Source organism: Solidesulfovibrio alcoholivorans DSM 5433 (genome assembly GCF_000702665.1).
GTDB lineage: Bacteria > Desulfobacterota > Desulfovibrionia > Desulfovibrionales > Desulfovibrionaceae > Solidesulfovibrio > Solidesulfovibrio alcoholivorans.
This window is the reverse complement of sequence record NZ_JNJA01000011.1, coordinates 1-115,343: the sequence shown is the minus strand read 5'-3', so window position 1 is coordinate 115,343 and position 115,343 is coordinate 1. Positions and strand designations below refer to the sequence as shown.

At 66.6% G+C, this 115,343-nt stretch carries 93 protein-coding genes and 3 pseudogenes; 66 read left to right on the top strand and 30 right to left on the bottom strand.

Annotated features, from left to right (window positions below):
• The first annotated feature begins 178 nt into the window (after positions 1 to 178).
• The 8 genes and pseudogenes from Q368_RS27460 (at position 179) to Q368_RS0117120 (ending at position 9,876) form a co-directional block, all read left to right on the top strand.
• Positions 179 to 742: an integrase core domain-containing protein gene (locus Q368_RS27460; protein WP_425423685.1), complete on the top strand. Its 564-nt coding sequence runs from the start codon at positions 179 to 181 to the stop codon at positions 740 to 742.
• 150 nt (positions 743 to 892) lie between these two features.
• Positions 893 to 3,103 carry a tetratricopeptide repeat protein gene (locus Q368_RS25895; protein WP_156955778.1) on the top strand — a complete coding sequence of 737 codons (2,211 nt, stop codon included), beginning with the start codon at positions 893 to 895 and terminating at the stop codon, positions 3,101 to 3,103.
• A gap of 133 nt (positions 3,104 to 3,236) precedes the next feature.
• Positions 3,237 to 4,282, top strand: a pseudogene (locus Q368_RS24080) (integrase core domain-containing protein); the annotation flags it as partial.
• A 255-nt stretch (positions 4,283 to 4,537) separates the two neighbouring features.
• The gene (gene rfbF, locus Q368_RS24075; protein ID WP_052360252.1) at positions 4,538 to 5,320 is read left to right on the top strand and encodes a glucose-1-phosphate cytidylyltransferase; all 783 of its coding nucleotides are present in this window, start codon (positions 4,538 to 4,540) and stop codon (positions 5,318 to 5,320) included.
• Positions 5,314 to 6,387 (top strand): CDP-glucose 4,6-dehydratase, encoded by a 1,074-nt coding sequence (gene rfbG / locus Q368_RS23385; protein WP_043786294.1) that lies wholly within the window; start codon positions 5,314 to 5,316, stop codon positions 6,385 to 6,387. The genes rfbF and rfbG overlap by 7 nt, the downstream gene beginning before the upstream one ends.
• Positions 6,371 to 7,960: a lipopolysaccharide biosynthesis protein RfbH gene (gene rfbH / locus Q368_RS23380; RefSeq protein ID WP_211249789.1), complete on the top strand. Its 1,590-nt coding sequence runs from the start codon at positions 6,371 to 6,373 to the stop codon at positions 7,958 to 7,960. Before rfbG ends, rfbH begins: the two co-directional genes overlap by 17 nt.
• Positions 7,961 to 7,966: 6 nt before the next feature.
• Positions 7,967 to 8,845: an NAD-dependent epimerase/dehydratase family protein gene (locus Q368_RS24845; protein ID WP_084158863.1), complete on the top strand. Its 879-nt coding sequence runs from the start codon at positions 7,967 to 7,969 to the stop codon at positions 8,843 to 8,845.
• Positions 8,842 to 9,876: a GDP-mannose 4,6-dehydratase gene (locus Q368_RS0117120; protein WP_029460268.1), complete on the top strand. Its 1,035-nt coding sequence runs from the start codon at positions 8,842 to 8,844 to the stop codon at positions 9,874 to 9,876. The genes Q368_RS24845 and Q368_RS0117120 overlap by 4 nt, the downstream gene beginning before the upstream one ends.
• Positions 9,877 to 10,283: 407 nt before the next feature.
• On the opposite strand, the gene Q368_RS25890 is transcribed toward Q368_RS0117120, so the two are convergent.
• From Q368_RS25890 to Q368_RS25885, 4 genes and pseudogenes are all read right to left on the bottom strand, one after another.
• Positions 10,284 to 10,454, bottom strand: a complete 171-nt coding sequence (locus Q368_RS25890; protein WP_156955776.1) for a hypothetical protein — start codon at positions 10,452 to 10,454, stop codon at positions 10,284 to 10,286.
• A 78-nt stretch (positions 10,455 to 10,532) separates the two neighbouring features.
• Positions 10,533 to 12,230, bottom strand: a complete 1,698-nt coding sequence (locus Q368_RS0117105) for a bifunctional sulfate adenylyltransferase/adenylylsulfate kinase (protein WP_029460267.1) — start codon at positions 12,228 to 12,230, stop codon at positions 10,533 to 10,535.
• A 92-nt stretch (positions 12,231 to 12,322) separates the two neighbouring features.
• Positions 12,323 to 12,439 (bottom strand): annotated as a pseudogene (locus Q368_RS27455) (integrase core domain-containing protein); the annotation flags it as partial.
• Positions 12,440 to 12,455: 16 nt separating this feature from the next.
• A pseudogene (locus tag Q368_RS25885) lies at positions 12,456 to 12,597 on the bottom strand (Tn3 family transposase); the annotation flags it as partial.
• Between the two features lie 190 nt (positions 12,598 to 12,787).
• Between Q368_RS25885 and Q368_RS0117100 the strand changes: the two are divergent.
• The gene (locus Q368_RS0117100; RefSeq protein ID WP_029460266.1) at positions 12,788 to 13,348 is read left to right on the top strand and encodes a recombinase family protein; all 561 of its coding nucleotides are present in this window, start codon (positions 12,788 to 12,790) and stop codon (positions 13,346 to 13,348) included.
• On the opposite strand, the gene Q368_RS0117095 is transcribed toward Q368_RS0117100, so the two are convergent.
• Together Q368_RS0117095 and Q368_RS26500 are read right to left on the bottom strand one after the other, a co-directional pair.
• Entirely contained in the window at positions 13,321 to 13,818 is a 498-nt protein-coding gene (locus tag Q368_RS0117095) for a metal-dependent hydrolase (RefSeq protein ID WP_029460265.1), read from the bottom strand. The genes Q368_RS0117100 and Q368_RS0117095 overlap by 28 nt on opposite strands.
• Positions 13,819 to 13,820: 2 nt before the next feature.
• Positions 13,821 to 14,249 (bottom strand): hypothetical protein, encoded by a 429-nt coding sequence (locus Q368_RS26500; protein WP_029460264.1) that lies wholly within the window; start codon positions 14,247 to 14,249, stop codon positions 13,821 to 13,823.
• Positions 14,250 to 14,444: 195 nt separating this feature from the next.
• Between Q368_RS26500 and Q368_RS0117085 the strand changes: the two genes are divergently transcribed.
• From Q368_RS0117085 to Q368_RS0117050, 8 genes are all read left to right on the top strand, one after another.
• Positions 14,445 to 15,524, top strand: coding sequence for an SGNH/GDSL hydrolase family protein (locus tag Q368_RS0117085; RefSeq protein WP_029460263.1), 1,080 nt, complete (start codon positions 14,445 to 14,447; stop codon positions 15,522 to 15,524).
• A 200-nt stretch (positions 15,525 to 15,724) separates the two neighbouring features.
• A complete protein-coding gene (locus tag Q368_RS0117080) occupies positions 15,725 to 16,861 on the top strand; it encodes an N-acetyl sugar amidotransferase (RefSeq protein ID WP_029460262.1) in 1,137 nt (378 codons plus the stop codon).
• A gap of 23 nt (positions 16,862 to 16,884) precedes the next feature.
• On the top strand, positions 16,885 to 17,505 hold the full coding sequence (gene hisH / locus Q368_RS0117075; RefSeq protein ID WP_029460261.1) for an imidazole glycerol phosphate synthase subunit HisH: 621 nt from the start codon (positions 16,885 to 16,887) through the stop codon (positions 17,503 to 17,505).
• A complete protein-coding gene (locus tag Q368_RS0117070) occupies positions 17,505 to 18,269 on the top strand; it encodes an AglZ/HisF2 family acetamidino modification protein (RefSeq protein ID WP_029460260.1) in 765 nt (254 codons plus the stop codon). The genes hisH (Q368_RS0117075) and Q368_RS0117070 overlap by 1 nt, the downstream gene beginning before the upstream one ends.
• A 3-nt stretch (positions 18,270 to 18,272) precedes the next feature.
• Positions 18,273 to 18,455 (top strand): hypothetical protein, encoded by a 183-nt coding sequence (locus tag Q368_RS0117065; protein WP_029460259.1) that lies wholly within the window; start codon positions 18,273 to 18,275, stop codon positions 18,453 to 18,455.
• On the top strand, positions 18,430 to 20,259 hold the full coding sequence (gene asnB / locus Q368_RS0117060) for an asparagine synthase (glutamine-hydrolyzing) (protein ID WP_052360251.1): 1,830 nt from the start codon (positions 18,430 to 18,432) through the stop codon (positions 20,257 to 20,259). Before Q368_RS0117065 ends, asnB begins: the two co-directional genes overlap by 26 nt.
• Entirely contained in the window at positions 20,256 to 21,290 is a 1,035-nt protein-coding gene (locus tag Q368_RS23375; RefSeq protein WP_052360250.1) for a DUF354 domain-containing protein, read from the top strand. The genes asnB and Q368_RS23375 overlap by 4 nt, the downstream gene beginning before the upstream one ends.
• A gap of 124 nt (positions 21,291 to 21,414) precedes the next feature.
• Complete coding sequence (locus Q368_RS0117050; protein ID WP_029460256.1) at positions 21,415 to 22,392, top strand: acyltransferase family protein; 978 nt, start codon at positions 21,415 to 21,417, stop codon at positions 22,390 to 22,392.
• Positions 22,393 to 22,501: 109 nt separating this feature from the next.
• Here the strand turns inward: Q368_RS0117050 and Q368_RS0117045 are convergent, their stop codons facing one another.
• Positions 22,502 to 23,236 (bottom strand): acylneuraminate cytidylyltransferase family protein, encoded by a 735-nt coding sequence (locus Q368_RS0117045; protein ID WP_029460255.1) that lies wholly within the window; start codon positions 23,234 to 23,236, stop codon positions 22,502 to 22,504.
• Between the two features lie 105 nt (positions 23,237 to 23,341).
• Between Q368_RS0117045 and Q368_RS23370 the strand changes: the two genes are divergently transcribed.
• Positions 23,342 to 25,471 carry an ArnT family glycosyltransferase gene (locus Q368_RS23370; RefSeq protein WP_156955773.1) on the top strand — a complete coding sequence of 710 codons (2,130 nt, stop codon included), beginning with the start codon at positions 23,342 to 23,344 and terminating at the stop codon, positions 25,469 to 25,471.
• A 195-nt stretch (positions 25,472 to 25,666) separates the two neighbouring features.
• Here the strand turns inward: Q368_RS23370 and Q368_RS27080 are convergent, their stop codons facing one another.
• Together Q368_RS27080 and Q368_RS0117030 are read right to left on the bottom strand one after the other, a co-directional pair.
• Positions 25,667 to 26,551: a hypothetical protein gene (locus Q368_RS27080; protein ID WP_245611379.1), complete on the bottom strand. Its 885-nt coding sequence runs from the start codon at positions 26,549 to 26,551 to the stop codon at positions 25,667 to 25,669.
• Between the two features lie 572 nt (positions 26,552 to 27,123).
• A complete protein-coding gene (locus Q368_RS0117030; RefSeq protein ID WP_029460253.1) occupies positions 27,124 to 27,909 on the bottom strand; it encodes a ParA family protein in 786 nt (261 codons plus the stop codon).
• Between the two features lie 512 nt (positions 27,910 to 28,421).
• Here Q368_RS0117030 and Q368_RS0117025 point away from each other — a divergent pair.
• The 14 genes from Q368_RS0117025 (at position 28,422) to Q368_RS0116960 (ending at position 43,938) form a co-directional block, all read left to right on the top strand.
• Positions 28,422 to 29,222 (top strand): ParA family protein, encoded by an 801-nt coding sequence (locus Q368_RS0117025; RefSeq protein ID WP_029460252.1) that lies wholly within the window; start codon positions 28,422 to 28,424, stop codon positions 29,220 to 29,222.
• Positions 29,203 to 30,729, top strand: coding sequence for a LexA family transcriptional regulator (locus tag Q368_RS0117020; protein WP_029460251.1), 1,527 nt, complete (start codon positions 29,203 to 29,205; stop codon positions 30,727 to 30,729). Before Q368_RS0117025 ends, Q368_RS0117020 begins: the two co-directional genes overlap by 20 nt.
• A gap of 74 nt (positions 30,730 to 30,803) precedes the next feature.
• Complete coding sequence (locus Q368_RS0117015; protein WP_052360249.1) at positions 30,804 to 31,847, top strand: N-acetylneuraminate synthase family protein; 1,044 nt, start codon at positions 30,804 to 30,806, stop codon at positions 31,845 to 31,847.
• Complete coding sequence (locus tag Q368_RS25875; RefSeq protein WP_029460249.1) at positions 31,837 to 32,589, top strand: PHP domain-containing protein; 753 nt, start codon at positions 31,837 to 31,839, stop codon at positions 32,587 to 32,589. The genes Q368_RS0117015 and Q368_RS25875 overlap by 11 nt, the downstream gene beginning before the upstream one ends.
• Positions 32,586 to 33,569 (top strand): ATP-grasp domain-containing protein, encoded by a 984-nt coding sequence (locus Q368_RS0117005; RefSeq protein ID WP_052360248.1) that lies wholly within the window; start codon positions 32,586 to 32,588, stop codon positions 33,567 to 33,569. The genes Q368_RS25875 and Q368_RS0117005 overlap by 4 nt, the downstream gene beginning before the upstream one ends.
• Positions 33,566 to 34,450, top strand: a complete 885-nt coding sequence (locus Q368_RS0117000; protein WP_029460247.1) for an NAD-dependent epimerase/dehydratase family protein — start codon at positions 33,566 to 33,568, stop codon at positions 34,448 to 34,450. Before Q368_RS0117005 ends, Q368_RS0117000 begins: the two co-directional genes overlap by 4 nt.
• Before the next feature lie 9 nt (positions 34,451 to 34,459).
• Entirely contained in the window at positions 34,460 to 35,578 is a 1,119-nt protein-coding gene (locus Q368_RS0116995; RefSeq protein WP_029460246.1) for a class I SAM-dependent methyltransferase, read from the top strand.
• 32 nt (positions 35,579 to 35,610) lie between these two features.
• Positions 35,611 to 36,654, top strand: coding sequence for a radical SAM protein (locus Q368_RS0116990; protein WP_029460245.1), 1,044 nt, complete (start codon positions 35,611 to 35,613; stop codon positions 36,652 to 36,654).
• A gap of 55 nt (positions 36,655 to 36,709) precedes the next feature.
• On the top strand, positions 36,710 to 37,582 hold the full coding sequence (locus Q368_RS0116985) for a sugar phosphate isomerase/epimerase family protein (RefSeq protein WP_029460244.1): 873 nt from the start codon (positions 36,710 to 36,712) through the stop codon (positions 37,580 to 37,582).
• A 47-nt stretch (positions 37,583 to 37,629) separates the two neighbouring features.
• Positions 37,630 to 39,282, top strand: a complete 1,653-nt coding sequence (locus Q368_RS0116980) for a nucleotide sugar dehydrogenase (RefSeq protein ID WP_052360247.1) — start codon at positions 37,630 to 37,632, stop codon at positions 39,280 to 39,282.
• 17 nt (positions 39,283 to 39,299) lie between these two features.
• Positions 39,300 to 40,277, top strand: a complete 978-nt coding sequence (locus Q368_RS0116975; protein WP_029460242.1) for an NAD-dependent epimerase/dehydratase family protein — start codon at positions 39,300 to 39,302, stop codon at positions 40,275 to 40,277.
• The gene (locus Q368_RS24070; protein WP_052360246.1) at positions 40,274 to 41,182 is read left to right on the top strand and encodes a class I SAM-dependent methyltransferase; all 909 of its coding nucleotides are present in this window, start codon (positions 40,274 to 40,276) and stop codon (positions 41,180 to 41,182) included. The genes Q368_RS0116975 and Q368_RS24070 overlap by 4 nt, the downstream gene beginning before the upstream one ends.
• Positions 41,183 to 41,194: 12 nt before the next feature.
• Entirely contained in the window at positions 41,195 to 42,301 is a 1,107-nt protein-coding gene (locus Q368_RS0116965) for a DegT/DnrJ/EryC1/StrS family aminotransferase (protein WP_029460240.1), read from the top strand.
• A 20-nt stretch (positions 42,302 to 42,321) separates the two neighbouring features.
• Positions 42,322 to 43,938: a hypothetical protein gene (locus Q368_RS0116960; protein ID WP_029460239.1), complete on the top strand. Its 1,617-nt coding sequence runs from the start codon at positions 42,322 to 42,324 to the stop codon at positions 43,936 to 43,938.
• A 16-nt stretch (positions 43,939 to 43,954) separates the two neighbouring features.
• Here the strand turns inward: Q368_RS0116960 and Q368_RS0116955 are convergent, their stop codons facing one another.
• The 5 genes from Q368_RS0116955 to Q368_RS24060 all read right to left on the bottom strand — a co-directional run bounded on the left by Q368_RS0116955 (position 43,955) and on the right by Q368_RS24060 (position 50,756).
• The gene (locus Q368_RS0116955; protein ID WP_156955772.1) at positions 43,955 to 45,613 is read right to left on the bottom strand and encodes an asparagine synthase-related protein; all 1,659 of its coding nucleotides are present in this window, start codon (positions 45,611 to 45,613) and stop codon (positions 43,955 to 43,957) included.
• A 10-nt stretch (positions 45,614 to 45,623) separates the two neighbouring features.
• Positions 45,624 to 47,414 (bottom strand): ABC transporter ATP-binding protein, encoded by a 1,791-nt coding sequence (locus tag Q368_RS0116950; protein ID WP_029460237.1) that lies wholly within the window; start codon positions 47,412 to 47,414, stop codon positions 45,624 to 45,626.
• 122 nt (positions 47,415 to 47,536) lie between these two features.
• A complete protein-coding gene (locus Q368_RS0116945; RefSeq protein WP_029460236.1) occupies positions 47,537 to 48,853 on the bottom strand; it encodes a glycosyltransferase in 1,317 nt (438 codons plus the stop codon).
• The gene (locus tag Q368_RS24065; protein ID WP_029460235.1) at positions 48,850 to 50,043 is read right to left on the bottom strand and encodes a glycosyltransferase family 4 protein; all 1,194 of its coding nucleotides are present in this window, start codon (positions 50,041 to 50,043) and stop codon (positions 48,850 to 48,852) included. The genes Q368_RS0116945 and Q368_RS24065 overlap by 4 nt, the downstream gene beginning before the upstream one ends.
• A complete protein-coding gene (locus Q368_RS24060; protein WP_029460234.1) occupies positions 50,040 to 50,756 on the bottom strand; it encodes a class I SAM-dependent methyltransferase in 717 nt (238 codons plus the stop codon). Before Q368_RS24060 ends, Q368_RS24065 begins: the two co-directional genes overlap by 4 nt.
• 162 nt (positions 50,757 to 50,918) lie before the next feature.
• Here Q368_RS24060 and Q368_RS0116930 point away from each other — a divergent pair, with 162 nt between their 5' ends.
• The gene (locus Q368_RS0116930) at positions 50,919 to 51,995 is read left to right on the top strand and encodes a glycosyltransferase family protein (RefSeq protein WP_029460233.1); all 1,077 of its coding nucleotides are present in this window, start codon (positions 50,919 to 50,921) and stop codon (positions 51,993 to 51,995) included.
• Here the strand turns inward: Q368_RS0116930 and Q368_RS0116925 are convergent.
• From Q368_RS0116925 to Q368_RS0116890, 7 genes are all read right to left on the bottom strand, one after another.
• Complete coding sequence (locus Q368_RS0116925; RefSeq protein ID WP_029460232.1) at positions 51,985 to 54,813, bottom strand: glycosyltransferase family protein; 2,829 nt, start codon at positions 54,811 to 54,813, stop codon at positions 51,985 to 51,987. The genes Q368_RS0116930 and Q368_RS0116925 overlap by 11 nt on opposite strands.
• A 28-nt stretch (positions 54,814 to 54,841) precedes the next feature.
• Positions 54,842 to 55,765, bottom strand: coding sequence for a class I SAM-dependent methyltransferase (locus Q368_RS0116920; RefSeq protein WP_156955771.1), 924 nt, complete (start codon positions 55,763 to 55,765; stop codon positions 54,842 to 54,844).
• Positions 55,762 to 57,744, bottom strand: coding sequence for an NAD-dependent epimerase/dehydratase family protein (locus Q368_RS0116915; RefSeq protein ID WP_043786289.1), 1,983 nt, complete (start codon positions 57,742 to 57,744; stop codon positions 55,762 to 55,764). Before Q368_RS0116915 ends, Q368_RS0116920 begins: the two co-directional genes overlap by 4 nt.
• Before the next feature lie 32 nt (positions 57,745 to 57,776).
• The gene (locus Q368_RS24055) at positions 57,777 to 58,511 is read right to left on the bottom strand and encodes a class I SAM-dependent methyltransferase (RefSeq protein ID WP_052360245.1); all 735 of its coding nucleotides are present in this window, start codon (positions 58,509 to 58,511) and stop codon (positions 57,777 to 57,779) included.
• Positions 58,508 to 59,446 (bottom strand): transketolase C-terminal domain-containing protein, encoded by a 939-nt coding sequence (locus Q368_RS0116900; RefSeq protein ID WP_052360244.1) that lies wholly within the window; start codon positions 59,444 to 59,446, stop codon positions 58,508 to 58,510. The genes Q368_RS24055 and Q368_RS0116900 overlap by 4 nt, the downstream gene beginning before the upstream one ends.
• Positions 59,439 to 60,149, bottom strand: a complete 711-nt coding sequence (locus Q368_RS23350; protein ID WP_281174644.1) for a thiamine pyrophosphate-dependent enzyme — start codon at positions 60,147 to 60,149, stop codon at positions 59,439 to 59,441. The genes Q368_RS0116900 and Q368_RS23350 overlap by 8 nt, the downstream gene beginning before the upstream one ends.
• 92 nt (positions 60,150 to 60,241) lie before the next feature.
• Complete coding sequence (locus Q368_RS0116890; RefSeq protein ID WP_029460227.1) at positions 60,242 to 61,339, bottom strand: glycosyltransferase family 2 protein; 1,098 nt, start codon at positions 61,337 to 61,339, stop codon at positions 60,242 to 60,244.
• 182 nt (positions 61,340 to 61,521) lie between these two features.
• Here Q368_RS0116890 and Q368_RS26495 point away from each other — a divergent pair, with 182 nt between their 5' ends.
• The 30 genes from Q368_RS26495 (at position 61,522) to Q368_RS0116735 (ending at position 95,735) form a co-directional block, all read left to right on the top strand.
• Entirely contained in the window at positions 61,522 to 62,982 is a 1,461-nt protein-coding gene (locus tag Q368_RS26495; RefSeq protein ID WP_029460226.1) for a hypothetical protein, read from the top strand.
• Entirely contained in the window at positions 62,979 to 63,935 is a 957-nt protein-coding gene (locus Q368_RS0116880; protein ID WP_029460225.1) for a polysaccharide deacetylase family protein, read from the top strand. The genes Q368_RS26495 and Q368_RS0116880 overlap by 4 nt, the downstream gene beginning before the upstream one ends.
• A 47-nt stretch (positions 63,936 to 63,982) precedes the next feature.
• On the top strand, positions 63,983 to 65,077 hold the full coding sequence (locus tag Q368_RS24050; protein WP_029460224.1) for a radical SAM protein: 1,095 nt from the start codon (positions 63,983 to 63,985) through the stop codon (positions 65,075 to 65,077).
• A gap of 34 nt (positions 65,078 to 65,111) precedes the next feature.
• Positions 65,112 to 65,972, top strand: a complete 861-nt coding sequence (locus Q368_RS0116870; RefSeq protein WP_029460223.1) for a lysylphosphatidylglycerol synthase transmembrane domain-containing protein — start codon at positions 65,112 to 65,114, stop codon at positions 65,970 to 65,972.
• 46 nt (positions 65,973 to 66,018) lie between these two features.
• Complete coding sequence (locus tag Q368_RS0116865; protein ID WP_029460222.1) at positions 66,019 to 66,975, top strand: hypothetical protein; 957 nt, start codon at positions 66,019 to 66,021, stop codon at positions 66,973 to 66,975.
• A gap of 4 nt (positions 66,976 to 66,979) precedes the next feature.
• A complete protein-coding gene (locus tag Q368_RS0116860) occupies positions 66,980 to 67,204 on the top strand; it encodes a hypothetical protein (protein ID WP_029460221.1) in 225 nt (74 codons plus the stop codon).
• The gene (locus tag Q368_RS0116855) at positions 67,197 to 68,666 is read left to right on the top strand and encodes a B12-binding domain-containing radical SAM protein (RefSeq protein ID WP_052360242.1); all 1,470 of its coding nucleotides are present in this window, start codon (positions 67,197 to 67,199) and stop codon (positions 68,664 to 68,666) included. Before Q368_RS0116860 ends, Q368_RS0116855 begins: the two co-directional genes overlap by 8 nt.
• Positions 68,667 to 68,678: 12 nt before the next feature.
• Positions 68,679 to 69,557 carry a glycosyltransferase family 2 protein gene (locus tag Q368_RS0116850; RefSeq protein WP_029460219.1) on the top strand — a complete coding sequence of 293 codons (879 nt, stop codon included), beginning with the start codon at positions 68,679 to 68,681 and terminating at the stop codon, positions 69,555 to 69,557.
• A 47-nt stretch (positions 69,558 to 69,604) separates the two neighbouring features.
• Entirely contained in the window at positions 69,605 to 70,579 is a 975-nt protein-coding gene (gene pseB, locus Q368_RS0116845) for a UDP-N-acetylglucosamine 4,6-dehydratase (inverting) (protein WP_029460218.1), read from the top strand.
• Positions 70,576 to 71,712, top strand: a complete 1,137-nt coding sequence (pseC, locus tag Q368_RS0116840; protein WP_029460217.1) for a UDP-4-amino-4,6-dideoxy-N-acetyl-beta-L-altrosamine transaminase — start codon at positions 70,576 to 70,578, stop codon at positions 71,710 to 71,712. Before pseB ends, pseC begins: the two co-directional genes overlap by 4 nt.
• Entirely contained in the window at positions 71,705 to 73,207 is a 1,503-nt protein-coding gene (pseG, locus tag Q368_RS24045) for a UDP-2,4-diacetamido-2,4,6-trideoxy-beta-L-altropyranose hydrolase (RefSeq protein ID WP_052360241.1), read from the top strand. The genes pseC and pseG overlap by 8 nt, the downstream gene beginning before the upstream one ends.
• Positions 73,204 to 74,256: a pseudaminic acid synthase gene (pseI, locus tag Q368_RS0116830; RefSeq protein WP_029460215.1), complete on the top strand. Its 1,053-nt coding sequence runs from the start codon at positions 73,204 to 73,206 to the stop codon at positions 74,254 to 74,256. The genes pseG and pseI overlap by 4 nt, the downstream gene beginning before the upstream one ends.
• Positions 74,257 to 75,225, top strand: a complete 969-nt coding sequence (locus tag Q368_RS0116825; RefSeq protein WP_029460214.1) for a Gfo/Idh/MocA family protein — start codon at positions 74,257 to 74,259, stop codon at positions 75,223 to 75,225.
• Positions 75,222 to 77,270 carry an aminotransferase class III-fold pyridoxal phosphate-dependent enzyme gene (locus tag Q368_RS24835; RefSeq protein WP_084158851.1) on the top strand — a complete coding sequence of 683 codons (2,049 nt, stop codon included), beginning with the start codon at positions 75,222 to 75,224 and terminating at the stop codon, positions 77,268 to 77,270. The genes Q368_RS0116825 and Q368_RS24835 overlap by 4 nt, the downstream gene beginning before the upstream one ends.
• A gap of 30 nt (positions 77,271 to 77,300) precedes the next feature.
• The gene (locus Q368_RS0116815) at positions 77,301 to 78,506 is read left to right on the top strand and encodes an N-acetyl sugar amidotransferase (protein ID WP_029460212.1); all 1,206 of its coding nucleotides are present in this window, start codon (positions 77,301 to 77,303) and stop codon (positions 78,504 to 78,506) included.
• Positions 78,507 to 78,550: 44 nt separating this feature from the next.
• Entirely contained in the window at positions 78,551 to 79,168 is a 618-nt protein-coding gene (hisH, locus tag Q368_RS0116810; protein ID WP_029460211.1) for an imidazole glycerol phosphate synthase subunit HisH, read from the top strand.
• 1 nt (position 79,169) lies between these two features.
• Positions 79,170 to 79,958: an imidazole glycerol phosphate synthase subunit HisF gene (gene hisF / locus Q368_RS0116805; protein ID WP_029460210.1), complete on the top strand. Its 789-nt coding sequence runs from the start codon at positions 79,170 to 79,172 to the stop codon at positions 79,956 to 79,958.
• Between the two features lie 6 nt (positions 79,959 to 79,964).
• Complete coding sequence (locus Q368_RS24040) at positions 79,965 to 80,588, top strand: GNAT family N-acetyltransferase (protein ID WP_052360240.1); 624 nt, start codon at positions 79,965 to 79,967, stop codon at positions 80,586 to 80,588.
• A gap of 3 nt (positions 80,589 to 80,591) precedes the next feature.
• The gene (locus Q368_RS0116795) at positions 80,592 to 81,338 is read left to right on the top strand and encodes a cytidylyltransferase domain-containing protein (protein WP_029460208.1); all 747 of its coding nucleotides are present in this window, start codon (positions 80,592 to 80,594) and stop codon (positions 81,336 to 81,338) included.
• A gap of 4 nt (positions 81,339 to 81,342) precedes the next feature.
• Positions 81,343 to 82,326, top strand: coding sequence for a Gfo/Idh/MocA family protein (locus Q368_RS0116790; RefSeq protein WP_029460207.1), 984 nt, complete (start codon positions 81,343 to 81,345; stop codon positions 82,324 to 82,326).
• Positions 82,308 to 83,288, top strand: a complete 981-nt coding sequence (locus tag Q368_RS0116785) for a glycosyltransferase family protein (RefSeq protein ID WP_029460206.1) — start codon at positions 82,308 to 82,310, stop codon at positions 83,286 to 83,288. Before Q368_RS0116790 ends, Q368_RS0116785 begins: the two co-directional genes overlap by 19 nt.
• Positions 83,285 to 84,586 carry a DegT/DnrJ/EryC1/StrS family aminotransferase gene (locus Q368_RS0116780; protein WP_029460205.1) on the top strand — a complete coding sequence of 434 codons (1,302 nt, stop codon included), beginning with the start codon at positions 83,285 to 83,287 and terminating at the stop codon, positions 84,584 to 84,586. The genes Q368_RS0116785 and Q368_RS0116780 overlap by 4 nt, the downstream gene beginning before the upstream one ends.
• A gap of 1 nt (position 84,587) precedes the next feature.
• The gene (locus Q368_RS0116775; protein WP_052360239.1) at positions 84,588 to 85,130 is read left to right on the top strand and encodes a GNAT family N-acetyltransferase; all 543 of its coding nucleotides are present in this window, start codon (positions 84,588 to 84,590) and stop codon (positions 85,128 to 85,130) included.
• Positions 85,127 to 87,754, top strand: a complete 2,628-nt coding sequence (locus tag Q368_RS26775; RefSeq protein ID WP_211249788.1) for an N-acetyl sugar amidotransferase — start codon at positions 85,127 to 85,129, stop codon at positions 87,752 to 87,754. Before Q368_RS0116775 ends, Q368_RS26775 begins: the two co-directional genes overlap by 4 nt.
• Positions 87,751 to 89,061, top strand: a complete 1,311-nt coding sequence (locus tag Q368_RS0116760) for a glycosyltransferase family protein (RefSeq protein WP_029460203.1) — start codon at positions 87,751 to 87,753, stop codon at positions 89,059 to 89,061. Before Q368_RS26775 ends, Q368_RS0116760 begins: the two co-directional genes overlap by 4 nt.
• A gap of 79 nt (positions 89,062 to 89,140) precedes the next feature.
• Positions 89,141 to 90,130, top strand: a complete 990-nt coding sequence (locus Q368_RS0116755) for a radical SAM/SPASM domain-containing protein (protein WP_029460202.1) — start codon at positions 89,141 to 89,143, stop codon at positions 90,128 to 90,130.
• A 5-nt stretch (positions 90,131 to 90,135) separates the two neighbouring features.
• A complete protein-coding gene (locus Q368_RS0116750; protein ID WP_029460201.1) occupies positions 90,136 to 91,191 on the top strand; it encodes a radical SAM/SPASM domain-containing protein in 1,056 nt (351 codons plus the stop codon).
• A gap of 47 nt (positions 91,192 to 91,238) precedes the next feature.
• Complete coding sequence (locus tag Q368_RS0116745) at positions 91,239 to 92,648, top strand: SGNH/GDSL hydrolase family protein (RefSeq protein ID WP_162179657.1); 1,410 nt, start codon at positions 91,239 to 91,241, stop codon at positions 92,646 to 92,648.
• Positions 92,645 to 93,730: a glycosyltransferase gene (locus Q368_RS26490; RefSeq protein ID WP_052360238.1), complete on the top strand. Its 1,086-nt coding sequence runs from the start codon at positions 92,645 to 92,647 to the stop codon at positions 93,728 to 93,730. Before Q368_RS0116745 ends, Q368_RS26490 begins: the two co-directional genes overlap by 4 nt.
• Positions 93,731 to 93,821: 91 nt before the next feature.
• Positions 93,822 to 95,735 carry a hypothetical protein gene (locus Q368_RS0116735; protein ID WP_029460198.1) on the top strand — a complete coding sequence of 638 codons (1,914 nt, stop codon included), beginning with the start codon at positions 93,822 to 93,824 and terminating at the stop codon, positions 95,733 to 95,735.
• A 57-nt stretch (positions 95,736 to 95,792) separates the two neighbouring features.
• Here the strand turns inward: Q368_RS0116735 and rfaE1 are convergent, their stop codons facing one another.
• From rfaE1 to Q368_RS27300, 5 genes are all read right to left on the bottom strand, one after another.
• The gene (gene rfaE1 / locus Q368_RS0116730; protein WP_052360237.1) at positions 95,793 to 97,310 is read right to left on the bottom strand and encodes a D-glycero-beta-D-manno-heptose-7-phosphate kinase; all 1,518 of its coding nucleotides are present in this window, start codon (positions 97,308 to 97,310) and stop codon (positions 95,793 to 95,795) included.
• Between the two features lie 19 nt (positions 97,311 to 97,329).
• Positions 97,330 to 98,316 carry an ADP-glyceromanno-heptose 6-epimerase gene (gene rfaD / locus Q368_RS0116725; protein WP_029460196.1) on the bottom strand — a complete coding sequence of 329 codons (987 nt, stop codon included), beginning with the start codon at positions 98,314 to 98,316 and terminating at the stop codon, positions 97,330 to 97,332.
• Positions 98,317 to 98,464: 148 nt separating this feature from the next.
• Positions 98,465 to 99,424 (bottom strand): NAD-dependent epimerase/dehydratase family protein, encoded by a 960-nt coding sequence (locus tag Q368_RS0116720; protein WP_156955769.1) that lies wholly within the window; start codon positions 99,422 to 99,424, stop codon positions 98,465 to 98,467.
• Complete coding sequence (locus tag Q368_RS24035; protein ID WP_052360235.1) at positions 99,411 to 100,610, bottom strand: glycosyltransferase; 1,200 nt, start codon at positions 100,608 to 100,610, stop codon at positions 99,411 to 99,413. The genes Q368_RS0116720 and Q368_RS24035 overlap by 14 nt, the downstream gene beginning before the upstream one ends.
• An 87-nt stretch (positions 100,611 to 100,697) precedes the next feature.
• Positions 100,698 to 102,278: a Gfo/Idh/MocA family oxidoreductase gene (locus Q368_RS27300; RefSeq protein WP_029460193.1), complete on the bottom strand. Its 1,581-nt coding sequence runs from the start codon at positions 102,276 to 102,278 to the stop codon at positions 100,698 to 100,700.
• Positions 102,279 to 102,574: 296 nt separating this feature from the next.
• On the opposite strand from Q368_RS27300, the gene Q368_RS0116705 reads away from it, so the two are divergent.
• The gene (locus tag Q368_RS0116705; RefSeq protein WP_156955768.1) at positions 102,575 to 103,183 is read left to right on the top strand and encodes a hypothetical protein; all 609 of its coding nucleotides are present in this window, start codon (positions 102,575 to 102,577) and stop codon (positions 103,181 to 103,183) included.
• Positions 103,171 to 105,555 (top strand): glycosyltransferase family 39 protein, encoded by a 2,385-nt coding sequence (locus tag Q368_RS0116700; protein ID WP_043786285.1) that lies wholly within the window; start codon positions 103,171 to 103,173, stop codon positions 105,553 to 105,555. Before Q368_RS0116705 ends, Q368_RS0116700 begins: the two co-directional genes overlap by 13 nt.
• 16 nt (positions 105,556 to 105,571) lie before the next feature.
• Here Q368_RS0116700 and Q368_RS0116695 read toward each other — a convergent pair whose 3' ends face one another.
• From Q368_RS0116695 to Q368_RS24030, 3 genes are all read right to left on the bottom strand, one after another.
• Positions 105,572 to 108,670 (bottom strand): glycosyltransferase family 39 protein, encoded by a 3,099-nt coding sequence (locus Q368_RS0116695; protein WP_052360234.1) that lies wholly within the window; start codon positions 108,668 to 108,670, stop codon positions 105,572 to 105,574.
• 274 nt (positions 108,671 to 108,944) lie between these two features.
• A complete protein-coding gene (locus Q368_RS23340; protein WP_043786283.1) occupies positions 108,945 to 111,068 on the bottom strand; it encodes a hypothetical protein in 2,124 nt (707 codons plus the stop codon).
• Positions 111,065 to 112,021: a hypothetical protein gene (locus Q368_RS24030; protein WP_029460189.1), complete on the bottom strand. Its 957-nt coding sequence runs from the start codon at positions 112,019 to 112,021 to the stop codon at positions 111,065 to 111,067. The genes Q368_RS23340 and Q368_RS24030 overlap by 4 nt, the downstream gene beginning before the upstream one ends.
• Positions 112,022 to 113,377: 1,356 nt before the next feature.
• Between Q368_RS24030 and lhgO the strand changes: the two genes are divergently transcribed.
• Positions 113,378 to 114,586: an L-2-hydroxyglutarate oxidase gene (gene lhgO / locus Q368_RS0116680; RefSeq protein ID WP_029460188.1), complete on the top strand. Its 1,209-nt coding sequence runs from the start codon at positions 113,378 to 113,380 to the stop codon at positions 114,584 to 114,586.
• A gap of 446 nt (positions 114,587 to 115,032) precedes the next feature.
• Here the strand turns inward: lhgO and Q368_RS0116670 are convergent.
• Positions 115,033 to 115,343, bottom strand: a 311-nt coding sequence (locus Q368_RS0116670; protein ID WP_029460187.1) for a recombinase family protein, incomplete at its 5' end; no start/stop codon positions are given.

Here is a 115,343-nt window from a genome sequence, read left to right as displayed (position 1 = left end):
AGCCTGCTGTGCATTTAGCCTGAACAGGTCTGCGGATGGCTATGAGCCCAAGACTCCCGAGGATGCCAAAGGAACGAAACGCTTTTCGACCTGGCCGAGTGATTTCCGCAGAGCGCCTTCGCCAAGCAGTTCTCGCTGATTCGCAGGCTGCAGCCACTTGAAACCACAAGCGGATGAGGTGGTCGCAAGAAATTGGACAAGCCTGTTAAGCTCCAGTCCCCAACGAGGGAGGACGGTTTCGATTTCCAAGCGACAAAAGTTTTCAGCGGAGTTCAAGACGAAATTGGCGCTTGAGGCCCTGCACGGGGAGTCGACCTTGGCCGAACTGGCAAGCAAGTACGACGTGCATCCGACGCAGATCACCGGTTGGAAGCGTCGGCCCAAGGAAAGTATGGTTGCGGCCTTTTCCGGGCAGGCGGCGACCGTGCAGAAGGATGCCGCCACGAAAATCCGCGAACCCCACGCCAAGAGCGGTGAATTGGCTGTGGATAAGGATGCCGGTGTCTCCATCTCCATGGATGCAAAGGGCCGTTGGATGAACAATGTCTATATTGAGCGGCTGTGGCGCTCGTTGAAATGGGAGTGCGTTTACCTGCGAGAGTTCGAAACCGGCAGCCAGGCCCGACAAGCCCTTGGAAACTGGTTCCGCTTCTACAATGAGCAGCGACCGCATGCGGCTTTTGACAATCGCCGCCCCATGGACGTATACTATGAGGGACAGTCGGCCCCAAAGGCGGCATGAGCACCAAACGGACTAGAGCTTAACTGCGCCGCCAACCTGTCCAACCAACCCGGATCACCTCAAGACTCAATCGGACCTTCCGCTATGAAGTGCTCGATTTCTCAGTTTTCAGTAGTTGAACCCTGAAGACAATGTGAGCTGGATATGAATATGCAGTCTTTCAAACACATTTCGTTCCTTCTTAACAAAGAAGAATATGATAATGCTTATAATTATTTAGACAAAGCTATCGAACTACCTTCTTCTGCTACACATTCATCAAATGGCAGCACGCAGAACGAGAAAAGTATTTATGCGCTCAGTTCTTTTTTTATAACAAATGCGGCTTCCAATAATAACGGAGAAGAAACACGAATTTATGCAGAGATACATAGACAACTTGGCGTAGCCCTCAACAGGCTTGGAGATATTGAAAAATCAGCGAATCATTTCCAGTTATCATTTATTTTCAACAATAAACAACCCGTTTACCTTTTTGACATTCTAGGAAATTATTATTTACACAACGGAAACAATGAAGAATGTTTACGTCTATTGGCATCGGGACTGGAATTTTATCCGGACCATCCACTTATTCTTCGCTTGGCAGGGACGGCGGAGATTAGAAGTTCAAATAATGAAATGGCATTTCATTATTTTTATAATTCGATAAAAGTAGACAGAAAACAACCAGCTTGGGTCTACCTCTCTCTCCTAAAATCGACAGAATTATCACCGCAGAATCTCGATATACTTGCTTCAGATACCATCATCTCCCATGAGCTTGAAAAAACTCTTAATACCTTAAGATTATTATTTATCACCAAAAGCTGTTCATCCCATAATCAACATAAATTCGATTCAATCAAGTCACTTCATACACCGATACTGTTTTTGCTAAAACTCTATATAGCGAAATACGTAAAATACATAGATATCAAACACGCCACAGATCACGATATTGACAACTTGAAATCCTTAGGGATATCAGGTTATTTTTTAAAATTATTTTCAAAGGGACCATCAAAAGTTCTACAATATATCTTGGATGCATACGATTTTGATGCATCTAAATTACTGACGGATCCGATTTGCGACAGAATGTCAGAAGCATTTTATATATTAAAAACACATGAAAAACCGGTCCTTTGTCCTTTTTCTGGCTGTGCTACTTCTACAAAAAAAAGCATTGGCTTTGAAACATTTTTATATTGTAACGAACTAAATTCATGTTTAATATTACAAAATTCACATGCATTATTTGCTGTTTGTGATTCAGCTTATTTCTTTATAGATCATAATATAATGCTTTTTGATGGCAAGATCACTTGCTACGAAAAACTACAAGAAGTTTTATTAAAATTGCTTTATAATACACTAAGCAATATTCAAAATGTTTATGACCACCTTGTTTTCAATTCTGACAACCAACCGATAGCTACAATTGAACCTTTATTTCCACACCTCGGCCATGCTCTATACAATGTTTATTCTGCTTATGGAACATTATTTGATGTATCTTGCTTTCACAATATAGAATACTATGTAACATACAACAAAACAAACTGGTTTGGCTTTATCGGCGACTTATACAAAAACGAATTTTTTTTCAGCAAAAACGTACGAGTTAATGATGAAAATGAAATTTTTGATTTTATAGTAAACAACCATGCGATGCCAATTTTCATCAAAGACAATTATATTAGAGCTAGTTTGTCGAGAAAAATTGTTGATCACAGCATTGCTACATGCTCTCTTGAGTTTTTAGAAAAAGCTAGACAAGTCAGACATACTGCTTGGCCGCTTATTCTGCTTACACTACGACTTGGGAATCGATCCTGGATAAGCCAATGTAGTGGCTTTATAGATTTAATTATAAACCTGCAAAAGCATTACCCGCGAATCCACTTCATCATTGATGGCATGACCGATTCTACAAATAATGCATATGGATGGACACATCACTGGATGTCAATGGATAATGAACTTGAAATGGCCGCCAAAATTTTAGAAAATACTCCACCTGGAATCGTTCACAATGGCGTTGGATGTAAAATGCATGAAAGTATTACTTGGTGTCATTTTTGTGACGCATTTATTGCACCAATGGGCTCTGGAATGACAAAGTATAAATGGGTTGCGAATAAGCCTGGCGTTGCATATGCGAACACAGCCACCTTAAGCATCCCTGGAAAACATGAATTAAATGTTTGGGATTATAATCGCGAAGGAATCATTCCGGCGATCTATGTCCCCAGAGAATCAATAATATATGACGAAGAACATACAAGTTTAATAAAAAATAGATCGAATTACGACATGGATTGGGAATTTATTTATGAAACTTTTAGAAATCTTTTGACAAAAATTGGATTTAAATAAAATGCTTTTTGGAATTTCCCGTGGAGAGGTGACCGGCCACGGTCTTCTCGGGTGGACGGCCATGGACAAATGGAACCATACTTTAAGGCCGAGATCAAACACGAGCCCTGTGCGGCGCACAAGATCGTCCACGATCGCTTCCACATCATGCAGCACGCGGGCTAGGCCGTGGACAAGGTCCGCCGGCAGGAACATCGCGACTACTCCGCTAGCCCCGGTGGCCAAACGCCACGACGTGGGCGGGCAGACGATCTATGACTGGCGGCACCGTTTCAGCGGCATGAACGCCGCAGACGTCGAACGTCTGCGCCACCTGGAACAGGAGAACACCCGACTCAAACGGCTCTGGCCGAACGGGACCTCGAGATCGAGGTCATGAAGGAAGTCCGCCGCAAAAAAGGGAGGCGCACCCGCCAGGCACCGGCAGGTGTTGTTTGCGCAGCGCGCGGATTGTCGTAGCGCAAGGCGTGTGCGTTTTTTTCCGTTCCCCCTCGAAGATTGGCTATGCGTCGCGTCTCGAGGTTCGGGATGGTCCGCTCCAGGCGGCCATGGAGCAGTTGGGGCACGCCATGGGGCCCGACAAGGCGTTGCGGCTCTGGCAAAAGGCGGGGTTACAGGTGCCTCGAAAGCGGCCACGCAAACGTGTGGCGCACTCGCGGCCTCGGCTGCAATTGCCGTCAGGAGCCAATGAAGTCTGGGCCAATGATTTCGTCGTATGACACCTGCGCCAATGGACAGCAACGCAAAAGTCTTCCGAGCATTGACGAGTATACGAGGGAGTGTCTGGCTATTGACGTTGCCGGGAGCATTAGGTCAAACCGGGTTATCGAAGTCCTGTCGCGCCTGGTGGGTGAACGCGGCTCCTGCGTTGGGACAACGCTCCGGAGTTTGTCTCCAAGGCGCTATGCGCTGGGGGGCGCATCAAGGGCCCGAAGTTGCCCTGATCGATCCCGGTGAACCCTGGCAAAACGGGATAGTCGAAAGCTTCGACGGCAAATTCCGGGACGAATATCTGTCCATGGAGTGGTTTCGCTCCCGGATGGAAGCCAAGGTGGTCATGGAGGACGGACGCCGGACTTACAACGAGGTGCGTCCGCAGTCGAGCCTCGGCAAAATGACGCCGGGGGCTTTGCATAGACGGACGGCAACAACTCAAACCCAGGAGCCACCCTCAAGAATTCACCGGTCCGTAGAATGCCGGCAAGTCAGAATTACCCCAGCGTTGGCTGGGGCAAGAAGTTCGTGAAACGCTGGCTGATCTGGGCGAGGAAGTCAGGCCTGTCCCCGATAAGGTATGATTTCATTCTCTCAAGGATTCTGCGACTCAGGCCGGAACAAGGCAACTATTGCATACCCTACCGCTCCAATCTGTTGGTATATTTTGGATAGTGTTTACAAATTCTATCTTAACATTTTTTAGTCTATGGAGTTACCATGAAGGCCGTAATTTTGGCAGGGGGATTTGGCACGAGACTTTCTGAAGAAACGCTGCTTCGTCCAAAACCCATGGTTGAGATTGGTGACAAACCCATTCTTTGGCATATTATGAAGTGTTACTCTCACTACGGCGTTAATGACTTTATAATTTGCCTAGGATACAAGGCATATATAATTAAAGAGTATTTTGCTAACTATTACCTTCATAATTCTGACATCACGTTTAATATGATTACAAATGAAATTGAAGTTCATAAAAACAATTGTGAACCATGGAAAGTTACATTAATTGATACAGGCATGAATTCAATGACGGGCGGTCGGCTTAAACGCGTCGCACACCTGCTTGATGGTGAAGAATCTTTCTGCTTTACTTATGGCGACGGCTTGGCAGACATTGATATTGCGAAATTAATTGATTTTCACAAACGACAAGGATTGTTAGCCACAGTAACCACGGTCAGACCTCCTGGTCGTTACGGAATTGTTTCTTTAGAAAATGAACGGATTGCTTCGTTCAAGGAAAAACCTGAAGGAGATATATCCTGGATCAACGGAGGTTTCTTCGTATTGTCGCCCAAGGTAATCGATTACATTGCCAATGATCGGATAGTCTGGGAAAATGAACCGATGGAACGCTTGGCTAAGGACGGCCAGATGGCGGCTTATAAACACCATGGCTTTTGGCACGCCATGGATACCTTGCGCGATAAGAATTTGCTCGAAGATCTGTGGTCACAAGGAAAAGCACCTTGGCGTTGTTGGGATGTGGCATGTTAAAATCATACGATGGCGCTACGGTCCTGATTACAGGGCACACTGGTTTCAAAGGCTCGTGGCTTTCTTTGTGGCTCCGAAAACTTGGCGCAAATGTCGTCGGTTATTCCGTTGGCACCCCAAGCACTCCTTGCCTTTTTGATGTTGCGGGAATCGCGTCTGATATCGTTCATGTCCAAGGCGATATCAGGGACCAGCGATCCATTGACGACACTTTTCAGCGATACCAACCCAACTTTGTTTTCCACTTGGCAGCGCAGCCTCTTGTCCGCCTTTCTTATGCGGAACCGATAGAAACTTTCGAGACAAACGTCCTTGGAACCCTGCGCGTACTAGAGGCAGCAAGACGATGCCCCTCCGTCCGGGCCATCGTCAATGTCACAAGCGACAAGTGTTATGAAAATCGCGAATGGGTCTGGGGGTATCGCGAGGACGATCCGATGGGAGGACATGATCCCTACTCGGCCTCGAAGGGATGTGCCGAGCTCGCGGCCAAGGCCTACTATCGCTCGTTTTTTGGTTCCGACGATAGGGGAGGCCGCCTCCTGGGACTGGCATCCGCCCGCGCAGGCAATGTCATCGGCGGCGGGGACTGGGGTTTAGACCGACTCGTCCCCGACTGCATTGTTGCGTTCCATCGGGGCGAAAAGGTTATCCTGCGCCACCCCGAAGCGGTACGCCCGTGGCAGCATGTCTTGGAACCCTTGTCTGGCTACTTGAAACTTGGCGCATGTTTGATCTCGGATCCAAAACGCTGGTCCGGTGGATGGAATTTCGGACCAACGGGCCAGGAAATAGTTACAGTGGGCCAACTGGTGGAATCATTAGCCTGCAGTTGGGGAGAGGGGAAATGGACTGTTGAGTCAGAACATCAGTTGCATGAAGCTCGTTGGCTCAAACTTGACATCTCCAAGGCTCACATCGAACTTGATTGGGCTCCAAGACTTTCTTTCCAACAAAGCGTAAATATGACTGTACATTGGTACAAGAGTTATTACAATGAGGCAGATTCACTCCACTTAAGACATATAATCGAGGAGCAAATAGAATTTTATGACAAGCTCATCTAGGCTTTCTGTTGGATGTGTCGTAGATTATTTAGGTAAACGCTACGTAATTGTCTATTTGGGAACTGTAGTGATTGGTTGTCCCTTGGCAGATGAAGGTATGCCACTGACGTTTGCCACCGACGATCCCGATGCAGGCCTTTCTCTTTGTTCGGTTGACATCGCGACTTCCACACGTATTGATCCTAAAATTTGTACAGTTTCCTGGAAATTTTCAAAGAAAATGATTGATTCTCTGTTGCGTGCAAGGACAGCAACAACAGTCGATGCATACACGGATTTTGCTCATGCCCCACAGGAATTTGTGCTTGGCGCAACGGCAGTTCCCGTTGCCGGGCGGTGCTTTGGCTCCGAAGAAATGCGCGCACTTGTAGATTCTTCATTAGACTTTTGGTTGACTAGCGGACGCTATAACGATGCCTTCGAAACAAAATTCGCTGCATATGTCGGAGTAAAACACGCGATTACAACCAACTCAGGCTCTTCATCCAACCTGCTATGTCTTGCTGCTTTGACTTCACCACAATTAGGTGAAAAAGCTTTACAACCTGGCGATGAAGTCATTACAGTTGCGGCAGGGTTTCCGACGACGATAAATCCGATTATACAGTTGGGTATGGTTCCGGTATTTGTCGATATCGAATTGGCAACCTACAATATAGCTGCCACGCAACTTGAAGCAGCCAAATCCGATCGTACTCGCGCTATTATGATTGCCCATACCCTTGGAAATCCTTTTGACATAAACGCTGTTTTAACATTCGCACAAAAATACGATCTCTGGGTAATAGAGGATTGCTGTGATGCTTTGGGAGCTGAATATGATCTCTCGGAAGGGATTTCAAAGCCTTCGTGCACTCCAGCCAAGAGCCACCGAGTAGGATCTTTTGGCCATCTCGCCTCATTTAGTTTTTATCCTGCCCACCATATTACAATGGGTGAAGGCGGTGCTGTTGTCACAAATGATCGAAAACTTGCAAAATTAGTTACGTCATTTCGTGACTGGGGGCGCGATTGCTGGTGTCCAACCGGGAAGGACAATACTTGCGGATGCCGTTTTGAAAAAACCTTCGGGGATCTTCCTCCAGGATACGATCATAAATATGTCTACTCCCATCTTGGATATAATTTAAAAATAACAGATATGCAGGCCGCCATTGGTCTTGCGCAACTTGAAAAGATTGAGGCCTTTGTCGAAACCAGACGAAGGAACATGGATTTACTGCTTGAGGCATTGAAACCGCTAACCGACATTCTGCTTCTGCCACGCGCGACACTCCACTCCCTTCCATCCTGGTTTGGCTGTTTGCTGTTGTTGCATTCTGATGCTGGGGTTGATCGAGAATCTTTATTACGTTTTCTCAATGATCACAAGATTGGCACACGCCTTCTTTTTGGCGGAAATTTGACCAAACAACCCTACATGCGGAATTGCAAGTTTCGTATTGTAAACGATCTGGTAAACACCGACGCCGTTATGCTTCGCGCCTTTTGGATTGGCGTTTACCCGGGGCTTGGTCCTGCACACATCGAATACATTGGACGTATTTTAACATCTTACTTTGGACGATCCTAAATCGTGATGCATATCCTCCTCACGGGAGCAACGGGCTATCTTGGCAGGCATGTTTTACATGATCTCATTGCGCGAGGGAATAAATGCACATGCATTAAACGCCCAAGCAGCAATATTTCAATTATTGATAAGTCAGACAAAGTACAATTTATTGATTACTCAGAAAATGATAATGGTTTTTTATTTTCCTGCGCTCCTTTCGATGCTGTAGTGCATTTGGCGGCAAGCTATGGGCGAAGAGGCGAGACCGTTACGCAGGTTGCGAAATCCAACCTGCTAATGACGATAAATCTTTTAGATATTTCCCAAAAGCTTGGCATCAAGACGTTCTATTATGCTTCTACAACAATTGACCGCTACACAAACCCCTACGCACTCTCCAAAGTTCAAGCAAGTGAATGGGGAAAACTTCTTTCTAAATTCAATGGACCGCGTTTTATAGAACTTAAATTCGAACACTTTTACGGTCCAAATGACGATCCGACTAAATTTACAACATTTATTTTTGAATCACTTGTTCAAAACCAGCCAGAAATCAAACTTACTCCCGGCGAACAACAACGAGATTTTATTTATATTGATGATGCAGTTAGCGCAATACATGCGATAATAGAAATTGAAAACACTAAAAACACTGCCTTTGAATCCTGGGAAATCGGCAGCGGCTCGACGGTTTCTCTAAAAGAGTTTGTCAACATCGTCCGAAATACGACAAAGTCTAAAACAAATGTTTTATTTGGTGCCTTGCCTTACAGGCATAACGAAACCATGCTTTCTGTCGCCAACATTGCCCCTCTCCAAGCCTTAGGCTGGAATCCTCAGGTTTCCCTGAGCGAAGGCATTTCCCGTAGTCTCAAAGCAATACGCCATGAGGAGTCATTGTGAAATTTTTTATCAACGGTGGGTGTGGATTTCTCGGAAGCAATCTTGCTGCAGAGGTGCTACAACGCGGAGAGGAACTTGTCGTGTTCGATAACCTCTCCCGTCTAGGCGCTACGCAAAATCTTGATTGGCTTAAAAATAAATGCAACTTCCGGTTTATTCACGGTGACATACGTTCACAATATGATATTGATCGTGCAATTAAAGAAGAAAAACCTGACTTTCTCTTCCACCTTTCTGGCCAAGTTGCGATGACAACCTCTATTGCAAATCCACGACTAGATTTTGAAACTAATACTTTTGGTGCTTTTAACACTCTCGAAGCTGTACGCAAGCATTCACCTTCTTGTAAAATTATTTTTTCATCTACAAATAAAGTTTATGGCGACTTAGAATGGATTATCTACAATGAAACACCTCTTCGTTATATCCCAAACGGTTATGAAAATGGATTTTCTGAATCCTTACCCTTGGATTTTCGTTCTCCATATGGCGTCTCCAAAGGGAGTGCTGATCAATATTTTTTAGATTATCATCGTATTTTTGGATTGCACACCTGCGTATTCCGGCATTCCTCCATGTATGGCGGACGTCAATTCGCGACTTACGATCAGGGTTGGGTTGGCTGGTTTTGCCAAAAGGCTCTGGAGATAAAACACTGTGATAATAATAAATCAATCGTTATTTCCGGAACAGGCAAACAAGTTCGCGATCTTTTGCATGCAAGAGACATGATCTCTCTTTATTTTAAAGCTACTGAACATTTTGATGAATGTGACGGACATGTTTTCAACATTGGTGGAGGCATGGAAAACAGCCTTTCCATCCTTGAACTTTTTAAAATGTTGTCTGAGATACTCGAAATAGAAATCACGATCGAGCATTTGCCACCACGTGCCAGCGATCAAAAATTTTTCGTGGCTGATATTTCCAAGGCATCACAGCGCCTCGATTGGAAGCCCGGGGTCGGAAACCACCAGGGAATCCTCGAGATGCTCCACTGGACGGAATCTCACTTGCTCTCCCGAAAGTAGCAAAGCCCCTGGCCTTGTGAACGGCCGTGGCAAACTGACCCGGACTCGCAATTGAGAGTTGACCGACCCTTCCTGCAACGTGATCTGCTCCGTCAGGTTCAGGCCCATGCTTACGAGGAAACGGTGAATGGAGATTCAAATTCTCCGACAACAGGGCATACGTGATTTCGAGACTGCTGCGTAATCCTCGCCCCTTGCTGCTGGCCTCGTTTCTCGGGACACGAGGCGCAAATTGTGGCCGCTTTTTCTTCAGTGCCAGAAGTTCTTCGCCCCGTTGGCGGCGTTTGCCAGCCAACGGATGCAATTCTCCTCAGCCCCCCCTTTGAGGACGGCCTTTTTCAGATCGAAGGCCATGGCATTGAGCAGGTCACCGCCAGCCGCCCTCACAAGATGGGCCCATGGACCGCTTACGCTTTCAAAGCACCTGCAATCCGGCTTTTTGCCAAAGGCGCAACGCCTTGTCCGGTTCCATGGTGTACCCCTGTTGCTCCATGAAAACCGATATCCCCTTCGACGCCGGCAACAAACCACGGGACAATCCACCCCAGAATCCGAGAATACGGGGCCGTATCCTTCATGCTCGCCCTCCGGGGCGGACCATATCCGGTCACCTCCCAACGGAAAAGTCGGAAGGATCAAACTCGGAAAGCCCTCTATTACAAATAATCCTGTTGTTCCAGGTAGAGTAGCACTTCCTGTGCGCCTTCGTCAGGGCTTATCCTATCCGTGTGGAGGGCGAGCTCAGGGTGCTCGGGGATTTCATAAGGATCGTCGACGCCGGTGACCCCCTGAATGATGCCGGCACGAGCCTTGGCGTAAAGGCCCTTGCGATCGCGCTGCTCGCAAACTTCCAGAGGCGCGGCCACGTAGATTTCCATGAATCCGCCGTAGAGGCTCACCATCTCGCGAACATAGCGGCGCGATGCGGCGTATGGCGCGATGGGCGCGCAAATGGCGATGCCACCGTTCTTGGCGATCTCGCTGGCCACGAAACCGATGCGACGAATGTTGAGGTCGCGGTGGGCCTTGGAAAAGGTCAGTTCGCTGGACAGATGCCGCCGCACGATGTCGCCGTCGAGCAGAGTTACCGGCCGCGTGCGCAGTTCCATGAACTTGACGTAGAGCAGTTTGGCCAAGGTGGACTTGCCCGCTCCGGAAAGTCCAGTCATGAAAATGACGAATCCCTGCTTGTTGCGCGGCGGGAACGATTTGCGCAACTCCTCCACCACCGTAGGGAAGGCGTACCACTCCGGGATATCCAGGTTGTATTCCAGCCGGCGTTTGAACTCATGCGCGTTGATGTCCTTAACGGTCATATCGGCGGTCACATCCCTAGCCGCGATGTACTGGGCCTTTTCCTCGACATAGGTCATGGGTGTGAGTGGCACCATGGCGATGCCGGTCTCATCGGCCAGGCTTTCCACCAAGCGTTGGGCTTCGCCTAAAGGGTAGAAGCGGGATTCTGCGGTCGGGGCCAGGGGATCGGCATGATCCGGAGTGACGAGGTAATGGGTGCAGCCGTAGTTCTTGTGGACGAGCGCTTCGAAGAGAGCCTGGCGTGGGCCGGCGTTGACGCCAAACCGGGGCAGCAGGTTCAACTGCAGCATGTTGGCGGGAAAAGTTTCGGCAAAGCGCTGGGCGCAGCGGACTGTGGCGAAATGCGCAATGCCGCCAGCCAGCGCATCGTCCACGACTGATTGCAGCAGTATATTGCCGCCCACCGATCTAGCGGCTTCCAGGAGCATGGCTTTGTGGGCACAGTGGAGCAGGCCCTGGCTCTGGTGCCCGAGGATCTTGCGCCAGCCCCGTTGCTGGAAGAAATGCTGGACCGCGGCCGGCGAACGGCGCGCTTCAGCGTAATCGCAGTGGCTGGGCAGGGCCAGCCCTTCGAGGGTACCGGCCAGCCGGTATTCGGTTCTGCTGCGCACATACTCCATGGCGTCGGGATGAGCTTCGGGGGATTCAACGCCGAAAATGGCTCGGGCCTCCTGGAGGTTGTCCGCCTGCCAGACATCGCCGACGGTCAGGACTGCCAGCATGAAGCCCTCAACATCGCGAAGAGCCAGCTTGTCGCCTGGGGCGATTTTCTGGGCCAAGGACTCCGGTACGTCGAGGCTGACGGGCATAGGCCAGAGCGTGCCGTCGGCCAGGCGCATGGAGGACAGGACACTCTCGTAGTCTTCGCGCCCCAGGTAACCGTTTAAGGGATAGAAAGCCCTGGAAAGCAGGAGTTCCAGCTCGCAAAGCTGTCTGTTATTGAGGACGAGGGACTGATAGGCGAGAGAACAGGCTTTGATTTCTTCCCCCCGCAGGAAATGGACGAGCAGATTTTGGGAATGAACATGATTTTTCATTGGAATGGCTCCTTGATGTTGCAGGAACAGAGATTCTACGCACGTTCCAAAAATACGCCTCGTTTCCATGCCGTAATATGGAGTTGCCCCCGCTAAACCGGACGGGCCGCGTTTTCAATTGAACGGACAAACTCGCGTGGCGAGCGCATCGGTAGGCCCTTGTGCGGGTGTTCTTCGTTATAATCCTCAAACCAAGCCGGCAAGTGCGCCCCATGGGGTAGCGGAAATCGTCTGGCCGTGACCGCGTAAGGCGTGAATGCCTCCTCGAGATAGATCATGTTCCACAACACGATGGCTACCGTCACTCGGTTGAGGCCACTGGCCCGGAGCGCTGCGGTTCGAAATTGCGGTCGCGGATTTCGCCTAGGCAGGAACATAAATCATCTGTGTTGGCTTCAGCAATCCCCAACATACTTTCGTCATGTTAGAGTATACTCCAACCTAACGTCAGTCCGACACCGGAAATACCGTCAGGATAACGTCCAGTATCGTTTTTCTTGACAGTCGTTGCCTATGGTCATAGGCTCTTTCCTGACACTTTGCGCCAGGGAGACCCCATGCAGGGACAACGCATCGGCTACGTCCGCGTCAGCAGCCTGGACCAGAACCCCGCCCGGCAGCTCGAGCACGTTCCCGTGGACCGGCTCTTCGTCGACGCCGCCTCGGGCCGGGACGCCAGACGGCCGCAACTCGAAGCCCTGCTCGCCTTCGCCCGCGAGGGCGACACCGTGGTCGTGCACAGCATGGACCGCCTGGCGCGCAACCTCGACGACCTGCGCCGGCTGGTGCAGGACCTCACGCGCCGCGGCGCGCGCATCGAATTCGTGAAGGAAGGGCTGACGTTCACCGACGAGGACTCGCCCATGGCCAACCTGATGCTCTCGGTGATGGGCGCGTTCGCCGAGTTCGAGCGGGCGCTGATCCGGGAGCGGCAGCGCGAGGGCATCGAGCTGGCCAAGCGACGCGGCGTCTACCGGGGCCGGGCCAAGGCGCTTTCGCCGCCGCGCGCGGCCGAGTTGCGCGCCCGCGCCGCGGCCGGCGAGAAAAAGGCGGCGCTGGCCCGCGAATTCGGCATCAGCCGCGAGACGCTCTACCAGTACCTCAGGCGGTGCGACTGACGCGCGCGCCGCCGCCACTCCACCAGCGCGATGCATGCCAAAAGCGGCGCGATGGCGACAACGGCCTGGTCCGGCCAGAAAAGCCCCAGTTGCAGCGTCTTCCAGGAAAACGGGAACAGCCAGAACTCGCCCGCGTCGCCCAGGTCGCGTTGCAGGAAATCCAGGGCGTAGTGCAGCGCCGCGCCCGCGACCAGCCAGGCGAAATACCCCCGCCGCCGCGCCTCGGGCAAGAGCATCGCCAGGAAATACGCGACGAGCAGCACCGGCACGGGCTGGTGCAGGGCCAGCAGCACGTGGTGCGCCCAGGGCGAGGACGCAAGCACCCCCGGCGCGCGCGAAACGAAGTCCGGCAGGCAGCCGCCCAGGTAGAAAAGCGCCGCATCCGCCTCGGGCAGATCCCTGCCACGCCGCGCCTCGATGCCGCGCCGCGCCAGATGCGTGGCGCACAAATGGGTGAAAAGATCCGGCACTCTCAAAACCCCCCGCGCCGCCAGACCCGGAAAACGAGCGCGGCAACGAGCAGCGCCGCCGCCAGCGAACCCCAGACTTTGACGCGCCGCTCCAGATACACGTGCACGGCCACGGCCTCGAAACGGTCCGGGGCGTGGAAGACGGCCTCGATGTCGGCGTACTTGCCCGGGGCAAGCTCCGGGAACGCGCCCGAAAAGCGCACGCCGCCGCCGGAGCCCGCCGTGAAGGCGTCCGGGGAAACGGCCGTGACACGCGCCGGGCCGGCGACCAGGGTCCGGCCGTCGCAACGCCCGGGATGGGCCAGGCAGTCGCCCGGGCTCGCGCAGCGCCAGTGGTCGGACGCGGCCGCATAGGCCCCGAGCCCGGCGAGCAGGAGCAGCGCGGCAACGAGCTTGGCAAAGCGGGCTCGGTCGGAAAAAAGGATGCGCATGGGCGTTGCGGTTGCCTCCCGGAATGGCCCTTCCTCGCGCGGACTGGCCTTCCGCCCGGATATCCCCTGGCCGCGCCGTGGGCAAGGCCGCCCCTTCCGCGGCAAATAGCGCTTGCCTGCGCCGCCGCCTCCCTCTACCACGGCAAAAAACCCGGCCGCGCCGGCTGCCGCGCGGGTCGCCCACGGAGGAATCCCATGTGGCTCGTCGCTTCCGCGCTTTGCGGCGCGCTCCTGGCCGAACTGGCCCTGGCCTGGCGCAGCTGGCGCAAAAACAAGGTCACGCGCTGGCGGTACCGCCAGCCCTACGCCTTCGACCGGGAAACGGGCTACAAGGCCACGGCGCATTTCCGCCAGCACGTCGCCCGGCCCCCGAAAAACGCCAAATCGACCGGCGTCACCCACTACGACACCGGCGCGCACGGCCTGCGCTGGCACAATCCCGGCGCGCCCGGCGGACGCGTCCTTTTTCTGGGCGACAGCTTCACCGAGGCCACGGACCAGGAAAACGCCCGCACCTTCGTCGGGCTGCTGGCGCGGCGCTTCCCGAACCTGGAATGCGTCAACGCCGGCCTCGGCGGCGCGCGCAGCGTCCACTTCCTGCGCCTGCTCGCCAAGCACCTCCCCGAACTGCGCCCCCGCGCCGTGGTCGTGCAGCTGTCCCACAACGACTTCTACGACGCCGCCCTCGGCCTGACCCGCCTGGACGACCCCTTTTCGCACCGCCTCACCCACGCGCTGCCCGGTTCGGACCTGGAAAGCGCCCTGTGGCGCAGCCACGTCGGCCATCTCGCCTGCCTGGCGCTCGCGCGGCGCAGGCGCATCGTCATGAGCCAGGACGCGAAGCTGCGCGTGCTCACGGAAAACCTGGACAATCCGGCCTGGGCGGACCAGATCGTGTCCTGCTGCCAGCGCATGGCCGCGCTCAAGGGCGCGCCGCCCATGCTCTTCTACGTCTCGCCGCACCCCTTCGCCCGCGGCATCGATCCGCAGACCCTGGCGCGGGCGCTGCCCGAGATCGGCATCGCCTCACCCGCGGGGTACGATATTTTCGTGCGCTATTACGAGCGGATGGGCGCCGTGAAGGCACGCCTCGACGCGGCCGGCGTCGTCATACGCGACCCCAACCGCCGCCTGGACGCCCTGCCCTTCCGGGAGCGCCTGGACCTGTTCGTGGACCGCTCGCACCTCTCGAGCGCGGGCCATGTCTGGTTCGCCGGCGTGCTCGGCGACAGTCTGGAGACGTTGCTGGCGGAGCACCCGGGCCGCGTCCGCTGAAAGCGGGCCCGGGCCGCCTCCCCGACGCCGGGAGGACGCTTTGCTTCCGGACCGTGGTCCTTCCCGGCGCTCCCGGCGCCGCCGCCGCAGGAAGTCGGGCGCGCCCGCGCCGGCCTTGTGCAATCCCAGGCACTACGCTATTTCCTCGAACGCCGCGCCGCAATTCGCGCAGGCCGGCCACGTCCTCCAAGGAACGGTCCATGCCTTCAGAGCTTCGCATCTGCTCCCGCTGCGTCTACGACACCACCATTCCCGAGATCGTCTTCGACGACGAAGGCGTCTGCCAGTTCTGCCGCATCCACGACGAGATGGAAAAGCAGTACCCCTCCGGCCCGGAAGCCGCGCGACGCCTCGCGGCGCTCGTTTCGAGCATCAAGGCCCGGGGCCGGGGCAAGGACTACGACTGCGTGGTCGGGGTCAGCGGCGGGGTGGATTCCACCTACACGCTCTACCAGGCCGTCAGGCTGGGGCTAAAACCCCTGGCCGTGCATTGCGACAACGGCTGGAACTCCGAAATCGCGGTGCACAACATCGAAAACGCCACCAACCGTCTGGGCGTGGACCTGTACACCCACGTGCTCGATTGGGAAGATTTCAAGAAGCTCCAGATCTCCTTCCTGAAGGCCTCGGTTTCCGACGCCGAGATCCCCACGGACATGGCCATCCACGCCGTGCTGCACCGCGCGGCCGCGGCCGAGGGCGTGCGCGACATCCTCATCGGCCATTCCTTCCGCACCGAAGGCATCGTGCCCAAGAGCTGGACCTATTTCGAGGGCACGTACATCAAAAGCGTGCACAAGCGCTTTTCCGGCTCGGCGAAGACCAGCGTGCCGGTGCTGTCGCTGCCCGCGCTTTTCTATTACATGGCGCTGCGCCGCATCCAGGTGTCGCCCTTCCTCAACTACTTCGACTACGACAAGAAGGCGGCCGGCGAGGAGCTGGCCCGGGAAGTCGGCTGGGAGGACTACGGCGGCCACCACCACGAGTCGCTCTACACGAAATTCTTCCAGTCCTTTCTGCTGCCGAAAAAATTCGGCATCGACAAGCGCAAGCTGTCCTTTTCGGCGCGCATCCGCTCGGGCCGCATGACGCGCGAGGAGGCGCTGCGCATCCTGCGCGACGAGCCCTACCCGCTCAACATGGACATCGTCGAATACACCATGGAAAAGCTCGACCTGACCATGGCCGACTTCGACGCGATCATGGCCACGCCCGTGCGCTCGTTTCAGGACTACCCCACGCTCTATCCCTACATGCGCGCCCTGCGCGGCCCCATCCACCTGGGCTTCAAGCTGGGGATCGTGCCGAAAATACTGTACTATAAGTATATCTATTAAAAAATACGTATGGACCTATTTCAATGGTAGTCATCGTCGATTACGGCCTGGGCAACCTGCGCTCGGTGCTCATGAAATTCGCGCGTCTCAAGATCGAGGCGCGCATCAGCGAAGGGCCGGCCGACATCGAAACGGCGGACAAGCTGGTGCTGCCGGGCGTGGGCTCGTTCGGCGCGGGCATGCGCAACCTGAGGGAGCGCGGCCTGATCGACGTGCTGCGCCGCAAGACGCTCGACGAAAAGACGCCGCTGCTCGGCATCTGCCTCGGCATGCAGTTGCTCACCGACTACAGCGAGGAAGGCGACTGCCCGGGGCTCGGGTTCGTGCCCGGGGCGACGCGACGCCTGGACATGTCCGGGGCCGCGGAAAAGCTGCGCATCCCGCACATCGGCTGGAACGAGATCACGCTTTGCCGCCCCGACGCCGTGCTCTTTTCCGGCATCGACCCGGCCCTGCGCTACTATTTCGTCCACTCCTACGCCGTGTTTCCGGCCGACCCGGCCGACGCCGCCGCGACCTGCACCTACGGCCAGACCTTCGCCGCCGCCCTGGAGCGCGGCAACATCCACGCCGCCCAGTTCCACCCCGAAAAAAGCCACCATCATGGCCTGGCCATGCTGGAAAACTTCGCGAGGCTCGCCTGATGCTCCTGCCGCGCGTCATCCCCATCCTGCTTCTTTCCGGCCGGGGGCTGGTCAAGGGCGAGGGTTTCAAGAAGCACCGCTACGTGGGCGACCCCATCAACGCGGTGAAGATTTTCGACGCCAAGGAAGTGGACGAACTCATCATCCTGGACATCGACGCCACGCGCGAAAACCGCATTCCGCCGCTGGAACTGGTGCAGAAGGTGGCGGACCAGTGCCTCATGCCCTTCGGCGTCGGCGGCGGCATCCGCAGCCTCGCGGACGCGCGGCGCATCCTTTCGGCCGGCGCGGAAAAGGTCTGCCTCAACACCGCCGCGTTGGAAAACCCGGCGCTCGTCACGGAACTGGCGGAAAATTTCGGCTCCCAGAGCGTGGTGGTGAGCCTCGACGTCAAAAAGCGCCTGCTCGGCGGGGTCGAGGTCTGCACGCGCTGCGCGACCAAGGGCGTCTCGCGCGACCCGGTGGAGACCGCCAGGCGCATGGAAGCGGCCGGGGCCGGGGAGATCATGGTGCACAGCGTGGACCGCGACGGGAAAATGGCCGGCTACGACCTGGCGCTCACGCGCGCCGTGGCCGAGGCCGTGGACATTCCGGTCATCGCCGCGGGCGGTGCGGGGAGCCCCGGGGACCTGCGTCTGGCGCTCACCGAAGGCAAGGCGTCCGCCGCCGCGGCCGGAGCCCTGTTCGTCTTCCACGGCCGCCGCCGCGCCGTGCTCATCAGCTATCCGTCCAGGGAAGAACTGGCGGAGATACGGGGCGCGTGAGGCATGGAAGAAGACGCATACGATATCTGGTTTCGGCAAGCGGTGCAGGTGGGCCTCGAGGATATCGAGGCGGGCCGCACGCTCAGTACTGAAGAAGTCATAGCCCGCCTGCGCCGACTCGGGGCACGGCTGGAACCCGAAGAGGACGAAGCTATTCATCATGTGCGGCATAAGCGGCGCGTTTAATCCGCGCGGCCTTTCCCCGGACGATGCGGCGCTGGTGGGCCAATTCGGCCAGATCATGCGCCATCGCGGCCCGGACGACGCAGGGCTCTTCGCCGACGCCCGCTGCGCGCTGGGGCACCGCCGCCTGGCCATCATCGACCTCTCGAGCGACGGCCGGCAGCCCTTTTCCGGCGAAAATGGCCGCTATCAGCTCGTTTTCAACGGCGAAATCTACAATTACATCGAATTGCGCCGCGAACTCGAAGCCCTGGGCCGCGCATTCCGCACCAAAACCGATACCGAGGTGCTGCTCGCCGCCCTGCTCCAGTGGGGGCCGGACTGCCTCGACCGCTTAAACGGCATGTTCGCCTTCGCGCTCTACGACAGCGTGCAAAATTCCCTGTTCCTGGCCCGCGACCGCTGCGGCGTGAAGCCGCTCTATTACGTAACCGTCGGCGGCACGCTCTATTTCGCCTCGGAGATCAAGGCGCTGCTCGCCGTACCGGGGCTCTCCCGCGCGGTCGACAGCCAGGCGCTCTTCGACTACTGGGTCTTCAACCGCACCGACATCCACGACGAGACGTTCCTCTCCGCCGTGCGCCGCCTGCCCAAGGGCTGCCGCGCCACGGCCGACGCCGACGGGCTGCGCGTCGCAACCTGGTGGGACCCGCGCCGCTTCCTGCGCGAGGACGCCTCGCAGGACCAGGACGACCCGGAGGCCGTGGCCGCCAACGTCGAGGAACTGCTCGTCTCGGCCGCGACGCTGCGCATGCGCAGCGACGTGCCCGTAGGCTCCTGCCTCTCCGGCGGGCTCGACTCCTCCATCCTCGTCGGCATCCTCTTCGACCGCCTGGGCGCGAATGGCGGCTATTCCTGCTTCACCGCCGCCTACCCCGGCCACGCCGTGGACGAGACGGCCTACGTGGACGGCCTCAACCGCCGCTACCCCTTCGTCAGCCGGCGCACCTTCCCCACGGGAGAGGCCGCCCTGGACGACCTGCCCGCCTTCGTGCGCGCCAACGACGAACCGACCACGGGCCCTTCGTTCTACGCCCAGTACGCGGTCATGCGCCTGGCCAGGGAACACGGCGTCACCGTGCTCCTCGACGGCCAGGGCGGGGACGAGAATTTCGCCGGCTACCAGTATTTCCACGGCTTCCACCTCTACGGCCTGCTGCGCCGGGGACAGCTGGCGCGTTTCGGCAGCGAGCTCTTCCAGGTGCTGTGGCGTCGCCAGCACCTTTCCGCCGTGCAGACGCTGGCCTTCCAGGCCCTGCCCGGCCCGGCGCGAAAAGCCCTGCTCCTTCGCGCGACCCCCCTGGCCGATCCCGGCTTTTTCGCCGCGCACATTGGCAAAAGCCGCATCTACAACGAGTTTTTCGCGGTCAAAAACCTCAACGAAAGCCTGTGCGCCCATTTCCGCTTCAAGCTCGAACACCTGCTGCGCATGGAGGACCGCAACTCCATGGCCTTTTCCCTGGAAGCCCGCGTGCCCTACCTGGACTACCGGCTGGTCGAATACCTGCTCGGCGTGCCCGAGGCGCTCAAGATCCGCCTGGGCGAGACGAAATACCTCCAGAAAAAGGCCCTGGGCCGCTACACCACACCGGAGATCCTCGCGCGAAAGGACAAACTCGGCTTCGCCACGCCCATGGAGGACTGGCTGGCCGCGCCGGCCTGGAAACGGCTGACGCGGGAGAATTTCCGCTACGTGCGCGAAGTCTTCCCGGAACTGACGCCCGCCGGCGCGGCCGTGCCGACCGGGGCGGAAGCGGCCTGGAAAATCAACCAGCTCGCCGAATGGCACAAGGCGTTCGTCGCATGAACATCCTCGTCGATCTCGGCCACCCCGGCCACGTGCACTTCTTCCGGCACCAGATCGCGCTGTGGCGCGAAAAGGGCCACCGCGTGACCCTCGTATCCCGCGACATCCCCATCGTCGCGCGGCTCCTGGCCGCGTACGGGCTTGCGGCCACGGTCGTGGGGACGCGGCGGCGCGGCGCGCTGGGGCTTGGGCTCGAACTCCTCGAGCGCACGGCGAAGCTCGCCCCGCTGCTCGTGCGGGAGCGCATCGACGTGGCCGCGGCCATCGGCGGCGCGCTCACCGCGCCGGCCTGCCGCCTGGCAGGCCGGCCCTGCGTGGTCTTCGACGACACGGACACGGCCGGCATCGAAAACAGGATCAGCCATCCCCTGGCCGCCGTCATCGCGACGCCGGCGGGCTATCCCCGCGACCTGGGGAGCAAGCAGGTGCGCTACGACGGCCTGCACGAACTGGCCTACATGCACCCGGCCCGGTTCACGCCGGACCCGGCCGTGGCCGCGCGCTACGGCTTTTCGCCGGACGCGCCCTACGCCGTGGTGCGCTTTTCCTCCTGGGAGGCCGGGCACGACCTGGCCGCGCGCACGGCGAGCCTTGCCGAAAAGCTCGCCCTGGTCGCGGCGCTGCAACAAAAAGGGAAGGTGCTGGTGGTGCCGGAAGGCGACCCGCCGCGCGAACTGGCGGCGCTCACCCCGGCCATCGCGCCCGAGGACTTCCACCACCTGCTCGCGCTTGCGCGCTGCTGCGTGACCGAAGGGGCGACCACGGCTTCGGAAGCCTGCATCCGGGGCGTGCCGAGCCTGTACCTCAACCCGTCGCGGCCATTTTACATCGGAGAGCTGGCGCTAACGGGGCTGCTGGCCGTGGGCGAGCCCGGCAAGGGACTCGTGGCGGCCCTCGAGGCGCTGTGCGACCGTTTCCCGGACCCCGCACCGGCCCGCGCCGCGGCCGCGAAATTCGTCGCCGACCGCATCGACGTGGCCGCCTTCGCCGCGCAACTGGTCACGGGCGCGACTGCGCGCCGCGCCGCCTGACCCCCGGCCTCGAAAAGAACGCCTGCTTTCCCGAGGTCTCTTTATTTACCAAACAATATCATAGAGTTATAAACATAGCGACCATCTAGCGCCTGCACAGTCACCGATGGGGAAGACTTCAAGCATGCATACCCGTAATAGCGCCCTGGACTATCTCAAGGCGTTGCTCATCGCGTTCGTGGTGGTCTGGCATGCCCGTCCGTGGCTGCTCACCCAGTCCCCGATTTTCCTGCCCAAGGCGTTGCTGGGTTTTTTCTACTTCAACGTCACCACCCTGGCGGTGCCCACATTTCTCCTCGTCTCGCTCCACCTCTACCGCCAGCACCGCGACTCCGCTCCCGGCTATTTCCGTAAACGCATCCTTCGCCTGGGACAAGTCTACCTGTTCTGGATGGGGGCGCAGTGGCTGTTCGCCTGGGCCGTCACAGGACGACTCGCTCCGATCGACATCCGCTTTCTGCTGGATGGCGGCCCCGGCGCGCCGTATGTCGGCGGCTCGGTTTTCTATTACCTTGCCGACCTGCTGCTCCTGACCCTGCTCGAGGAAGGATACGCCCGCCTGCCCGAAGCCCGGCGTCCCTTCTGGGGCTGGGTCATGGCCGGCTTTTCCCTGGCCTACATCCCGGTGGCGCAACTCTTGCATTTTAGCGGCACAAACTACCTGGAGGTTTTCATCCTCTACGTCCCGGCCGCCTACTACGCCACGGCATTGCGCCGGCATCGCCACGCCTTCGCCCTGGGCTGGCTGGCTTTCTCCTGCCTGGAATCCTTTCTCATCGCTGTATGTAACGTGTACATGACCCCCTATATCCGCTGGGGCAATGTCCTGGGCGCACTGGCCCTGATGGGATACGCCCTGTCGCTGGCGCCGCCGCCGTCCCGCATCGCGGAGACGCTTTCGCGGTACAGCCTGGGTATCTACGCCGTGCACAAGATGGCCCTGTGCCTGGGCTACATCCTGCTGGCCTCCCTTTCCCTGCTGCAACCGCACCAAGCTCCCTCCAACCCCCAACTCCTGGGGCTGTTCCTCTTCACGATCGGCGGCACGTGGGCCATGCTGCGTGTCCTCAAGAGTACGCCCCTGCGTCGCTACATCCGCTGATCCCACGCAATAAAGGACGCATCCGAGGAGCGCGGGCAGGGTTCGCCCTTTTCCGGCACAGGGAAACAAAAGAGGGAGAACCCCGGGGGATGCGAAAGACGCAGGCCCGCTAGGCCAGCTCGTCGAGCTTGTCCCAGAGCGCCCGGCAGACGACCAGATCCTTGGGCGTGTCGATATCGATGGAGAAGATGGGGTCGGTTTCGAGCAGCAGCATGCGTTCGCCATAGGGGCCTTGCGGCGAAAACACGACGGACGGACGCATGACGTCCACCAGGGCGTTGATGGACCAGGCCGGGGGCAGGAGCTGCCGCCGGTAGTAGTCGCGCTGCACGTCGATGCCGGCCACGAACGGCGCGGAAAAGCCCGCATCATCCTTGGCGAACATCCAATAGGGATGGTGCTTGCCCTGGATGCGGTCCACGCTGCGCAGGCTGTCGGCCCCGGGCGCTTCGGCCAGAGCGCGAACGGCCGCGCCGATGTGTTCGGGACGCCGCAGCGGTGTGGTGCAGCGCAGATTGACCAGGAAATCGCAGGCAAAACCCTCGTTTTCCGCAAGCCACGCCAGCACGTGGCGGAAGACCGGCAGGTCCGGGGTGTCGTCGGCAGCCAGCTCCGCCGGGCGCAGGAAAGGGACTTCGGCCCCGTACTCCCGGCCCACGGCCGCGATCTCGGCATCGTCGGTGGAGACGATGACCCGGCTGACCTCCGGACAGGCCAGCCCGCCCTCGATGGCCCGGGCCAGCAGCGGCCGGCCGCCGAGGTCGGCCAGATTCTTGCGCGGGATGGACTTGGAGCCGCCCCGGGCGGGGATGACGGCGACAGTGACCGGTTGTGCTTGCGACATCGCTACGCTCCCGAAAAGTCCGCGCGACGGTGCCACAGGCGGGACGCGTTGTCCAACGCCCGCCCCCGCTCCCGCGCCGCCGCGATTGCCGGCAGGCGGGGCGGCATGCTACCAGCCCGGGCCATGCCGCCCCATGCCGCCCCCTCCCCTGCCGGCCTTTTTCCCCGGGACTCCACCGTGTGGCCCCTGGCCCTCGTGGTCCTTGCCCCGCTGCTCGTTTTCGGCCTGACCCGACAGGCGTTCCTGCCTGCGGCCCTGCTCGCCGCTGTCGCGGCCGGCGCGGCGCGGAAGGCGTTTCCCCAGGGACGTGGCGCGCGCCTTGCCGACGCACTTTCCCTGGCCGCCATGGCCTTTCCGCTGCTCGCCCTGACCGGCGGCGTCATCGCCCAGGGCATGGATTTCGCCGCAGGACTCGTCGCGCCCCTGACCATAAACCCCATCGAGGGCCGCGAGGCCTACAAGGCCTGGCTGCTGGCCCTTGGCGGCAACCTCTACGCCGGGCCGGCGCATGGGCCGGATATTCGCATCACGCTCTACGGGCCGCTCTATTACGTACTTGCGGCCCTGGCCGAACGCCTGTTCGGACCGGGACTGCTTCCGGCGCGGTTCGTGAGCCTCGCGGCCGCGGCGGCGCTACTCGTCGCGATTTTCGCCCTGGTGCGCCGGGAAACGGACTCGAAAGCGGCGGCAACCGTGGCTGCCTGCGCCCTTTTCGCCGCGCCGCTCTACGAATACGGCCATTTCGCCCGGCCGGACATGACGGCCTGGGCCTTCTTCTTCCTGACGGCCTGGGCGTTTTGCCGCGCCCTGGACACGCCCCGGCCCGCCCGGTCCCTGATCCTCGCGGCGTTTCTCGCCGTTTGCGCGCTGCTGGCCAAACAGCAGACCTGGCCGCCGCTGTTCGGGCTTTTCCTCTACGGTATGCTGCGCCGGCGCATGAAGGCCACGGCGGCCTTTGCCGGGATCACGCTCGTCATCGGCGCGGCCGCGTTCATAACCATCGATGCGGCCACTGGCGGCGGCTTTCTCGCGCAATCGTTCGACTTTCCCCGGCGCATGGCGGGACTGACCGACCTCAACACCAACGCCTTCGCCCTGGAGCGGCTGCGCGTTTTCGCGTCGCAGCGCTGGCCGGATCTGCTGCTTGCGGCCGGGTTGCTCCTTTCCGCCGCGAGCACGCGGCGCGTGACCTGCTTCGAGCCCGTGCTGCTCGCCTGCCTCGCGCCGCTTTTCGTGGTGCTGCGCTGGACCGGGGCAGAATACAACCACTTTTTACCCGTGATCATCCTGGCCAAGGCCGGCGGCGGCGTGCTGCTCGTCCGGCTGTGGCGCCTGCCGCGTCCGGCCTGGTTGCGCGCGTCGGCGGCCGCCCTCGTGCTGGCCCTGCTCGCCACGCCCCCGGAAGCCTTCGCGCCCCATGCCGCCCGCCTCGTCACCGACCACGCCAAGCATAGCGAGCGCCTCGCGGCCCTGCGAAAGGACACGGACGCCCTGCCCGGGCCCGTGCTGGCCGACGCCGAAGCCGCCTACGTCTTTCTCGGCGCGCCGCCGCGCGACGTGACCGCCTACGATGCCTTCGAGACCAACATCTTCGAGCGCCTGGGCCTGCTGCGCCCGGAAACGTCCACTATTGCGCAGGGCATCCGCGACCGGCGCTTCGCCCTGGCGCTGACCACGCCCACCTTCCAGCCCAAGGCGCTGACCACGCTGCTCGAACTCTATTACTCCCCAGCTCCGACGACCGCCGGGCCGACACTGTGGCGGCCGCGACCGGAAACGGCCGTGCTCGGCGTCACCGCCCCCGAAGGCCAGGGCCATGCGGCAAGCCAGGCCGGCGTTGCGATCATCGCGCAGGCCGCGGGAGATCTCGAAGCAAAAGCCGGATACGTGACCGCCGACGGCAGGGAAGGTCCCGGGACGTTTGCCCTGGACATCCGCAGCGACCGGCCCCTGGCAAGCCTTGGCACGACGTTTTTCGCGCGGCTCAACCGCAAGGAAAAGGCTGCTTCCCTGCGCCTGGAAGCGGAAGACGGCGCGGGAGCACGCACGGTGTTGTGGGAGCGAAACGGCGGGGAAGGCGACGGCTGGGACCCGGAACCCGGCGTGCGCGCGGACGTCGCCGTGCCCGAGGCGCTTGCCGCGTCCACGCGCCGTCTGGTCTTCACGCTGCGCGGTCCGGCGCAGTTGTGGTTCGGTCCGGCACGACCGCTGCTGGTGAGCGCCGACTCCCGCTAAAAAGCATTCATGCAGCTGCGCCAACAAGCCGAGAGAGATAGATATTTTGAATTTGTAGAGAAGACCTTGAGAAGACCTGCCAAAACAACGCCCACTGTCGCCTAAAAACCCCTTCCCCCTTTCGGGAGGTCCAGGAGGAGGTGACCCCCTCCTGGCCGCCAGAGGCATCTTCAACTCTTCCTTCTCCCCCACTCCCTAGCGCGTCTTGCGCCAGTAGGCCTTGAGCCAGGCGTCGCGGGGGCCGCCGGGGAAGCCGCGCATGGCCGCGGCCAGCGTTTCCGGGGCCAGGCCGTCGCGCCAGGCCTCGAACGCGGCCTGCTCGGCCTTTTGCCGCGCCGTGGCCACGGCGCGGGCCTCCTCTTCGGCGTCGCGGGCGGCCTGTTCCTCGGCGGAAACGTAGCCCTTGGGCCGGCGGTAGTAGCCGGTGCGCGCCAGGGAACGGAACACCCAGGAACAGGGGTCGAGCACGGTGTTGCCGTCCTTGTCGCGCATGGAACCGTTCGCGAGTTCCCATTCGGCATGGTCAAGGCCGGACACGACCTTGTCCGCGGCCTTGCCGAGCTCGGCCAGGGAAGTGGCGATCTGGGCAAGCTGCTCCGGACCGAACCCGGCGCGATGCAGATGGGGCCAGGTCAGGGCAATGCGTTCGGAAGACAGAGAGAGAGAATCTTTCTTTCTTTCTTCCTTATAAGAAGAGGGGCCAACAGTCGGATCATTTTTAGGGTCAACAGTCGGGTCTGATCCGACAAAGTGACCCGAGGTCGGATCATGAGACGGCTCGCGTGACCCGACAGGAGTCAGGTCAAGCGTCGGATCAAGGCGTTTGAAGGCCTGGCAACGGGAGCGGACGAGGAAGAGGCGCAGGCCCTGGCAGACGCCGCGCCGGTAGGTCTCCTTGTGGTAAAAGCCCAGGTCGGCGAACTCCGCGAAGTAGCGTTTGACAGATATTTCGGTAAGATGAAGAGATTTGGCCACGCTGTTGCGGCTTACGATGTAATCGTCGCCGGCGGGTTCGTTGTCGATGAGGAAATGGAGGAAGCGGCGTTTGTTTTCCGGCAGGGAGCGGATGATGCGTCGCATGTCGGAATCGTCGCCCGAGACAGGGGTAGGCGCACCTGTCGGGGCAAAAGAGGGTGCCGGTGTCGGCTCAGGAGTCGGGGCATGCAAAAGGGAAGGATCAGGCTGCGGTACAATACTCGGATCAAGAGTCGGCTCATGACCCGACACACGTCCCGACGGCTGTCGGGTCGGCTGTGCCGACACACGTCCCGACCGGGGTTCCGACGGCTGTCCCGACACGTGCCCCGAGTCTCGACCCGACCCTTGTTTCGGAGACTGTGCCGGATATTGACCCGACTCTTGACCCGGGGAACTGTCCGACAGTTGAGCCGAAGGTTGACCCGAGACTTGCGCCGACGGGGGCGTCGGTGCGACTGTCGGGTCAAGTGCGGGGGCCTGTGTCGGATCAAGCGAGGGTTCGAGTGTCGGATCAGGCTGCGCTTCCTGGTGCCTGACCGGAAACACGCTGATCTTGTCCGCGAGGTTGGCGGCCTCGGCCAGGCCCAGGCGGCCGTCCGCGGACTTTTTCAGCGTATCGAAGATGGATCGCCTGGGTTTCGGTTTGGGCTCTGGCATGGCGTTCCCCGTTGCGATCAATCGGGATTGCCGAGAATGAGGCGCAACTCGGCGGCCAGTTCACGATAGGCCTTGGCGCCGTAGGTGGCGGCATGGCTGCCGAAAACGGTGGTCTTGGTGTATTCCGCCTGTTCGAACACGGTGCTGCGCGGGATGTGGGTCTCGAACATCTTGCCCTGGAAATTGTCCTCGAGCTCGGAGACGATGAGGCGGCCCATGGCCGTGCGGCGGTCGATGTTGTTGACGAGCAGCCGCAGGAAACGCAGGTCCCGGTTGCCGTCCTCCTGGATCTTCTCGATGACGGCGAGCACACGCAACAGCCCCTCGATGCTGTAGGCCGAGCCCGCGGAAATCGGCACGATGCAGAAATCCGCGGCGAAGAGGGAAGACAGCGAGAAGAAGCCGAGGTTGGGCGGCGTATCGATGAGTACGTACTGGTAGGTCTTTTTCGCGTAGTCGCGGATTTTCGAGCGCAGGATGGCGTAGTTGTCCGGCAGGTTCTGGGACAGGTCGTATTCGAGCACGGCCGTGTCGGAAATGTTGGGCAGCAGGTCGATGCGCTTGATGTTCGTCTCGACGATGGCCTTTTGGGCGACGAGATCGCGCGAGGTGAGGATGTCGTAGAGGGAATTCTGGAAGGCGATCCCGGAACCGGCGAGCAGGCTCGTGGAGTTGCACTGGGAATCGGTGTCCACGACCAGGGCGCGACCGCCCTTGAGGGTGAGGGCGTGGGCCAGGTTGCAGGTCAGGGTGGTCTTGCCCACGCCGCCCTTGTTGTTGGCGATGGTGATGATAATTCCCATGGAAACACCTGTTTTTATGAAAATTACGTCTGTTTTTTTAGAAAAATGTCCCGTAATGTCAAGGTGTTTTTCCTGCTTTCTCAATAACTGCCGTTATTTTTATTCTTTTTATTTTTGCTAATGATCCGGGTTTTCCCGAGCGGCGCGGTCTCTTTTCCCCTTTCTTTTGGTGTCCGGCCTGTCGTCGGGTCAGGGTTGGATCATCGCCGCCTAATGGTCGGATCAGGGTCGGGTCTTGTTGCGAAAGGCAGGATCCATCCGCGCCGCCGCGCCCCTGCCCGGCAGAGGGGGCACGCGTCGGGTCGGCTGTTGGCTCATGGTCGGTTCACTGTCGGGTCAATGGTGGTAGGCGCGGGAAACATGCCGGCCCGCGCAGATTGTGACACGTTTCGGCTGGCACATGGCCGCGCCTTCCCGCTATGATGGAACGAGGCGCGGGCACTGCATTTCGTTGACAAATTTGCATATGGGTGAAAATGTGACCCACAGGGAAATTTACTGGGGGGAGGAATGTGGCCGGACCATGCATCATTACCGTGGGCAACAACAAGGGCGGCGTGGGGAAATCCACAACTTGCGTGAATCTTTCCGCAGGGTTGGCGCGTGACGGCGCATCCGTGCTCGTCATCGACGGCGATCCCCAATCCAACACCACCTCGACGCTGCTCCCCGATTTGGGGTTGCGCGAAAATTCCAGCCTGGTCAAGGCGCTGGAAGACCCCGAAGGGGCCTTTTCGCCGTTTGCCTGCGCCACGCGTACCGAACGCCTCGAAATCGTTCCCAATTCCATACGCTGCATGGAATGGGAGGTGCGTTCCTATTCCGGCATAGACTCCGTGCTCGGGTTTTCCCGGCTGCTGCAAAACGACAAGGATATCGGAAAATACGATTTCGTCATCATCGACACCCCGCCCAACATCGGGCCGATGCTGCGCAACGCCCTGCTCATCTCCGACTTCGTCCTCGTCCCCTGCCCCGTGGGCGACCAGTACGCCCTGGACGGCTTTTCCACCTTCATCCAGGTCCTTTCCCAGGCCAAGCAGCAGAACAAGAAGCTCCTGCTCCTCGGCGTGGTCCTGACCAAGTTCGACGGCCGGGCCATGACCCACAAGAAGAACAAAAACCGCATTCGCGGCTTCTTCGACGCCAAGGGCATTCCGGTCTTCGAAACGGAAATCCGGGTCAACATCGACATCGACCGGGCCCATTCCCAGCGCAAGACCATCTTCGAGTTCGACGCCAACAAATCCGGGGCCCAGGACTACGCGGCCCTGGCCAGGGAGACCTTCGCGCGTGTCCAGAAAGAAGCCTGATCCCGAACCGGATCTCTTCTCCAGCGTGCCGCCGCGGGAAACCTTCGCCGCGTTCCCGACCCTCGACGCCTTTCCCGAGCAGGCCATCGCCTTTCTGACCGGCAAAGGCGCGGCCGAACCGGTCGCGCCGCGCCCCGCGCCGCAGGCCCCGGCCGTGGCCCGCGCCGCCGCGCCGGAGACAAGGCCGGTATCCAGGCCGCACGTCAAGCCGGAGAAAAAGCCTGTCACAAAGCCGGTCTCCAGGCCAGCCGCACAGCCGGCCGGTCAGTCCGTCAGTCCGCCTGTCAGCCCGCCCGGCAACCAGCCAGACGGCCAGCCCGACAGCCGGGGCGAAAACCGCACAGCCAGCCCCTCGGCCAGCCTGTCCCCCGCACAGCAGGCCTGTCAGCCAGCCCGACAGCCGGCCAGCCTGTCGGAAGACCCGACACGCAGCCTGTCAGAAAGCCACACTCCGGACGGCGGGGCAGGGCTATCGGCCAGCCCGTCAGCAAGCCAGTCTCCAAACCGGACTTTCAGCCCCTTTCCCGGCCTGTCCGGACCCGGCGACCGGCTCAACGCCAACCAGCGCGGCGTCCTCGAATTCCTCCTGCGCGCCCGGCCCTACATCGTCAAATTCCGCGACATCGCCGCCGCGCTCGGCATGCGCGAAGCCACGGTGCGCACCATCCTGCGCCGCCTGGCCGCGCTCGGCATCCTCGCCTTCAAAAAGGCCCGCGACGGCAACATCCAGGGCGTGCGCCTGGAGTTCCACCAGGCCGTGCTCGCCCAGTACGGCTGCGACCTGTCCGCAAGCCAGGCAGCAGGCCTGTCCTGGAGCCTGTCCGCAAGCCACTCCGAAGGCCGGACACCCCCGGAGCCGGACAGCCGGACTGTCGGCCACACAGAAGGCCCGACAACAAGCCCCTCCGAAAGCCGGACGGCCGCTCTCCAGGCCGGACAGCCGGCCGGTCAGCCGGCCGCTACCGCCGCCTCTTTAAGAAAAGAAAGAGAAGATCTTTCTCTCTTTCCTGAAAACGCCTTCGGTTGGGACGACGAGTTCCTGGCCATGATGTGGCCGGCCGTGCGCAAGGCCGGGTTTCGCGTGGAGCAGATCCGTCAGGCCGTGGCCGCGCGGGCGCGCCTGGACAAGGCGCTCGACATGGAGTCCGTGCGCGTAAGCCTCGACCGCGCCGACTGGGAGCTCGAGACCACGGGCCGGCTGACCGAGCTCGGGAGCGGCGAGGCGGTCAAGAACCCGCAGGCCTACGTCTTTACCGCCCTGGCGCGCTGGGGCATGTTGCGCGCCCACCCGGACTACGTGTCCCGGGAGGAAGTCGAGGCGGCGTCCGCGGCCGCGGAGCTGAAGCGCCGCCGCGAGGCCGCCGCGAAGCTGGAGGAGGCCCGGTTCGAAAGCTGGCGCGCGAGCCTTGGCGAGGAAGACCTGGCCCGGGCCCTGGCCGGCTGCCCCGGCGGGCCCAAGGAACAGTGGCTGCGCAACTACTGGCGCAGGCACGGGCAGGGCGGGTAGGGCGGCGACGCCGGTTCGCGCCGCCACGAAACCAACGCGCCGCCGCGACGCGGCGAAAAAAGAGGACACCGTCTATGCAATGGCTTTCCCGCGTGCGGCCGCAGCCCGGCGCGTGCGTCATCGCCGAAGCCGGCATCAACCACAACGGCGACTTCGATCTGGCGCTCGAACTGGTGCGTCGCGCCGCCGCCGCCGGGGCGGACTGCGTCAAGTTCCAGACCCACCGCACCAGCGCCAGCGAATCCAAGCATTCGAGCAAGCCCGGCTATTTTTCCGGCCGCATCGGCGGCATGTCCAAGCTCGAATGGTCGCGCTCCCTGGAATTTCCCGCCGAACGCTTCGCCGAACTCAAGTCCTATTGCGGGGAGTGCGGCATCGCCTTCCTGTCCACGGCCTGCGACGTCGCGGGCCTGCGCATCCTCGTGGACATCGGCTGCGAGGCGATCAAGGTCGCCTCGGCCGACTGCAACAACGACTACCTGCTTTCCGCCCTGGCCGAGACCGGGCTGCCCGTGCTGCTTTCCGTCGGCATGTCGCGCCTGGAGCAGGTCGATCACGCCGTGGAACTGCTGCGCGCGCGCGGGGCGGGCGAACTGGCCCTTTTCCAGTGCACCTCCCAGTATCCCGCGCCCTACGACCAGCTGCATCTGCGCGTCATGGCGACCCTGGCCGCGCGCTACGGCGTGCCCGTCGGGTTCTCCGACCATTCCCGGGGCATCCACGTGCCCGTGGCCGCCGCCGCCCTGGGCGCGGCCCTGATCGAGAAGCACTTCACCCTGTCGCGCAACCTGCCCGGCGTGGACCACGCCGCCTCGATCGAGCCCGACGAGCTCGCCGCCATGGTGCGCCAGATCCGCGACGTGGAAGCCGCCCTCGGCAGCCCCGAAAAGACCGTGCAGCCCGAGGAGCTGGCCAACGCCGCCAACATGCGCCGCAGCCTCATGGCCGCCCGCGACCTCGCCGCCGGCACGGTGCTCTCCGCGCAGGACATCACGGCCAAGCGCCCCGGCACCGGCCTGGCGCCAACGGAAATCGGCAAGCTGCTCGGCAAGCGCCTGCTCGTGGACATGGCGGCCGAGGACTTCTTCGAACTCGCCATGGTGGCCGATGCCTCCTGAGCGCGCGACGGCGCTGTTCCCGCGTTTTTCCGCTCTGACTCCGGCGGATCTCGCCGTGGAAGGGCATACGCACACGGATTTCACCGACGGCCTCGCGCCGCCCCGGGCCTACGCCGACCGCGCCGTGTCGCTCGGCCTGTCGCGCCTGGCGTTTACCGAGCACATCCGGCGCACGTCTACCTATTGGCCGCGGTTCGCGCACGAAGCCGCGAACCTGCGCCGGGTAGGGGGGCCGCGCATCTGGGTCGGCTTCGAGGCCAAGGTCTGCGACGGGGAAGGGACGCTCGACATCCCCGACGCGGCCTATGCGGCGGCGGACGTGGTGCTTGGCAGCGTGCACGCCGTGCCGGGAGCGCAGGGGTCGCGGCCGCCGCGCGCCCTGCCCCGGGAGGAGCTGGCCCTGGCCGAGCGCGACTTCGGGCTGGCGCTGGTGCGGGGCGGCCGCGCCCAGGTCCTGGCCCACGCCGGCGGCATGTCCCTGGCCCTTTACGGCGATTTTCCCCTGGACTATATGGACGCCCTGGCGCGGGAATGCGCCGGGGCCGACGTGGCCTTCGAGGTCAACGCCCGCTACCACGCCCCGGTCCTGACGCGGTTGTTGCCCCTGCTGGCGCGGTACGATCCGCGCGTCTCGCTGGGCTCCGACGCCCACGAGCCGTCCCAGGTGGGCGCGATCGGCGCCCTGCTGCGGCCGCTGCTGTTCCCGGACGCGCCAAATTCTCCCGCACGAGCCGCCACATGAGCAAGATTTCCGTCGGCGTCACCTGCGTCGGTTCCCTGGTGGGGCAGGGCGTCGTCAAGTCGCTTCTCGCCTGCGACCTGGCCGACCGCCTGGAACTCGTCGGTTTCGAGTACCTGCCCGGCACGGCCGGCTCCTATTGGATCGAAACCACCCACCTCATGCCCGACATCCTCAAGCCGGACGTGACCTTCGAGGACTACCTCGAACGCTTTCTGCCCCTGGTGCGCCGCCACGCCCTGCGCGTGCTGTTTATAGGTATAGGTTTCGAGCTGCCGCACTTCGCCGCGGCAAGGGCGCGCATCGAGGCCGAAACCGGCTGCACGGTGCTCGTGGGTTCGCCCGGGGCCGTGGCCGCGGCCGACGACAAGTACGCCACCTTCGCCGCCCTGCGCGACGCGGGCCTTGCGCCGCCGGCCTCGTTTCTGCCCGGCGACGACCTGGGCGCGCTGCCTTTTCCCGTGATCGTCAAGCCGCGCCGGGGCACGGGCAGCAAGGGTCTGCGCCTGGCCGCCGACGCCGACGCGCTCGCCGCCTGCCTGCCCCTGGTCGCCGATCCCGTCATCCAGGAGGCCGTGGGCGACGCGGATTCGGAATACACCTGCGGCGTGCTGCGCTTCGACGGTAAGGTGGAAAACGTCATCTGCCTGCGCCGTCGCCTGCGCGACGGCAACACCAACGTCGCCTGGAACACGCCGGACACGCCGCCGGCCGTGGCCGAGGCCGCCGCCCGGGCCGCCGACGCCCTGGACGTCTGGGGGCCGGCCAACGTGCAGTTGCGCCTGGACACAGCGGGCAGGGCGCGCGTGTTCGAGATCAACCTGCGCTTTTCCGGTTCCACGGGCATGCGCACGCAGTTCGGGGTCAACGAGCCGGAATACGCCCTCAAGCGCGTGCTCGGCCTGCCGTTGCCCGCGTTTGCGCCCCGTTTCGGCAAGGTGCTGCGCTATCCCGAAGAAATCTACGACCCGGAGGGGCGGTGAGCGCCGCGTTGCCCTTGGTCGTGGTCACGGGCGCGGCCGGGTTTTTGGGGCGGCATGTCTGCCCGGCGCTTGATAGCCGCTACCGCGTGGCGCGTCTGGTTTCGCCGCGCCGTGCCGGCGACGCGGCCCGGGACGTTTACGCCCTGGACCTCGCCGATCCGGCGGCGGTCGCGGCCTTTGCCGACGCGGCCGGGTTCGGGCCGGTCCACGCCCTGGTCCACATGGCCGCCGCGCTGCCCGGCGCGGGCCGCGAACGCGATCCCGCCGTTTACGACGCCAACGCCGCCCTGACCCGGGGCGCGCTGGCCCTGGCCCGGGCGCTGCGCCCGGCCTGGCTCGTCAATTTTTCGAGCCTGGCCGTGTACCCGGTGCGCGACGGGGTCTTCGACGAGGACGGCCCCATCGATCCGGCGGCCAACACCGAAGGTTTCTACGGCCTGGCCAAGTTCGAGGCGGAAATGCTCCTGCGCCTGCTCGCCCCGGCGGGAACCGGCGTGGTCAACCTGCGCCTGGCCCAGGCCTACGGCCCGGGCCAGGGCGACAACCTGCTCGTGGCCGTGCTCGCCCGGGAGCTGGCGGAAAAAAACACGATCACGCTGTTCGGGGAAGGCGAGCGGGTGAGCAACTTCATCCACGCGGACGACGTGGCCGAGGCGCTCCTCGCCGTGCTCGCCGCGCCCCGGGCCGGGACCTACAACCTCGGCTGCGCTGAAAACACCAGCTATGTCGCTCTTGCCCATGCCCTCGTGGCAGCGCGCGGCCGGCCGGATGCTCGGGTCATTCTCGAACCGCGCGGGATTCGGGCGAAGTGCGCCATCGACACGTCCAAATTTCAAAAAACCTACTCGTTGCTGCTGAAAAAATGTGATTTTTCCTGGTAGGAGGACGCGATGCCCTGTCTTCTGTGCGGTGGCGATCATCTTTGTGACATCCTGACCATGCCCGATATAGAAGTGTTCGTTGGGGGCTATGCACCAGGAGCGGCCAGGCCGGACAAACTTCCTTGCCGCATCCGGCAGTGCTTGGACTGCGGCCATGTCTTCCAACCGGCAGACCCGGTTATTTCAAAAACAATGGACGCTATTTACAACAGTGTGATTGCGCAGGCCTCGACTGCCACCGGCGTAGGCCAATGGGGGCGCAAGCGCGCCGAGCGCATGCTTTCGCTGCTGAGTCCTCCCACGCCACCCCGCAGCGTGCTCGAGATAGGCAGCCCCAATGCGTATCTCCTGCGCCGATTCCAGGAGCAGGGGGCCACGCGGCTGGTCGGTCTGGATCCTTCCTTGCCCGGGAACGAGGAACACGAGGGCGTCCAGCTGCTCAAAGCCGTCTTTGGACCGGATTTGCCTTTGTCTGGTCCTTCCTTCGACTTGATTCTGGCATGCAATGTTTTCGAACACATCGAAAATATGCATCAAATGCTGCGAGATTGCCGGAAATGGCTTGCCGACGAGGGCATGCTGTCCTTTTGCGTGCCAAATTGTGAGCAACAGCTCGTCAACGGCGACCCGGCGGTGTTTATGCATGAGCATTGGCACTACTTTACGGAACACTCCATTCGCGCTCTGCTTGCACGCAACGGCTTTTCACTGTGGCACCTCGAGAAGGAGGCCGACAACCTGTACGTGCAGGCCGTGAAGTCGGACGTGGTGACCGCACTTCCCCTTGACTTCATCCTGTACGACGATTACCGATCAAAACTTTCACGGTGCCTGGAACGTTTTACCGTCGCGGCCTCGGGGGGAAACGTCCTGATCCACGGCGCCAGCAACTCCCTCAATAACATCCTGGGCTGGGTCGAACCGGTGGCGGGGAAGTTGTTTGTCACCGACAACGATCCGCAAAAATACGGAAAGCGCATAGGCGGCTTTCCTATCCGCGACAAGGCCGGTATCCCCTTGACGGACATGGACGTGATTGTCGTCATCCCTTATGCCTATGCCGCAACCATTCGTAATGAATATGAGAGGTCCGGCTACAAGGGCCGAATAGCGGTGCTCGTCGCCTGAGGTGACCTGAAGATGAAGAAAGAGGTACGCTCATGAGTCTGCAAGCCTTGTTGGAAAAGCATTTGCGACTGGAAATCATGCGGCACGAAGCGCTCAAGCGCGGGGAAATTGTCTCGCCGGTACCCCCTAACCATATTTATATCGAGCCGACAAACGCCTGCATCCTCAAGTGCGCCATGTGTACCCCCCCGGAAGCGAAAGGCGAACTGGGGTTCATGGACCCTGCCACATGGCGGCGTATTATCGACTCCATGGAAAAGCACGGTATTGTCGCGCCGGTGACCATGATCGGCCGTGGCGAGCCGCTCATGCATAAAAAGATCGTCGAGTTCGTCCAGTACGCCACGGACAGGAATGTTCCCTGCTACATCATCACCAACGGGGTTCTCCTCACCCAGCAACTGGCCGAGGGACTCGTGCGTGCGGGCATCGCCAAGATCCAGGTCTCCATCCATGCCCATTCGCCGGAGACCTATAAGAAGATAACCGGGAAGGATTACTTCCGGCAGGTTCAGGACAATATCTTGCGGCTCGTTGAAATCAACAAGGAAGAAGGCGGCCGCTGCTTCGTCGCCACCATGGCTTGCGAGTCGAGCCTCAACACCCACGAGATGGTGCCCTTCCGGGAGTTTTGGGCGCAGCGAGTGGACCGCGTTTTCACGACGAAACTTTATTCCATTCAGGGCAACAGCAAAATGGCGGACGAGGCGAAGAGTCTCTACCAGTCCCCGCAAAGTGCCCATCCCGGCTGCGTGATGCCGTGGTATTTTTTCGGATTTCGCTGGAATGGCAACATTACTCCCTGTCCCTACGACTTCTCGGAGCGCTTCGTCATCGGTAATATCAACGAAAGTGATAATTTTGACTTCATGGACTGCTGGAACAATGAAAAGATGCTCCAGCTGAGAAAATCGCACTTGGACAAAGATTTTTCCTACTGTAATGCGCAGGGGTATAAATGCGCCAATTGCGAGGTGCCGTTTGTGGAAAACGAGTTCAAGGCCATCAATCGTTATCTGGACAATTTCCCGGTGGTTTTCAGTCGTCAGTTCGGTCCGTTGCTGAAGGGTGAATAGCCGGACCGCGCCGGCTGCATTCTGACATACCGTCTGCCTTGCGTCACGGATCCCGATGCTTTTTCTCTCCAGCACCGCGTTTGAGCGCAATATCCTGACGCCCGACGGCGTCCCCGACGTAGCCGGTTTTCCGGCTGTCGAGCTTTCCGGCGGCCTTCCCTTGACGCCGGCGGAAATTGCGATGGCCCTGGAAAGGCTTCGGGGGCACGGGGTCGCCGACATCCTCGTTCACAACTACTTTCCGCCGCCGCCGACTCCGTTTGTCCTGAACTTCGCCACGGCCGACCAGGCCTTGCTTTCCCGCTGTCTCGTCCTGGCCGACAACGCCTTGCGCCTTTGTTCGGCCGTGGGCGCTCCCTATTATTCCTTCCATCCCGGATACCGCCGGGACGGCCGCGAACGGCCCGACGGGCACTTCGAGTTCTTCGGTTCACCCCGCTCCATGACGGACACCCTGTCCTGTTTTCACGACAATTTCCCGGCCCTCCACCGCCTCGCGGGAACATACGGGATCAGGCTGGCGGTGGAGAATCTTTTTCCCACCCGCACCGAGGTCACCTCCCTCGCCAACACCATGGAGGAAATGGAGGCTCTCATCGCTCCGCTTCCCGGAAACGTTGGTCTGCTCCTGGACCTTGGGCACCTGGCCGTCTCTTCCGCCATCCTGGGATTCGACCGCCACGTCTACCTGGAAAGACTGTTGACCCGCCACGGGGATCGCCTCTTTGAGGTCCACTTGTCGGGGAATGACGGCGAGACCGACGCCCACCTGCCCCTCGTTCCCGGAGACTGGCAGCTTGGCGTCCTGCCGCTGTTTCGCGGCTTGCCCGGCGCCGATGGCGACGGCGTGCGCATCACCCTGGAATCGCGTCGGCTGCCCTTGGGACTGTTGCGGGAGACCACGCAACTCATTACAAGCCACCGCTGATCGACGTAGCGAGAGATAGTATGTCTATGGATACGAATTTGCGTAAGATGATTTTCGGGACCGAGGCGAGCCTTGGCGAAGCCACGGACCGCATCATGGCCGGAGCCCGCAAGGTGGGCTTTTGCGTGGACGCGGACGGCACGCTGTGCGGCATCCTGACGCAGGGCGACGTGCTGCGGGCCTTTCGCGCCGGCGCATCCCCCGACGATCCCGCCGGCAAGCATTTGAACCCCAATCCCGTCACCGTGGCGGACGACCTGTCCCTGGGCGAGGCCAAGAAGCTCATCGGCCGGCGCATTCAGCTCATCCCGCGCGTGGACGCCCGGGGACGGCTTACCGGCGTGGTGGATCTGGCCACCACGGACCTCGGGTTCGTCAACATCAAAAGCAAGTCCGTGCTGGTGCTGGGCCTGGGCTACGTCGGCCTGACCCTGGCCCTGGCCCTGGCCGAGGCCGGCTTCTCGGTCAACGGCCTGGACGTCAACGCGCCGCTTCTGGCCAGGCTCGGCCGCAAGGAGCCGCCCTTTTTCGAGGCCGGCCTCGAGGAGCTGCTCGCCCGCCACGTGGGCAGCCGCCTCCAGCTCGTGGCCGACGCCGCGGCCTGCGCCTCGGACATCTTCATCATCACCGTGGGCACGCCCGTGGACCCGGCCACGAAAAAGCCCAACCTGGACTACATCCGCACCGCCGCCGCCACCGTCGGGGGCAACCTGTCCCGGGAAAACCTCGTCATCCTGCGTTCCACCGTCATGGTCGGCACCACGCGCGACGTGGTCATTCCCGAACTCGAGCGCGTCTCCGGGCTGGTCGCGGGCCGGGACTTCTTCGTGGCCTACTGCCCCGAGCGCACGGCCGAGGGCAGGGCGCTCAAGGAGCTGCCCCGCCTGCCCCAGATCGTGGGCGGCCTGGACGAGAAGAGCGTGGAGATGGCCTCGCGCCTGTTCAACGAGTACACGCCCTCCATCATCCGCGTGGACGGCCTCGAGGCGGCCGAGCTGTGCAAGCTCATGGACAACGTCTACCGCGACGTGAAATTCGCCTTCGCCAACCAGCTGGCCGAGCTGGCCGAGCGCATGGGGCTCGACATCCACGCCCTGATCGAGGCCGTGAACCACAATTACGGCCGCAACGACATTCCCTTGCCCTCGCCCGGCGTGGGCGGCCCCTGCCTGACCAAGGATCCCTACATCCTGCGCACGGTGTTCGAGCGCCACGGCATGCAGGCTCCCCTGGTCTCCGCCGCGCGCGTGATCAACGAGCGCGCCCCCGAGGCCATCCTCGACCGGGCCGAGTGCATGCTCGCCGGCCAGGGCAAGCGCCTGGCCGACGCCCGGGTGCTCATCGTCGGCTTCGCCTTCAAGGGCGAGCCCGAAACCTCGGACCTGCGCGATTCCACCACATTGTGGTTCCTCGAGGCGCTGCGCGGCCGCTGCGCCGGGATCCGGGGCTACGATCCGGTCACGCCCGCGGCGGACATCGCCGCCCTTGGCGTTACGGCCGTGGACCTGGCCGAGGGCTTCGCCGGCGCGGACGCGGTGTTCGTCATGAACAACCACCGCTCCTACCTGTCCTGGGATCTGCCGGCCCTGCTCGGCTCCATGAACCGGCCGGCGCTGTTCTACGACGCCTGGCACCTGTTTCCCAAAACGAAGATCCTCGCCCGTCCCGGCATGCTCTACGCCGCCGTGGGCGTGGGCTGAGGCGCAAAGAAGGCTGCATGACCACCAAACGGGTATTGGTCACCGGGGGCACCGGCTTCATCGGCTCGGCCCTGGTCAAGGGACTGGTCGCGCGCGGCTACGCCGTGCGCGTGCTGGATGACGATTCGCGGGGCAGAACCGGCCGCCTGGCCGACGTGGCCGACGCCATCGAGATGGTGGCGGCGGACATCCGCGACGAGGCCGCCGTGCGCAAGGCCACGGCCGGCATGGACGCGGTCTACCACCTGGCCTTCGTCAACGGCACCCGGTTTTTCTACGAAAAGCCGGCGCTGGTGCTCGACGTCGGCGTGCGCGGCGCGCTGTCCACCCTGGCCGCGGTCCTGGCCGAGGGCACGCCGCGTTACATCCTGGCCTCCTCTTCCGAGGTCTACCAGACGCCGCAGCATGTGCCCACGGACGAGACCGAGGGCATGCGCATCCCGGACCCGAAGAACCCGCGCTATTCCTACGCCGGCGGCAAGCTCATCAGCGAGCTGCTCACGCTTAACTACCTGCGCGGCACGGCGACCGAAGGCGTGATCTTCCGCCCCCACAACGTCTACGGCCCGGACATGGGCTTCGAGCACGTCATCCCGGACCTCGTGCGCAAGATCTGCGCGGCAACGAGCGGCCTGTCCCGTTCCCAAGGCGAGATCGCCATCCAGGGCAGCGGCGCGGAGACCCGGGCCTTTTGCTACGTCGACACGGCCGTGGACCAGATCATCCTCGCGGGCGAGCGGGGCGCGCCCGGCGAAATCTACCACGTGGGCCGCAGCGAGGAGCTTTCCATCCTGGAACTGGCCAAGGCCCTTGGCCGCGCCCTCGGGGTGGAAATCATCGTGCGCCCCGGACCGGCCCCGGCCGGCGGCACGCCGCGCCGCTGCCCGGACGTGTCCAGGATCGCCGCCCTCGGGCCGGCGGCGGACGTGTCCCTCGAGGAAGGGCTCGCGCGCACCGCGGCCTGGTACGTCGACTACTATTCGCGAAACGCATGACGCCCGAAACCTGTCCCCTTTGCGGCGCGGCGGACGTGACGCCGTACTGGCCCCGGGTCTGGCAGTCCCCGGGGCGCGCGGTGTACGCCTGCGCGGCGTGCGGCGTGCTCTTCGTCTGGCCCCAGCTCGAGCCCGGGGCCACGGCCGCCCTCTATACGGGCTACGCCGGCCATCTGGCCGCGCGCGGCGTCATCGACCGGCCCGAAACCGCGGCGCAGACCTTCGCCCGGCGCGCCCCGGCCCAGGGCTACCGGCGGCGCATCCTCGCGCCGTATCTGCCGGACGGCGCATCGGTTGCGGAGATCGGCGGCGGCTGCGGCAACTTCATCGGCCCGCTGTGGGCCGAAGGCCGCCTGTCCGCGGCCGCCCTGGTCGAACCGTGCCCGCCGCACCGGGAATTCGCGGCAGCACGCTTTCCGGGGCTGGTCTGCGCCGGCGACGTGGCGGAGCTTGCGCCGCGCCGCTTCGACGCGCTGGTCGCGCTGCACGTGCTCGAGCACATCGCGCAGCCGGGACCGTTTCTCGAGTGTTGCGCCGGCCTGCTGGCCCCGGGCGGACGGCTCATCCTCGAAACCCCGTCCGCGGCGGACCCGCTGCTGTCGCTCTACGACTGCGCGGCCTACAAGGATTTCTACTTCCAGCCGATGCACCACTACGTCTACGGCGAGGACGCCCTGCGCCGGCTGCTCGGCGCGCACGGGTTCGCCGCCCTTGCCTTCGAACATGTCCAGCGCTATCCCCTGTCCAACCATCTCGCCTGGTTGTCCAAGGGACGGCCGGGCGGCGACGGCCCTCTCGACGCCCTGCTCGGCGGGGCGTGCCAGGACGCCTACCGCGAGCGGCTGCGCGCCGCGCGCCGCACGGACACCGTTTTCGGCATTTTTACGCCCACGGTCCGTCAATAAAGGAACGCACGCATGGAAACCATTCCTGTCGCCAATGTCGTGACCACCGAGGAAGACGCCCGCGCGGTCTACGACGTGGTCAAGTCGGGCTGGATCAGCAAGGGCAAGAAGGTGGACGCCTTCGAGGCCGATTTCGCCAAGGCCGTCGGCGCGAAAAGCGCCGCCGCCGTCTCCAGCGGCACCGCCGCCCTGCACGTCATCCTGGCCGCCCTTGGCGTGGGCCCGGGCGACGAGGTCGTGCTGCCCTCGCTCACGTTCATCTCCACGGCCAACGCCGTGCTCTACCTCGGGGCCACGCCGGTCCTCGCGGAATGCGACCCGGACACCTACAACGTCACCCCGGAGATCCTGGAAGCGGCCATCACCCCGCGCACCAAGGCGCTCGTGCCCGTGGACATGAACGGCCTGCCCGTGGACTACGACGCCGTGCTCGAACTGGGACGCCGCCACGGCGTGGCGGTGGTCTCCGACAGCGCCGAATCCCTGGGCGCGACCTACAAGGGCCGCGCCATCGGCGGCGTCTCCCCGCTGCACCTGTTCAGCTTTTTCCCCAACAAGACCGTGACCACGGGGGAGGGCGGCATGATCACCGCCGCCGACCCGGCGCTCATGGCCCGCATGCGCGTACTGCTCAACCAGGGCCAGGAAGGCCGCTACAACCACGTGGCGCTCGGGTTCAACTACCGCATGAGCGACATCGCCGCCGCGCTCGGCATCGTGCAGCTCACGCGCCTGGACTGGATGATCGCGGAGAAAAACCGCATCGTCGCGGCCTACCGCGAGCTGCTGGCCGGCATCCCCGGCCTGGCCCTGCCCGTGGTGCCGGACTACGTCACCCAGCCGTCCTGGTACATGTTCGCCGTGCAGGTGGACGAGGCCGTGCGCGACGGCGTGGTGGCCTATCTCAAGGAGCGCGGCATCGACACGCGCCTGTCCTTCCCGCCCATCCACATCCAGCCCTACTACCGGGAGCGCTTCGGCTACGCGCCCGAGGACCTGCCCGTGAGCTGGCACACCTGGCGGCGGCTGATCAACCTGCCCGTGTGGCCCGGCATCACCCGGGAACAGCTGCAGCGTGTGGCCGAGACCCTGGCCGGGGCCCTGAAATCACTCTCCTAGGCGGGGCGGAAAGGCGGCGCATGGCGCGGGATTTTCATTACGACTACTTCTCCCTGCGGGACGCGGACATCCCGGCCTGGCACGCGTCCTTTTCCTGGCCCGTGGGCCGGGAGGAGACGCACGGGCTGACCGTGGCGCTCATGGCGCGCTGGATCGGACTGGTGGAAGCCTGCGACGACACGTTCGTCGGCGACAGCGCGCTGTCCTGCGTCCTGATCCCCAAACTGTACGCCCAGGTGCTCAACCATTACGCGGCCGTGTCCCGGCTCACGCGCGCCGGGCGGGTCATCCGGCACAGCCCGGGGCTGCGGCTGGTGCCGCAGTTTCTGCGCCCGGACGGGCCGTTCTCCCTGCCGCCGGCCCGGCTTCCCGGTCCCTTGGGACGCGGCCTGGCCAAGGGGCGGCTCAAGAACTTCCTCTATTCCCTCTGGTACAACAGGGGGAAGCTCCACAAGGTCCTGGACGGCCTGGACCCGTCGCGCTGCGTGTTCGCGTTCCATTCCGAGAACGTGCTCGTGCGGGCGCACACGCACGGCCGGGCCGAATGGACGCGGGTGTTCGCGCCCTGGGAATGGCACGGCGCGCAGGCCGCGCCGCCGGCCGGCGCGCAGGCCCGTTTCGCCGCGCTTGCCGAAGACTACACGGCGTTCGCCGCGACCTACGCCCGCGACGTCCTGGACGCGCCCCTGCCGCCGGCCCTGGCCGATGCCCTGGCGACATTCGCCCGCGAATCCCTGGCCGACATGGCCCGGGGCTATGCCGGCCTGCTGGCGCTTTTGGGCCGGGTGCGGCCGGGCGCGCTGCTCACGCCCACGGCCGGCAACCCCTTCACCCGCGCCGCGAGCCTCGCCGCGCGCCGCCACGGCGTGCGCGTCACCGGTTTTCCCCACGGCTACTACGTCTGCCACTCCGACAGTCCGCGCCTGGCCTACCACGAGTTGAGCACGGTGGACGCGTTCATGGCCTACACCCCGGGCAGCGTGCCGCTTTTCCGGCGCAACCTGGCCAGTCATCCTCCGGCGCGGGGCAATGCCGTGTCCATCGAGCACGACGACACGACGTTTTTTCGCGACCGCTTCCGCGCCTGCGCCGACAAGCCCCTGCCGGAGCGCATCCGGCGCGTGATGGTTCTCGAGCTGGCGCTCATCCAGGAGTGGGCCGGGTACCATTGCGCCGAAACCATGGTGAACTACCACTTCTACTACGGGATCTGCCGGCAGCTCGCGGAGGCCGGCTATGACGTGGTCTTCAAGAAGCGTCCCAAGTCCGTCGGCTGGGAAGGATGCGACATCCTCAAGGATATCCCAAGGTTGCGCGTGGAGACGCGGCCGTTTGAGGCACCCGGCGTCCTCGACGCCGTGGACGCCGTCGTCCTTCAGTACGGCATGTCCTCCACGCTGCACTGGAGCATGTGCTCCGGCAAGACCGTGATTTTCGCCGACGCCGGCTGGGAGCCGTGGTATCCCGACGTGTACGAAAAGATGGCGCGGCGCTGCCGGGTGCTGCCCTGCGCCTACGACGCGGACAACCGGGCGACGTTTCGCCGGGAGGACCTGCTGCGGACCGTGGCCGAGCCGCCGCGCCGGCCGGACACCGCGTATCTCGAGGACTATCTCTTTCCCGAGGAAGGGCGCTGAGTCCGTCCGCGCGGCCTTACAGCAGGCCGGCCCGGCGCAGCCACCATTCGCAGAACATGGCCGTGACGCCGCGACTGGCCGGGGGCACGGTGGCCCGGCCCACCCGCGACAGGAAATGCCGCCAGCCGAGCATGGCGTAGAGGTTGCCGTAGTGGTGGTGGTAGGCGCCGAGCTTCTCCGCCCAGCGCAGTCCCCAGCGGCCGAGGAAAACCCGCATGGCCATGGTGGCGTAGGGCAGCCAGAAGCGTGAGGGGCCGAAATAGCCGAAAGACGGCCGCGCGATGGCGGAAAAGACCTGCCGGTAGTCGTAGGCGGCGAGGTATTCCTTGAAAAGCCCCTGGTCCAGCCGCCAGTCGAGGGGCACGGTCTCGTAGAAGCGGGCCAGATCGAAGTCCCACAGGGGCAGTTCCCAGCCGAGGCCGAAGAATTCGTAGAGCCGCTGGCCGTTGACGACCAGCTTGCACTGCCGTTCCCGCCATTCCCAGCCCTCGTACCACGCGGCCAGGTTTTCCGGGCAGGGTTCCCCGTCCGCCCGGGCTTGCAGATCCGCCGCGACGCGCCGCCGGACCACGGCGAGGTTTTCCGGGGTCAGCAGATCCTGCCAGAGCGCGTAGTGCTTGCCGAGAATGTGCGCGACCACGTCGTCGAGGCCTTTCCCCGGTTCGAGAAACGCACGCGGAATGTGGCCGCCGGTGAGGAAGTCCCCGGACTGGCCGTTGACCACCACCGCGCCCGGTTCCAGCAGGCCGCGTTCCCGCAATGTTTGGAAGCATTCGAATTCGGGCACCGAGGGCAGGGAACACAGGCCGTCGGCATAGTCGAAATAGCGCCGCAGCGCCTCCGAGCGTCCGATGCTGCGAGCGCGGCCTCTCCGCGAGCAGGCGTCCACCCAGGGCAGGTCCAGGGCTGCGGCCACCTTGCGGGCGGTCGCCGCCTCCTGGTTGCCGGGCATGCCGTAGGAAAACGTCAGGATGCGCCGCGCGCCGAGTTCCTTGAGCTTGCAGGCCACCAGCCGCGAATCCAGGCCGCCGCTTAAGGGCACGAGCAACTGCGCGTCCCCGGCGCGTTCCAGCACGCGGCCAAAGGCTTCGGTGATGCAACGGTCCAGGCCCTTGAGCCACGCGGCCTTGGTCGCGCCGGCCGGTTCCCGGGGCCGGTAGGCGAAATAGCATTCCCGGCGCGGCGCGCGTCCGTCTTTCGGCCAGAGCACGTATTCCCCGGAGGGAATCTGGCGCAGGCCCGCAAAAAGGGTGTCCGCGCCGGTCACGTAGCCGGCCATGCGTGCCTCGAGAAGGCATTCCGGGGCGACTCCGGGGCTGGGCTGCACGGCCAGCGCCAGCCGGGCGGCGTTGGACAGGCGCAGGCCGCCCCGGCCGTCCTCGGCGTAGAAAAGCGGCAGGCTGCGCACGGCGTCCACCCCGGCCAGGAGCAGCTCGGGCGTTTCCGCGATCACGGCGAACTGGCCGCGTTGGCGCAGGAAGGCGTCCCGTATCGCCTGCGGCGCGGGAGGCGTGGGGCCTTCCAGGACGCGAAGCACGGCCGCGGCGCTTTCCTTGTCCCCGGCGAAAAAGGCCCGGCCCGGGGCGAAGGCCGCCTCGCGCCACGGGGAGGCCGGATCGAGGGCTATTTCCATCGCGGGCCGGGCGTGTTCCGTCGCGTTCGCTGCGTTTGCCACGTGGCTTTCCTCACAACTTCTGGGCCTGGCACATCCGGTAAAAAAGCGAATCCTTCATGGCGTAAAGCTCCTCGAACCGGCCTTCGCCCACCAGCCGCCCCTTGTCCAGGACGTAGATGCGGTCGCAGTCGCGGATGGTGGACAGGCGGTGGGCGATGATCACCACCGTGCGCCGGCCGGCCATGTCCCGGATGCTCTGCTGGATGATGGCCTCTGATTCGGAATCCAGGGACGAGGTGGCCTCGTCGAAGATCATGATGGGCGGGTCCTTGAAGATCTCCCGGGCGATGGCCACGCGCTGGCGCTGGCCGCCCGAGAGGCGCACGCCCTTGTCGCCGATGGCGGCGTCGTAGCCGCGGCCGGATTCCTCGATGAAGGCCCGGGCGTGGGCCAGGCGCGCCGCCTCGCGGATGCGTTCGCGACAGGCGGGTGCGGCCCCGTCGCAGGACCAGAAGGAAATGTTGTTGGCGATGGTGTCGCTGAAGATCACGGGTTCCTGGGTCACGTAGCCGAACAGCCGGCGCAGGTCGCCGGGGCGCAGGTCGCGGTAGTCGGTCCCGTCCAGGCTGATGCTGCCGGCATCGGGCGGGAGCAGGCCGGTGAGCATGTCGAACAGGGTGGTCTTGCCCGCGCCCGAGTGCCCGACGATGCCCACGCAGGCGTTTTTCGGGATGGTAAGGCTCACGTCCGACAGGACCGGGGTTTCGCCGTAGGCGAACGTGACTGCCGCGAGCCGGATCTCCCGTTCGAAGGAGGCCACCGGCGCGCCGGCGTCGGGTTCGCGGTTGGCGTCGAGGGCGGCGGCGGCCTGGTCCACCGTCAGGATGCCGCCCACGTAGGCGCTGAAGCGCTGCCAGACGTTCTGGGAGTCGAAGATGCGCAGGAACGCCCGGTGGAAAAACAGTAGCACCACCAGGATCTCGGCCATGCTCTTGCCCTGCCCGAGGACGTAATACCAGACCAGCACGGCCAGGGCGACCACGGCCAGGGGCTCCACGGCCGAGGCGGTCAGGACCGGAAGCACCATGCTGCGCAGCGTATGGCGGCGGTTCTCGTCGATCTTGCCGTTGAGGTGGGAAAGCAGCGCGGAAAAGCCGTTCGTTGCCTTGAGGTATTTGAAATTATTTATGAATTGTATGAGCAGGCTCTGCACCGCGCTGTTGGTCTCGGACACGAGCAGCGAGGTGCGCTCCAGCAGCCGGGTCATGCGCTTGAGGCACAGCCCGGCCAGCAGGCAGAGGCCGAGCACGAGCAGGGTCAGCGGCGCGTTGATGGTCAGGGACAGGGAGACATAGACGATGATGTAGACGAGGTTGACGATGAGGTTGAGGTAGTTGTTGAGCCCGGACATGGCGCGGCCGATTTCGGTGGTGACCAGGTTGTTGAGGTGGCCGATGCTCGTGTCCGTGAAGTAGCGGTAGCGCATCGCCGCGTACTTGGCGCAAAACTGCTGGCGCAGGTCCCGTTCCATGCCCGTGGTGATCATGGCCTTGAGCAGTTCCTGCAGGAAGACCAGCGCGCCCTTGAGCAGGAAGGTGGACACCAGGACCAGGAGCAGGGGGCGCAGCGTGAGCTCCAGGCCGACGAAGGCGAACGCGGCGCGCACGGCGCGTACGAAGCCGTTGTCGGGCATGCCGCCGATACCGGCCCCGAGCAGGGGAATGGCCAGGGAAAAGCCGATGCCCTCGGTCAGGCCTCCGGCGAGGATGAGCAGGAACAGCGCGAGGAGGCGGCGTCCGGCGTACTTGGAGAAGATCCGGTAGTAGCGGACCAGCGTGGAAAGGATGGGAATGTTGTTCATACGGTCGTGGTGCGCTGCGGTCGGTTCCGCCGGCTCGGCGAGGTGTTACCCGAAGAGGCGGCGGCTGGCAAAGCGTAATCCCGCGCCTGCGGCTTCCCTTTGGGAAGGAGGGGCATGGCTGTCTAGGCCCCGCGGGGGGGCAGGAAGGCCGCGCCCCGGGCCGTGAGGCCGGCCACCGCCTGCGGGGTGACCGCGCCGCCGCCGGCCACGCGCCGCAGCAACGCGGCCTCGGCGTCGAGGCGCTCCTTCCAGCCGCACAGCAGCCTGCGCGAGAGCGCCGCCGCCTGCGCGGCGTAGCCCCGGCGCAGGTCCGGCCGGGTCAGGAGGGCGTGCAGCGTTTCCGGCAGCGCCGCGGCCAGGTTGTCCCGGTCTACGCGCGCCGCGGCCTCGGGCGGCACCAGGCGTTCGGTGGCGGCGTCCGTGCCGTCGCGGCGGTCGGGGCCCAGCAGCACCGTGCACACGCCGGCGCGCAGGGCCTCGAGCACGGTGTTGCTCAGGTTGCCGAAGCGGTTGAGGGACACGTACACGTCGGCCATGCGATAGTAGGCGGAAAGTTCCCTGTGGGGTACGGCGTCGCGCACGGCCACGGCGTCGCCAAGGCCCCGGGCGGCCGCTTCCCGGCGCAGGGCGTCGCCCGGCGCGCCGCACACGAACACCGCGCCGAAGGCCGTGCCCCGGCGGCGCAGCGCGGCCAGGGCGTCCAGGAGGTCCAGGGCGCCCTTGTCCGGGCTCGGGCGGCCGACGAAAAGCGCCACGGGGGTGTCCGGGGCGAAGCCGTGGGCCCGGCGCAGGGCGTCCGCCGCGCCGTCGGCCGTGTCCCCGGGGGCGGCGTCCACGCCGTTTAAGGCGAGCAGGGCCGGGGTGCGCCGGTGGCGGCAGCGCTCGAAGAACGCCCGGGACGGGCTGCCGTCCTCGGTGCAGACGATGAGGTCGTAGCGCACGAACAGGCTGAGCCAGGTCAGGGGCGACAGGAGCCTGGCCCTGGCGGAAGCGGCCAGGGTCGGGAAATTGGCGATGCCGAGAAAGCGGACCACGGTCCTGAAGCCGGCCAGGGAGGCCAGGGCGGCGGCCTTGAGGCTGGCCCGGTCGGCGTAGACGAGATCCGGGCGCAGGCGGAAGAGCTTTCGGGCGCAGACGAGCAGCTGCGCGGCCTCGTTGGCCCGCTCGGCCAGGCTGCCGTGGCGCAGGAAGCGGCCGTAAAACGGGACCACCACGAAACGCACGCCGGGCAGTTCCGGGAAGGTGCGTTCGGTCACGCCGGAAAACGGCGCGGACGCGGCCGGGGACTTGGCCAGGACCAGGGCGGTCACGGCGACGCCTTCGGCGCTCAGGCGTTCCAGGAGCTTGTGGTAGGCCGGCACGCCGCAGGGGGCGTAGCGCCCCGTGGCCAGGGACGGGAGCATGCCCGTGTACAGGCTCGTGACGACGAGGTAGTTCACGCGTCCGCGCCGTTCCGGGTGGTTCGAGCGGTTCGGGCCAGTTCCTCGTAGAGCGCGAGGTAGTCCGCGGCCACGCGGTCCCAGGAATGGGCGCGGGCGTAGGCCAGACGCGCCTCGCGCGCGGCGTCGTCGCCGCGTTTGCGCGCCGCCTCGAGGATGGCCCCGACCATGGCCGCGTTGTCGCCCGCGGGGCAGACCGCGGCGACGTCCGGGCCGGCCACGTCGCGTACGCCCGGCGCGTCGAAGGCGGCCACGGGCAGCCCCGCGGCCATGGCTTCCAGGAGCACGATGCCGAAGGTCTCGAGCAGCGAGGTCATGACGAACACGTCGGCCGCCTTGTAGTATTCCACGAGCTCCCGCGACGGGAGCTCGCCCGCGTCGCGGCCGGGGGCCACGGTCTCCACCGTGACCAGGCGGTCGCGCCGGCCCTCGGGCAGGGCGGAGCGGTCGATGGCCGCGCTGCCGCCGCCGACCACCAGCCACCAGGCGTCGCAACCGCGATCGAGGAGCGCGGCGAGCAGGCCGGGGATGGAGGCGTAATTTTTCTTGGGGTGGTTGCGGCCCACGGTAAGCAGCGTCAGCGCCCCGGCCGGGATGCCGTGCCGCGCCCGGACGTCCGGGTCGGCGGGAACGGCGGCGATGCGGGCGGCGTCCACGCCGTTGGGGATCAGCCGGATGCGCGACGCGGGCACGCCCAGGCGCAGGTATGCAAGGCGCACGGTGTCGGAGATGGCGACCAGGGCGTCGAAGCGGCCGTAGTTGCCGTCGATGATGCGCGCGATCTTCGGATTTCGCGCCACGCCGTAGCCCAGGGACTCGCTCACCTGGATGTCGTCCCCGGAGCAGCGCAGCACGCCGGGCACGCCGCTTTTCTCGAAATAGCCGCCGAGGAACGCGCCGTACGGGTAGCCGGCGTTGACCTGCCAGACGTCGTAGCCGTGGCGGCGCTGTTCGCGGGCCACGAACGCCCGGGCCAGCCACATGCTCACGGGGTAGGTCTGGCGGACCTTTACCAGGCGGAGGCAGCGGCGCATGCGGTAGGGCACGGCAAAGGCCACGCGCTCGGGGTTGCGGCAGTAGAGGGTGACGTCCGCGCCCATGGCCTGGTGGCGCAGGGCGATGTTGTGCACGCAGACCTCGAGCCCGCCCAGGGCGTCGGCGAAATGGCTGATGAACTGGGCGATCTTCACGGCGCGGCGCGTCCCGGCTTTTCCGGCCGCAGGGAGAACAGCAGGGAATCGTCGAGGCTCGCGGTCAGGCGGCAGGAGGGCAGGCGCAGCCGGCTTTTCGGGTCCAGGGGATTGAGCGAGAAGGACGTGGGCGCAAACGTCGGCCGCTGCCCGAAGCGGGCGAACAGGGCGGCCACATCGCGCTGTCGGTAATGGCGCAGGTGCGTGGGGTCGTGGCTGATGGCCGGGGGCAGCGCGCCAAGGACCAGGCGGATGCGCGAAATGAGGGAGGCGACGTTGGGCACGGACAGGAGCAGCAGTCCGCCGGGGCGCGTCACGCGCAGCAGTTCGGCGACGTAGTTGTCCGGGTAGGGGATGTGTTCGAGCACCTCGAAGGACACCGTGACGTCGAAGGCGTCGTCGGGAAAATCCAGGCGTTCGCGCGTGAGGTCCGCCTTGACGGTCTTCGCGCACAGGGGGGCGCAGCGGCGCAGGGCTTCGGCGGAGATGTCCGCAGCGGCCAGGGGGCCGGCCCCTTCCCCGGCGAGAAAGGTCAGCCAGCGGCCCGTGCCCGGCCCCACGTCCAGGCAGGCCTTGCCCTTAAGCCCCTCGGCGCGCAGCAGCGCCACGATGGCCCGGTCCTTGGGACCGAGGCGGCGGGGATCGAAGGTGTAGGCCTGGGACGGCTTGGCCGCCAGCAAGGCGTCAAACTGCGTTTCGACGGCGTTTTTCATGCATGGATCCGTGGCGTGCGGGGAGCGAAAACCGTCAAAGCACTACGCCAAGGCCGTCTGCCGGTCAATGCGCGCCACCGGCGCTTGAAACCGCGCCGCGTATGGAGTACCAAGGGCCGCCTGCGGCGGGGCGGCCCCGCGCCGGCCGCAGACGGACACGGCATGAAAAAAGTCTCCTTCCTGGTGACCGACGACCGGATCGCCCACTTCTTCACCCACCCCATCCGCAAGAACCTGCATCGTCTGCGGGAGCTCGGCTATGCCGTCTCCATCACGGCCGATCCGTCGCCGTCGCCGCGCGCCCTGGCGGCCGACGTGGTCTGCGTCCTGTCCAAGCGTTGCAGCGCGGACTGGAAGCGGCCCGAGACCGTATTCGCCCTTGTCGACAAGCTCCGCCGCGAGGCCGACCGGGTGGTCTGGCTCGACGATTCCGACTCCTGCGGCGTGACCCACTTCGAGCTTTTGCCCGTGGTGGACCGCTACCTCAAGAAGCAGCTCTACCGGGACATGACGCTCTACGAACGGCCGCTCTACGGCGACCGCCTGTTCACGGACTTCTACCACCGCCGGTTCGGGGTGACGGACCCCGAGCCCTACGCCTCCGCGTTCCTGGACCCGGCCCTGGCCCACAAGGTGGGGCTGTCCTGGCACATCGGGCTCGGGGACATGATCGGCGACGTGCGCCATCCGCTGCTCAAGCGGCTGCGCCGCCGCCTGCCGCCGACCTATCCCCGCCGGCTGCATTCCCCGCGCGCCCCCCGGCCACTGGACTTCATGTTCCGGGGCTCGCGCAAGTACGGCCGGCCCACGGTGTCCTTCCACCGCGAGCGCATGGGCGAGATCCTCGACGCCATGCAGGGCGTGCGCGCGGCGTTGCGCGGCTTCGTGTCCGTGCGCCAGTACATCCGCGAGACCATGGAGGCCAAGATCGTGGTCAGCCCGTTCGGCTGGGGCGAGCTCGGCGTGCGCGACTTCGAGGCGCTCCTCTACGGCGCGGCCCTCATGAAGCCGGACATGGAGCACATGCGGACGTTTCCGGAGCTGTTCGTCCCGGGCCGCACCTACCAGTCCATCGCCTGGGACTTCAGCGACCTGGAAAGCGGCATCCGGGAGCTCGTGGCCGACGAGCCGCGCCGGCTGGCCCTGGCCGAGGCCGGACAGCAGGCCTACAGGGACACGATCTCGGAAGCCGGCATGGAACGTTTCTGCGAGCACTTCGTGCGGCAGCTCACGTTCTAGGGCGCGCCGGCCCGGCCGGCGCGCACAGGGCCGTGCGGCCGATGAGCCACACGCCCCACAGCCCGAACGCCGCGCCGAGCGCGAGGAAATAGCGCAAATACAGGGCGTTGCGGCCCTTGCCCACGTACGTCAGACGCACCTCGTGCGCGCCCGGCGGCAGTCGAAGCGCCTTGAACGCCAGGTTGGCCACGTAAAGCGGCGCGGGAGCGCCGTCCACGAACGCCCGCCAGCCCGGGTCGGCGTTGTCCAGGTAGACCAGCCAACGGTCCGGCCCCTCGGGCACGTCCGCGCGCAGGGTCAGGCCGTTGACCGTATAGTCCGTTACGGCAACCGGCAGGTCCGGCCCGGCCACGGGCAGTTCGTCCGGATAGCGGCGCAGGGTCGTCTCTCCGAGCGACAGCCGGCCCGGCGTCTCGCCCTCGTCCACGGAAAGCAGGTAGTAGCGGTAGCGCGCGGGCTTCCCGAGCCGGTAGTCGCGGTGTTCGTTCCGCTTCCAGGGCGCGGCGTCGCGGCGCTGGTCGAGCAGGGTCCAGTGGACGCAGTCGTCGGAGCCCTCCAGCCGCCAGGCCCTGGGCATGAGCCCCGCGTCGTCCGGGCCGGCGGCGCGCAGGCGGTACCAGGCCGTTTCCCTGGCCCGGGGATAGGCGAAGAGCACCGGAGCGTAGCGGCCGGGATAGGCGGCGAGCAGCTGGTCCCAGAAGGCCGGTTTGCCGACCGCCCCTTCCTGGCAGTTGCCCTCCGGGCAGACGAAGACCGTGGGCCGTTGCCGCCCTGGCTTGTCCGACGTGCCGGAAGCGTCCTTCGCGCCGGCGGCGGCGGCGAAGGCAATCGGCTCCGGCAGCATGACCGGCCGTTTGTCGGCGTCGTGGACCTCGCGCAGGTACTGCGCGGCCTCGCCAAGGTCCGGGGCCAGGAACGCGTCCTGCGTCAGATAGGCCTTGGGGCGGCCGCAGCCCAGGAACCGCTGCGGGTCCACGACGCTCTCCATGAGCCACGGCGAAACGTCGTGCAACGGCTCGTCCAGGTCCAGGCCGAGCAGCGCCTGCTGGAGCCGGCCCAGGCCCTGGCTGAAATAGGCGCGGTGCCCCGTGGGGTCGCAAACGTCGCGGTAGAAGACGTTCATGTAGTCGGCGTAGGCGAAACGGAAATTCTGCATCGCCCGCCAGGCCGCGGGGTCGCGGTAGCGCAGCCGGGCCATGGGAAAGCGTTCGGGCTGGTAGGCGTAGGGCCGCACGTCATAGAAATCCCCGGCCTCGCCCAGGCGGGCGCGGTATTCGCGCTCGGTCAGGTACGGTTTGTTCAGGACCTCCCGGTCCTTGTAGTACGAGGCTTCCAGGTTGAAGTGGAACAGGAAGAAGAAGAGATAGGAGGCGACGTCCACGGCCGCGAGCGCCAGCAGCGCCCGGACGAGCCCCCGGCCGGGCCGTTCGGCGCTTAAAAGGAACAGCGCGAACCCGGCGGCCAGGGCCATGGGCACGAAATGGTAGGCGTAGGGCACGAAGCCTTCGGCCGGGTAGGGGAACTTGCCGCCGAACGCCAGATCGACCACGGCCGCCAGGGCGCACAGCCCGAGCGCCAGCCAGCCGGCCAGGCGCGCCCTGCGCCGCCCTGCGGCCGCGTCGTCGGCGAGGTCGGCCAGGAAGACGTCCACGCCGATGCCCGCGACGAGGATGAGCAGCATCTTGAGCGGCCCGAAAAAGGCCAGCAGGTAGCGCGTTTTCTGCATCATCGGCCAGAGGTAATAGAGCGCCGGGGCGATGATGGTCAGCGACCCCAGGGCCATGGCCGCGCACAGGGCCGCGCAGCCGCAAAGGGGCAAAAGCGCGGGCGTCGGGGCGTCGCGGCGGCGGATGACGGCGTAGAGGCAGAAAACCAGCGCGAAGACGCCGACGTAGACGGTGAAGATCCAGTCCCGGGGCGCGGCCAGGAGCAACTCCCAGAACGACTGCATGGCCTTGTCCGGGGAACTCAGGGTGTGCAGGTAGGATTCCAGGGTGGCGTTGCCGGTCAGGGGGTCGCGGCCGGCGTAGCCGGCCACGGTGATGTGCTTAAGCATGGTGCGGCTGAAGTCCAGCAAGGCCCCGGCCGTGACCGCGGTCAGGCCGCCGAGCGCAAGCGACGCCGGGGAGAAAAGCGAACGCCAGCGCCAGCGCGCGGCAAGCTCCCTGCGCCGCACCGCGAAGAGCCCCAGGCCGAAGACCAGGGGGAGCGGCGCGAACATGGGCATGAAATAGCCCGTGGAGCCCAGGGCCGAGACGAGGTAGGCCAGGGCGGCGGCGAAGAGCCGCCACGGTCTGGCGTCGTCGAAAAAGCGCAGGATGCCGTACAGGACCAGCGGCAGCAGGGTGTAGGTGCGGAAGTCGAACCAGACCTGCAAGTGCCAGACGTTGGTCAGGGCGGCGCACAGCCCCACGAAGAGGACCGCGCGACGGTCGCGCGTCAGGCGTTTCGCCAGCAGGTACATGCCCGCGACGTAGAGCATCTGTTCGAGGATGAGGGCGGCCTTGTAGACGAGGAAGGCGTTTGCCACGTGCAGCAGCTTGCCGCAAATGGCCATGAGCGACACGGCGTAGGAAAGGGTGACGATCTGGCGGAAGTCCGTGGGCAGGCCGAAGACGAAATACGGGTCCCAGAGCTGGATCTGCCCGTGCTGCACGAATTCGTTGTAGAAGGAATAGAAGTATTGCATGGCCTCCTTCGTGTCGTTTTGCAGCACGAAGGTGGAGACGGGCAGGTTGACGGCCACGACCAGCGCGAGCAGCAGCAGGAAGGGGACGTCGGGCCGGGGAAAACGGCGGCAAGGGGCGCTGTCGGACATGGTGCCTCGCGAAAGGAAGTTGCGCGCGTCAGGCCCCGGGCTTGCGGCCCACGGCCAGGAGGTTGCCCACGGGCAGGCCCACGGGCAGCCGGTCCAGGCCCGTGGCCCCGAGGCCGGCCAGGAGCGGTTTCTTGACGGGGCCGGGCAGGGGCAGAAGCCGCGCCCAGTAGCCCAGGCCGTAGGTATTGGCGAAGCGGCGCGCGGCAAGGACGGCGAAGCCGCAGCGGGAAAGCGCCGCGCGGATGCTGTCACCGGAAAAAAGCTGGAGGTGCTCCACGTCGATGATGGGCGAGCGCGCGCCGAGCAGGCGGTTGAGCGGCGCGCGGTAGTCGTGGACGACCACGGCCGCGAGCCCGCCCGGGGCGAGCACGGTGAACGCGGCGCGCAGCAGCGCCAGGGGATCGGGCACGTGTTCGAGGGTCATGCACACGGTGACGAGCCCCACCCCGGGTTCGCGGAGCGCCTCGGGCGTGAACACGCCTTCGCGCAGGTACGGGCGCACGGCCGGAGCGGCGGCGGCGATGGCCTCGCGCGAGGGCTCGATGCCGACGACGCGGGCAAAGCCCGCCCGCAGCAAATGGGGCAGCAGCGCGCCGTTGCCCGCGCCGACGTCCACGGCGACCTCGCGCACGGGCAGGTCGCGCAGGAAAGGGGCCAGGAGCCGGGCGTAGGTCGCGCCGGCGCGGTCGGCCTCGGGGCCGGAATCGTAGGCGGCCCCGGCGTAGGCCCGGGCCAGGAACTCCGGGTCGGGCGGGCGCGGGGCGTAGACCGTGTCGCAGTCCGGGCAGCGCGAAAGGGGCAGGCGCATGAATTCCGGTTCCTTGCGCGAGGCGAAGGTGGCGGCGGTGAAGCGGGCCGGGTCCAGGTGCGCGTCGAGGAAGGGCGCGCGGCGCGCGCCGCCGCAGACCGGGCAGGGGCGTTTCGCGCCGGCCAGGGGCAGGCCGTCGGTCACGACTCCCGCCTCCAGGGCGCGACCTCGCCTTTGCGGACGAGGCTTTCGCGCACGAACGGCGGGCGCTGCTTGGTTTCCTCGATGATCTTGCCGAGGTATTCGCCGAGAAGCCCGAGCCCGAGCAGGTTGACCGAGCCGAAGAGCATGAGGAGCAGCGTCAGCGCGGTGATGCCGCGCGGCGCGCTGTCCGGGAAAACGAGCTTGATGCAGACCACAACCACGGCGAAGGCGAGGGAGCCGAGGGTGGCCAGGAAGCCCACGGCTGTCAGCAGGTGCAGCGGCGCGCGGCTGAAGGAGAAGATCGCCTTTTTCGCCCAGTTGATGTTCTTGATCCAGTTGTTGGTGGACACGCCGAACATGCGTTCCGGGCGCACGTAGTCCACGCCTTCCTGGCGGAAGCCGACGTAGGCGCGCAGGCCGCGCAGGAAGCTGTCGCGCTCCTGGCAGCGCAGCATCTCGCGCACCACGCGGGCGTCGAGCAGGGAGAAGTCCCCGGCGTCGCGCGGGATGGGAAATTCGCTCAGCCTGTCGAAGAGCGCGTAGAAGCCCTTGTAGAAAAATTCCAGCCGGCCCGGCATCTCCCGGGCCACGCGCCGGCCGTAGACCACGTCCGCGCCGGCGCGCCAGCGCTCGATGAACGCCTCGATCAGTTCCGGCGGGTCCTGCAAATCGCCGTCGAGGAGCACGCAGGCCTCTTTGGTGGCGAGCTCCATGCCGCTGCGGAACGCGGCCTGGGAGCCGAAGTTGCGCGCGTGCACGATGCCGAGCACGCGCGGGTCGCGTTCGCTTATGGCCTGGATGCGCGCCGTGGAGTCGTCGGGCGAGCAGTCGTTGACGAAGATGATCTCGTAATCGATGGACAGTTTGGTGAAGACCGCGGCCAGACGCTCGTACATGACGGGGATGGCCTGGCCGTCCTTGTAGCAGGCGATGATGGCCGTGACCGAATTCTTGCCCGACGGCGCGGGCGTCTTCTTGGTCAGGGCGGCGAAGTCGTGGCCGGCGAGGAAGTCCCGCCACCAGTCGCGGGTGCGGGTGAGTCCCGCGGCCAGGGGGGTGGCGGCGCGCCAGCCCAGGTCCTTCGCCGCGCGGGAGGGGTCGGCGTACCAGTCGCTGCGGTCCCAGCCCCGGCCGGGCATGGAGCCGAAATCGGGTTCGGCGTCGATGGAAAAGAGTTCGCGCGCAAGCGCCGCGAGGTCGCGGATGGTGGTCTTGACGCCGGTGCCGATGTTGTAGGACGCGCCGGCGATTTCCGGGCGCTCGCGAAGCGCCAGGGCCGCGTCCACGAAGGCCTCGGCCGCGTCCTCCACGTACAGGAAGTCGCGCGAGGTCTCCGGGGCCACGAACGGCGGCAGCGCGCCGCGCAAGGCGTGCTCGGCGAGCACGGGAATCAGGCGCGAGCTGTCCTCGTAGGGGCCGTAGGCGGAATAGAGGCGCAAATTGACGCAGGGCAGGCCCCGGGCGCGGCCGAAATAGGCGATGGCCTGGGCGGCGGCGGCCTTGCTTACGGCGTAGTGGCTGTCCGGCGCGAGCGGCGCGTCCTCGCTTGGGCCGGCGCAGTCCAGGCCGTATTCCGAGGAGGAGCCGGCGTGGACGTAGACCGTGCCCGGCCGCCCGGCCAGCAGTTCGAGCAGGGACACGCAGGCGAGGTAGTTGGTGCGGTGGATGCGTTCGGCGTTTCGCTCGAAGCTGTACGCGCCATAGGCCGAGCAGTCGAAGACCACGGCCGGGGCGGCGCGCGCCACGGCGGCGGCCATGCTGTCGTGGTCGAGGAGGTTGGCGAAAAGGAGTTTCGAGGCGGGAATGCCGGCCAGCCGCCAGGAGCCGTGGTTGTGCGTGGTGCCGCAGACGTCGTCGCGGCGGGCGGCGAGCAGGCGCAGCAGGTTCGCGCCAATAAAACCCCCGGCCCCGATGACGAGGAGGGGGCCGGGCAGGCGGGCGATCTTGCGGTCGAGGGCGGTGGCGGCGGCCGGGTCCATGGTGCGTCCTTGCGTTTTATTGGGGGGCGGGCTCAGCGCGGCCGGCGGGCCGTGGCCGTGTAGCCCAGGCAGTCGTCGGGCGAGCCCCAGGCGCAGGCCAGGGACAGGTGCCCGAGCGCCAGCCCGGCCGCGGCCAGGGGCGACAGGGCCGCGCCCAGGCACTTGGACGCGAAGCCGCCGCGCAACAGACGGAAGACCACGGCCGCGGCCTTGCAGCCGGCCACGGTCACGTCCGTGCCGCGCGGCGCGACCGCGACGTCGGCAAACCCCGCCCGGGTCAGCAGCCGGGCGAGCCCCGAGGGCGTAAAGCGCCAATAGTCGTGGGGAATGTAGTGGAAACGGGCCTGGAAGGGAACGGTCAGGAACAGTTCCCCGCCCGGGACGAGCACCCGGCGGCACTCGGCCAGAAACGTCTGCGGGTCGGGGACGTGCTCCAGGACCTCGGTGTGGAAGACGGCGTCGAAGGACGCGTCTGGAAAGGGGAAGGTTTCGCCGTCAAAGAGCGCGACGTCCTTTTCGGCGTAGCCGAAGGCGCTTGCGGCTCCGGCCCAGTCCAGGCCCTGGTAGCGGCAGCCGGCCGGAACCAGCGGCCGGTAGGGCATGGCCCCGCAGCCGACCTCGAGCAGGCTCCCCCGGCGCGCCGCCAACCAGGGCGCGAGGCGCGCGCGCACGGTATGCACTTGCAGGTCAAGGGCGCGGCGCGCGAGCGTGCCCAGGCGGCCGCGCGCCGCGTTGGCCGGGGGCGGGAAGCGTTCGTCTTTTTTCATGGCCGTCCCGGTCGTGCCGCAAGCGCCGTGAAGGCGGCGGCGATGCCGGCGGCATCGAGGCCCGCGGCGGCGAGCAGTTCGCCCCGGTCCAGGCAGCGCTCGGGAAACGCGGCCGGGATGGCCAGGGAACGAAACGGCGCGGCGATGCCGGCCTCGAGCATGAGCCGGGCGAGGCCCTCGCCCAGGCCCCCCGGCCGGATGTGCTCCTCGGCCACGAGCACCGGGCCGGCGGCGGCGAGGAGCGGCGCGAGGTACGCCTCGGGCAGGGGCGACAGGCAGGGCAGGTGCAGCACCGCCGGCCTGCCCGCGCCCCGGGCGGCCAGGGCGTCGGCCGCGGCCAGCAGCTCGGCCAGGAGAAAGCCGGCCGTGACGAGCAGGCCCGCGCCGGGGTCGCCGGCACGGTAAAAGGGCGTGTGCGGCGAAGGCGGTGCGGTCTCCGGGCGCAGCCGGGGCTCCTTGTTGCGGCCCAGGCGGACGTAGGCCGGGCCGTCCAAAGCGGGCAGGGCGCGCACGAGGCCGCGCACGTCCCATGGGTCGCAGGGGGCGAAGACGCGCATGCCGCCAAGGGCGCGCATGAGGCCCAGGTCCTCGATGCCATGGTGGGTCACGCCGTTGCGGCCGTAGGCGTAGCCGCCGCCGACGCCGACCAGGACCACGCGGCGGCGGTTGTAGCACAGCTCGAGCTTGATCTGTTCCAGACAGCGCAGGGTGATAAACGGCACGATGGAGTAGGCGACGGGCAGGAAGCCGGCCTCGGCGAGGCCGGCGGCGTAGCCGATCATGGCCGCCTCGCGGATGCCGAAATTGACCACGCGCGCCGGGTCGGCGGCGGCCAGGGGATCGTAGAGCTTGTAGCCCAGATCGCCGGTCAGGAAGACCACGCGGGGGTCGGCGGTATATAGCGCCAGCAGCTCGTCGAAAAAGGCGTCACGCATCGCCGGGGCACTCCCCCAGGCAGGCCCTGGCGCGATCCCGGTCGCGGCCGCGCACGGGGCGGTAGTGCCATTCCAGGTCGTCTTCCATGAAGGGGACGCCCGCGCCCTTGACCGTGCGGCAGACGAACGCCCGGGGGCGGTCCCCGGCCGGGGCCGCGCCGAACGCCGCGATAAGGGCGGGCTGGGACAGGTCGGTCAGCTCCCGCGTCTCCCAGCCGAAGCCGGCGAAGGCGGCGGCGAGGTCGAAGCCGGGCGTGATGCAGCCGCAACGGCCGCAGGCCTGCCAGCCGTTGGCGTCCACCACGGCGGTGAGATTGGAAAGGCTTTGCGCCGTGGCCGCGGCCGCGGCCTCCCAGACCGAGCCCTCGTCGCATTCGCCGTCGCCGAGCAGGGCGAAGACCCGGGCCGGCGCGCCGCGAAGGGCGAGCCCGGCGGCCTGTCCGGCGGCGTAGGCCAGGCCGTGCCCCAGGCTGCCCGTGGCCAGCTCCACGCCGGGGATCTTGCCGGGCATGGGGTGCTCGCCGAGGCAGGCCTCGGCGGTGCAGTAGGCGGCGAGCGTCTCGCGCGGGAAAAAGCCGTGGTGGGCGAGCACCGCGTAGAGCGCCATGCAGCCGTGGCCCTTGGACAGGATGAAGCGGTCGCGGCCGGGGTCGTCCGGCGCGTCCGGGCGCACGGCGAGCACGCCGTCGTAGAGGGCGAAGATGAGATCCAGTCAGGACAGCGCCGGCCCCACGTGCCCGGAGCGTTCGGCCATGGCCACGACGTCCAGGCGCAGGCGGGTCAGGGCGTCGGCGCTCATTTGTAGAGCCGGTCGTTGTCGAGCATGTCCATCCACATGGCCGAGAGCACGAACTGGAAGCCGCTGATGCTCAGGAACACGAACAGCAGCAGCACGGAAAACGTCCAGGAGCGGCCGGTGCACACGTCGGCGAAAAGGCGAAGGAAAAGCAGCCCGGCCACGCCCAGGGTGAAGAAGGAGAGGTGGTAGAGCAGAAAGAGGGGATGGAAATCCTTGAACAGGTATTTGATCCACAACCGCTTGAAGAAGGATTTGCACAACAGCCAGCTGACCGTATAAATGACCTTGCGGATGTTCATCTTGGAGGTTTCGCCCACGTTGTACACGGGCTTGATCTCCACTTCGCGCAGGGTGCAGTAGGCGATGTTGAGCTTGACGAGCATGTCGTTGGGCATGCCGTAGCGCGGATAGATCTTGTAGAGGCGCAGCGCCTGGAGCGCGGCCAGGGAGATCGCGGTGTAGCCGGTCTGGGTGTCGGAGACGCGCCAGTAGCCCGAGGCGATCTTGGTCAGCATGGACAGGATGGAATTGCCGAAATAGCGGATCTTGGGGATGACGAGCCAGGCCGAGCGGTGGATGAGGCGGTTGCCCTTGACGTAGTCGATGCCCTCGGCCACCACGGGCATGCAGATGCTTTCGAGTTCGGCCGGGTCCATCTGGCCGTCGCCGGCCATGACCGCGGTGCAGTCGATGCCGTAGTCCTTGCACCACTTGTAGCCCCGGGCGATGGCCGCGCCCACGCCGCCGTTTGTGCGCAGGTTGATGAGGATGACGCGGTCGCCGTCGGGGTCTTCGTTGACCACGTCGGAGGGCACGAAGTATTCGAGTTCCTTGCGGTCGATCTGGCGCACCACGGCCTCGGCCCGGTTGTAGCGGGTCTCCTCGAAGGGCTGGCACGCGGCGTCGGGACAGGGGGCGGTTTCGTGGCGTTCGCGCATGAAGGCGAGCACCTCCGCCGCGGTGCCGTCGGCGGAACAGTCGTTGACGACCACGATGCGGTCCACGAAAGCGGGCATGGTGCGCAGCACCTGTCCGATCTGCCGTTCCTCGTTGTAGGCGGGGACGACCACCGCCACGGTCTTGCCTCGAAGCATGGGAAATCCTTGTTGTTGACGCCGCGCCGCCCGGCCGTCTTACCCGCATCGCCGGGCGGGGGCAACCACCCGTGCGGCCCGCATTCTTGACTTGCCTTCGGAAACTGCCGTATTCCCGGCGGGCGGCAGCCTGCCGTCCGGCACACCGTCCTGTCGCGAAACCCAACGGCGCAACAATACTCATGACTTCCCAAACGCAGACGGCGTCCTGGCGGCGCTGGGGCGCGGCGTTCCTCGTCCTGGCCGTTCTCTACGGCGTCACGCTCTTCCTCTACTCGGGCAAGTACCAGCCCGGGGGCAACGCCTACAAGTACGACGTGAGCGCGGAAGTCTTCAAACGCCTGCTTTTCACCGGCGACATCAAAGATATCGACGCCTACCTGACCGACACCTACGGCAGGACGGACGACAGGCTCGCCGCGGGCTTCGGCACGGCCATCACCGACGAGCGCCCGCTGCTTTTCTTTTACCTCGCCGCGCTCAAGCTCGTGGACCCGGCTCCGGTCATGCTGCATTTCGCCTGCGGCATTCTTTTTCTGCTCGGCGGGCTGCTGGCGCTGTCCAAGGTGCTTTATCCAAAGGACCCGGCGCTGTTCTTCCTGCTATCCGGGCTGCTCCTTTCCCCCTACTGCATCCACGAGGCCTACATCTACGAGCCGCACGCCCTGGAGTGCCTGCTCACCTGTCTGGCCCTGGCCTTCTACATCAAGGAACGCACCTTCACGGCGTTTTTCTTCGCCATGATGTCCGTGTTCGCCCATCCGGGCAACCTTGTCTGGGTGGCCTGCCTGGGGCTGCACCAGCTTTACGCGCGCCGGCTGGACTTCCGCGCCCATGCCCGCGCCGCGGCCGGGAGCCTGGCCGCCCTGGCCGTCATCGAAGGCGCGTTTTTCGTGCTGTTTTCCCGCGACGCCCTGGGGGTGCTGCCGCACATCTACATGACGCAGGAACTCTTCTTCAAGTCCGACCGGATACACGGCGTCTACGACATGGGCGCGGGGCCGCTGCCCCTGTTCAAGAATTATCTGGTGCTCATGCCCCTGGGCGTGATCGGCTTCTTCTGGGTGCGCGACAAGCTCCAGTTCGCCGTCACCGTGCTGCCTCTCCTCGTCTACGCGGCGGCGACCAGGGGGGCCATGCCCGGGGCCTTCCGCGTGCTCATGCCCTTTTTCTTCCTGGGCTACGCCTATTTCTTCCGCAACGCCCTGGAATGGCACTGGCGTCCCGGCCGCGTCGCGACCGCGGCGGTCATGGCCGCGGTGCTGTGCCTCAACATCCAATATCTCGTTTTCGTGGCCGGTTGCCTGCCCCTGGCGGCCGACGGGCCGGTGGCCGTGGCCGCCGGCATCGAGAAGTGGCGGCCCGAGGACTACCGCCTGCGCTGGAACCTCAAGCGCTTCAACCGCGTGGAGGACGGCGCGCCCGTGGTCTACGACCTCAAGGAGATCACCCGGCTGGAGCTGCCCAACGTGCCCGACGCCGAGTCCGCCCAGGCCAACCTCGTGTTCCGGCTCATGGCGCGTTTCCTGTCCCGGGACGCCCTGGCCAGACTGGGGTCGCTGCGGGCCACGCCGCCGATCTTTTCCGTGGTCGCGCGTCCGGCCGCCGCGACGCCGGGCGCGGGCGGGGCGGACCCCTCATGAGCCGCGCGCCCTTTCCCGCCGCGTCCCGGCCCGTGGCCACCGTGCAGGTGGACATGGACCCGGTGTGGTACATCGCCAAGTGCTTCGACGCCGGCGCGGCCCCGGGCGGCGACGCCAGGACCATCTACGAGCTGAGCGTGCCCCTGCTGCTCGACGCCTTTGCCGCGCGCGGGGTGCGGGCCACGTTCTTCATCGTGGGCGCGGACGTCGAGGACGCGCGCAACATCCCCTATCTCGAACGCATCGTCGCGGCCGGCCATGAGCTGGCCAACCACACCTACGACCACCGCATCGACTTCAAGCGCCAGCCCGAGGACGTCCTGCGCCGGGACGTGGACCGCTGCGCGGAGATTCTCGAGCGCCGCCTCGGCGTGCGACCGCTCGGCTTCAAGGCCCCGGCCTACGCCGCGAGCCCGGCGCTTTTCCGCCACCTGGAGCGCGAAGGCTACCTCTACGACTCCTCGGTGCACCCCAATGTGGCCATCCCCCTGGTCAAGGCCGTGCAGCGGCTGTGGCTGCGCTACGACCAGGGTCGGACCGAATTCGGCAGCCTGGCCTGCCTGCGCGCGCCCCTGGCCGCGTACCGCCCGGACGCCGCGGACATCTACCGCCCGGGCGGCATGGGCCTGTGGGAGATTCCGGTCAGCACCATGCCGCTTGTGCGCGCCCCCTTCCATTTCTCCTTCGTCAACGTGGCCGGCATGCCGCTTTTCCGCCTGGGGGCGGCGCTGCACCGCTACCTGGGACCGGGCATGGTCAACTACGCCTTCCACGCCGTGGACGTGCTGGACGCGACCATGCTGCCGCCGCTCGTGCACCGGCGTTTGGGCATGAAAAAGCCGAGCCGCCTCAAGCTGCGCCACATGGACGCCGTGCTGGCCGCGCTCACCGCCGGCTACGCCGTGCGCACCGGCGCGGAAATCGCCCGCGGCCTCGACCGGCCGGCCGCTTGACGCGGGCCGGAACCTCATTCAAACAGGCTGCGGCGGAACAAGCGGAAATGCGCAAGAAACACCTCGAAGTCCTCAAGCGGCGCGTGCTCGCGGCCGACCTGCCCTGGCTCGCGGCCCAGGCCGGCAAGTTCTTCGGCGTGCCCGCCTCGTGGTACGTCCGCCGCCCGCTGACGCCGCCGATCTTCGGCGGCATGGTGGTCACCTACCGCTGCAACGAGTCCTGCCCCATGTGCAACGTGCGGCGAAAGGCCGACCCGGCCAGGGAGATGGACACCCCGGCCATGCTCGCCCTGGCCGACCAGATGGCCGACCTCGGCGTCTCCGGCGTCTCCATCACCGGCGGCGAACCCCTGGTGCGCGAGGACGTGGTCGAGGTCGTGGCCCGGCTCAAGGCGCGCGGCGTGCCGGTCTCCATGTCCACCAACGGGCTTAAGCTCGTCGATATGGACCTGGCGCGGCGGTTGCTAAAAAGCGGCATCGACGCCGTGGCCGTGTCCCTGGACGGGGCCGACGCCGCCGAGCACGACGCCTCGCGCGGCCGGCGCGGCGCGTTCGATCGTACCCTCGAGGCCGTGCGCAACCTGCTCGCCGCGCGCGCCGAAAATCCCGGCCGCCGCGTCCACGTCACCCTGGCCACGGTGATTTCCGCCGCCAACTACCGCCGCTTCGAGGACATCCTGAAACTCGCCCGCGACCTCGGCGTGGACAACGTGAGCCTCAATCCGGTCCACGACACCTACGCCGGCGCGCCCGCCGAAGCCCCGGACCTCTATTTCGACGCCGCCGACCGCGACCTGGCCGCCCTGCCCGGCACGCTGCTTGCGCTCAAGCGCCGTTACGGCCTTCTCGACAGCTCCGAGGCCTACCTGCGCCACCTCGCCGACTTCCTGGCCGGCAAGCCCATGCCCGCGCGCTGCTACGCGCCCTACTTCTCCGTGTTCGTGGACTGCTTCGGCGACGTGCTGCCCTGCGGCGGCCATTTCTACGCGGGCAAGGCGGCCTGCAACCTGGACGGCCGCACCCTGGCCGAGCTCTGGCGCGACCCGGCCTACCAGGCGACGCGCGACAAGCTGCGCCGCTGCCGCTGTTGCTACTATTCCTGTATGGCCGAGCTGAACCTGACCTATGCCAAATTCCCCTGATCCGGCGTCCGCGCGCGGCGCACGGAAGTCGTTGTTGCGGCGCTGGCTGCCCCTGGTCGGCCTGCTGCTCTTCGTCGTGGTCCTCGCCCGCCTCGACTTCTCCTCCCTGGCCGCGGCCGTCGCCTCCCTGGACCCGCTGGGCCTTTGCCTGGGCCAGGCCATCATCCTGTCGATCCTCTACCTCAAGGCCGTGCGCCATTATTATCTGTTGCGGGCCAAGGGCATCGACATGCCGTTCCGTCGCGCCCTGCGCATCTTCCTGCAAAGCTCGTTCTGGGGCTTCGTCTCGCCCGGGCGGCTCGGCGAATTCTCCCGCATGGGCTACCTCAAGGACTATTCGCCCTCGGCGCTGACCTCCGCTTCCACGGTGGTGCTGGACCGGCTCCTGGACATCGCGGCCGTGGTCCTGTTGTGGCTGGGCGCGCTTTTCCTGGCGCACTTCCCGGGCCGGGACGCCCTGGTCCGCCTGGCCGCGCCCGGGGCCGTCGCCGGCATCGCGGCCCTGGCCGCCGCCCGCTGGTGGCTGGCCCGGCGCAAGCCCGACGGCAGGCTGGCCGGCATCGCTTCCGCCCTGTTCTCCCTGCCGGGCAAGTGGCGCTTCCTGGCCGCCACCCTCGCCATCTGGGGGCTCTACTACCTGGCCTGCTGGATCATGGCCGCGGCCATTCCGGTGGCCGCCCCGGCCGCGTTCCTCGTCTTTTGCGCCGCCACGGCCAACGCGGTCTCCTTCCTGCCGCTGTCCGTGGCCGGCATCGGCACGCGCGACGCCACGCTGGTGCTCCTTTTTTCCTCCATGGCCCTCGATCCCGCCAAGGCCGTGGTCTTTTCCGCCACGTTCCTGCTCTCCTACCTCACCGGCATGGTCGCCTGCCTGCCCGCCGTGCTGCGCCGCTGAGGCGCGGGCTTGTTCTCGCGCCGGTTTCGGGCTAAGGGGCAGCCACGTGTCCACCCCCAACGACGATTCCCGCGCCCCGGCGCTGCTGCGCGCGCGCTCCCTGGTCCTCACCGAGCGCATTCTGGGGCTTTGCGACCGCGACCCGGCGCGTCCCGCCTACGGCTGCTGCGACCGCAACTACTGGTGCTACAAGCTCCACGACCTGGCCAACGCGAGGTTCCAGGAGGCGGCGCTTTTTTTCGCCGCCGCCGCGCCTCGGCTTGCGCCCGAAGCGGCCCCGGCCGTGCTTTCCCTCGCCGGAGCGGCCGTGCGCTTCTGGGCCGCGCGCCGCCACGGCGACGGCTCCGTGGACGAGGTCTACCCCTTCGAGCGCTCCTTCTGCGCCACGTCCATGTCCGCCCAGGCCGCGGCCGGGGCCTGGCTGCGCTTGAGCGCGCCGCCGGACGTGGATTTCGCGGTCACGGGCGACTGGCTGGCCGCCAACGACAACCCCGAGGTCGCCAACCAGATGGCCGGCGCGGCCCTGGCCCTGGCGCGCATCGCCCGCATCACCGGCAAGGCGCGCTACGCCGACGCCGCCCGGGACAAGGTCCGTTCCCTCGTCGCGCGCCAGCTGCCCGGCGGCTGCTACGCCGAATACGGCGGCCCGGACGCGGGCTACGCCACCATCACCCTGGCCCTGCTCGCCGGCTACCTCGACCTCGTGGACGACGCGGCCGCCCTGGCCTCCATGCGGGCCTGCGCCGCGTTTCTCGAATCCGTGACCGACGCCGACGGCCTCTACGACTGGCGGGCCATGTCGCGGCGCACGCAGTTCCTTTACCCGTCGGGGCTGGCGTATCTGGAAAGCCCCGTGCTCGGTCGCCTGGCCGCTGGACTCCGCCGCAACGTTGTCATAAACCCCCTGTGGATGGATGACCGCTACTGCATTCCCCTGGCGGCGGATTATCTGCTGGCCGCCGAGCGCCTGGACGTCCGCGCCGGGTCCGGCGGGGGGGAGTGAGGCCGTGTCCCCGTTCGCCCAGATCCTTTTCCGCCTGTTCGTCCTTGCCGTGGGCTGGCTGCCGGCCGGCTCCCGGCTGGTGCGCCGGCTGCTGCTCGCCCTGCTGCGCCGGGGCGGTCCCGGCGGCAGGATGACGTACGTGGCCCATGCCGACTTTCTCGACACGCGCGACCTCGTCCCCGGGGACCGGGCCGTCGCCGTGGTCGATCCGGAGCTTTTGCGTGGCTGAAACCCGCCCCCTTCGCGTCCTGGTGCTCAATCCCATGACCCGCGCCACGAAAAACGTGGTGCGGGACGTGCTTTACGGCTGCTGGTGCGCGGGCAAGCGCATCGGCGGCGCCTCGGTGCCGCCCTTCCCCCTGGTCCAGCTCGCCACCATTCTCGCGGCCGACGGCCGGCGGACGACCTTTCTCGACGCCCAGGCCGAGCAGAAGGGCCCGGAAGTCGTGGCCGAACTGGTCAAGGGCTTCGACGTGGTGCTGTGCTCCACCTCGACCATGAGCTTCACCGAGGACGCCGCGTACCTTGCCGACCTCAAGGCCGCCAACCCGGCGCTCGTCACCGCGGTCTTCGGCTCGCACCCGACCTTCATGCCCCGCTTCGCCCTGGCCGCCCCGGGCGTGGACTACATCGTGCGCCGCGAGCCCGAATACGTGGTGCGCGACCTCTGCCGGGGCCTGGCCGGCGAGGCCGACCCCAGGGCCACGCCCGGCGTCGGCTACCGCGACGACGCCGGCGAGCCCGTGCTCAACCCGGAATATCCCTTCATCGAGGACCTGGACGCCCTGCCCTACCCGGACGTGGACTTTCTGCCGCCGGGCATCCACTACTTCAACCCCATCGTGCGCCGCCTGCCCTACATGACCGCCACCACCTCGCGCGGCTGCCCGGGCAAATGCACCTTCTGCACCGCCCCGGCCTTCGACGGCGGCCGCGTGCGCTTCGCCAGCGCCGGCTACGTCCTGGGGCTCATCCGCTACCTGCGCGGCAAGGGCTACCGCGAGGTCTATTTCCGCGACGACACCTTCTTCGTGAAAAAGCGCCGCGACCGCGAGATCTGCGACGGCATCCGCCGCGAGAACCTGGACGTGACGTGGCTGGCCAACGCCCGCGTCTCGGGCATCGACCCCGAGACCATGGAGATGGCCGGCAAGGCCGGCTGCCACACCATCAAGTTCGGCATCGAATCCGGCAGCCAGGCCATCCTCGACGGCATGCGCAAGGGCTACCGCCTGGAGCAGGCCCACGCCATCTTCCGGGCCGCCCGCCGCCTGGGCATGAACACCCACGCCCACGTCATGCTCGGCAACCCCGGCGACACCGCCGCGAGCGTCGAGGACACCATCGAGTACGTCAAGGCCCTGGCCCCGACCACGGCCACCTTCGGCATCTGCACCCCCTACCCGGGCACGCCGCTGTTCGAATCCGTGGCCGAGAAGCATCCCGAGATCCGCGACGGCACCACGAGCGACTTGAGCAAGCTGCACGTGGAAGGCCTTTTCAACGCGCTGTACTGCGACGTGTCCGGCGAGGCGCTCAACCGCATGGTGCGGCTGGCCTACAGGCGCTTCTACCTGCGGCCGGGCTACATGCTCACGCTTGCCGCGCGGCAGGTGCGCAACCTCGACGACCTCAAGCGGTGCCTGATCGCGGGCACGCGCGTGCTGGACTTTGTGTTTCGCGGAGCGTAAAGGCGGAGCGCCATGCGGGTATCCATCATCATTCCGGCCTACAACGAGGCCGACAACGTCGGGGACATCGTCGCGCGCATCCGCGCCCAGCCCGCCGCCGCGGACTGGGAGATCGTGGTGGTCGACGACGGCTCCGCCGACGCCACGGCCGACGCGGCCGAGACCGCCGGAGCCCGGGTCGTGCGCCATCCCTACAACCTGGGCAACGGCGCGAGCGTCAAATCCGGGGCGTCCGCGGCCAGCGGCGACGTCTTCGTGTTCATGGACGCCGACGGCCAGCACCGGCCCGAGGACATCGAAAAACTGCTCGAACCACTCGGCGAATTCGACATGGTGGTCGGCGCGCGCACCGGCGAATCCGACGTGTCGCGCTTCCGCGCCGTGGGCAACGCCCTGCTCATCAGGCTCGCGGAATTCCTCGTGGAGCGGCACATCGACGACCTGACCAGCGGCTTCCGCGCGGTCAAGCGCGAGTGCTTCGAGGAGTTTTCCCACCTCTTCCCCCAGCGCTACTCCTACCCGACGACCATCACCATGGCGCTTTTTTCGGCGGGGCGCTTCGTCAAGTACGTGCCCATGCCCGGCATCCGCCGCCGCCAGGGCGGCGTTTCGGGCATCCAGCCCTTCCGCGACGGCTTCCGCTTCATGGCCATCATGCTGCGCATGATCGTGCTGTTTAATCCCATGAAGATCTTTTTGCCCCTGGCCGTGCTGGCCGCGGTGTACGGCCTGGCCAACGGCCTGCACGACATCTTCGTCCTGTGGAAGCTCACCGCCTCCACGGTGCTGACCATCGTCCTGGGGGCGTTCCTGTTCTTCTTCGGCATCGTCGCGGACCAGCTCTCCAAGGTGCGCCGCGAACTGCATTCGCTGCTGCACAAACTCAAGTGACGACGGCCGGCGCGCCCGGCTCGTCGTCCGACGGAACCGAACCGAATATGCTCAACGGAAAGACCATCCTCATCACCGGCGGCACCGGCTCCTTCGGGCACAAGTGCACCGAGACCATCCTCGCCCGCTACCAGCCGAAAAAACTCATCATTTTCAGCCGGGACGAATTCAAGCAGTACCAGATGTCCCTGAAGTTCCCGGTCGCGGACCATCCCTGCATGCGCTACTTCATCGGCGACGTGCGCGACAAGGAGCGCCTGCAGCGGGCCTTCCAGGGCGTGGACTACATCATCCACGCCGCCGCCCTCAAACAGGTCCCCGCGGCCGAGTACAACCCGACCGAATTCATCAAGACCAACATCAACGGCGCGCAAAACGTCGTCAACGTGGCCGCCGACCGGGGCGTGGCCAAGGTGCTGGCCCTGTCCACGGACAAGGCCGCCAACCCGGTCAACCTCTACGGCGCGACCAAGCTGTGCTCGGACAAGCTGTTCGTGGCCGCCAACGCCTTCATCGGCCAGGGCGCGTTTTCCGTGGTCCGCTACGGCAACGTGCTCGGCAGCCGGGGCAGCGTGGTGCCGCTTTTCCTCAAGCAGCGGGAAACGGGCGCGGTCTCCGTCACCGATCCGCGCATGACCCGCTTCTGGATCACCCTGGAGCAGGGCGTGGACTTCGTGCTCAAGTGCCTGGAGAACATGCGCGGCGGCGAGATCTTCGTGCCCAAGCTGCCGAGCATGAACATCATGGACCTGGCCGCGGCGCTGTGCCCCGAGTGCGAGGTGAAGGTCATCGGCATCCGGCCCGGGGAGAAGATCCACGAGGTCATGGTGCCCCTGGCCGACGCCCGCCGCACCATCGAATTCAAGAACAACTACGTCATCCTGCCCGACGACGCCGACATCCTGACGCGCTTCGAGGGCAGCCCGGGCACGCCCGTGTCCGAGGACTTCGAGTACTCTTCCGGCGACAACCCCTGGCAGCTTTCCGTGGACGAGCTCAAGGCCCTGCTCGGCATGGCATGATTCCCTACGCGCGCCAGTCCGTGGACGAGGACGACATCCGGGCCGTGGCCGAGGTGCTGCGCTCGGACTGGCTGACCACGGGACCGGTCGTGCCCGCCTTCGAGGAGGCCGTGGCCCGCTTCGCCGGGATCGCGCACGGCGTCGCCGTCTCGAGCGGCACCGCCGCGCTGCACGCCATGTGCCACGTGCTCGGCCTGCGCCCCGGCGACGAGGTGCTCGTGCCGGCCATCACCTTCGCGGCCACGGCCAACGCCGTGCTCTACGCCGGCGGCACGCCCGTGTTCGTGGACGTGGACCCGGACACCCTGCTCATGGACCCGGCCGACCTCGCGCGAAAGGCCACGCCCCGCGCCAAAGCGGCCATCGCCGTGGACTACGCCGGCCAGCCCTGCGACTACGACGCGCTCGCCGCCGTGTGCCGGGAACGCGGCATCGCGCTTCTGGCCGACGCCTGCCACTCCCTGGGCGCGACCGACAAGGGCCGCCCGGTCGGCACGCTCGCCGCCATGACCGCGCTCAGCTTCCACCCGGTCAAGCACATCGCCACGGGCGAGGGCGGCATGATCCTCGTCGGCGACGCGGAAACGGCCAAGCGCCTGCGCCGCTTCCGCAGCCACGGCATCGACGCCGACGCCCGGGAGCGCGAACGCCTGGGCTCGTGGCACTACGCCATGGTCGAGCTCGGCTACAACTACCGCATAAGCGACATCAACTGCGCCCTGGGCCTGTCGCAGCTGGCCAAGCTGCCGGCCTTCCTGGCCCGGCGGCGGCAGATCGCCGCCATCTACGACGCGGCCTTCGCCGCCGCGCCGGACGTTTCGCCCCTGGCCGTGCGCGCGGGCGTCGCCCACGCCTACCACCTCTACGTGGTGCGCCTTGGCGCGGACGTGGACCGGGGCGCGGTCTTCACCGCCCTGCGCGCGGCCGGCGTCGGGACCAACGTCCACTACATCCCCGTGCATCTGCACCCCTACTACCGCGAGCGCCTGGGCACCGGGCCGGGGCTGTGCCCCGTGGCCGAGGCCGCCTACGCGCGCATCCTGTCCCTGCCCATGTTTCCCGCGCTGACCGACGCGCAGGCCGGGCAGGTGGCCGCCGCCGCGACCGCGGCCGCGCGAACCTGCCATGGCTGAAACGCTTCCCGGCGTGCTGGCGGTCCGCGCCGACGCCGGACCCGGCATCGGCGCGGGGCATGTCATGCGCTGCCTGGCGTTGGCCCAGGCCTGGAAACGGGCCGGCGGCCGCGCCGTGCTCGTCGGGCGCGTCGCACCCGCGACCCTGGCCGCGCGCCTGGAGCGCGACGGGCTGTCCGTGGTCGTTCCGGCCCCGGACGACGCCGACGGCGCGGCCGCGTTCGCGCGCGTGCGCGCGGACGCGGCGGGCGAACCCGGCGCGCATTGGGGCGTGCTCGACGGCTACGCCTTCGGCCCGGAATTCCAGGCCGACGCCCGGCGCGACGGCCCCCTGCTCGTGCTCGACGACCTGGCCGCCGGCCCCGTGCACGCCGACGCCGTGCTCAACCAGAATTTCCACGCCCCGTCCCTTTCCTACGACGCCGACCCGGACACGGCGCTCCTTGCCGGGCCGCGTTACGCCCTGCTGCGCGAGGAGTTCCTGCGCCGCCCGCGCGCCGCGCGCCGTTTTCCCGAACGCGCGCGCACCGTCCTCGTCACCCTGGGCGGGGCCGACCCGGACAACGCCACGGCCGGCGTGCTCGCTGCCCTGGCCGGCGCGGGCGACCCGGCGCCGGGCGTGGCCGTGGTCGTCGGCCCGGCCAACCGCCACGCGGAAAGCCTCGCCCGGACCCTGGCCGCCGCGCCTTTTCCCGGCCGGCTCCTGCGCGACCCGCCCGACCTGGTCGAGCGGATGGCCGCGGCCGACCTCGTGGTCACGGCCGGCGGCTCCACCTGCCTGGAACTGTGCTTTTGCGGCGCGCCCATGGCCGTGGTCGTGCTCGCCGCCAACCAGGCCCCGGGCACGGCCGCGCTGGCGCGCGCCGGGGCGGCCGTGTCCCTGGGCGTGCCCGGCGCGGGCGACCCGGCCGCGACCACGGCCGTGCTGGCCGCGCTGCTCGGCGACGCCGCGCGACGCCGCGCCCTGTCCGCGGCCGCCGCGGCGCTGGTTGACGGGCGCGGGGGAGAGCGCGTGGCCGCCGCTCTGCTCGCCCGCGCCGGGGAGCGGCTGCGGCTGCGCCCGGCACGCCTCGCGGACGCGGAGATCCTGCTCGCCTGGCGAAACGACCCCTGGACCGTCGCGGCCAGCCATACGGACCGGCCCGTGACCCCGCAGGAACACCGACGCTGGCTGGCCGCGAGTCTGGACGGTCCGGACCGCCGGCTCTACGTGGCCGAGGCGGAGGGTGTCGCGGCCGGGACCGTGCGCCTGGACCGCGAAAGGGACGGCTGGCTGCTCTCCTGGACCGTGGCCCCGGCCTGCCGCGGGCGCGGCCTCGGCAAGGCCATGGTGCGCCTGGCCGCGCAGGGGCTCTCCGGGACCGTGCGGGCCGAGGTCAAGGCCGCAAACGCCGCGTCGGCGCGCATCGCCCTCCATGCCGGCCTGCGTCTTGACCGGGAGCGCGATGGGGTCCAATACTACGTCCGCCCTGCCGCAGAGGACACAAAGGCATGACGCATTCCGTACGCATCGCGGGCCGGGAGATCGGCCCGGGCCGGCCGCCCTTCCTGGTGGCCGAGATGAGCGCCAACCACGGCGGCGACTTCGACCGGGCCGTGGCCGTGCTGCGCGCCGCCAAGGCGGCCGGGGCCGACGCGGTCAAGCTCCAGACCTACACCGCCGACACCCTGACCATCGACGCGGACAACGACCATTTCCGCATCAAGGGCACCCTCTGGGACGGCCGCACGCTCTACGACCTGTACCGGGAGGCGGCCATGCCCTGGGAATGGACGCCCCGGCTCGTCGCGGCCGGCGCGGCCCTGGGGCTGCCCGTTTTCTCCACGCCCTTCGACGCCACGGCCGTGGATTTCCTGGAATCCCTGGACGTGCCCGCGCACAAGGTGGCGAGCTTCGAGCTGGTGGACATCCCGCTTTTGCGCAAAATCGGGGCCACGGGCAGGCCCGTGATCGCCTCCACGGGCATGGCGAGCCTGGCCGAAATCGACGAGGCCGTGCGCACGCTGCGCGCGTCCGGCTGCGCGCAGCTCGTCCTGCTCAAGTGCGTCAGCGCCTACCCCGCCCCCCCCGAGGAGATGCGCCTTTCCGCCATGGCGCTCCTTTCCCGGGCCTTCGCCTGTCCGGCCGGGCTGTCCGACCATACGCTCGGCCTCACCGTGCCCGTGGCGGCCACGGCCCTGGGGGCCTGCTGCATCGAAAAGCATTTCACGCTCTCGCGCGACCTGCCCGGCCCGGACAGCGCCTTTTCGCTGACCCCGGACGAATTCGCGGCCATGGCGAAGGCCTCGCGCGAGGCCTTCGCCGCCCTGGGCGAGCCGGATTTCTCGCCCACGCCCAAGGAGCAGGCCAGCCGCGCCTTCCGCCGCTCCCTGTTCGTGGTCGCGGACGTGCGCGCCGGCGAGGCGTTCACGCCGGAAAACGTCCGTTCCATCCGCCCGGCCGGCGGCCTGCACACCCGCTGCCTGGAACTGGTTCTCGGCCGCCGGGCGTCGCGGGACGTCGCCCGGGGCACGCCCCTTTCCTGGGACCACGTGGGAGGCTGAATGCGCGTCGCCGTGCTCGGCCTGGGCTCCATCGGAGCCAGGCACCTTCGCAACCTGCGCAGCCTGGGCGTGTCGCAGCTGCTGGCCTACGACCCGCGCCCGGAGTCCGCGTCCGTGGCCGGGGCCGCCGGCGCGGCCTTCTACGACGACCCGGACGCCCTTTTCGCCGCCGGCCCCGACGCGGCGGTGGTCGCCGCGCCCACGGACCGCCACCTGCCCCTGGCGCTTGCGGCGGCGCGCCACGGCTGCCACCTGTTTCTCGAAAAGCCCCTGTCCCACACCACGGACGGCCTGGACGCCCTGGAGCGCGAGGTCGCCGCGCGCGGGCTTGCGGCCATGGTCGCCTGCAACATGCGCTTCCATCCCGGCCCGGCGGCGGTGCGGCGGCTATTGGCCGCGGGTGCGGCGGGCCGGCCCCTGGCCGCCCGGGTGGTCACGGAATCCTACCTGCCGCGCTGGCGGCCGGCCTCGGATTACCGCGCCTCCTACAGCGCCAGCCCGGAAAGCGGCGGCGTGCTGCTCGACTGCATCCACGAGATCGACCTCGCCCTGTGGTTCCTGGGCCCGGCCACGCTCGCCGGCGCGGCCGTGCTGCCGGCCTCGGGCATCGGCCTGGCCGTGGACGGGCTGGCCGAGCTGCTGCTGGCCCACGCCTGCGGGGCCGTTTCCAGCGTGCGCCTGAGCTTCGTCAGCCGCGACTACCACCGCGCCTGCCGCGTGGTCGGCGAGGAAGGCACCCTGGCCTGGGATTTCCACCGGCCCGAGGTGCTGTGCTTCGGCCCGGACGGCGTGGCGCGCACGGTCGCGCAGTGGAGCCCGGACTGGGAGGTCAACGCCATGTACAGAGACGAGATGCGCCATTTCCTGGACTGCCTGGAGCGCGGCGACGCGCCGCAAAATCCCCTGTCCGAGGCCCGCGCCAGCCTCGACGTCGCCCTGGCGGCGCGAAACGGCGGAGGCCGGCCGTGAGAACCGTGGCCGTGATCCAGGCCCGCATGGGCTCCACCCGGCTGCCGGGCAAGGTCCTGGCCGACGTGGCCGGCCGCCCGCTGCTGTGGCACGTGGCGCGCCGCGCCGCCCTGGCCCCGCTCGTGCACCTCGCCGTGGTGGCCACGAGCGAGGACCCTTCCGACGACGCCGTGGCCGCGTTTTGCGGCCAGGAAGGCATCCCCTGCTTCCGGGGCCCGCTAAACGACGTGCTTGCGCGCTTTTGCGGCGCGGCCCTGGCCTTCGGAGCCGAGGCCGTGGTGCGCGTCACCGGCGACTGCCCCCTGCTCGACCCGGCCGTCGTCGACCGCGTGGTGGCCGCCTTCCTGGAAAGCGGCTGCGACTACGCCTCCAACGTCGAGCGGGCCACGTTTCCCGACGGCCTCGACGTGGAGGTGATGCGCGCCGACGCCCTGGCCGCGGCCGACGCCCGCGCCGTGCTGCCGAGCGAGCGCGAGCACGTCACCCCCTATTTGCGAACCCGGCCGGAATACCGCCGCGTGTGCGTCACGCGCGACGACGACCTCTCCGGCCTGCGCTTCACCGTGGACGACGCCCGGGACCTGGCCTTTGTCCGCGAGGTCTACGCCCGTCTGGCCCCAGAGACGGATTTCGGACTGTCGGAAATCCTCGATCTGCTCGCCGCCTTCCCGGAACTTCAAACGATAAACGAGGGAACCGTGTCCAACGAAGGATACTTCAAGTCGCTCTACGCCCAGGCGACGGCCGGCGCCGCCGCGCCCCTGGCCCTGTCCCGGTCCCGGGAATGGGCCGAACGCTCCGGCCGGGTCATCCCGGGCCGGGCCCAGACCTTCAGCAAGGGCTCCAACCAGTACGTGTCCGGCACCGCGCCGCTGTTCCTGGAACGCGGCAAGGGCTGTCTGGCCTACGACGTGGACGGCAACGAATACGTGGACTACGTGCAGGGCCTTTTGCCCAACATCCTGGGCTACGCCCACGACGGGGTCAACGCGGCCGCGGCCGCGGCCCTGGCCCGGGGCGTCAGCTTCAGCCTGCCCCATCCCGTGGAGGTCGAGCTGGCCGAGCGCCTGACCCGGCTCATCCCCTGCGCCGAGATGGTGCGCTTCGGCAAGAACGGCTCGGACGCCACGTCCGGGGCCGTGCGCGCGGCCCGGGCCTACACCGGCCGCGACCGCGTGGCCTGCGGCGGCTACCACGGCTGGCAGGACTGGTACATCGGTTCCACCACCCGCAACGCCGGCGTGCCCGGGGCCGTCTCCGCCCTCACCCACCCCTTTCCCTACAACGACCTGCCCGCCCTGGAAGCGGTGCTCGACGCCCACCCCGGCGAGTTCGCGGCCGTGATCCTCGAGCCCGTCAACTTCTTCGAGCCCGCGCCGGGCTACCTGGCCGGGGTCAAGGAGCTGGCGCACAAGCACGGGGCCGTGTGCATCTTCGACGAGATCTGCTCCGGCTTCCACATGGGCCTTGGCGGCGCGCAGGCCCTCTACGGCGTCACCCCGGACCTGGCCTGCTTCGGCAAGGCCATGGGCAACGGCTTTCCCATCAGCTGCGTGGTCGGCCGCGCCGACGTCATGCGCACCTTCGAGGACGTCTTTTTCAGCTTCACCTTCGGCGGCGAGGCCATGTCCATGGCCGCGGCCCTGGCCGTGCTCGACGTGCTCGAGGGCACCGACGCCCTGGCCCGGATGCGCTCCAATGGACAAGTCCTCCAAAACGGACTAAACGTCCTGGCGCGCGAAGCGGGCCTGTCCGAACGCATCCGTTGCGTGGGCTTCCCGACCTGGAGCCTGATCAAGTTCAGCGGCGCGGACGGCGGCGACGGCTACCTGGAACGCAGCCTGTTCTCCCAGGAAGCGGTCAAGCGCGGCATCCTCATCCTGGTCACCCACAACATGTGCGCCGCCCACGACGCGGCCGCCGTGGACCGCACGCTGGCGGCCTACGCCGCCGTGTTCAAGACCATGGCCGCCTGGCTTTCGGACAAGGACCCCGCCAGCCACCTGGAAGGCGGGATGATCCGGCCGGTGTTCAAGGTGCGCTAGGCGTCCCGCCGCGCGGATACAGGAGGTTTCATGCCGACCGAACTTCGCCGCTGTTCCCGGTGCGTCCTGCCCGAGACCCACGAGACCATCACCTTCGACGACGCCGGCGTGTGCAACATCTGCCGGCAGCAGGAGCACAAGCGCGAGGCCATCGACTGGCCGGCCCGCAAGCGCGAGCTCGACGCCCTGATCGAGGCCCATCGCGGCAAGGGCGACTACGACTGCCTCATCCCCTTCAGCGGCGGCAAGGACAGCACCTTCACCGTCCTGTACCTCGTACGGGAATACGGCATCAAACCCCTGCTCGTGCGCTTCGACCACGGCTTCCTGCGTCCCGGCGTCCAGGAAGGCACCATCCGCACCTGCCGCGAGCTCGGCGTGGACCTGCACGTGTTCACGCCCAACTGGAAGGTGGTGCGCAAGCTCATGCTCCAGAGCCTGCTGGAGAAGGGCGACTTCTGCTGGCACTGCCACACCGGCATCTTCGCCTACCCCATGTGGGTGGCCGTGGAAAAGCAGGTGCCGCTGATCCTGTGGGGCGAGCCCTCGGCCGAATACACCGCCTACTTCAGCTACGACCAGCCCGAGGCCGTGGACGAAAAGCGCTTCAACCGCTACGTCAACCTCGGCATCAACGCCGAGGACATGCTCGTGCGCCTGGAGGGCGCGGTGGACGAACGGGATTTGAAACCCTTCACCTACCCGCCGCTCAAGGAACTGCGCCGCATCGGCTACCGTTCCGTGTGCCTGGGCTCCTACATCCCCTGGGACGTCAAGCGGCAGTACGCGCGCATCCGCGACGAGCTGGGCTGGCGCGGGGACGAGGTGGAGAACGTGCCCCCGGGCTACGAATACGAAAAGATCGAGTGCTTCTTCCAGGGCGTGCGCGACTACATCAAGTTCATCAAGCGCGGCTACGCCAGGACGTCCCACCTGACCTCCCTGGACATCCGCAACGGCCGCCTGGACCGCGACGAGGCCATGCGCCTCGTCGCGGCCTACGAAGGCCGGCGGCCGCCCAGCCTGGACGTGTTCCTGGACTACCTCGGCCTGACCGAGGAGGAATTCCTGGAAATCGCCATGCGCCAGGCCGTCTCTCCCTACCGGCACGACCCGGCGGCGCGCGGCGGCTGCCCCGCGCCCCACGACTTCGACCGCTGGCCGAGGTGCGGCGCCATGCCCCGGGAGGAGACCGAGGCCATGCTCGCGCGCTGGCGCGCCGGGCGGCGGGACTAGGCGCGCGCGTTGGAAAAATTCGTTTACACGAGGAGCGGCCGGCCATGATCGGCGTGGTGGACTACGGGTCGGGCAACATCCTTTCGGTGCGAAACGCCCTGGCCATGCTCGGGGCCGAGGCGGTCCTTTGCGCCTCGCCCGAGGCCTTGGCCGCGGCCGACCGCCTCATCCTGCCGGGCGTGGGGGCCTTCGCCGCCTGCGCCGCGAGCCTGCGCCGGGCCGGCCTCGACGTCGCGCTCACGCGCGAGGCCCTGGACGGCGGCAAGCCCATCCTCGGCATCTGCGTCGGCCTGCAACTCATGGCCCGGCGCAGCTTCGAGGGCGGCGAGCACCCCGGCCTGGGCTGGTTTATGGCCGACGTGGCCCGCCTGGAGCCGGCCGACCCGGCCCTGCGCGTGCCGCAGATCGGCTGGAACGACGTGCGCTGCCGGCCGGGCAGCCCGCTGTTCGCCGGCCTGCCCGACGCGCCGGATTTCTATTTCGTCCATTCCTACGCCCTGCGCTGCGACCGCCCCGAGGAGGTGGACGCCACGGGCGACTATGGCGGCCCGTTCACGGCCGCCGTGCGGCGCGGCAACATCGCCGGCACCCAGTTCCACCCGGAAAAGAGCCAGGACCTCGGGCTCAAGGTGCTGGAAAACTTCCTCGACTGGACGCCCTGACATGCTCAAGCGCCGGATCATTCCCAAGCTCCAGATGCGGGCCAGCCGCTTCGCGAAAAAGCCGCGCATGGTCCTCGTGACCACGCGGGGCTTCGGGGAGACCGTGGAGATCGGCGACCCGGTCTCCCAGGCACGCATCTACGAGGCCCAGGCCGCCGACGAACTCGTCTTCCTCGACCTCGACGCCTCGGCCGACAACCGCTCCACGGTCATCGACGTGGTGCGCCGCGCCGCCGAGGAGATCTTCATGCCCTTCACCGTGGGCGGCGGCGTGCGCACGGTGGAGGACTTCCGCGTGCTTCTGGCCAACGGCGCGGACAAGGTCAGCGTCAACACCGCCGCCCTGGAGCGGCCCGAACTCATTACCGAAGCCTCGGCGGCGTTCGGCGCGCAGTGCGTGGTGCTCTCCGTGGACTACCGCCGCGACCCGGACGGCGCGGACCGGGTCTACGCCCGGGGCGGCGCGCAGGCCACGGGCCTGGACCCGGCGCAGTGGGCCGCGCGCGGCGAGGCGCTCGGCGCGGGCGAGATCCTGCTCACCTGCATCGACCGCGACGGCAGCCGCGAAGGCCTGGACCTGGAGGGCTGCCGCCGGGTGGCCGCGGCGGTCTCCGTGCCGGTGATCGTCTCCGGCGGCTGCGGGGCCGCCGCCCATTTCGTGGAAGGCTTCGCCCGGGGCGGGGCCGACGCCGTGGCCGCGGGCACCTATTTCTCCTTCAAGGACGAAAACATCCTGCAAATCCGCTCCCGCATCGTCAACGCCGGCATCCCCGTCCGGCAGACCCGGTAGGCCGCCGTGCACGTGGTCACGCGCCCCGGCCGCCTGCCGCGCCTCGAAACCCGCCGCCTCGTGCTGCGCGACATCGCTCCGGCTGACGTCTCTCCGGCCTACGTGGCCTGGCTCAACGACCCGGACACCACGAAATACCTGGAAATCCGCTTCGTCCCCCAGACGCCCGAGCGCGTGCGGGATTACGTCGCGGCGCGACTGGCGGACATCGAATCCGCCAAGCATTTCGGGGTCTACGACGAGGGCGGGACGCGCCTTGCGGGCACGGTCACCCTGCCGCGCATCGACCGCCGCCACGGCTTCGCCGAGCTGTCCTTCGTCATCGGCCACCCCGGGGCACGGGGGCGCGGCTACGCCACCGAGGCCGTGCACGCCGTGTGCTGGTACATGTTCGCCGAGGAGGGGCTGGCCAAGATCTACGGCGGCTTCTACGACGGCCACGAGGGCTCGGCCCGGGTCTTTCGCAACAACGGCTTCGCCGAGGAAGGCCGGCTGCGCGGCAAGCTCGTCGCCTACGACGGCCGCCGCGTGGACCACGTGCTCATGGGAATCCTGCGCGACGAATTCCGGCCCGACCCGGCCCTGCTCGGCGACCTGCCGCCGACGTTTTCGACCCGAAACGAGGAATAAGACATGTCTCAAGACCGCCCGAGGATCGTGGCCACGGTGGAATGCCGCATGACCTCGTCGCGCCTGCCCGGCAAGGTGCTCATGCCCGCCTGCGGCAAGCCCTTCCTGGAAATCCTGGTCGAGCGCCTGTCGCGGGTGCGCCGCCTGGACGCCATCGTCCTGGCCACCACGGCCAACGCCGCGGACGACCCCGTGGCCGCCCTGGGCCGCAGGCTCGGCGTCGGCGTCTTCCGGGGCTCGGAGCACGACGTCCTGTCGCGGGTGCTCGGCGCCGCCGGCGAGGCCGGGGCCGACCTCGTGGTGGAGATCACCGCCGACTGCCCCCTGCTCGATCCCGAGATCACCGCCCAGGTCATCGACCTGTACCTCTTAAACGACTGCGACTACGCCTCCAACGTGGACCCCGTGTCCTTTCCCGTCGGCATGGACGCCCAGGTCTTCTCCCGCGAGCTGCTGGCCCTGGCCGACCGCGAGGGTACAAGTCCCGAGGACCGCGAGCACGTGAGCTGGTTCATCCGCCGCCAGCCCGAACGCTTCCGCAAGCTCCACCTGCCCGCGCCGCCCGCCCTGCGCCGCCCCGAACTCGGGCTCACCCTGGACGAGGCCGACGACTACCGCCTGCTGGCCGCGGTCGCCGAGGCGCTCTACCCGGCCAATCCGGTCTTTTCCTGCGCCGACATCCTGGCCCTGCTCGACGCCCGGCCCGAACTGGCCGCCATCAACCGCCACGTGGCCCGCAAAGAGGTCTAGGCCCATGGACGACGGCCGCACGTTTTCCGCGCTGCTCGTGGGCCTCGGGCGCATCGGGTTTCTTTACGACGCCGACGGCGCGCCGGATCTGGTCCTGACCCACGCCCGCGCCCTGCTGCGCCAGCCGTCCCTGCGCCTGCTCGGAGGCGTGGACCCCGCCCCGGACAGACGCGCCCGCTTCGCCGCCGCAACCGGCCTGCCGGCTTTCGCGGCCATCCCCGCCGCCCTGCCCGGGCCGCCCGACCTCGTCGTGCTGGCCACCCCCCCCGAGGGCCGCCCGGAGCAGGTGCGGCAGTGCCTGGAACTTTCGCCGCGCCTGCTTCTCGTGGAAAAGCCCCTGGCCACGGACGCGGACGCGGGCCGGGAGATGGTCGCGGCCTGCCGCGCGCGCGGCGTCACGCTTTGCGTCAACTACCACCGCCGCTGCGAGCCGGCCGTGGCCCGTATCCGCGAACTGCTCGCGGGCGGGGGCCTCGGGCCGCTTTTGGCCGGACGCCTGGCCTACAGCGGCGGGCTGGCCCACAACGCCGCCCACTTCGTGGACCTGCTGCGCCTGCTGTTCGGCGAACCCGACGCCTGCGGCGTGCTGCCCCGGCCCGGCCGGGCCGCGGCCGATCCCGACGCCGTGGATTTCTTCCTGGAATTTTCCGGCGCGGCCTGCGTCTGCCAGGCCCTGACCGGGGCGGACTACGCCCACGCCGACCTGGAACTGCTTTTTGCCGGGGGCGCTGTGCGCTACGCCGACTTCGGCCGGGCGGTCAGCTTCCACCCCGCCGGGCCGGACCCGCATTTCCCGGACTGCCGGGCCCTGGCCGCCGGCCGCTCCCTGGTCGCGCCCGGGGAATACGAACAGGGCCAGAGCCACGTGGCCGCGCACATCGCGCGCGTGCTCGCGGGCCTGGAAGCGCCCGTCTCCGACGGCGACTCGGCCCTGGCCACCCTCGACCTGTGCCGGGAGCTCGCACGCCGATGGACGTTCCCGGCCTGACCGTCGCGGTTTCCTGCGAGGCCGGCGGCGCGCAGGTGCTGTCCGCGTTCATCCGGGCGCGCCTGTCCGGACGGGAGGTGCGCTATGTCCTCGAGGGACCGGCGGCGGACATCTTCCCGGCCCGGCTCGGCGACGTGCGCCGCGTGGGCCTTTCCGCCGTGGCCGCCCTCGATCCCGCCCGGGACCAGGTGCTCGTCTCCACGAGCTGGATGCCCGACCTCGAGCGCCGGGCCATGGCCCTGGCGCGGGAGCGCGGCGTGCGCTGCGCCGCCTTCCTCGACCACTGGGTCAACTACCGCGAACGCTTCCTGCCCACGCGCCTGTGGGCGGCCATCCCGGACGACTGGGCGCAACACCTGCCCGACCTCGTGGTGGTGGCCGACGCCTACGCGCGGGAACTGGCCCTGGCCCAGGGCTTTCCCCGGGAGCGGCTGCGCCTGGAGGAAAACCACTACCTTGCCGCGGTGCGCGAGGCGCTGCGCGCCAGGCGCTCCCCGGCCGCGCCGGCCGGGGAGCGCCGCGTGCTCTGGGTGTGCGAGCCCGTGGCCGGGGACAACGCCGACACCTACGCCGACGCCGACCGCCTGGGGTTCGACGAGTTCACGCTCCTCGACGCGCTGGCCCGGGCGGCGCGCGGGCTGCCGCTTCGCGTGCGCCTGCGCCCGCACCCCAACGAGGACCCGGCCAAGTACGCGCCCGCCGTGGCCGCCTGCGACCGCCTGTCGCTGTCGCCCAACCGCGACCTCCTCGACGACCTGGCCTGGGCCGACGCCGTGGTCGGCGCGGAAAGCATGGCCCTGGTCATCGCCCTGGTTGCGGGGAAACCGGTTTTCAGCTACTTTCCCCCCGCTGCCAAGCGCCGATGCTCCCTGCCGCACAAGGAAATACGGCATGCCAACGCCCTGCCCGACATTTTCGCAACCATCCTAGGCATGCCCCCAACCATGGACGAACCGATATGAAACTGGCCATTCACGGCGGCGCGCCGGTCCGGACCAGCCCTTTTCCCGCTTATGAAGTCATCGGCGAGGAAGAGAAGGCGGCCGTGGCCCGCGTGCTCGATACCGGCGTGCTCTCGCGCTACCTCGGCTGCTGGCACGACGACTTCTACGGCGGACCCGAGGTCCGGGCCTTCGAAGAGGAATGGGCCGCGTACTTCGGCGTCAAGCACGCCATCGCCGTCAACTCCTGCACCTCGGGCCTGTACGCCGCGGTCGGGGCCATCGGCACGGAGCCGGGCGAGGAGATCATCGTCCCGCCCTACACCATGGCCGCCACGGCCACCGCGCCCCTCGTCTACGGGGCCGTGCCCGTGTTCGCCGACATCGAACCCGACTGCTTCTGCATCGACCCGGCCGCCGTGGAGGCGGCCATCACCCCGCGCACCCGGGCGATCATGGCCGTGGACCTGTTCGGCCAGCCCTACGACGCCGACGCCGTCAACGCCGTCGCCAGAAAGCACGGCCTGCGCGTCATCGAGGACGCGGCCCAGGCCCCGGGCGCGACCCATGGCAAGCGCCACGCCGGGGGACTCGCCGACATCGGCGTCTATTCCCTCAACTACCACAAGCACATCCACACCGGCGAAGGCGGCGTCGTGGCCACCGACGACGACGCCCTGGCGGAAAAGGTCCGCCTGATCCGCAACCACGCCGAAGCCGTGGTCGAGGACAAGGGCGTCACGGACCTGGTCAACATGGTCGGGTTCAACTACCGCCTGACCGAGCCGCAAGCCGCCATCGGGCGCTGCCAGCTGCGAAAGCTCGGCCCCCTGCTGGAGCGGCGGCAGGCCAACTGCGCCTTCCTGGCCGAGCGCCTGGCCGCCATCCCGGCCATCGTGCCGCCGCTGGTGCGGCAGGGCTGCGGCCACGCCTTCTACGTCCACGCCTGCCTGTTCCGCGAGGATGTGGCCGGCGTGTCCCGGGACCGCTTCATGGACGCCGTCCGGGCCGAACTCGCCCCCACGGCGCTGCGCGAAACCGAGGGCGTGAACATCGGCTGCGGCTACGTCAAGCCGCTGTACCTCCAGCCCCTTTTCCAGAAACGCATCGCCTTCGGCTCCCGGGGCTACCCCTTCGCCAAGCCCTGGTACGAAGGCGAGGCCCGCTACGACAAGGGCATCTGCCCGGTGGTGGAGCGGCTGCACGAACGCGACCTTTTCACCCACGAGCTCATGCGCCCGGGCATGACCCGGGACGATCTGGCCGACGTGGCGGAAGCCTTCGCCAAGGTCTGGGAACACCGCAGCGAGCTTGCCTGACGTGGTCGCGACCCCCCTGCTTGACGGCGAGCGGATCGTCCTGCGCCCCTTCGGGCCGCAACACCTCACCGCGCGCTACGTGTCCTGGCTCAACGATCCGCAGACCGTGCGCTTCAGCGAGCAGCGCCACCGCAGCCACACCCTGGAGAGCTGCCGCGACTGGACCGCGGCCATGACCCGGCCGCCGCACCACCTCTGGGCCGTGGAGGCCGCGTCCCTCGGGCACGTGGGCAACCTCGCCGCCTACGTGGACCCGGCCAACGCCCTGGCCGACCTGACCATCCTGCTCGGCGAGGGCCGGGGCCGGGGGTTCGGGCTCGACGCCTGGAAGACGGGGCTCGCCTGGCTGCTCGGACCGGGCGGCCTGCGCAAGGTCGCGGCCGGGACGCTTGCCGCCAACCGCCCCATGCTCGCCGTCATGCGCGCCTCGGGCATGGCGGAGGACGGCGTGCGCCGCCGCCATTACCTCGTGGACGGGAAAGAGGAGGACGTCGTCTGCATGGCGGCCTTCCGCGCCCCTGAATTTCAAGGAGAACGCCGTTGAACCACAGAGGAAAACCCCTGTTCCGCGACCTGCGCTACTGCGTGCGCTGCTGCATGCCCGAAACCGAGGAAGGCACGGTGCATGACGCCCTGGGCATCTGCCGGGCCTGCCAGTCCTCGGAACAGAAGATGCACATCGACTGGGTGGCACGGGAAAGGCAGCTGCGGGAGATCTTCGCCAAGGCCAAGGCCGCGGCGGGCAACAACTACGACTGCGTGTTGCCGATCAGCGGGGGCAAGGACAGCATGTTCCAGGCCCACGTGCTGGTCAAGGTCTACAACATGAAGCCCCTGGCCGTGACGTTCAATCACAACTGGTACAGCGAAACCGGGTGGTACAACCTCGTGAACCTCCTGGAGACGTTCAACCTCGACCATGTGATGTTCACGCCCAACCGGGACCTGGTCAACCGCCTGGCCGCGAAGTCCCTGCGCGAGATCGGCGACACCTGCTGGCACTGCCACAGCGGCTGCGGCGCGTTCCCCCTGCAGGTGGCCGTGCGCTTCGGCATTCCGCTGCTCGTCTACGGCGAATCCGCCTCCGAGGGCCAGGGCCTGACCGACTACAACAACCCCATTCGCTACGACCGGGAATATTTCACCAAGATTTCCGCCAGGCGTACGCCCGATGAAATGGTCTGCGACACGGTCAGCGCCAAGGACGTCCACCCCTTCCAGCTGCCGAGCGCCGAGGAATGCGAGGCCGCGGGCATCCAGGGCATGCACCTCGGCGACTACATGTTCTGGGACGACGAACGCCACACCGAGCTCGTACGCGACGTCTACGGCTGGCGCGAGACCCAGATGGAAAACAGCTACAAGGGCTACAAGAGCGCCGAATGCGTCATGCCCGGCATGCACGACTTCACCTGCTACCTCAAGCGCGGCTTCGGCCGGGCGACCTTCCAGGGCTCGGTGGACGTGCGCAACGGCCTGCTCACCCGCGAGGAGGCCTTCGACCTCATCGCGCGCACCGACCCGGTACGTCCCGAGGCGCTGGATTATTTCCTGGAATTCACGGGCCTTACCGAAGAGGAATTCTACGAGATCATGGCCGGCCTGCGCCAGGGCAAGCTGCGCGACGCCGACATGCCCGTGCTGCCCAAGCAGGCCCCCAACCGGGAACGCGTCCTGCCCTTCGCCCAGCAGCTCCTCGAACGCCTGCGCCGCACGGACACCGCCACCTACGGCACGCCGCTCGTCGCCGGCAACCGCGCGCCCCGCCGCGAACCCGAACCGGACCTGTTCCTGCGCCGCAGCCTGCCCGAACTGGTGCAGGACCTGGCCGACGGCGCGCTGACCCCCCTCGACCTGGCCGAGACGACCATCCGCCGCGTGGAGGCGCTCGACGCCCGGTTCATGGCCTTCGAACACTTCGACGCCGCACGCCTGCGCGCCGCCGCACGGGAGCTCACCGCGCGCCTCGTGCCGGGGCAGGCCCTGCGCCTGCTCGAAGGCGCGCCCATCGGCGTCAAGGACGCCTACAACACCGAGGACTACCCCACCGAGATGGGCAGCGCGCTGTGGCGCGGCTTCACCCCGGGCAACGACGCCCGCCTGGTCTTCAACCTCAAGCGCGCCGGCGCGGTGGTCGCGGGCAAAACCGTGACCGCCGAATTCGCGGTCCACGCCCTGGGCAAGACCGTGAACCCCCACGACGCGACCCGCACCCCGGGCACGTCCTCCTCGGGCTCGGCCGTGGCCGTGGCCCTGGGCATGGTCCCGGCGGCGCTCGGCACACAGACCGCCGGCTCCATCATCCGCCCGGCCAGCTTCTGCGGCGTCTACGGCTTCAAGCCCAGCTTCGGCCTGCTGCCGCGCACCGGCACCCTCAAGACCACCGACAGCCTGGACACCCTGGGCTTCCTGGCCGCCCGGCGCGACAGCCTCGCGCCGCTGTTTCAGGCCCTGCGCGTCCACGGCGGCAACTACCCCGTCAGCGACGCCGCCCTGTCCGATCGCGGGCGCCAGACCAAGCCGGCCGGCCGGCCCTGGCGCGTGGCGCTGCTTAGAACCCACACCTTCCCCGGCGCGCCCGACTACGCCCGGAAGGCCCTGCTCGATCTGGCCCGGGCGCTCGACGCCGACCCCGACATCGAGGTCGTCGAGGCGGAGCTGCCGGAAATCCTCGGCCGCGCCCACGACATCCACCGCACCATCTACCACTGCTCCCTGGCCTACTACTTCGCCCAGGAATCGCGCAGCGAAACCGACCTGTCCGACGTCATCCGCGAAATCATCGCCGAGGGGCGCGCCATTTCCGCCCTGGACTACAACCAGGCCCTGCGCGACCAGGAAACCTGCATCGCGGCCATGGACGAGCTCATGCGCGGCTTCGACGCGGGCATCAGCCTCGCGACCGCCGGCGAAGCCCCCTTGCGCGACCGCTTCGAACTGCCCGACCCCGCGCTCATCTGGACCCTGGCCCACCTGCCGGCCGTCAGCGCCCCGGCGTTCGTCTCGCCGGCCGGGCTGCCCTTCGGCGTGCAGTGCGTGGCGCGCAAATACAACGACCCGCTGCTGCTCGCCTGCATCGACGCCCTGGGCCGCAAGGGCTTCCTGCCCGACGGCCCCTCGCCCCTCGCGCCCGCGGCGCGGGAGGACGCTTCCGGGGAGCGCGCATGAGCCGTCCGCGCATCCTGCTCATGGCCCGGACCCTGCGCCGGGACCTGCCGAGCTATTACGTCCTCAAAAAAATCATCGAAGCCAAAAGCGGGGCCGCGGTGGTGGTGTGCAGCCAGCGTTCGGTCTTCCACTACCTGCGCCACTGGCGGCCCCAGGCCCTGGTCTACCCCTGTTGCGGCGACACCCCCCAGTTCGCCCCGTACTCCCCCGGGGTGCAGCTTTTCTGCTACTCCGGCGAGGGGGGGCAATGCTCGTCCAACTACGACGAGCGGTTTTTCGTCTCCTTCCCGGAATACTTCGGCGCGATGCGGCGCATTCTGCTGTGGGGCGAGGGCACGCGGCAGTATCTGCTGGACGATGAGGCCAAGGCGCACCAGGGCAGGTACCGGGAGATCCTCGAGAGCGACAAGGTCCGGGTCGTCGGGCACCCCCGCCTCGACCTGGCCCGCTATTTCCCCGGCCGCGCGCCACGTCGCTCCGTCGGCATCTGCACCCACTTCTTCACCCTCAACAACTTCCGGGGCGACTCCGCGCTGAACCTCTCCTTCGGACGGGCCGACGTGGTGTCGGCGCTGGAGTTCGAGGTGGAGCTGCTCGGGATGGTCACGAAGATCATCGATTACCTCGTCGCCGAAACGGACTACGCGGTGTCGGTGCGCCCCTATCCCCTGGAAGCGCCCCAGATGTACAAGGTGCATCGGGGGGGGAAGGCGTGTTTCTACAACACGGCCTACGAGGGGCGCGTCAGCGTGGACGACCATTTGGATTTTCCGGGCTGGGCCGCCGGGCAGGACATCGTGCTCAGCAGCGTGACCACGGCCCTTGGGGAAGCCTGCCTCCTGGGCGTGCCCATGCTGTTCATCGACAGGCTGTTGGTCAGGACGCACGGGTTCGCCTACTACAACTCCATCAACGAACTCCTCGGCAAGGTGGCGTGCGCCCCGAAAAGCTTTGACGAACTGGCGCATTACATCGACAATCCCGCTTCGGTGCCGTTCGACGTCGCCGCCATGAACGCGTTCATGGCGCGCTTTTACAGCACGCACCTCCCGGGCGCAGCCCTGGAACGCGTCGCGGACATCGTGCTCGCCGACATTCAGTCCGCCGGCCCCTCCGGGGGCTTCCACGTCCCGGCCGCCGCCGTCGCCGTGCGGGACTGGGTGAATTTCGGATTGGAGCGGATGCGGGACCCGTTGTGCGGCAACTTTCATTATCTCCGCGGCTATCACCGCATTCCTGGTTATTACGACCGGATTGCCGACAACATTCTTGCGCATCGGGAAACATCCCCCTACCCCATGCGCTGACGCCGCGCCCCGCGCCCGCCGAACCGAGTGGCCGCCTTTCCGAAAGGCGCGACGCGGGGCCCGGCCGAAAGGAACAGCCATGCTCGAGAACGCACTCCCCGTCGAATACGGCGAACGCCTCTGCCGTCACGGTGACCTGGACAGGTATTTGATCGAACTGTTCGGCGACGCCTACCGCGCCTACCGCGAAAAATGGGCGCTGACCTGTTCGGACAAGGTGCAGGAGCAGGACAACCCGCTGCCCCTGCATGTTTCCCTCGAACTCGCGGACCGCTGCAACCTGCGCTGCGTGTTCTGCTACCGGCACCTGTCGGAGCAGACCAACGCCGCCATGGACGCGGGCATGTTCCGGGAGATCATGCAGGAGATACGCCGTCTCGGCATCCCGGCCATGGACTTCAGCCTCGGCGAGCCCCTCGTGCATCCCCAAGCCGGGGAACTGATCCGCCTGGCCGGGGAAAGCGGTGTCCTGGATTTCATACTGACCACCAACGGGCTGCTGCTCGACGACGCCATGGTCGACGCCTGCCTCGACAGCCTGACACGCATCCACATCTCCGTGGACGCGGTGACGCCCGAAACCTACAAGAAGCTGCGCGGCGGCGACCTCCTCCGGCTCGAGCGCAACATTCACAACTTCCTCGACCGCCGCGAGAAACGTGGCATGAAGCATCCCCTCGTCCGCCTGTCATTCATCGTCATGGACAGCAACAGGCACGAGATCGGGGCGTTCGTGGAAAAATGGCAGCACCTCGTGGACTACATCGATTTCCAGACCTACATCTCCCACGACTTCGTCGACGGGCTCGCGGACATCGTCGCCCCGGACCCGTCCGCGTTGCGCTGCCCGGACCCGTTCCGCTATCTTTCGATACGGGCCGATGGTGGTCTCTACCCCTGCTGCACGTTCTATTCGAAACACCTGCTCCTGGACAAATTCCGCAGCGGCCTCTCGCTCGAAAGCGTGTGGAATTCGCCCAGGATGACCGCGCTGCGGCAGTCATTTCGGGACAAGGCCCCGTGCAAGGCCTGCCTCAACTGCCTGCTCGGCGCCACGCAGCAAGGGTGACGCGTATGGCGGACAAATCACAACACCGCGACCTGCTTTCCGTGACGACTCTCGAGTTCGAGCGCGATCCGGCCCAGGTCCTGGCGGAGATCAAGGGCCCGGCGTTCCGGGAATACCGGAAGAAGTGGGACGCAGCGAACGTCTTTGCTTACGAACCCGATTTTCCGATCCACCTGAACCTCGAGACCTATTTCGGCTGCATCCTCAAGTGCGTCATGTGCCCGCACTCCCTGCCGCCGCAGCAGCGCGCGGCCTGGGGCACCTCCGCGAAGCGCCTCGATGCCGACGCCGTCAGGGACATCCTCGACCAGGGCCGGGGCACCGACCTCGCCGCAGTCAATTTCGGCGGCATCAACGAGCCGCTGGTCGACGCCAGCCTGTTTGACCACATCGACTACGCAGCGTCCGTCGGGGTCATGGACATCTTCCTGTGCAGCAACGCCGTGCTGCTCGACCGGGAGGCCGCGGAGCGTATCCTGCACTCGCCCGTGACGCGGCTGGAGATCAGCCTCGACTCCCTGGACAAGGACACCTACCTCTCCATCCGCTGCGGCTCGGATTTCGACAAGGTGATGGAGAACATCGACTACTTTCTGCGGCGCAAAAAAGAACTCGGGCGCCGGCTGCCCCTGGTGCGCATCAGTGCGGTCAAGCTGCCGGGCAACAAGGAGTCCATGACCGATTTCGCCGCGTACTGGCAAAAGCGCGTGGATTACGTCGCCATCCAGAACTGCATGCTTTTCCAGCAGGAGCAGACCTTCACCCTGCCGGACGGCTCGTCGCTCGCCGTCGCCCGTCCCACGGCCGCCCCGGACCCATCCTTCCGCTGCTCCCAATCCTGGCAGCTCGTGACCATCCGCAGCAACGGAGACGTTGCGCCCTGCTGCGGCTGGGAAGGCATGCACCTCGTCATGGGCAACATTTTCGACAACAGCATCAAGGACGTCTGGAACGGTCAAAAGTTTGCCACGTTTCGCCAGAACCACAAGATGGAGCCGCCGCGCCTACATCCGCGCTGCGTCGCGTGCGCGCAAAGCATTGTGGATTTCCATGCCCCCTGACCCGTAACGGGTCCGGCCCGCGCCGTGCCCACAACCCTACGACCACCATGCACAGCAGGCGCTTTCCCCATTACGTGTTCCTGTGTTGCGGCCTCGCGGTCGCGGCGCTGCTCGCCGCGTTCGCCCTGGCCCCCGCGCAGGGGCTGACGCCGGGCATGATCCGCGCCGCGCTCTGCGGCGGCGGCCTCGTCGCCGCGGCGCTGCTCGCCCTGTTCTTCGTTCCCGCACGGCTCGCCCAGAACACGCTGCTCGCGCTGGTCTCGCTGCTGCTGCCGCTGCTCCTGTTCGAATTCCTGCTGGGCTACCGGCCCGACCTGTTCGTCGGCGGGACGGGCGCAGCCCACTACCTCGCTCCGGCGGCCTACCTGCGCTACGTCCAGCTGACCAACCCCGCGACCTGGCAGGAACTGGGGAACAAGAAACAGCGCTTCGACATTTCCGGGCTCTACTACCATTACAAGCCGGGCATCACCGTGCCCGGCCCCGCCGGCCCGGTGACCATGGACGAGATCGGCTTCCACAACCCGCCCGGGACCTACAGCGACCACGCCGTCATTCCCTACGTCTTCCTCGGCGATTCCGGCACGGCCGGCCTGGAGGCGGAAAAGCCCTTCGCGCGCATCGTGTCCGAAGCAACCGGCCAGCCCGCCCTGAACCTGGGCATCGGCGGCCAGTCCCCCCAGGACTACGCCACGGCGCTCGAGCGCTACGGCCTGGCCAAGAAGCCCAGGGTCGTGGTCGTGGCGCTATTTCTAAACGACGTCTCCGACGCCCTGACCTACGACCGTCTGGACAGGGCCGGCCTCGACGACGCGACGTATTATTTCGTCGGCGTCGAAGCCTATCCCGAGAAAGGGCCGGTGGGCTTTCTGCTCAACCGCCTGAACCTGCCGCGCTACGTGGCGGCCCTGGCCCTGTTCGGCCTGCCCGCGCGGGACGCGTCCGCCCGGCCCGCTCCGAGCGGCGCGGCGGCAGGCGGGCAGGAGATGACCGCCTTTCCCGTGCAGGGCGGGGCCGGGACCGTGCGCGTGCCGAGCGCCTCCATCCAGACCGAACTCGTGACCTCGAAGCTCACCGGCGTCGAAATGGGCCCGACCCTGGCCGCCCTGGCCCGCATCAAGGCGCTCGCCGCCTCGGTGGGGGCCAGGGTGCTCGTCACCTACATGCCGCAGCCCATCGAATACTACCGTCCCTTCCTGACCGAGGGCGCGGCGCGCTTCGCCGCCGTGCCGGACGCGGATTTCGGCTGGGGCCGGCAGTTGCAGGCCTCCGTGGAGTCCCTCGGGCTGCCGTTTTTCGACCCGCGTCCCGGAATGCGCCGCGAAGCCCCGGCCGCGCCGTTTCTTTTCCCCCACATCAACGACGCCCACCTCAACACGGCCGGACACGCCCTGTTCGGCCGCCTGCTGGCGGAGCGCCTCGCCGCCCTCGAGGCGCAGGGCGAAGCCCGGCCGTGACCTCGGTCCTTTTCGTCAGCTCCACCCTGGGCGGCGGCGGCGCGGAGCGCGTGTTCGCGACCCTGCTTACGCACCTGGACCGCCGCCGCTTCCGCCCCGCCCTGGCCCTGGTGCGCAAGAGCGGCGGCTACCTCGCCGACGTGCCCGCCGACGTGCCCGTGCACGACCTGGGCTGCAAGACGCACCACACCGCCCCGCCCAAGCTCGTCGCGCTCATCCGCCGCCTGCGCCCGGACGCGGTCCTTTGCACGCACAGCCACGTCAACCTGATCCTCGGCATGCTCGCGCCCTTCCTGCCGCGCGAAACGCGCCTGATCGGGCGCGAAACGGCCATTCTCAGCCGGCACACGCGGCAGTTTTCCCATCCCGCCCTGCACGACGCCGCCTACCGCCTGGGCTACAAGGGGCTCGACCGGATGGTCTGCCAGTCCGCGGACATGCTCGCCGACCTGCGCGACAACTACGGTCTGCCGCCCGCGAAAATGGTCATGCTGCCCAATCCCGTGGACACGGACCGGGTCGTGCGTGACGCGGACGCCGCCGCGAACCCCTACCCGCCGGGCGGGGTCGAACTCGTGAGCGTCGGCCGTCTGGCCCCGCAAAAGGGCTTCGACCTGCTCCTTGCCGCCGTCGCCGCCATGCGCACGCCGGGCGTGCGCCTCACCGTGCTCGGCGAAGGCGGCGAACGGGCCGCGCTCCTGGCGCAGGCCGCGTCGCTCGGCATCGCCGACGCCGTGCGCTTCCCCGGCTTCCAGGCCAATCCCTACCCGTACATGCGCCACGCCGACCTGTTCGTGCTCGCCTCGCGCTACGAGCCCTTTCCCAACGCCGTGCTCGAGGCCCTGGCCCTGGGCGCGCCCGTGGCCGCCTTCCGCTGCCCCGGCGGCATCGCCGAGATCGTGGAGGAGGGCCGGGACGGGCTCACCGCGCCGGCCGGGGACGTGGCCGCCCTGGCCCGGGCCATGGACGACGCCCTGGCCGCGCGCCTTTCCCGCGAGGCCATCCGGGGCCGGGCCCGGGAACGCTTCGACGTGTCCGTGGTCGTGCCGCAATACGAGCGGGTGCTGGCCGGCGACGCCTGACGCGCCGGCTTGCCTCGCGCCGGGCGAGACGGTAGGGTGCCGGCCACTTCAGGGCAGGCGGCCGCGCGCCGCGCCAAACCAGGGAACACCTATGCTCGTTGTCTCGCTTTCGCTCGTTTTCGTCCTCTACTACATCGCCATGTCCCTGGCCTGCGGCGAAGGCGCGTGCCGCCTGGCCGGCGACGAGCAGGGCCCGGACGCGCCGCGCCGCCGCCTGGCTTGGTTCCTGCTCGGCACGGGCTTCGCCCCGTTCGCCATCGGCCTGCTCCAGACCACGTTCCTCATCATTTTCGCGGGCCTGCCCTACTCCTGGCTCGGCGTTTTCCACGGCCTCGTCGCCGTGGCGCTCCTTGCGTGGTGTCGCAAGGGCCTTTGCGCGACCTGGCGCGCGGCCAGGGCCTACGCGGCGTCCGTCGCGCCGGGCAGCCGGCGCGTGGGCGCGGCCTGCGTGGCCGGGGCCTTCGCCGTGCTCGTCTACTTCACGGCGCAGTACGCGATCCGCCCCATCTGGCACGGCGACACCCTGACCTACGGCGTGGAGAGCAAGGCGCTCATGGACCACCGTTCCTACGCCTCCCGGCTCAAGGTGACGCCCCAGCCCGGCCCGGACACCAATTACATCCGCTTCAACGACCACCCCATCACCTATATCGGCTACCTCAACGCGGCCATGGCCTTTTCCCCGGACCGCACCCAGGACCTGGCCTTTCGCGCCGCGCTCGAGCTGCAAAACCTGTCCCTGGCCGTGGTCGTGGTCGGCCTGGGGCTGCGCGCGGGCGGCTTCGCCGCGGTCTTTTCCCTGTGCCTGCTCCTTTTCGCCCAGTATTTCGGCATGCTCATGAACATGGGCTCGCGCAGCGCCTTCAACCTCATCCCCATGCTCCAGGCCCTGGGCTTCCTGCGCGCCCGCCCCAAGGGCGAGGCCATACCCCTGGCCGACACGGTCCTGCCGTTTCTCGCGCTGCTTTTCCTGTGGAACTCCCACTCGAGCAGCCTCATGGTCGCCCCGTTGGTTTACGCGGCCATGCTCGCGGTCACGCCCGGCGTCCGGCCGCGCTTGGCCCTGACCGGAGCCTTCGCCCTGGCCATTCTGCTCGGGGCCAACCACCTGATCGTGTCCAAGCTGGAGACCGGGGAACTGCTCGGCAACGAATTTCGCTCCGCCAACTTCGTGACCATCACGAAGCCAGACATCTGGCTGCCGCCGCCCGCGCCCGATCCCGGGCTCGCGCTGCTGCCCGAGCGCCTGGCCCACCAGTACAAGGAGGACGGGCCGCTCGTGCCGCTGACGTTCGTGGCCCTGGCGCTGACCGGCTGGGCGGCGCTGCGGCGCAGGCGGCTTGCCCGGCCGCTGGTCGCGGCCGCGCTGCTGCTGCTCGTCTACGAGGCGATCATCCTCGGCTTTTTCGATTTCTTAAGCCGCCACCTGAGCATGGGCCACTACACCGTGCCGCGCTTCCGCTTCTCCATCTACCCGTTGACGGCGTTCGTGCTCGCCGGCGGCGTGTGCGCGAACCTGCGGGACGGCGCGCGGCGCGGCCTTGCCTGCAACGTCCTGGCGGTCCTGCTCCTGGTCGCGGGGGCGGGCATGGCGATCGGCCACTGGTGGGGCCCGCGCACGGACATCCAGGCCGTGCGGCAGGCGAACGTCCTGCAACTGCTCGAAAACGCGGACAGCTGCTGGTGGCGGGTGGAAGGCGCCCTCACGGACGCGGGCGCGCCGCCGGACGCCCTGATCCTCACGGACTCGCCGATCATCCCCTGGTACTACACCGACCGCAACGTCATGTGCGTCCAGGACACCCGGTTCTACGGCGCGCAGCGCACGGCCGACCCGGAAGTGGCGCGCCGGGCGCTCAACGACTACGGCGTGGACTGGGTGGTGCTCAGCAAGGCCAAGAACCTGTCGGGCACGGCCATGGGCCTGGTGGTGGACGAGGATTTCGAAAAGGCGGGCGACTGCCGCTTCGACGAATACTACCGGCGCAAGGCCGCGGCGCAATGACCGGAAATCAGCCGCCGCAGCGGGCCGCGAACGCCGCGGCCGCGCGGCGGAAACCGCTCACGACGCTTTGCCGTCGTCCGTATTCCCGTGGCTGGCCACGATGCGCCGGATGATGTCGGTCGTGCTGTTGCCGGGTTCCAATTCGATCAGGACGACGCGCCCTCCGTGGGCGGTGACGCAATCGGCGCCGACCACGGTTTCGAAGGTATAGTCGCCGCCCTTGACCAGGATGTCCGGGGCGATGGCGCGGATGAGATCGATGGGCGTGTCCTCGTCGAAGAAAACCACCGCGTCGACAGCGGCCAGGGAGTGCAACACGCGCGCCCGCGCTTCCTGGTTCTGGACCGGCCGCAGCGGGCCCTTGAGCCGCCGGATGGACGCGTCGGTGTTGAGGCCGACGATCAGCCGGTCGCATTCGGCGCGGGCCTTGGCCAGCAGGGTGACATGTCCGTCGTGGAGCAGATCGAAACAGCCGTTGGTGAAACCGATGGAAAGGCCCTGGCTGCGCCAGCGGCGTACCTTTTCCATGGCCTGATCGAACGAGAGGGCCTGTAGTTCCGGCGCCTTGCCCAGGTATTGCCGCACGCCTTGGAGCAGTTCATCCGGATAGACGACGGCCGTGCCCAATTTCCTGACGACAATGCCCGCGCCGATGTTGGCCACGATGGCGCTTGGCGCCAGGGGCGCGCCGACAGCCAGCCCGGCGGACAAGATGGCGGCCACCGTGTCGCCCGCTCCGGACACGTCGAAGACTTCCTGGCTGGTGGCCCTGATGTGCCGGCATTCTCCCCCGGCCGGGTAGATGCTGAGCCCCTCCTCGCCGCGGGTGACCAGAACCGCCTGCGCGTCGCATGTCTCCTGCACCATTTTGGCCGCTGCCGCGTAGGCGGCCTCGTCGCCCAGGGTCATGCGCGTGGCGGCGGCCAGTTCGGCGCGATTGGGGGTGATGATCGAGGCGCCCCGATAGCGGGTGTAGTCCGTCCCCTTGGGATCGACCACCACCGGCACCCCGCTTGCGGCGGCAAGGTCCAACAGCGCGGCCAGCAGGTCGGGCGTGAGCACGCCCTTGCCGTAATCCGACACCATGACCAGGGAGACCCCGGCCACGAACTCCCGCAAACGCTCCAGCAGAAGGGCCACGCTGCGGGCAGTCACCGGGGCCAGCGTCTCGCTGTCGGTCCGCAGCAGGTGGTTGGCGCCGGCCACGAACCGGGTCTTGACCGAAGTCTGGCGGCCCTGTTCCGTCACGAGGGCGCTTTGGACGTTGGGGTACCCTTCGAGAAGCCGCAGGAGGGCTTCTCCGGCCGGATCGTCGCCGACCACGCCCGCAAAAAGGACCGAAGCGCCGAGCGTGGCAAGATTGCGCACCACGTTTCCGGCGCCGCCCAGCATGGAGGTTTCCCCGGCGACGACAAGAACGGGAATGGGGGCCTCCGGGGAGATGCGTTCCACCTTGCCCCGGACAAACCTGTCCAGCATGATGTCGCCGACGACGAGGATGCGCGCCTGGGCCAGGCGTTGGCAGAGGGCGACGAGGTCGGTGCGTTCCTCGTTTTGCAGGGGAATTCGCGTCATCGTGGTTTTCCGGGTGCCCCTACCGATACGGGCATTCCTGGCTGAGGTAGTTCTTCACATAGTCGGCGACCGCGTCCTCCAGGGGCGTAAAGGGATGCGGATAGCCGGCCCCCCGCAACCCGCCGAGATCGGCCTGGGTGAAATACTGGTACTTGTCCCGGATCTCCACGGGCATGTCCACGTATTCGATGCGCGGTTCGCGTCCGGCGGCCGCGAATCCGGCGCGGATGAAATCCTTGAAGGTCCGCGCCTCGCCCGTGCCGACGTTGAACAGGCCGCTGATCTGGGGGTTGTCGCACAGCCACAGCATGACGCGCTCGGCGTCCCGCACGTACACGAAGTCGCGCCGCTGCTCCCCGTCGCGCACGTGCGGCACATGGGAGCGGAAGAGCCTGACGGCGCGCCCCGCGACGATGTCGGGCCAGACCTTCGTGAGCACGCTTTGCATGGAGCCCTTGTGGTACTCGTTCGGCCCGAACACGTTGAAAAACTTGAGGCCGACGCACTGCGGCGGCAACGGTCCGCCGGTCTGGCGGCGGCGGCAGACAACGCCGTCAAAGGCGTGCTTGCTGAAGCCGTAGAGGTTCAGGGGCGTCAGTTTGGCCAGGGCCTCGGGCGTGAACGCGTCCCGGAAGCCCTGGCTGCCGTCGCCGTAGGTGGCGGCAGAGGAGGCGTAAATGAACGGGACGCCGGCGGCGGCGCACCAGTCGAGCAGCGCCAGGGAGAACTTGAAATTTTCCCGCAGCACGGCGTCTCCGTCCACCACCGTGGTGGACGAGATGGCCCCCATGTGGAAGACGCCGCGCACCGTCCCCTGCTTGCCTTCCAGCCAGCCGGGCAGCTCTTCCGGGGAGACGAAGTCGTCGAACTGGCGTTTGCGGACATTGAGCCACTTGCCGCCGCTGCGGAGCCGGTCGCACAGGACGAGGTCGCACACGCCCCGCGCATTGAAGGCGGCGGCAAGATTCGATCCGATGAAACCGGCTGCTCCGGTTATCAAAATCATGCTGCGCGCTCCTCGTCATCCGGCACGGGAAGAAACGCCTCCCGGGGGCCGGGGAGTATGCCTTTGAAAAGACCGTAGTACACGATTTCGCCACTGCCAATAGTCAAAAATTCCGGAGAGCCGGGGGGCACGGCGGGGCTGTTCGGCTTTATTCCGTCGCCTGGCCCTCGCCGCCGAAACGGGCGGCGAAGGCCTCTGCCGTGCGGCGCAGGCCCTCTTCCAGGCGCACGCGCGGCGTCCAGCCGTAGAGCGCGCGGGCCAGGCCGATGTCCAGGTAGTTGGCCGGCACGTCGAAGCCCCGGGCCGGCCGGCGTTCGATGGCCACGGGCCGCCCGAGCGCCCGGCCCACGCCCGCGAGCACGTCGCCGACGCTGCGCCCCTCGCCCGAACCCACGTTGACCGTGACCCCGGTCGGGGCCCCCTCCAGGCAGCGCAGGAAAAATTCCGCGAAATCGTCGATGTAGAGGTAGTCGCGCACCACGGAGCCGTCGCCGTACACGGCGACCGGCTCGCCGCGCAGCGCCCGCAGCATGGCCACGGCCACGAGCCCCTGGGGGCGAAACGGCGACTGTCCCGGCCCGTAGACGTTGGACGGCCGGAAAATGACGTGCTCCAGGCCGTTTCTCGCGCAGAAAAAACGCACCGCGCTTTCCACGGCGTGCTTGATCAGGCCGTAGGAGGAGATGGGCGCGGGCACGGCGGTTTCGGGCACGGGCAGCGCCCGCGGCACGCCGTAGACCGTGCCGCCCGAGGAGCAGTAGAGCAGGCGGCGCGTGCCGGCCTCGGCGCACAGCGTCAGCAGGCCCCAGGCCGCGGCCAGGTTGGCGAGCAGGTCGGTCTGCGGGTCGGCCTCGGCGGTCTGCGGCAGGGTGGCGTCGGCGAAATGGGCCACGTAGGCCGTGCCGGCGACGGCCCGGCGCAGCCGCTCGCGGTCGGCGATGTCCCCGGCGAGGTATTCCACCCCGGGCACGGCCCCGGTATCGGGCCTGCCCCGGCGGGAGTAGACCCGCACGCGGTAGCCGCGCGCGCAAAGGGGCGCAAGCAGGCTTGCGCCGAGAAAGCCCGTGCCGCCGAGCACCAGGACGCGCGCGCCCTCAGCCGTCGCCATGCCCCGGCCCGTCCGCACCGGCGAGCAGCCGGTCGTAGATGGCCTCCAGGGCCGTTTCCCCCTGCCGCAGATCGAGCGCCGTGCGGGCGCGCACCCCGGCGGCGCGGCCCAGGCGCTCGCGCAGTTCCCGGTCGCCAAGCAGCCGCTCCAGGGCGTCGGCCAGGGCGAGCGGGTCGCGCTCGGGCACGAGCAGGCCGTGCGCGCCGTTTTCGATGATCGTCGGGATGCCGGAGTGGAAGGTGGAGAGCACGGGCAGCCCCGAGGCCATGGCCTCGACGATGGCCCCGGGAATGCCTTCCATCTCCCCGGCCGGACCGGTGACGCTCGGGTGCACGAACACGTCCGCCTCGCGGTAGGCCGCGACCATCTCCGGCGAACCGTAGACGACCGGTCCGGTGAAGCGCACGTGCCCGGCCAGGCCGTAGGCCTCGGTCAGGCGCAAAAGTTCCTCGCGCAGGGGGCCGTCGCCGATAAGGCGCAGCACGAAACCGTCCCGGCCCCGGGCGCGCAGTTCGCGCAGGGCGGCGAGCAGCACGGCGTGGCCCTTCTGGTGCTCGAAGGAGGCCAGCAGCAGCAGGCGCACCGGGCCGTCCGGCTCGGGGTATTCGCGCTGCGGGAAGGCGAAACGCGAGGTGTCCGTGCCGAAATAATGCACGAGAATCTTGTCCCCGGGGCAGCCCAGGGCGAGCAGCGCGTCGCGCATCTCCCGGCTCATGGCCAGGACGCGCGTGGCCGGGGCGAAGACGTTTCGCCGCAGGAAACGGCGGCCGTAGCCCCAGTACATGTCCGGGAACGAGGAGCAGTCGTAGCCGTAAAACGAGACCACGGACGGAATTCCGGCCTGGCGCATGACCGGGGCGTACATGCCGGCGTCGGAGCCGTAGTGGAAATGGAGCAGCGACGCGCCCTGGTCCGCGAGGAAGCGACGGATGCGGCGCACGTCGCGGCCGGACAGGCGGTAGGCCAGCGTAAAAAGCGCCTTGTCCAGGGCGTTGGCGTCCCGGCTCAGGTCGAGCAGTGGCAGGTCCCTGGCCGTGTCCGGGGTGGCGTAGCCGCCGTCGTCGCGGTCGGAAAAATGCTTAAACGCCACGGCCGGCGCGTAGCGCGCGTGCCCGAGAATCTGGTTGCGGATGAACGAGGCCCGCAACTGGGTCGATTTCCGCACGAAGTGGACAACGGTTTTCATGGGTGCGCCGCGCATCGGCGTGAGCATTAGCGGGAATGGCGGGTGTGGGCAAGCCGTCGCGATGCGACGGCTTGCCCGTGCCGGTTGCTACGCCTTGGGCGCGAGGCCGAACGGCCCCTCCTCGTAGGCTTCGCCGCATTTTTCGCAGACAAGCCCCACGGGCAGCTTCTCGCCGCAGGTGCACATCCAGCCGATGCGCCGCGCCGGGTTGCCGACGACCAGCGCGTGGTCGGGCACGTCGTGGGTGACCACCGAGCCGGCCCCGACGAAGGCGTGGCGGCCGACGGTGTTGCCGCAGACGATGGTGCAGTTGGCGCCCATCGTCGCGCCCTTGCGCACCAGGGTCTCGCGCAGTTCGGCCATGCGCGGGATGTGCGCGCGCGGATTGAAGATGTTGGTGAAGACCATGGACGGGCCGCAGAACACGTCGTCCTCCAGGGTGACGCCCTTGTAGACCGAGACGTTGTTCTGGATCTTGCACCCGTCGCCCACGGACACGTCCGGGCCGATGACCACGTTCTGGCCGACGTTGGTGCGCTTGCCCACCGTGGAGCCGGAAAGCACGTGGCTGAAGTGCCAGATCTTGGTTCCCGCGCCGATGGTCGCGCCGGCGTCCACCACGGCGGTCTCGTGGACGAAATAGTCCTTGGCCTTGTCCTGCGCGGGGGCCGGCGCGGGCGCGGCGGCGGGCTTGCAGCCGTCCAGGCAGGCCTGGCTGGCGTTTAAGACTTCGAGCACGCGCAGCCCTTCCCGGCCGTCGGTCAAGGGCGTGCGGCCCGTGGCCATGCAGGTCAGGAAGTGTTCGCACTCCAGGCGCAGGGGTTCGGACTCGGGCAGGACCACGGGTTCGGGCGCGGCCTTGGCCGGCACGGGCACGTTTTTCTCCCAGCGGATCTCGTGGGGATAGAGCGCGAGCTTTTCGGCCCAGGGCAGGGTGTCGTCGAAGACGGCCATCTTCTTTTCCCCGACCAGCACGAGCTTTTGCTCCTTGAACGGGTGCAGCCAGGAGACGAAGACGTGCGCCTTGAGCCCGGAGGGGAAATTGAGGTGGGTCGTGGTCACGTCGGCGATCTTCTTGTGCAGGTAGTTGCCGCCGATGGCGAAGACCTGGTCGGGCATCTCGCCGGCCAGGGACAGGATCATGGAGATGTCGTGGGGCGCGAACGACCAGAGGATGTTCTCCTCGCGCCGGATCTTGCCCAGGTTCAGGCGGTGGGAATAGATGTAGTTGATCTTGCCGAGCGCGCCCGAGGCGGCCAGCTCCTTGAGACGCAGGAAGGCCGGGTGGTAGTGCAGCAGGTGCCCGACCATGAGGATGCGCTTTTTCTCCTCGGCCAGGGCGATGAGCTCGCGGCCCTGGCGCTCGTCGAGCACCAGCGGCTTTTCCACGAACAGGTGCTTGCCGGCCAGCAGCACTTCCCGGGCCAGGGCGTAGTGGGTTTCGGCGGGCGTGGCGATGACCACGCCGTCCACGGCGTCGTTGGACAGGACGTCGGCCAGGGCCATGCAGGTTTCGAGGCCGGGGTATTGCTCGGCGAACGCGCCCAGAATGGCTTCGTTCTTGTCGCAGACCATGGCCAGCGCGCCCAGGGCGTGAAAGTTGCGTACGAGGTTCTTGCCCCAATAGCCGGAGCCGATGACCGCCACGCGCTTGATGGAATCGCTCATGATGTTCCTCGACGGCGCCGCGTGCGAAAAGGGAATCGTGACGGGCGCCTGTTGCAGTTTTCCTGGCCGGTTCGTAGCCCAACGCCGACCGGGGCGCAATGGCGGCGGGAGGCGGCTTTCGGCCTGACCCGGTTTCGCGGCCGGAGAATCCCGGGGCGCGCCTCCGGCGGCTGCGGCAAAAGCATCGCCCCGGGGGAGCCTCCCCCCCCCGCCCGGGCTGCCCGCCGCCTCGTGCGGCGTGGCGTTGCCGCCGGAGATATCTGGACATTCTCGCGTATCCGGCCTATCGGAAAAAGATGCATTCGAGACGGGATGCCGCGCGAAAAAATCCCCTGCCTGCCGCTTCATCCGGAATTCTTCGCAGCCGGGCGCGCCTGGGCGCGATCCTTTTCTGGGCATGGTGCCTCATGCTCGGCGGCTGGACCGTCGCCGGAGGCAGGCAGGCCCCGCTTTCCCCGCAGGATGTCCAGCGCCGGCTGGCAACGCTGACGGCCGCCAAGGCCGCCCTCGAAGCCTATAAAACGCAATACGGCCGCTATCCCGACACGGACGGGGTCTGGTTGCAGGGCGCGGCCGTGGGCAGGCTCCTGCGCCTGCCGGCCGGCACACCGGCCGGCGAAGAGGCGATCGGCCTCCGCGCCGGGAACGGGGAGTACAAACTCATTTCCGGCGACCCGAACCTGTGCCTTGCCGTCCATGCCTCCCACCCGGACATGATCGATCCGGTCCGCTTCAAATTTTCCAACATGCCTCTCGAGCCGTCTTTCGCGGTGCGCGATCCCGACTTGTTGCGCACGGCCAGGACGCTCATGGTCAGCGAGCGCAGCGACCCCGCCCTTGCGGACCACATCCGGGCCAAATGCTGGGGCGTCGGCTACTGGACGCCACAGGCATGGCTCTGGTGACGGCCTTCGCCGCAGCCGGGGCGGTCCTTGCCCGGTGCGCCGCCGGCATCGGGGAGACGGCCTACGCCTTGCAGCAGACCCTCGGCCCGGGTCCGGCCTTCGCCCTGTCCGCGCTGTCCCTGGCGGTGTTGTCCCGCTTGCTCCCGGTCGGCGTCCGGGGGGAAACGGCCGGCGCGGCCCCGCCCGCGGACCGCGCCTTTGCCGTGTGGCCGTGCGTCCTGGCCTGCACCCTCCTCGGCGGCGTGTTGCGGTTTTATGCCCGCGACGCCCTGCCCTACTGGTGGGACGAACTGCTGGCGGTCTGGATCGCCAACGCCGATCCGGCCACGATCCTGCGCACGTTGGCCACGCCGCAAGCGCCGGCAAGCGATTTCACCCCGCCGCTTTTTTACCTGTTGCTGCACGGCGTCCGCGTCGTCTGGGGCGACGGGGAGGCAGTCTTGCGTTTTTTCACGGCGCTTTGCGGCACGTTGACCATTCCCCTGACCTACGTGGCCGGGGCCAGGCTCATCAACAAAACGGCCGGCTGCTGCGCGGCGCTCCTGCTCGCCCTCTCGCCCGCCGCCGTCTATTACGGCCAGCAGGTCCGCTGTTACAGCCTGCTCGGCCTGCTGACCGTCCTGACGGTCCTCGCCCTGGACAGGGCGGCGTGCCAGCCCCGGACCGGGCGGTTGGCCGTGGCGACGCTGCTCGCCACGCTGACGCTCTACACGCATTTCGTGGCCACCTGGTTCATGGCGGGCCTGGCCGGGGCCTTTCTCGGGGCGGCGCTGGTGGAACATCCCCGCTTCCCCCTGGCGCGCATGCGGGGTGTCCTGACGCCGCCGCGCAACCTGCTGCTGACGGCGGCGATTTTCCTGGCCGCCGCCTGTTGCCCGCTTTTCGCCGCGCCGCCGCCCGCAAGCCCGGCGTTTTCCCTGTTTCTGTGGGCGGGACTGGGGTGCGGCGCGGCCCTGGTCCTTATGGGCCTGCCCTGGTGCGGCGAACCGGCCGGGAACGGCGGCGGCGCCTTCTGGCGTCTGGCGATCGCCCTGGCCGTCGCGGCCGTTTTTTTCGCGCCCTGGCTTTTGGGCACGCACATCTGGACGGTCATTTCCGGGCCGGGAGCCCATGTGCCGGGCGCGTACGGCCTCAAGGAACTGGCGGAGTTCCTGGAATTCTCCACCGGCCTGCCGTTGCGCCCGGGCCTTTTTTTCATGATCGTGGGGTATGCGGCCCTGCTCGTGCGCCGCCCCCGGACGGCGCTCATCCTGACCGGTTGGGGACTCGTCCCCCTGGCCCTGGCGATGTACGTGCAAAATCCGAGCATGAACCTGGCGCGCTACCTGTCGCCGGGCCTTCCCGTCTATCCGCTGCTGCTCGCCGCCGGCATCCTGGAAGGGCTGGCCGTGCCCGGGGCCGTGTGGCGCGGCGTCACCGGCGGACGCTCCCTGCCCCGTGCCCCCTGGGCGGTGACGGGCCTTGCCCTGGTCCTGGTCTTCGCCGCCTTCGGCTACCAGGCTTTCAGCCGCATCCCCTTTCCCACGCGGCGTACCGACTACGAGGATTATCCGGCCATCGCCGCGCGCCTGGCCCGGGAGCCGGGTCCCTGCCTGGGAGCCGAATCGGCGAACCTGCTGCGGGCCGTGTCCTGGTACCGGGCGCGCCTGGCGGAACCCCAGGCCGCCTGTAGCGGGGAACATGGCTCGATCGTCGTCTACAACATCGATCAGCAGGGCAATCCCTGGCATCCCAAAAGCCCGCCCGTGGCCGGCATGCCCGCGGACGCCGTCCTCCTCGCGCGCGTCCCCGGCCTCGTGGCGTGCGCGATTCCCGCCGCCGCCCCGGTCGCGGTGACGCCGACCCGTGTCGGCGCGGCCGCATGGGCTTGGAACCTGGACGGCGGGGAGCTGCTGCGCGCCCTCGCTCGCGGGGAAAACGTCGGATACGGCTATTTCCCCCCCGGGCTCATGCCCCTGGACAAGGGCGGGCCCGCCAGGGCCCAATACCTGCTGGCCGTGCCCGAGGCGATGGCGGTCAAGCGGATCGCCGTGACGGTCATGCCGCGTCTGGCCGGCCCGGCGAGCGCCGTGGAGGTGCGTCTGCGGCGCGCACGCGGGGAGGCGGTCCTGCTGCGCTTGCGCGTACAGGGAAACGGCGAGGTTTCCGGCGCGTCCGCAAGCGACGCCACGACAAAAGAGGCGCACTGCCGCCGCAACGCCGACGACAGCGCCACCTGCGAAGCCGCGTTGGCGGCCGATTTCGCGCCGGCCGACGGGCTGGAGCTGGAAACGACGCTCGCCGACGACGGTTCCGGCGTCATTTACAGCAGCGAAGCCGCGCTCCGGTCCTGCAACGTCGTCATGGAGACCGTTCCGCACCCGGGTCCGTAACCCTCGCGCGTTCCTTTCACCCCCCCGGTTCGGACGTGCGGTCTGACAGCGGCCAGGGACCGGGGCGCAGGAAAAGGGAAAAGTCGTTATTCCCGGCCGCGACCAGGGAGACGTCGAGATTCCGGGCGGAGAGCGTCAGGGGCGGCAGGATGCGGGCGTCGAGATCGGCCTCGATGTACATGTCGTCGATGTTCCAGGACGGCGAAAGGAATCCGGCCTGGTCTCCCATTTGCAACTCGAAGGCCAGTATCAGAGTCCTGACCGGCGGGTCGAAACGCAGCCGGCGGTATGCGTACTGCCCAGGGGGCGTCCAGGTGCATTCCTCGCCGCCCGTGGAGTCGATCAGCGTGCGGTAGGTCTTGCCCGCATCCGTGGAGACATTGACCCTGGCCCTGTTGGGCTCGCATTTGCGGCAGGGATTGGCGTAGACGGTGGGAAGGACACGCAGGCGCAGTTCGGTCACGGGCAACGCGGAAACGAAGGTGTAGACGAAGGCGCAGTTGCCGGCCCCGCCGCAGACCAGCTCCCCCCGGGCACGTTTCGAGGAAGCAATGTCGCGCGCGTAGCTCATGGCGCCAACAGACCGCGACAGGTCCTGCGTCCAGTCCGGCACAAAAGTGATGCGTCCCTTGTCGCCCGGGGTCAGGGTCAGGGTACTGCCCGGGGGGGCCAGCACGGGGATGGTCAGGGTTTTGTCCCCCAGCCGCAGGGTCGGGATGGCAATCGTGCCGGTCAGGCGCAGAGAGGCCGGGGCGGTTCCGAAATCCGGCAGGCCGTGGACACGGCGCGTGGGATGCGCGGCATCGAGGCCGATGCCTGGGCGCGTCAGCGTCGGGTCGTAAACAGAAAGCGCCGGCTGGCCGTCACGGTCAGCCAGAACCGCCGCCGGGGCCAGTCCGGGATGGGCGGCCTTGAACGCCTCGCCCAACTCCGGCGCGCCCACGGGCAATCCGGTCTCCGCCAGCCAGTCGAAGCCCGGGGCGGCAAAGGCGAAGAGCCCCAAATCCTCCCCGGTCCCATCCCAGCGCGCGGCCCGGATGTTGTCCAGCAGATGCCCGGCCTGCCGTGCCAGGGGACTGTCCGCGTCGCGGCGGGACGGCGTCCCGCCGAGGCTGGCGACAACCTCCAGTCCGGCGAGATTGAGAAACCCCTCCTTGTGCCCGGGCCGGTAGGCTATCCGTACGAGAAGCTTCCCCCCGGCGGCCAGCTCGGTCGGCACATCGTAGTCCAGGCGCGTCTCGCGGCATTGTTCGTGGTAAAACCCCATCTCGTCGAAAAAGGCCCGTTCGACCGTCACCGGTCGGCCGTTCTCCACGGGAAAGTCCTTCTGGCCGATGACGCCGAGTTCCGTCAGATGCGCGGCGTCCGGGCCGGCCGCAACGACCAGAGTGGAATCGGCCGGCTCGGTCGGATGGTTCTTGTACAGGGCGGCGCTGACGGCGAGACGCAGGCGCGAGAGCCCCATGCCGGGCGGGACCTCGTATTCCCAGGTGGCCTCGGCCGGTTTGGAATAGCGGGCCGGGCGCAACATGCCGACCTCGGGGTCGAGCGTCATGTTGGCGGCGTTGAATGCGTCGGCGTAGAAGCGGCGGTCCCGGAAATCGTCCTTGTAACGCCATGCCCCGTCCGGGCCCGGGTCCATGACCAATGGCGCGCGGCTGGCCGCCGGGGCGAGGCTCACGCGGGTGGAGGTGAAAAGCGAACCGAATTCCGCCAGCGGCACGCCGGGATGGCGCGCCCTGGCGACGGCGCCGTCGGCGTAGCCGGTGTCGATGTCGGCGATACGGCGGTAACCCGGGCCGGCAAAGGTGCCGGCCTCGCCGAATCTGCCGGGCAGGTACCAGGCGGCGGCGAAACGGCGCGTGTTGCGCTTGTAGCCGTGGAACGCCAGGCTGTCCATGTCGCCACGCAACCCGTCGAGCCAATGGAAGAAATCCCTGTCCTGGCTGAGCGACCGGTCGTAGTAGCCGCCATATCCGGACAGGCTCGGCCACAAGAGCAGCAGGCAGGACAGGACTCCTGCGCCCACGCCGGCCGTGCGGCTGAAACGCATGCGTGACAAGGCCCGCCCGGTCCACTCGCCAACCAAAACCACACCGCCCGACGCCAGAAGCACCAGGGCCGGAAAAGCCATGACGAAATGCCGCGCCTCGAGATTGGGACGCAGCAGGCTGTGCGAGCCGACCAGGGCCAGGCTCGTGGCCGCGGCCGTAAGGACAAGCAACCAAAGTCCCCGCCACTGCCCCCGGCGCAGACACCGCCAAGTCCCCAGGACCGGCGCGGCCGACCAGGCCAGGGCGTGTCCCGCCGGCATGTCCGGATCGAGACCGATGAAACCGCGCAGGATCTTTGTCGCGAAGGCGAGGTCCAGCCCCGCCCAGGGATGCACGGGCGGATCGCGCAGAAACTCGCGGAGAAATAAGATTGCCGGCAGCCACGGCAGATAGGCCGCGCCCACCACGGCGCAGGTGGCCAGGAAACGGAACAGCCGGCGACGCCGCGCGGCCGGCTCCCGCCAGATGACCGCCCCGGCCCACAGGCACTGGACGGCAAAGGCGGGAAGGCCCTGGTAGCCGGTGTAGAGCATGCCCAGGGCGCAGGCCCCGTAGGCGCACCACGAGGAAAGCCGGTCGTCGTCCACGGCCCTGGCCACCAGCCACAGGGAATAGACGGCCAGGCACAACAGCAGGGCATAGGCCTTGATGGCCTGGGCAAAGCCCAGGGGATAAAGCAGGAAGACGGTGAGGACGGCAGCGGTCAGCCCAACGGCCGGGCCGAACAGACGCCGGCCGAGCAGCCACAGGCCCAGGGGAGTCAGGAGTCCGGCCAGAAGGCTCGGGATGCGTGCGGCGAGCGAACTGCGGTGCATCTCCAGGGCCACATGCTGCAGGGCGTAACTGAGCGGCGGCTGGAAATCGAAGATGGTGTCGGCCGGGCCCTGCCACTTCTGGACGGCGGCCATCTCCGCCAGGGGCATCATGGCCCGGTCCAGATTGAGATAATCGTCTTCCCACAGGGGGGCGGTGTCGAGGCGCCACAAGCGGGTGGCGAAAAGAGCCGCGAGCAGGGCAAGAAGGCCCAGCCCACACAAGAGCCGCCGGCGGTCAAACCGCATGGCCGCCCCTTGTCGCAAGAAGAAGGCCCGGGCGCGGCAGATGTAGGCGGGGTCTGTCCGTGAGCCGGGCAAGCATGACAGACGCCACGGTACCCCCGATAGCCGCCCCAAAGGCCCGGGCGCGTTTATTCCAGTGGCAGGTTACAGGTTGGCCGCGCATTGCGCAACGGCCTGTCCGGGCCCGTTCCGATCTTTCCCGACCCCGGCAGGAAGGGCCGCCCGCCAGACCGTGACAACGGAGGGGGCCGGGGCTTCGATTTGGGCCGCCCAAAAGTCACCGGGTCGGGCCGACGACAAGCCAGGCGGGGTTGTCCCGGTTCATGCAAAGCACGGCGTTGCCCCGCATGCGGACCAGCAGGCGGAGTTCTCCGCCGGGCCAGGTTCCAGACATCCGCGTGGGCTCATTCCAGACCTCGTCGAAATTTTTCACCCCTACCGCCCCGAAGCCGGCAACCGGCGCAAGCTCCGCGTCATTCGGCCCGGCGAGGGGTTCGACGCTTCCGCCGGGAGCGCTCAGCATGGCGGGGAGGCCCAGTTCGTAGGTCAGCGAATGGTCCCTTGGGGCCTGGACCTCCAGGCCCAGCACGGCCTCTTCGCGTTTGTCCCCGAGGCACCAGCAGTCGCGGCCGGCCACGCGAACCAGATTGCGCGCCTCCGTCACTCGAGCGGACACCCCTGCCTCTCCGCCTTTCCACTGCCCGGCGGCCTTGGCTTCGGACAGTCCTTCCAGCTCCAGAACAGCCAGGGCGGGGCGGGGCTTGAGGAGTTCATAGGGGCCTATCACCTGGGTCCGCACATAGTAGCGGTGCAGCACGAGGGTGTATTCCCTGGAGTGCAGGGTGGCGCCGTTGACCACCAGACCGAACCGCCGGGCCTTGATGTCCCGCAGCAGGACCGACTCGGTGAGCGTGCCCCCGATGGCCCACGCGTAGGCTCCCAGTTCGACGGCGTCGTAGAGCGTCACGTTCTCCAGCGGCACGCTATCGAGAAAGGCGGGCGCTCCTTCCACGTCGGCCAGAATCCGGCCGGGCTCGTCCAGGACGGCCCGCACAAGGGCCTTGCGCTGCTCCAGGGCCTTTTCGAGGGCCTGGTCGTTTCGTTGCATGTCGCCACAGGGAAAGGCCCCCGGCAGCAACGCCGCCAGAAGCGCCGCGCAGACCACCGCCTGGGCGTGCCCCCGCTTCCAAAGACTGGCCAATGCCCTCGCGCCGAGCACGCAGAGAAGGCCAAGGCCGCTCAAAAGATAATTGGCGTCTGCTCCCCAGGTGCCCAGCAGCACGATGAGGAAGGGAATGTTGACGAGAAACACCACTTCCTCGAGGCGCACGTCGCGAAACCCTTTGCGTCCGGGAATGGTGGATGCCCATGCCAGCATCAGGGGGCACTGGCCCAAGAGGAAGTTCCACAGGGCGGCACCCCCGCGCCAAGTCGAGGTGATGGCGGGGTTGGAGGCGATGAGGCCGGGATAGGACACGGTGTGTTCGAACACCGCCCCGTGAGTCAACAATCCCTCGGCCAGAAGCCCCAGACCGGCAGTGCCGCAAAATCCGGCCGCAACGCGCCACAACGCGCCGCAGCGCCAGGACAAAGCCAACCAGAGGCAGGTGCCCAAGAAGAAGGGCAGCGACTGCTGCTTGGCCAGGTAGGCCAGGCCCAGGAGGATCCCGGCCGCCAGGTTGCGCGAGCCCCCCCCCGGCTCCTCCCTGGCCTGCCCGGCCAGGACCAATCCCCCGAAGGCCAGAACCCAGGCCAGGACGTCCGGTCTGGTGAAGCTGGTGACCCGAAAGGGCCCGGAAAGGGCGAAAAGGGCCGTGACCAAGCCGGCCATTTTCCACGTCCCTCCCTTGACCGAGGAGAGTCGCCAGACAATAGCCAGCAGGATGGCCGCCAGGACGGCGTTCAGGATCCTGGCCACCGCGAAGATGTCGCGGATGGCGGTGAACAGGCCGGCCAGGACGATATGGTAGAGCGGATTGTAGAGCGTGACCAGCAGTTGGCTGCCGTCCAGGGGCGGATAGACGCCCAGGCCGTGCAGCAAGAGCCAGGCCTTGGAGGGTTCGCGACCGTCCAGGACGTTGACGGTGAAGGGATAGCGGATCAGGAAGACGAACTCCCATGCCTGCCGGGCCAGACCCTCCAGGCCGGCCAAAGCCATGAACAGCAGGACGCTCGGGCCGAGGCGAGAAGTCCAGCGATCAAGAAACGAGACGATCTCGTACTTGTCTGGTCCCACGGGCAGCCTGTAGGCCAGGGAGGTGGCCAAGGCCGCCGCCCCGAGGCAGCCAGCCAGCCAAAGGGGAAAGGACCGCCCCACGGCTCCCCACAAAAGACGCAGCATGACGGCCCCGGCCAGGCAAGCCAGACGCTGACGGACGACGACGCGCGACACGGTTTTCACGGCAAGACCTTGAGGCCGGCAGCCAGGGTGAGTTTCAGGAAGGCCACCGCGTATGGCGTGTCGTCCTTGACGAAATCGAAGTGATTCATCAGCGGGTGCTCGAAAACGATGACATTGGGTCCGGCCCGGCCCTGGAAGCGCACGGACTCGTGCAGACTTTGGGCCATGCCGGTGACGGCGGACAGCCCCGTGTGCCTGGCAAGGACCTCGCCGTTGACCACGAGGGTCAGCGCCTGTCCTTCCAGGGGGTTGGATATCGCGTAATCCAGGCGCACGGGGCCGGTCTTTTCCAGTTCCAGGGTAATGACGGTGCGTGGGCCGATGCCCCAGCGCCAGCGCCGCCCGGCCTCCTTCTCCGGGCCAAGGACGCCGCTGATGCCGAGATTCGACGGTTCGGAGGCCGTCGTTACGAAGTCATGGACGAAGTTCGCCTGCCGGAAGTCCTGCCAGACCCACTGAAGAGGGGTGGCGGCCAGGACGGCTGCGGTGGCGAAAACGCAGGCCGCGAGAACGGTCCACACGGCCCGGTGAAACCGTCGCGCCTGGCCGGCCAGTATTTTTCGTTCGGCCTCGGGGAGGCGGGACAGCACCAAGGCATGTCCTTCCCGGAACAGTTCCGTGCACCGCCGGGCCTGGGCGCGTAGGCGAACCGGGTCCAGAGGGGGCTCACCCGGCCCTTCCGTGGCGTCGCCCCGGAGTCCTTCCACCGACACGGCCACGCCGCGCGGGCCTTCCGGCAGGGGTTTTGCGGGATCCCGGGCGGGTTCCGTGCCATCGCCGGCCGCTCGGGGGCGTTCCAGGGCCGAGAGAACCTGGCCGAAGTGCCTCCCGAGGTCTTGGGCCAGGGGGGGCAGCGCCAGGGCCAGCGCCTCCCAACGGTTCGCTTCGACGAGTCGGGACATATGGTCGCAACGGGAACGCAAGGCCAGGCAACGCGCGTCGTAATCCTTCAAGCAAAAGTTCGTTCGCCCAACGGAGCCTTTGACACAAAGCATAGTGGAGGCCACCTCGACATTCGGAACTTGAACCAGATCAAAAAAAATGATTATTATTCCGCAGCGTTTATACCGCACCCCATCCCTGCGCACATTCCAGCCTGCACAGGCAGCGTTCCAGTGCTCCACGGCCGTAAACAGCCAGCCCCGGCATCCTCCACGAGAAAAGCCCGCGGCTCCACCGGTCCCCCACATCTCGTCCGGGCTGTCCGTGAAAATCCGCCCGTCGTGAAGCGCGGCGCTTCCGCGCCGGCCACGAAAAGGGGAAAGCGGGTTGTTTTCCCGCATGGTCCGCAGCACCCGCTTGCGACCGAATCGAATCCCGTCCCGGGCCCGCGGGCGCGCCCGGACATTGCGCTATCCTTCGCCAGAAGGCGATGGGATGCAATATCGATGTTGATGGCGGCCAGCAGCATTGAATCGGACTCTGCTGTTTTCGGACAACATTCCCCAGGCTCCGCCAGAGCCGCGAGGCACAGGGCTTGTCAACCATGGCATAGCGAAACGACCTGGGCTTCCCCCGGATATGACATATTCTGTTAATGTGGTAACGGTTTCACGAGGATGCCACCGCAGAGCTTATTTCTTCGCCCCCCCATTGGCTAAAGGTCTGATCGCCTCACGCGCTGCCAGAGTGATTCGTTCTCCATGGCCAGTTCGGCGACTCGCTTCATAACAGAATCGTATTCGGCTTGCAGCAGATTTTCGGTGCGGCGCTAGTGGGTCGCATCTGTGCCGCCTGGGGCGGCATCCTGCCATTTTTCAAGGCGGCAAACCGCCACGCCTAATTTCCTAGAGGGACTATCCAGAGTCTATACTATATGAATACCAGAACTCCCGTTTGTTGTAGAAATATATGCATGCCAAGCAGTTGCGCACGTGACCCCACAACTAAGCACTGCTTCGTTGTGCCACACCTTGGTTCCCAGGCGTAACACACTGTGACACATTAAAGCAACTCTTTGAAAAACAAGAGAAGCGACGCATTGTATTGCAACACAGAGAATGGCATTTGGATATTTTCCTCACGGCTTTCCGGAACATCATTTGGAGACTTTCCAGAAGGCCACAGGGAACTCTCCGTTCTCGGCCGCAGCCGCCGGGCTGCTCCCGACGACAACGAGGAAACCAGGGGAAGAGAATGACTTTTGGAAAAGTTGCGCGCCCGGCCCGTCGCGTATAACAGGTCTCTCGCCGCCAATGCGGCCGGACCATGGCGCGCTCTTCCCAGACACCATACTACAAGCGCCCGGGCTGCCGGCGGAAACGTCCCGCTCTCCTTGCACGCCCCTGCCCGGGCACGAAGCCACCCCCATGACCTACTCCGCGACAAACCCGGATTTCCTCGTCATCGGCGCAGGCGTCGTCGGCCTCTCCATCGCCCGGGAACTGGCCGCGCGGCATCCCGACTGCCGCGTCACGGTGCTCGAAAAGGAACCCGACATCGGCGCGCACGCCAGCGGCCGCAACAGCGGCGTCATCCACGCCGGCTTCTACTACACCTCCGACAGCCTCAAGGCCCGCTTCACCCGCGACGGCAACCGCGCGCTCAAGGAATTCTGCGCGCGGCGCAAGCTGCGCATCCGCAACTGCGGCAAGCTGGTCGTGGCCAAAAACGAAGAGGAAGTGCCCGTACTCGACACCTTGCTCGAACGCGGCCGGAAAAACGGCGTGGAACTTTCGCGCGTAACGCCCCGGCAGGCCCGGGCCATCGAGCCCCGGGTCAAGACCTGCGGCGCGGCGCTTTTCTCGCCGACCACCGCCTCCATCGATCCCCTCGAAGTGCTGCGCGCCATGGCCGACGCCGCGCGCGAGGCCGGGGTCGCCATCCACGCCGGCGTGCGCTACCAGGGCCGCGACGGCGCGACCGTGCGCACGGACAAGGGCGTCTATACTCCGGGTTACGTCGTCAACGCCGCGGGCCTGCACGCGGACACCATCGCCAAGGATTTCGGCTTCTCCAAGCGCTACCACCTGCTGCCCTTCAAGGGCCTGTACCTCTACGCCTCTCCCGACGCGCCGCAGCTTGCCACCAACGTCTACCCGGTGCCCAACCTGGCCAATCCGTTTCTGGGCGTGCATTTCACGGTCACGGTGGACGGCAAGGTCAAGATCGGGCCGACGGCGATTCCCTGTTTCTGGCGGGAGCAGTACGGCTGGCTCGAGAATTTCGATTTCGGGGAGCTGCGGGAGATCGTCGGGCGGGAGATCGCGCTTTTCGCCGGCGCGGATTTCGATTTCCGCCGCCTGGCCGTGGAGGAGCTGCGCAAGCAGTTCCGGCCGCACATCGTCGGGCTGGCCGCGGAGCTCGTCACGGGCGTGCGCGTGGCGGATTACCGCAAATGGGGCCGGCCGGGCATCCGCGCCCAGCTCGTGGATGCGAAAAAGCGCCGCCTCGTCATGGATTTCGTCATCGAGCACGGCAGCCGCTCGCTGCACGTCTTAAACGCCGTCTCCCCGGCGTTCACCTGCTCCATTCCCTTCGCCCGCCACGTCGCGGACCTGATCGACGGCGCGGCGTAGGCCGCGCCGGCCCGTCGAGCGCGCGCGAAAAGCGCCGCCTCGCCATGGATTCCGTCCTCATGCACGGCAGCCGCTCGCTGTACGTCTGCAACGCCGTTTCTCCGGCCTTTCCCTGCTCCCTTTCTTTCGCCGCCACGTCGCGGACATGATCGCCGGCGCGGCGCAGGACGCCGTCCGAGCGCGTGCGAAAGAAGCGACAGCGGGGGCATACATCTGAAAAAAACGGTCCTCGGGGACGGCGGCGGACGTGTCGCTTTGTCTGGCAAACGCCGGCCTTGTGGCGAAGAACATCCTCGAACTGGCGAATGATCAGCCACTACTCCCGCCGCGCGAATCCGAAAGTGAGGCAAGCAGCGGCTTGCGTGCATTGCGCAGCGGTCTCGAAGGAGAACGAAGCCGGATTTGCCGCTCTTGGGGTCGTCTCAGAAAACGGAAAAAATCGTACGCTAAGCCTGGGCTGAGGCTGGCACCCAGCGGTACAGCGTCGGAATGGACACACCGAGGTTCTTGGCCACATCCTTGGGGGGGACGCCACTGGCCAGGAGCTTCTTGGCCGACTCGATCTTGCTCTCTGTCATCTTGGGCTTACGGCCGCCCTTGCGGCCAAGCTGACGGGCGACTTCCAGCCCGGCGCGTGTGCGTTCGACGATCAGCTCGCGCTCCATTTCGGCAAGGCTGGCCATGACATGAAAGAAGAACCGACCTGACGGCGTGCTCGTGTCGATAGAGTCCGTGAGGCTCTTGAACTGGACGCCCT

Excerpts from the sequence above, each read along its gene's own strand:
- Q368_RS0116815 (WP_029460212.1), top strand. The coding sequence starts at position 77,301 with ATGCCGACCGAACTTCGCCGCTGTTCCCGGTGCGTCCTGCCCGAGACC.
- Q368_RS24055 (WP_052360245.1), bottom strand. The coding sequence starts at position 58,511 with ATGAAAAAAGACGAACGCTTCCCGCCCCCGGCCAACGCGGCGCGCGGC.
- Q368_RS0117100 (WP_029460266.1), top strand. The coding sequence starts at position 12,788 with ATGCAGGGACAACGCATCGGCTACGTCCGCGTCAGCAGCCTGGACCAG.
- Q368_RS0116950 (WP_029460237.1), bottom strand. The coding sequence starts at position 47,414 with ATGAACAACATTCCCATCCTTTCCACGCTGGTCCGCTACTACCGGATC.
- Q368_RS0116925 (WP_029460232.1), bottom strand. The coding sequence starts at position 54,813 with ATGTCCGACAGCGCCCCTTGCCGCCGTTTTCCCCGGCCCGACGTCCCC.
- Q368_RS0116965 (WP_029460240.1), top strand. The coding sequence starts at position 41,195 with ATGGAAACCATTCCTGTCGCCAATGTCGTGACCACCGAGGAAGACGCC.
- Q368_RS25895 (WP_156955778.1), top strand. The coding sequence starts at position 893 with ATGCAGTCTTTCAAACACATTTCGTTCCTTCTTAACAAAGAAGAATAT.
- Q368_RS0117105 (WP_029460267.1), bottom strand. The coding sequence starts at position 12,230 with ATGAAAAATCATGTTCATTCCCAAAATCTGCTCGTCCATTTCCTGCGG.
- Q368_RS0117015 (WP_052360249.1), top strand. The coding sequence starts at position 30,804 with ATGCAATGGCTTTCCCGCGTGCGGCCGCAGCCCGGCGCGTGCGTCATC.
- rfaD (WP_029460196.1), bottom strand. The coding sequence starts at position 98,316 with ATGATTTTGATAACCGGAGCAGCCGGTTTCATCGGATCGAATCTTGCC.
- pseB (WP_029460218.1), top strand. The coding sequence starts at position 69,605 with ATGCTCAACGGAAAGACCATCCTCATCACCGGCGGCACCGGCTCCTTC.
- Q368_RS0116960 (WP_029460239.1), top strand. The coding sequence starts at position 42,322 with ATGGCGCGGGATTTTCATTACGACTACTTCTCCCTGCGGGACGCGGAC.
- rfbF (WP_052360252.1), top strand. The coding sequence starts at position 4,538 with ATGAAGGCCGTAATTTTGGCAGGGGGATTTGGCACGAGACTTTCTGAA.
- Q368_RS27300 (WP_029460193.1), bottom strand. The coding sequence starts at position 102,278 with ATGAGCGATTCCATCAAGCGCGTGGCGGTCATCGGCTCCGGCTATTGG.
- Q368_RS24070 (WP_052360246.1), top strand. The coding sequence starts at position 40,274 with ATGACGCCCGAAACCTGTCCCCTTTGCGGCGCGGCGGACGTGACGCCG.
- Q368_RS0116900 (WP_052360244.1), bottom strand. The coding sequence starts at position 59,446 with ATGCGTGACGCCTTTTTCGACGAGCTGCTGGCGCTATATACCGCCGAC.
- Q368_RS0117080 (WP_029460262.1), top strand. The coding sequence starts at position 15,725 with ATGCCTTCAGAGCTTCGCATCTGCTCCCGCTGCGTCTACGACACCACC.
- Q368_RS0116890 (WP_029460227.1), bottom strand. The coding sequence starts at position 61,339 with ATGCTTCGAGGCAAGACCGTGGCGGTGGTCGTCCCCGCCTACAACGAG.
- Q368_RS0116990 (WP_029460245.1), top strand. The coding sequence starts at position 35,611 with ATGAGTCTGCAAGCCTTGTTGGAAAAGCATTTGCGACTGGAAATCATG.
- Q368_RS24060 (WP_029460234.1), bottom strand. The coding sequence starts at position 50,756 with ATGAAAAACGCCGTCGAAACGCAGTTTGACGCCTTGCTGGCGGCCAAG.
- Q368_RS23370 (WP_156955773.1), top strand. The coding sequence starts at position 23,342 with ATGCTACCAGCCCGGGCCATGCCGCCCCATGCCGCCCCCTCCCCTGCC.
- Q368_RS0116930 (WP_029460233.1), top strand. The coding sequence starts at position 50,919 with ATGAAAAAAGTCTCCTTCCTGGTGACCGACGACCGGATCGCCCACTTC.
- Q368_RS0116735 (WP_029460198.1), top strand. The coding sequence starts at position 93,822 with ATGCTCGTTGTCTCGCTTTCGCTCGTTTTCGTCCTCTACTACATCGCC.
- hisH (WP_029460261.1), top strand. The coding sequence starts at position 16,885 with ATGGTAGTCATCGTCGATTACGGCCTGGGCAACCTGCGCTCGGTGCTC.
- asnB (WP_052360251.1), top strand. The coding sequence starts at position 18,430 with ATGTGCGGCATAAGCGGCGCGTTTAATCCGCGCGGCCTTTCCCCGGAC.
- Q368_RS0116880 (WP_029460225.1), top strand. The coding sequence starts at position 62,979 with ATGAGCCGCGCGCCCTTTCCCGCCGCGTCCCGGCCCGTGGCCACCGTG.
- Q368_RS24035 (WP_052360235.1), bottom strand. The coding sequence starts at position 100,610 with ATGAAAACCGTTGTCCACTTCGTGCGGAAATCGACCCAGTTGCGGGCC.
- Q368_RS0116750 (WP_029460201.1), top strand. The coding sequence starts at position 90,136 with ATGGCGGACAAATCACAACACCGCGACCTGCTTTCCGTGACGACTCTC.
- Q368_RS0116975 (WP_029460242.1), top strand. The coding sequence starts at position 39,300 with ATGACCACCAAACGGGTATTGGTCACCGGGGGCACCGGCTTCATCGGC.
- Q368_RS0116695 (WP_052360234.1), bottom strand. The coding sequence starts at position 108,670 with ATGCGGTTTGACCGCCGGCGGCTCTTGTGTGGGCTGGGCCTTCTTGCC.
- Q368_RS0117065 (WP_029460259.1), top strand. The coding sequence starts at position 18,273 with ATGGAAGAAGACGCATACGATATCTGGTTTCGGCAAGCGGTGCAGGTG.
- Q368_RS0116785 (WP_029460206.1), top strand. The coding sequence starts at position 82,308 with ATGGACGTTCCCGGCCTGACCGTCGCGGTTTCCTGCGAGGCCGGCGGC.
- Q368_RS0116705 (WP_156955768.1), top strand. The coding sequence starts at position 102,575 with ATGCATTCGAGACGGGATGCCGCGCGAAAAAATCCCCTGCCTGCCGCT.
- Q368_RS0117030 (WP_029460253.1), bottom strand. The coding sequence starts at position 27,909 with ATGGGAATTATCATCACCATCGCCAACAACAAGGGCGGCGTGGGCAAG.
- rfbG (WP_043786294.1), top strand. The coding sequence starts at position 5,314 with ATGTTAAAATCATACGATGGCGCTACGGTCCTGATTACAGGGCACACT.
- Q368_RS0116780 (WP_029460205.1), top strand. The coding sequence starts at position 83,285 with ATGAAACTGGCCATTCACGGCGGCGCGCCGGTCCGGACCAGCCCTTTT.
- Q368_RS0116700 (WP_043786285.1), top strand. The coding sequence starts at position 103,171 with ATGGCTCTGGTGACGGCCTTCGCCGCAGCCGGGGCGGTCCTTGCCCGG.
- Q368_RS0116760 (WP_029460203.1), top strand. The coding sequence starts at position 87,751 with ATGAGCCGTCCGCGCATCCTGCTCATGGCCCGGACCCTGCGCCGGGAC.
- Q368_RS0116825 (WP_029460214.1), top strand. The coding sequence starts at position 74,257 with ATGCGCGTCGCCGTGCTCGGCCTGGGCTCCATCGGAGCCAGGCACCTT.
- Q368_RS25875 (WP_029460249.1), top strand. The coding sequence starts at position 31,837 with ATGCCTCCTGAGCGCGCGACGGCGCTGTTCCCGCGTTTTTCCGCTCTG.
- Q368_RS0116795 (WP_029460208.1), top strand. The coding sequence starts at position 80,592 with ATGTCTCAAGACCGCCCGAGGATCGTGGCCACGGTGGAATGCCGCATG.
- hisF (WP_029460210.1), top strand. The coding sequence starts at position 79,170 with ATGCTCAAGCGCCGGATCATTCCCAAGCTCCAGATGCGGGCCAGCCGC.
- Q368_RS0117045 (WP_029460255.1), bottom strand. The coding sequence starts at position 23,236 with ATGTCGCAAGCACAACCGGTCACTGTCGCCGTCATCCCCGCCCGGGGC.
- pseG (WP_052360241.1), top strand. The coding sequence starts at position 71,705 with ATGGCTGAAACGCTTCCCGGCGTGCTGGCGGTCCGCGCCGACGCCGGA.
- Q368_RS0116790 (WP_029460207.1), top strand. The coding sequence starts at position 81,343 with ATGGACGACGGCCGCACGTTTTCCGCGCTGCTCGTGGGCCTCGGGCGC.
- Q368_RS25890 (WP_156955776.1), bottom strand. The coding sequence starts at position 10,454 with ATGAAGGATACGGCCCCGTATTCTCGGATTCTGGGGTGGATTGTCCCG.
- Q368_RS0116980 (WP_052360247.1), top strand. The coding sequence starts at position 37,630 with ATGATTTTCGGGACCGAGGCGAGCCTTGGCGAAGCCACGGACCGCATC.
- Q368_RS0116720 (WP_156955769.1), bottom strand. The coding sequence starts at position 99,424 with ATGGCGACGGCTGAGGGCGCGCGCGTCCTGGTGCTCGGCGGCACGGGC.
- Q368_RS26495 (WP_029460226.1), top strand. The coding sequence starts at position 61,522 with ATGACTTCCCAAACGCAGACGGCGTCCTGGCGGCGCTGGGGCGCGGCG.
- pseI (WP_029460215.1), top strand. The coding sequence starts at position 73,204 with ATGACGCATTCCGTACGCATCGCGGGCCGGGAGATCGGCCCGGGCCGG.
- Q368_RS0117005 (WP_052360248.1), top strand. The coding sequence starts at position 32,586 with ATGAGCAAGATTTCCGTCGGCGTCACCTGCGTCGGTTCCCTGGTGGGG.
- rfaE1 (WP_052360237.1), bottom strand. The coding sequence starts at position 97,310 with ATGACGCGAATTCCCCTGCAAAACGAGGAACGCACCGACCTCGTCGCC.
- Q368_RS0116850 (WP_029460219.1), top strand. The coding sequence starts at position 68,679 with ATGCGGGTATCCATCATCATTCCGGCCTACAACGAGGCCGACAACGTC.
- Q368_RS0117050 (WP_029460256.1), top strand. The coding sequence starts at position 21,415 with ATGCATACCCGTAATAGCGCCCTGGACTATCTCAAGGCGTTGCTCATC.
- Q368_RS0117085 (WP_029460263.1), top strand. The coding sequence starts at position 14,445 with ATGTGGCTCGTCGCTTCCGCGCTTTGCGGCGCGCTCCTGGCCGAACTG.
- Q368_RS23375 (WP_052360250.1), top strand. The coding sequence starts at position 20,256 with ATGAACATCCTCGTCGATCTCGGCCACCCCGGCCACGTGCACTTCTTC.
- Q368_RS27080 (WP_245611379.1), bottom strand. The coding sequence starts at position 26,551 with ATGCGACGCATCATCCGCTCCCTGCCGGAAAACAAACGCCGCTTCCTC.
- Q368_RS0116755 (WP_029460202.1), top strand. The coding sequence starts at position 89,141 with ATGCTCGAGAACGCACTCCCCGTCGAATACGGCGAACGCCTCTGCCGT.
- lhgO (WP_029460188.1), top strand. The coding sequence starts at position 113,378 with ATGACCTACTCCGCGACAAACCCGGATTTCCTCGTCATCGGCGCAGGC.
- Q368_RS24050 (WP_029460224.1), top strand. The coding sequence starts at position 63,983 with ATGCGCAAGAAACACCTCGAAGTCCTCAAGCGGCGCGTGCTCGCGGCC.
- Q368_RS0116915 (WP_043786289.1), bottom strand. The coding sequence starts at position 57,744 with ATGGACCCGGCCGCCGCCACCGCCCTCGACCGCAAGATCGCCCGCCTG.
- rfbH (WP_211249789.1), top strand. The coding sequence starts at position 6,371 with ATGACAAGCTCATCTAGGCTTTCTGTTGGATGTGTCGTAGATTATTTA.
- Q368_RS0116985 (WP_029460244.1), top strand. The coding sequence starts at position 36,710 with ATGCTTTTTCTCTCCAGCACCGCGTTTGAGCGCAATATCCTGACGCCC.
- Q368_RS0117070 (WP_029460260.1), top strand. The coding sequence starts at position 17,505 with ATGCTCCTGCCGCGCGTCATCCCCATCCTGCTTCTTTCCGGCCGGGGG.
- Q368_RS26500 (WP_029460264.1), bottom strand. The coding sequence starts at position 14,249 with ATGCGCATCCTTTTTTCCGACCGAGCCCGCTTTGCCAAGCTCGTTGCC.
- pseC (WP_029460217.1), top strand. The coding sequence starts at position 70,576 with ATGATTCCCTACGCGCGCCAGTCCGTGGACGAGGACGACATCCGGGCC.
- hisH (WP_029460211.1), top strand. The coding sequence starts at position 78,551 with ATGATCGGCGTGGTGGACTACGGGTCGGGCAACATCCTTTCGGTGCGA.
- Q368_RS24845 (WP_084158863.1), top strand. The coding sequence starts at position 7,967 with ATGCATATCCTCCTCACGGGAGCAACGGGCTATCTTGGCAGGCATGTT.
- Q368_RS0116995 (WP_029460246.1), top strand. The coding sequence starts at position 34,460 with ATGCCCTGTCTTCTGTGCGGTGGCGATCATCTTTGTGACATCCTGACC.
- Q368_RS0116745 (WP_162179657.1), top strand. The coding sequence starts at position 91,239 with ATGCACAGCAGGCGCTTTCCCCATTACGTGTTCCTGTGTTGCGGCCTC.